The following is a 110,967-nucleotide window of genomic DNA, read 5'->3' as shown; positions in this document are numbered from 1 at the left end:
CAAGAAAACCAACTGCATGGTGATCTTCATCAACCAGATCCGCATGAAGATCGGCGTGATGTTCGGCAACCCCGAGACCACCACGGGCGGCAATGCGCTCAAATTCTATGCGTCGGTTCGCCTGGACATCCGCCGCATCGGCTCCATCAAAAAAGGCGACGAGGTCGTCGGCAATGAGACGCGGGTCAAGGTCGTCAAAAACAAGGTTGCCCCGCCGTTCAAGCAGGTCGAGTTCGACATCATGTATGGCACCGGGATCTCCCGCGAGGGCGAGATCATCGATCTGGGCGTACAGGCCGGCATCGTCGAAAAGTCCGGTGCCTGGTACAGCTACGAGGGCGACCGCATCGGCCAGGGCAAGGACAACGTCCGCGACTACCTGAAGGAACACGCCGACATGGCGTTCGAGATCGAGAATCGCGTGCGGGAAAAGCTCGGTGTCGTGCCGCGCGCAGGGGCCGTCGCCGCTACGGGCTCGGCGGATGCGTCGGGTGCCACGGCGGAACAGGGCGCCTGACTTGGCTTTTGGGCGCCGCGACGACCTCAGCCTGAAGGCGCGGGCGGTCGCCTACCTGTCGCGGCGCGAGCACTCCCGCCAGGAACTGCAGCGCAAGCTGTCGGCCTATACGGATGATTCGGCCGCGATCGAGGCGGTGCTCGACGAACTGCAGCGCGAGCATTGGCAGTCCGACGGTCGGTATGCGCAGGCCTATGCCCATCGCAAGGCACAGGCCCAGGGAACCCAGCGCATCGTGCAGTCGCTGCGCCAACAGGGCGTGGCGGATGCCGAGCTGGCCGGCCTGCAGCAGCAGTTGCGGGATTCCGAACCCGAGCGGGCCCGCGCGGTCTGGCAGCGGCGGTTCGGTAATGCGCCCACCGATGCGCGCGACTATGCGCGTCAATATCGTTTTCTGGCCGGGCGTGGTTTCTCGGCAGAATGCATCCGGCGAATTCTGGGCGGCAAGTCCGACGACTGATGCGCTACCGGGTGTCGGCGGTGCGGATGCCGGGCAGTGTCTCGAAGCAGATTCGCCGCGCCTGTTCCAGGAATGCCTGTACATAGGGCGTTTCGGCGTCTTCCGCGCGCACGGCAGTGTGCAGCGTGCGCCAGATGCCGTCGCCCAGCCGCAGCACTTTCAGACCCGGAAGATCCCGGTATTCTGCTAGTGCCCAGCTGGGCAGCGCGGCCACGCCGCGGCCGCTGGCCACGAGCTGCACGATCATGGGTGTGAGCTCCGCCGTGCGTATGGCGGCCGGCTCGGCCCCCGCCGGGTCCAGGAACACCGTGAAGACATCCAGCCGGGTCCGGTCCACCGGATAGGTGATCAGAGTTTGATCCGCCAGGTCGGAAGGCTGGACCTGGGCGGCCCGTGCCAGCGGGCTCGCGCGGTTGACTGCCAGCACCAGTTCGTAGGCAAACAGCGCCTGGTAGTGCAGCCCGGCCAGCGGTTCCGGGTCCGAGGTGATCACCACGTCCAGATCACCTCGCGCCAGTGCGGGCAGCGGGGCGAACGAGAAGGCGGCCGTCAGGTCCAGCGTGACTTCAGGCCAGTCCTTGCGAAACGCATCCAGCGTGGGCATCAGCCACTGGAAGCACGAGTGGCAGTCGATGGCGACGTGCAGCCGCCCGGTGCGGCCCGCCGCCAGGCGCCGCAGCTCCAGCTCAGTGGCGCGAATCCGGGGCAGCACGTCTTCGGCCAGCGCCACCAGCCGCAGCCCGGCCGTGGTCAGGCGTGCGGGCCGCGTGCGGCGGTTGAGCAGCGGTGTCCTTAGGCGAACTTCCAGATCGCGCAACTGGTGGGAGAGCGCGGATTGCGTGACGTGCAGTCGCTCGGCCGCTTCCTGAAGGCTGCCACCTTCCCGGATGGCCAGCAGGGTTTCCAGGTGCCGGGTTTCTATCATGAAAATATCTCAAGTAATGAGTGCAGCATTTGATTTCTTGTTCTGGGAGTAGTGGGTCAAAATGGTCGTTATTGAGAGATTCTAATGTAATACAGGTAACATCATGACGATCATTCATAATCTGGGTTTCCCCAGAGTCGGTGCTGCTCGCGAACTCAAGCGCGCCCAGGAGTCGTACTGGGCCGGGAAAATCGATCAAGCGGCACTTCGCGAGACAGGGCGTGAGTTGCGGGCGCGCCACTGGAAGACCCAGGCGAAGGCGGGACTGCAGTGGGTGCCTGTGGGCGACTTTGCCTGGTACGACCACATTCTGGAATGGAGTACGTTGCTGGGGGCCGTGCCAGCGCGCTTCGGTCAGGCCGAAGATGCCCCCGTCGATCTGGACACGCTATTTCGCATGGCCCGTGGGCGCGCGCCCAGCGGCACGCCAGCCGCTGCTTGCGAGATGACGAAGTGGTTCGATACCAATTACCACTACATCGTCCCGGAACTGCATCCGCAGCAGACGTACCGGATTGCGCGCTCCTATCTGTTCGAGCAGGTTGCCGAGGCGCAGGCCCTGGGGTTCAAGGCTCGGCCAGTGATTCCGGGACCATTGACCTGGCTGTGGCTGGGCAAGGGCGACGCCTACGGCGAAGGGGCCGGTGATCCGGCCAAGCTGGTGCTGCTCGAGACCCTGTTGCCGGTCTATGAACAGGTGCTGTCCCGCCTGGCTGGCCAGGGGGTGGACTGGGTGCAGGTCGATGAGCCGCTTCTGACACTGGAGTTGCCGCAGGCCTGGCGCGCGGCGTTCGAGGGTGTCTATCGGCGCCTGGCGGGTTGCGGTGTGAAGCTGCTGCTCACTACCTATTTCGAAGGTCTGGATCTCAATCTGGATGTGGTTCGGTCACTGCCGGTCCAGGGATTGCATGTGGATCTGGTGCGCGCGCCGGGGCAGTTGCCGGCTGTGATGGAGGGCTTGCGGGACGACCAGGTGCTCTCGCTGGGCGTCATCGACGGGCGCAATGTGTGGCGCACGGATCTGGACCGGGTCCGCGCGCAGGTGAAGCAGGCCGCTGCCTTGCTGAAGGACCGCTTGTGGCTGGCGCCTTCATGCTCGCTGCTACATGCGCCCATCGACCTGGATATGGAAACGGGCCTGGACGGCGAACTGCGCAGCTGGCTGTCTTTTGCCGTACAGAAACTGGATGAGCTGCGCCTGTTGCGCGGACTGGTGGACGGGACGTTGGCGGCATCCGATGAACGGGCGCTGGCCGCCGCTCGCCAGGCAATTCGCGACCGTGCGGCTTCCCCGCGTATCCATCGTCGCGACGTGGCCGATCGCTTGGCTTCGGCGGCCGGGATTTCCCGGGATCGGGCGCCGTTTGCGCGACGGATCGAAAGCCAGCACAGGCGCCTGAAGCTGCCGGCCTATCCGACGACCACCATCGGTTCGTTTCCGCAGACGCCGGAGATCCGCACTTTGCGGCGGGATTGGCGCAATGGGTCGCTTGGCGATGCGGCATACGAAAAAGCGATCCGGGCGGAAATCGAGCGCGTCGTCCGCTTTCAAGAGGAAATTGGCCTGGATGTGCTGGTGCACGGCGAGCCTGAGCGCAATGACATGGTCGAGTATTTCGGCGAGCTGCTCGCGGGCTTCGCATTCACCGGCTTCGGGTGGGTCCAGAGCTATGGGTCGCGTTGCGTCAAGCCGCCGTTGATTTTTGGGGATGTTGCGCGCCTTGCGCCGATGACAGTTGCCTGGTCGGCGTACGCGCAGTCGCTGACTGACCGGCCGGTCAAGGGCATGCTGACCGGGCCCGTGACCATTCTGCAGTGGTCATTCGTGCGCGACGACCAGCCGCGTGAGCAGACTTGCCGACAGATTGCGCTGGCCTTGCGCGACGAGGTGCTGGATCTGGAAGCGGCCGGCATCCGGGTGATCCAGATCGATGAACCCGCGTTCCGGGAAGGCTTGCCGCTGCGCCACAGCCAGTGGGCGGCCTATCTGGATTGGGCGGTGGACAGCTTCCGCCTGACGACCAGCGGTGTTCAGGATGACACGCAGATCCACACCCACATGTGCTATTCGGAGTTCAACGACATCATCCAGGCTATCGCGGCGATGGATGCGGATGTGATCACCATCGAGACTTCGCGCTCCAACATGGAGCTGCTCGGGGCCTTCGAGGACTTCGACTACCCCAATGACATTGGGCCGGGGGTCTACGACATCCATTCGCCCAACATTCCAAAGGAAGGCTGGATGGTGGATCTGATGCATCGTGCCGCCCGTCGCGTGCCGGCCGACCGCCTGTGGGTGAATCCCGATTGCGGGCTGAAGACCCGCGGCTGGCCGGAGACGCGCGAGGCGCTGAAGGCCATGGTGCACGCGGCGCACAGCCTGCGCGAAGCTGCATAACATCCGTATTGCGGGTGCCGACGGGTCCGGTTGCCGGGCCCGTCGGCGTTTCCGCCGTCCGGGTTTTGCGTCGTCGGCCGACCAGAGGTCGGGTCGTCGTGCACGCTATAATCGAAAGATTGAACGCATTTTGCCTTTCGACCCCGAATGCCACTGTCCATCATGCCGGCCGGGCTCCTGATCCTGGCTGCGCCGATGTGTCGAAGCGACGCATCGGCCGATTCCTATTTATCTCACTGACAGGTAACTCATGAAAATTCACGAATATCAAGGCAAGGAATTGCTGAAGAAGTTTGGCGTGACGGTCCCGCGAGGCATTCCGGCGTTTTCGGTCGATGAGGCCGTCGAGGCTGCCAAGAAGCTGGGAGGGCCTGTCTGGGTGGTCAAGGCTCAGATTCACGCGGGTGGCCGTGGCAAGGGCGGGGGCGTGAAGCTGGCCCGCTCGATCGATGAAGTCCGCAAGCTCGCCTCGGAAATCCTGGGCATGCAGCTGGTGACGCACCAGACCGGACCGGCGGGCCAGAAAGTCAAGCGCCTGCTGATCGAAGAGGGCGCCGACATCAAGAAGGAATACTACGTCGGGATCGTGACCGACCGTGCCTCACAGAAGGTCTGCGTCATGGCCTCCAGTGAAGGCGGGATGGAAATCGAAGTCGTCGCCGAGAAGTCGCCTGAAAAGATCCTCAAGGTCTTCGTCGACCCGACGACTGGCCTGACCGAGTCCGACGCTGCAGGCCTGGCGCGCGGCATTGGCGTGCCGGAGGCTTCGGTGGCCCGCGCGGCCGCCGAGTTCCAGAAGCTCTACAAGGTCTATTGGGAAACGGACGCCTCGCTGGCCGAGATCAACCCCCTGATCCTGGAAGGCAACGGTGGTATCAAGGCACTGGACGCCAAATTCAATTTCGATGCGAATGCGCTGTTCCGCCATCCGGAAATCATGGCCTACCGTGATCTGGATGAAGAGGATCCCGCGGAAGTCCAGGCAAGCGACTTCGGCCTCGCATACATCCAGCTGGACGGCAACATTGCCTGCCTGGTGAATGGCGCCGGCCTGGCCATGGCGACCATGGACACCATCAAGCTCTATGGCGGGTCTCCGGCGAACTTCCTGGACGTGGGCGGCGGGGCTACCGCCGAGAAAGTGACCGAGGCCTTCAAGATCATGCTGAAGCACAAGAGCGTGAAGGCGATTCTGGTGAACATCTTCGGCGGCATCATGCGCTGCGATGTGATTGCGGAAGGCGTGATCGCGGCCTGCAAGGCGGTGAACCTCAGCGTGCCGCTGGTGGTGCGCATGAAGGGTACCAACGAACAACAGGGCAAGAAGATGCTGGCGGCCTCGGGCCTGCCCATCATCAGTGCCGACACCATGGCTGAAGCCGCGACCGCTGCTGTCGCCGCCGCAAAATAAGCGTCAAGGACTACATAACATGTCGATTCTGATCAACAAGGACACCAAGGTCATTACCCAGGGGATCACGGGCAAGACCGGCCAATACCATACGCACGCCTGCCGCGAATACGCCAACGGGCGCGCCGCCTTCGTTGCCGGGGTGCATCCCAAGAAGGCCGGCCAGGACTTCGAGGGCATTCCCATCTATGGTTCGGTGCAAGATGCCAAGCAGGCCACGGGTGCCACGGTGTCCGTCATCTATGTGCCGCCCGCCGGTGCCGCCGCCGCCATCTGGGAGGCCGTCGAGGCTGACCTGGATTTGGTCATCTGCATCACCGAGGGCATTCCGGTGCGCGACATGCTGGACGTTCGCAATCGCATGCGCGACCAGAACCGCAAGACCTTGCTGCTGGGGCCGAACTGCCCGGGCCTGATCACGCCGGACGAAATCAAGATCGGCATCATGCCGGGCCACATTCACCGCAAGGGTCGTGTCGGCATTGTCAGCCGCTCCGGCACGCTGACTTATGAAGCCGTGGGGCAGGTCACCGAACTGGGCTTGGGCCAGTCGAGCGCGGTCGGCATCGGCGGTGATCCCATCAACGGTCTGAAGCACATCGATATTCTGAAGATGTTCAACGACGACCCGGATACCGACGCTGTCATCATGATCGGCGAAATCGGCGGGCCCGACGAAGTCGATGCCGCGCAGTGGGCCAAGGACCACATGAAGAAGCCGGTGGTGGGCTTCATCGCGGGCGTCACCGCGCCGGCCGGCAAACGCATGGGCCACGCGGGCGCGCTGATTTCTGGCGGGGCGGACACGGCCGAAGCCAAGCTGGCGGTCATGGAAGCCTGCGGCATCCGTACGACGCGCAATCCGTCTGAAATGGGCAAGCTGCTGAAAACCGTGCTGTAATGATTCGAGGCGCTCCGTGCAAGCGGGGCGCCACGGTCGGCAGGCCCGACTTGTGTGCCCACCAACCGGGCGGCGCACCATCGGGCCTTTTTGCGTCCCAAGAGCTGATTCGATATCAGCCCGGTGAATTCATCATGAAACGTCCCACTTTGCTGCAGGGCCTGGTCATCCTGGCCGCGATCGGCCTGCTGCTGCGCCTGATCCTGTCGCTGGTAACCGCATGACCGCCACCCAATCCCCTGAAAGACTTGTGATCGCTACCCGGGCCAGCCGCCTGGCCTTGTGGCAGGCCAGCCACGTGCAGTCCAGGCTGCGGGATCTTTACCCGGACTGCCGTGTCGAACTCCTCGAGATGACGACGCGCGGTGACCAGATTCTGGACCGGACCCTGTCGAAAGTCGGCGGGAAGGGGCTTTTCATCAAGGAACTCGAGACGGCCTTGCTGGATGGCCGTGCAGACCTTGCGGTGCATTCACTCAAGGACGTGCCGGTGGACCTGACGCTGCCTTTCGCGCTGACAGCCATCATGGAACGGGCCGATCCGCACGATGCGCTGGTGTCTAACGTAGTCGACCGCCTGGAGGACTTGCCCGCACACGCGGTGGTGGGGACATCCAGCCTGCGGCGTGAGGCGCAGTTGCGGGCCCGTTTTCCGCAGCTCGTGGTCAAGCCGCTGCGCGGGAACCTGGATACACGTCTGGCCAAGCTGGACCGTGGCGACTATGCGGCCATCGTGCTTGCGGCGGCTGGTTTGCAGCGCCTGGGGCTGGCGAATCGCATTCGCTCGACGCTGCCGCCCGAGCTCAGCCTGCCGGCGGCGGGCCAAGGGGCGCTGGGCATCGAAATCATGGCGGATCGCCGTGATCTTGCCACCTGGCTGCGGCCGTTGGCGAGCGCTTCGACTACTGCCTGCGCTCTGGCAGAGCGGGCGGTTTCCCGCCAGCTGGGGGGATCCTGCCAGGTGCCGCTGGCAGCGTATGCTGTCTTGCAGGACCAGGACCTGTTCTTGCGCGCACTGGTGGCAGAGACGGATGGCTCGCGGGTGTTGCGGGCCGAGGCCCATGGCCGTCCCGGCGAGGCCGAGGCGCTGGGAGAATCCGTCGCCCAGACCCTGCTGGCGCAGGGGGCCGAGGTGATCCTGGCGCGGCTGAGCCAGTCTTCCGACGCCTGAGGGGGACCGTTTGGACCCACAGGCGACTGTTTTTCTGACGCGGCCGGCCGGCCGGAATGAGGCGCTGGCAGGCCGTTTACGGGCTGCGGGTCTGGCGGTCCTGCTGGCGCCCGCTCTGGAGATCCACAGTCTGCCCACGCCGCGCCCGCAGCCTTCAGCCGGCAGTCTGCATCTATTTGTCAGCCGACAGGCGGTGGACGCCTATTTTTCATCGGTCCGGACGTCCTGGCCCACCGGTGCATGGGCAGCCGCCGTGGGCGGGGCGACGGCTCAGGCCCTGCGGGCCTTCGTGCCGGCCAGCCAGGTGCTGGTGCCGGACGAAAATGCCGAGCCCGATTCCGAGTCTCTGTTGGCGCTGATCGACGGCAAGGCGCTGTCGCCGGGTCAGGCGCACATCCTGCGCGCCACACAGGGGCGCGACTGGATGGCCGAGCAACTCCGTTTGCGCGGCTGGTCGGTCAGCTGCCATGCGTTGTATGAGCGGACGCCCGTGGTGCTGGACAGGACCGCCTGTGAGGCGCTGGCCGGGCCGGCGGGCCATGTGCTGCTGGTGACCAGCCTGGAAGCGCTGGACGCCATCGACGGCAGCCTGCGGCACCATCATCTTGCGTGGCCTGCTCGACTCGAGGCGGTCACGCTGCACGCGCGCATGGCGCGGCGTTTACAATGCTGGTACGCGGATCGGCCGGCGGATGCGTTGCACGTCACGCTCAGTGCTCCGGATGATGCTGCGCTGTTTCAAGCTATATTGGCTGCTTCCCGCCTGCTTCACTAGAAGGACCCGACCGTCGCCATGACCGATACCGAGCACAGCACGTCCGCTTCGCCTGCAGAGTCGAAATCCCTGTCGGGCGCGCCCAGCAACGCTGCGACACCGCGGCAGCGGGGCATGCGGACGGCGCTGATCGTTCTGGTCCTGTTGGCGGTGATCCTGGGCGCTGCCTTGTATTACCAGCAGCGGCAATACCAGGCGCTGCACGCGGACCTGCTGCGGCAGCATGATGACAGCGTGCGCCAGGCCGAGGACACTCAGTCCCAGGCGGCCCAGGCCCTGGCTCTGGCCAAGCAGCAGGCGACCCAGCTGGAAGACTTGCGCAATACGCTGAACAGCACGAACAATCAGGTCCAGGATCTGGACCAGGCGCTGCAGATGATGACCGACAGCGGTTCGGATCTGATGCTTCTGAACGACATTGACCGTCTGGTGACCATTGCGCAGCAGCAGTTGGGGCTGGGCGGCAACGTCGCCAATGCCATTGTGTCGCTCGAGGCAGCTCAGGCTCAGCTGGCGCGGGCTAACCGGCCCAGCCTTGCGGCACTGCAGCAAACGCTCAATGGGGACCTGGACCGCCTGCGGGCGGTGGTGACCGTCAATGTCCCGGCCTTGTCAGCCCAGCTCGACGAGCTCTCGGGCCTGGTGGCGAAGGCGCCCCTGCTGGTGCCCGACGCAGCCGCGCAGCCTGCGCCTGAACCCGCTGCCACTGCGTCGTCCCGCGCTGCGGTGCCAGCTCCTGCCGAGACGACCGGCTGGCGTCACGCGCTGTCACGCGCATGGGGCTGGACGCGGAATACGGCCGGTGATCTGACGCACGATCTGCGGGGGCTCTTCGACATTCGACGGGTCGACGATACGGCGGCGCTGCTTATGTCGCCGGATCAGGCCTTGCGATTCCGCGAGGGGCTGAAGCAGCGTGCGGTGACGGCACAGCTTGCGCTCATGATGCATCAACCAAAGATCTGGCAGGCCGAGCTCGCCCAGGTCGCGAAGTCCGTTGATCATCGCTATGACATGCACGCCGAATCGTCCCGACAGGCCCTGAAGCTCGCACGCGATCTGCACGACGCACCGATCGAGGTTCAGCTGCCGAACGTGGACAATACCTTGCAGGCAATTGCGGCGGCGCGGGAAGCCGCCGCAGCCGAAGACTCGCAGCAGGACTCTGGTGGTGACGGTTCCGATCCTGGTAATGACGCCTCGCCGGCTTCGCAGTCGCCCGCAGCGGCTCCGGCCGGCAAAGTCTGAGGGGGTAGGCGATGCGCAGCTGGATCTGGATGCTGATACTGCTGGCGGCGGCCGTGGGTCTGGCGCTGGTGCTGCATGATCATGGCGGCAACGTGCTCATCATCGCGCAGCCATGGCGCATCGAGCTGTCATTGTCTCTAGCGGTCGTCCTGACGCTGGTGGGCTTCATCCTGCTGCACGTTCTGCTGCGCGGTCTGTATTGGCTGGGAAGCAGCCCGGATCGCCTGCGGGCATGGCATGGGCGCCGGGCGCAGCGGCGCGATACTGAGCTTCTGGAAAGCGGCTGGATCAATGTGCTGGAGGGGCGTTACATCCAGGCGGAAAAGGACCTCTCCACGCTGCTGTCGCGCACGCGCTCGGCGGATCGCAAGGTCCTGGCCGGGCTGAGCGCCGCGCGGGCCCTGCATTTGCTGGGCGAGTACACCCGCCGGGACTCGATCCTGAAACGGGCCCAGGAGGGCGCTGGCCAGGACTCCCGCCTGCATCAGGCGGTGGATACGGTCACGGCGGAAATGTTTCTGGACCAGGGGCGGGCCGATGAGGCGCTGGCCTTACTGGAACCCTGGCAGGACGCGTCCTCGCGGTTTTTGCATGGCACGCGCCTGCTGCTGCGTGCGCACCGCCAGCTTGGCCATTCGGCGCGCGTCTATGCTCTGACCCGGCTGCTCCTGCGCCGCAGCGCCATCGACCCGACACAGGCCCACCAGTTCATCTGCGAATCGGTGGCCCAGCGCATGCCCCAGCTCGACGAAGCCGGCTGGAAGTCGATCTGGACCGATCTGACCGCGGGCGAGCGCGTGGATCCACAGGTCGCGCTGGCGGCGGCCCAGGCGCAGGAACGTCTGGGGCATCCCCACGAGTCTGCCCGCATTCTCGAGGCTGCGTTGGGGCGGTCGCTGGACGAGCGCCTGCTGCGCGCCTATTCACATTGCGACACCTCGCAGGCGGCTGACCGTCTGGCACATGCCGAGCTCTGGCTGAAGTCTGCCCCGGATCATCCAGGGCTGCTGGCGGCGCTGGGTCAGCTGTGTCTGGCCGGCCAGCTATGGGGCCAGGGCGAGCACTACCTGAACCGCAGTCTGGCCCTGCGCGAAGACATGCACATCCATGCCTTGCTGGGCAATCTGGATGATGCCATGGGGCGCCATGATCAGGCGCTGGCGCATTGGCGGCGCGCCTGCCTGTCCGCCGACGTGGCCGCGCCCGAAATTCCGCGTCTGCTGCCGGCGGCTGACACCCGGGCGGATCCCCGGTTCGTGGCCGGCGCGGGGCCGGCGTCTGCTGCACCCACGTCGGCGGCCCACCCCGTGGCGGCCAGCGGAGCCTACTTGCATGATGCCACTGAGGACGCGCCCGGTGCCGTGGCGCCACCCCAGAAGCCCCCGGCACCCGCTGCGGGCCGCAGGCCGGCAGCGTCCGATGAAGAATATTTCGATACGGCGCCCATCCCCGGTGTCGACATGTCGCAGACGTCGGAGTCGTCGGCCCCGGGCGACGCCCCGCGCTGACGGCGCGCCGCATCCGCCCGCACTGATTGCAGTTACCTTATCGCATCCTTCCAGAGGAACCTCATGAGTCTAGATCGTGTCCCGGCTGGTACCAAGCTGCCGGAAGAGTTCAATGTCGTGATTGAAATCCCCATGAATGCGGATCCCGTCAAGTACGAGGTGGACAAGGCGAGTGGCGCCGTGTTCGTGGATCGCTTCATGACGACCGCCATGCACTATCCCTACAATTACGGATACATCCCCGAGACCCTGTCCGAGGACGGCGACCCGGTGGACGTGCTGGTGATGACGCCGTTCCCGGTCGCCGTCGGCAGCGTGATCCGTTGCCGTGTGCTGGGTGTGATGAATATGGAAGACGAGGCCGGTAAAGACGCAAAGCTGCTGGCGCGGCCCGTGGACAAGCTCTACCCGGCCTATCGCTCGATCGAATCCACGGCCGATGTTCCGCCAGAGGACCTGGCCCGCGTCCAGCATTTCTTCGAGCACTACAAGGATCTGGAAAAGGGTAAGTGGGTGAAGGTCCAGGGTTGGGCCGGCATCGACGCCGCCAAGCAGGAGATCCTCACCTCCGCAGCGCGGTACGCGAAAGCGCACAAGGCCTGAGGCCAGCGTTCCAAACCTATTTTTTTGTCGTTGCCCCGGCTGAGTCGGCCGGGATGCCTGGAGATCCAGAATGGATGAGACCGTTATTCCCCGTCCTGTCGCCCCGTCCCTGGTGGTGCAGGGATCCAGCGCCCGGTTTCCGGTGCGCCGCATTTATTGTGTGGGCCGAAACTACGCTGATCACGCCCGCGAGATGGGTGATACAGGTCGCGAGCGGCCGTTTTTCTTTGCCAAGCCCGCGGATGCGATTCTCAATGTGGCCGACGGCACTGAAGGCCTGCTGGCTTATCCGTCGGTCACACACAATTTGCACCATGAAGTCGAACTGGTGGTGGCGCTGGGTACCGGCGGACACGATCTGACCGTGGATCAGGCGGCGGCCTGCATCTGGGGCTTTGCCATTGGCCTGGACATGACCCGGCGCGATCTGCAGGCAGAGTCCAAAAAGACCGGCCGGCCCTGGGAAACCGGGAAGGGCTTCGATCACAGCGCACCTATCGGGCCGCTCCATTCAGTCAAGGACACCGGGCTGATGGCCGCCGGCCCCATCACACTGTCGGTCAACGGTCAGATGCGCCAGTCCGGGGATCTGTCCGACATGATCTGGTCGGTTCCCGAGGCGATCGCGGATCTGTCGACGTTCTTTACGCTGCAGCCCGGCGACCTGCTCTTCACCGGGACGCCAGCGGGCGTCGGCGCCGTAGTGGCCGGTGACCACCTGGAAGCGGCCGTCCAGGGGCTGGGCAAGATGCGCATCCGGATCGGTTGAGCAGATTCCCGGCGGGTCAAGACCCGCCGGATGCTTTCGGCCAGCTCGGAATCCACGAATAGCTGGGGGATCGTGCGTCGGGCACACTGGTTCCAACCCTGGAACCTGGAGCCCGGCCATGACTCAGCCCCCACTTTCACACTTGCGTGTCCGCCGTTCCGTCCGCGCGGCTGCCATACCCTACATCTTCACGGCCAGGCTCGCCCGCGTTGCCTCCCAGCGAGGGCAGGCCATGGTGGAATATGTCATCGTCGTGGCGCTGGTCGCCGTGGCGGCCATTGCCGTCTACCAACTCTTCGGTCAGGTGATCCGGTCGCAGACGGCAGCCATGGCGCGCGAGATCGCGGGTGAGGACGGGTCCGAGCAGTCCCGGGCAGCTCAGATGGCTGCGGAGTCCGCAGCGGCACAAACGGCTGCCAAGTCGCTGAAGGCTTTCACCGGCAATGCTGCCGCGGGGCAATGAAGTGGACGCGTGCAGAGCCTCTACCGTTGACCGCCAGTGTGGTCGGCTGGCCGACGCCCAGCGAGGGCATGTGCTGGTCATGGGCATGCTGCTGGCGGCTGTGCTGGCATTGGCCTGGTTGCGCTACTTCGCCACCGGCCAGGTGATTGCCGGTAAAGCGCGGCTGGTGCATGGGCTGGACGCAGCAGCCTATAGCGGTGCACTGGTTCAAGCGCGCACGCTCAATCTTCTGTCCTATGTCAATCGGGCGCAGCTCGCACATCAGCTCGCGATGGCGCACCTGGTCACGCTGGGCAGCTGGGCGCATTTTGGCGGTACGCAGGCCGAGCGGCTGATGCGGGCCAATCCGCCTGCTCACCTGATCGGAATGCTGTTCGGTGCGGATCATGGTCGGGCTTACCTGGCTGCGGCCGGTGCCGTCGGCCTGACCGCACAGGCGGGGCCAGATGGCGGCCTGGGGCGGGCCTGGACGGCGCACGACACCTTCGTGCATGGGCATTTGCGGGATTTGTCGCGTGCCCTGGCCCAGGGCCTGCCGGATGCGCGTGTGGCTGCCATGCAGGCTGTGCTGTCTGCACACTATCCGGAGCTTCCGATCGCATCCTTCGACCTGAAAGTGACGGCAGACGACTGGGATCGTCTGGTGCGGACGCGCCGCCCCGATGCGTCGTTCCAGGCGTTCATGCGACGCCTGGCTGGCTTCTATGCCTTTCTGGGGCCGCGCAACCATACTGCGCGCAACATCTGGGCCGTGGACGCCCGTTGTCCCGGGCTGCGTCATGAGCTCCGGCGCCGGGGGGCCACGGACCTGGATGCTGGCGGCCGCTGGCAATCCGGCGACACGGAGTCGTTCCATGGGCTGCGCTCGAACCGGTGGATCGGTTGCTATTACCGTGAATATCCCATGGGTTGGGCCTGGATGCCGATGGCGGGTGGCGAGGCCGCGCCCGGAGACTATGTGGAGGACGCCCCGGAGAACTTCTCGGAACAGGACTTCTGGCGTTGGGTCCAGGCATCGACTCAGTGGGATCTGGTCGGGGGTCAGGCGAACCCACTGGGAAATTCCTACGCTGTCCGGGACCGACAGGCCTGGGCTTCGGGTGGACTGGCCGCCTACGAAGATGTGGCCGCAGGCATGGGTGCAGAAGCCGTCTCCGGTTTCGTGGTGGAGCTTGCACTGCCAGGCCCCGAAGGCCAGCTCCTGCATGCTCGCAGCGCTGCGGAAACTCATTTCGTGCGGCCTGCGCAGCGCCCGGATGGTCTGCACGAGACTCCAAATCTGTTCCATCCCTACTGGCATGCCCGACTTGCGCCAGGGTTGGCCCCCTGAACAGGAGCGTTTATCATGCGCGCGACAGGCTTTGGTGGGAATCGTCCGGTCCGATCTGGTGAGTTGTCTGCACAAGCCGGGCAGGCCATGGTCGAAGGCCTGGTCGTGGCGGGTGTGCTAGGTAGTCTGGTGGCCGCTGTTCTATGGCTGGGCGGCCTGCAGGACGTCGGGCTGCAGCTTCAGCACGCCAGCCGGCGCGTGGCCTTCGGCCATGCACATCAGGGGCTGAGGTCCGACCGGTTCTCGATGGGCGTGGACGGCTATCTGGCGTCGGCCGGCCACGAATGGCGGATGCGCCGGGGAGATGAATTGGTTCGATCCCGGGATCCGGGCCAGGCCGGCCTGGATGGGGAATCTCCGGTCCGGGTTGGCCTGGAACGCCTGGCGCTTGAGCCGACTCGGCAGCCCGGCGATGGGGTTGCCGGGGCATCACGTTGGCGGGCCCAGTTGCGGTTGGGGGACGCCAATGTCTGGCGGGCGAGCGTCAGCGCCGATACTGGGTCCGGCCGGACGGTCGGGGGTGCGCTGCACGACTTTGATCGGCTGGGCCTGGGGTTGCGTCGCCACACGGCTATCCTCTCGGGTACCGGGGCAGCGAGTGATGACCCAACTGTTCAGCGAAACCTGTCAGATAGCGAGCAGGCCTGGGGCCGGCTGGCAGACGTGTCCCGGCGTGAAGGCCTGGCAGTTGAACAGCGCGTACAGGCGCTGGATGGGGCCTGGGGCCGGGCGCTGCCCAATTGGGACTGGCTGGGTGCGTGGGCCGGTGAGGTCCCGTTTGGTCACCTGCAGCCGTGGAGAAAGCCATGACCATCGACAGCCTGTTGGTTCGTGCCTCTTGGTGGCAAATGTCCGATGCGCGGCTGGCCGCAGGCCTTCTTGGCCTTTTGCTGGCTGTGTCCTTGCCGGCAGCCGCCTGGAATCTGGGTGAGCAGATTGCCGAGCCTGCCTGGGCCTGGACCAGCCCTCAGGAATTTGATCTTCCTGGTGTGCGGGTTAGGGTTCAGCACTTCGATGCTGCAGAGGACCCCACCCAGGCGGCCAGGCGCCTGATTTCACGGTCGCCGGATCGTTTTGCGAGGCTGCAATTCACCGGCCCTTCCCTGAGGCTGTCGGGAATGGCTGCCGGCGCACACTGGCTGGCTGACCTGACGAAGACGTCCACGGGGACCAGTGGCGTCATCTCCAGTCTGACGCCTCGAAATGATGTGCGTGGCGTCAGCCACTTCGATGCCTCCTCTCTGGTTCCCTGTCGCTCGGCTCCGGTGATCAGCATGTCCTTACGGGTTCCGATCCCAGCGTCCATCGTGCGCATCGAATGTCCCGGAGCGGAACGTCAGGTCCTGGATCAGCTTCGGAATCGCCTGCGCTTGGCACGCTGGGATCCCGCCGACGGGGGCATGCCGGTTTCCGGACCGTTGGCGCGTGACTGGCGGCATGCTTCAGGTGCGGCACTGTCGGTGCTGTCCGAAGTCCGATCTTCCGGGGTCGTGCTGACCTTGTGGCATCGTGAATCGGAGCCTCGATCATGAGAGCACTCTCATTTCGGATGCCTCGCAGTGCCGTTCTGGCTGGCCTGGCCGTCTCGGCTGGGGTGCTGGCTGCCGGGGCATTGGCGTTGCACCTGCAGGCGCGAGAGCGGGAGCTGGCCGCCCAGGCGCAGGTACCCATGGTCGAACGGATTGTCGCAGCGCGGGATCTGCCAGCCGGCACCCGTCTGATTTCCGATCATCTGGCGGTGCGCAGCTTTCCGGCGCGGTGGGTGGGCAGCGACACGCTGCCGGTCGTGCGGCATGGCGAGCTCGAAGGGTTGGTCCTGACCACCTCCTTGCGGGCTGGCGATGCAGTGTTGCCGGTGCATGCGCTGCGGCCCCAATCGGCTTTCTCGACTCAGCTCGCGCCGGGGCGCAGAGCCATCACCTTGCCGGTCGACCAGGTGAACTCTTTGTCGGGCTTGCTGCAACCGGGCGATCTGATCGATCTGTATGTCTCCTTCGATCATCAACGCAAGCGGCTGACGGCGCCTTTGCTGCAAGGCATGCTGGTACTGGCGACGGGGCGTGAAACGCGGATGGCCGAGTCCGATGGTCAGGGCTATTCCACAGTGACGCTGGATGCCGGACCCGAGGACGTCGTCAAGCTGGTGGCTGCCCGCCAGGGCGGTACGCTGACGGCGATTCTGCGGCACCCCGACGATGCGCAGCCCGATCGGCGGGCCATGCGCGGTGACCTGGCCGCACTGCTCGGACTGTCCACGCCGGCTCCGCCGGTGAATCGGCGTCCGGTCATCCTGTATGGCGCTTCAGGCGCTCGCTCGGTCCCATCGACCGCTGGTCAGCCCGGAGCAGTGCGCCTGCCCAGCGGGTGGTTTGATCTTCCTGGCGTCACGGCAGGAGTGCTGTCGGCCGTGCCGGCCCCGGACACCCCGATTCTGGTTCCGGACCTCGACGCTTCGGCGCCTTCCCCGACGTTTTTCGGGGGAGCGGAATGACTCCAATACGCGTGCACGCCTTTGTGGCCTTGTTCAGTCGTTGCTTGCTGTCCGGGCCAGGCCTGCTGGTTCGGGCGGCTGCCTTGGGCCTCGCGGTCGGTCTGTCCCCACTATGGGCTGCGCCGGTGCCTCCAGAGACACCGCTTCTTCTGCAGGTCGGCGATGTGCGTGTGCTCGGCATTCCAGGCGTGGCGCGCGTGGCTGTGGGCGATGGCAAGATCCTGAATGCGGTGAGCACGGATGATCGTGAGGTCATCGTGTTCGCCAGACAGGCAGGCTCCAGTACGCTGCAGGCCTGGACGTCGGATGGTCATCAGCATCGCTACGTGGTCGAAGTGTCGCCCGAAGGCACGCGTCAGCTGCATGAGGAATTGCGGACGGTGCTGGAGCGGATCCCTGGTGTGCGGGTGAGTTCGCTGGGCGACAAGCTGCTGGTCGAAGGTGATGATCTTTCTGACGGCGACCGGCAGCGGCTGACCGAACTTGGCCGGCGCTATCCCCAGCTTCTGGATTTCACCGGGACCGTCGGTTGGGATCAGATGGTGTTGCTGGACGTTCAGGTGGTGGAGCTTCCCACGACGCTGTTGCGCGAATTGGGCGTCCGCTGGTCGCCCGCGACGGCCGGCGGGCTGTCGGCGGGTGTTGGTTGGGATGCCGGTTCCCGCCGTTTTGCGGATCGCCCGGGCGAGACCGTGTTGCCGCTGGCGTTTCCGGCCGTGCCGGTTGCTGGCTATTTCGGGGTGAACGCGCTTCTGTCGGCTCAGATCAACCTGCTGGCGCAGGAGGGGCGGGCCGTGGTGCTTGCGCAGCCGCAGCTCCTCGCGCGCAGCGGCGCCACCGCCGAGTTTTTGGCCGGCGGCGAGGTGCCTTATGCGACCACTGATCGCAACGGCAATACGCAGACCTCGTTCAAGCCGTACGGTGTGTCGCTGCGGATCACGCCGTCCGTGGAGCGCAGCGGCGCCGTTCGGTCCCGGATCGAAGTCGAGGTCAGCTCGGTTGACCCGTCCTTGTCGGTACCCGGCGGGCCATCCCTGAAGACACGTCGTACGGCGACGGAGTTCAACGTACGGTCGGGCCAGACGCTGGCGCTGGCGGGGTTTCTGTCGCGCGACATTGCAAACAATGTGGACCGGGTGCCTGGGTTGGGCGATCTGCCAATCCTGGGGGCGCTGTTCCGATCCGCGCGCTTTCAGCGCAACGAAACTGAACTGGTGGTGCTGGTCACGCCCGTGCTGGCCAGTGCTGATCAGGCCAGCCTGCGAGCGCGGGTCGATCGTACCCGATCGGTCCTGCAGGATGCCTTTCCCGCTCCGCCACAGATCGTCAATCCACTCCAATCGGGACTGCCGGCGCCGATCTCGGGGAGCGGCAAAGGCTGGAACCCTCGCGCTGGAGGCACTGGATCGCAATGGCGTGGTTCAACTCAGGAGAGATCTCATGATCCGTGAAGCAACCCCCCAGCGTTCCTCGTCGCCAGCGTGCGTGGAGCTTGCACTGGCCTTCGAAGACGGCCGCCAGCGGCGCGCGCACCATGAATTGCCGCTGCTCATCGGCCGCGATGCGTCATGTGGCCTTCCCCTGCGAAGTTGGCGGGTGGCGCGCCATCACGCCCGCCTGGGGTGGCGCCAGGACGGTGTGTGGGTGGAGGATCTGGGGGCGTTGACGGGCACCTCGGTCAACGGGCAGCGGGTGGCTTCCTACGGACCGCTGCGGCCGCACGATGAACTCGTCATCGGGCCGTGCCTGGTGCGGGTATTGTCGGCGGATCTGTTGCTGGAGCGGGAGGCAGCTGAGCCGGTGGCCGCCGCCGCTGTCGGGCCGCGCGCGCCGGGTCCGGTTTCCGACGTGATTCCCTGGGTGGTCCATGAGCCTGGGCTACCGGTCGCTGGGGTGCCGCCTCCGGCCTGGAATGCTCATCGCAGGCGGTTGCACGATGGGCTGATCGCAGCGCTGCAACTTCGCAGGCAGGATATCGGCCACATGAGCGACGCAGCCCTTCGGGCCGAGGCTTCGGTCGTGCTGCAGCAATTGATTGCGGCCGAGCCTGGGCTCGATGGCGTGTCGGATCCGGCCGCACTGGTGGCCGATCTGGTCAATGAAGCCGTTGGGCTGGGCCCGCTGGAGCCTTTGCTTGAAGACCCTGGGGTAACCGAAATCATGGTCAATCGCCACGACGAGATTTTCGTCGAACGCGCTGGTCGGCTGGCTCCGGCAGGCACCACGTTCAGCAGCGAGCAGGCTGTTCTGGGCGTGATTGATCGGATCGTGGCACCCCTGGGCCGGCGGATCGATGACGGAGCACCGATGGTGGATGCTCGGCTCCCTGACGGTTCGCGGGTCAATGCCGTGATTGCGCCCATCGCACTGCGGGGTGCGAGCTTGACCATCCGCAAGTTCCCCGCCAAGCGCCTGAATCTGGGGGATCTGCTGAAGACGGGGGCCTTGGATCGCCCCATGGCGCAGTTTCTGACGCACTGCGTGCAGCATCGCAGAAACCTGGTTGTCTCCGGGGGGACGGGTTCCGGCAAGACCAGCCTCCTGAATGTCCTCTCCAATGCCATTCCGTCCGGTGAGCGCATCATCACGATCGAGGACGCTGCCGAATTGCGCCTGAACCATGCGCATCTGGTGAGCCTAGAAGCCCGCCCGGCCAATCTGGAGGGGCGCGGACGGGTCGAGATCCGCGACTTGGTGCGCAATGCGCTACGCATGCGCCCCGATCGCATCGTGGTGGGTGAGTGCCGAGGTGGTGAAGCATTCGACATGCTCGCCGCCATGAATACGGGACATGAAGGCTCTCTGACCACCCTGCATGCCAATAGCCCGCGCGATGCGCTTTCCCGGCTCGAGACCATGATCCTGATGGCGGGAATGGATCTTCCGCTCCAGGCCGTGCGTGAGCATATCGCCGCCAGCGTGGATTTCATCGTGCAATTGGTCCGCGTGGCGGATGGACGACGGATGGTCAGCGCCATTGTCGAAGTCACGGGTCTGGAGGGAGGGCGAATCCAGATGCAGGAGCTTTTTGTCGGCGAATCGGGCCCGCCCGCCGTGTTCACCGGTTGCGGGTTGCTGCCCGGAGGCTTCTCCGGGGCGGCGGTGCCGGACATGGCCTGGTTCGTGCAGCGCACGGTCAGCGAGGGTCAGGCGGCCCTCCCGGCAGAGGCGGAGGATGGGACATGTGGCTGACGATGGCGGTTCTGTCCTTTGCGATCGCCGTTTCGCTGGGTGCGTGGCTGGCGCTGGGGCGTATGTGGCGGGCCTGGGTGGTGTTCGATGACCAGGTACGGCGTGACGCCCGGCATACGCTCGAGGCCTCGTTCCTGTTTCTGGACGAGGGGCGGATCTGGGTGGCGGCCTGGGTGGCCGGCACGGCTGTGGTTCTGGTGATTCTCTGGCTGGGGGGCAGCGGATGGCTGGCACTGCCAGTGCTGGGCGGGCTGCTGGCGTTTCCCAGGTTCGCATTGCGGATCCTCCGTCGGCGCCGCGAGCACCGGTTCGACGCTCAGCTTCCGGATCTGGTGCAGGCACTGGCGGGTGCGTTGAGGGCGGGGGCAGGGGTGCAGCCAGCCCTGCAGCATATCGTGGCACAGTCGCTGCCGCCGCTGTCGCAGGAATTTGGCCTGATGCTGCGCGAGCAGCGCCTGGGGCTGGGGTTCCAGGATGCGCTGCAGAAGCTGCGGGAACGGGTGCCGACCGAGTCCTGCGGGCTGGTGGTCTCAGCGCTGTCCATCGCAGCCCAGACCGGCGGGAGTCTCGCCGATACCCTGGAAGGCATCGCTCAGACGTTGCGGGCCCGCCAGCATTGGTTGGGCCGGGTGCAGGCGCTGACGGCCCAGGGCCGCATGCAGAGTCACATCATGGCCGGCCTGCCGATCCTGCTGCTGTTCGTGCTTTCCCGCCTGGAGCCCGAGGCCATGGACAAGCTTTGGTCCACGGCTCTGGGATGGGTGGTATTGCTCGGCATCCTCGTGCTCGAATGCCTCGGGACGCTCTGGATCCGGCGCATCGTTGCTGTCGAAGTCTGAAGCCGGGTCGCCCTGAAACCGGGGTGGCCGCCATCGGGAGGACCGTTCATGCTCTGGTTGGGTCTGGCTGCTGCGGCATTATCTGTCGCGTTGCTGCTCTGGCTTCTGGGACATCCCTGGGCCGCCCATCCGCGCGGCGGCGATGCTGGGCCGGACGGCCAAAAGCCGCCGTTCTGGTGGCCCTGGGTGCGTGCTCTGACCCCGGTATGCATCCCGTTCGTGACCTGGCCCATGCGCCGCATGTTCGAGCGCTGGCAGCCGCGTGCCGGTCTGGGCGCCCGATGGGATATCGGAGAATGGTTTGCCGCCCGGCTGCTCCTGGCGAGCATCGGCGCCTTGCTGCTGGCTGGCACTGGTCTCATCCTGGAGCTGTCGTCATCCTGGCTGCTGATCGCTGGCGCGGCCGGCGGTCTCCTGGGTTACGCCTGGCCGGCGTGCTGGCTCAGGCGGGCAGCCTCGCGCCGTCGGTTGATCATGATGCGCGAGCTGCCGTTTCTGCTGGACCTGCTCACCCTGTGCGTCGAAGCCGGCCTGAGCCTGCCCTCGGCTTTGCAGCAGGTGGCGCACCATGCGCCGGCGGGGCCTCTGCGCAGCAGTCTCAGCGAAGCCGCTGCGCTCGAGCGTACCGGGATGGCCCGTCCACAGTGGCTGGCCCAGTGGTCCGAGTCCACGGACGTGCCCGGCGTGCGCAGCCTGGTGCTGACGCTGGCGCAGGCCGACCGCCTGGGCATGAGCCTGGGCCCCTTGCTGCGGGCCCAGGCGGCACAGCAACGTAGCGAACGATTTCTACGTGCTGAAAAGCAGGCGCTGGAGGCGCCGGTGCGCATGCTGTTTCCCATGGTGTTGTGCATCTTTCCCTGCACATTCCTGGTCATCGGATTCCCCGTGGCCATGAAGCTGCTGCAGTCGGGGTTGTCGTGACGGTCGGCGGCCTGCGGATCCGGGTTGCGTGGACTTTCAGGCAGCGCCTGCTGGGCGTGCGCGCCTGGGACGACTGGCACACCCGATCGTGGGCGCTGTGGCTACCCCGCTGCCGCGCCGTGCACACCCTGGGACTGGACCAGGCCATCGACGTGGTGTTTGTCTCCCGTATCGGTGAACCCGTGCGCGTGGTCCCCTGTCTGGCGCCACGTCGGGTTTGTGTGTGCCCGCGGGCCTGGGGAGTGCTCGAATTGCCGGCCGGCTATTGCCGCTCGCCGGGTTGGTCTGCGGTGCTGTCTGGGGCCTGAGGGGCCCTGAAGATCGTCGTGTAGATGGGGTAGAAGCTGCAGTACAGCAGGGCAGTGATGAGAATATCCACCGGCAGTGCGATCCAGCCCAGCGTGGCCCCCGCAACGCCCGCGGCGGCCAGTTGTTCGATCAACCAGTGAAAACCGAAATAGAGCGCTGCCCAACTGGCGACGTAGGTCACGATGGGCAGCTTGTTGCGCCAGCAGGCGACCATGGAATAGAACAGGGCCCGCCGCAGTGGTAGCCGGTGCCAGCCCACGAGCGCCGGGGTATGCCAGAACAGCGCCGAAATGACGACGTAGAACAGGCCGAAGACGATCAGCGGGCCGGTCATGGCCTGCGAAAGGGCGGCATAATCCGGCTTGTCCGCCTGGCTCTCCAGCGTCGCCAGCAGCTGCGACCAGAACAGCATCGTGGCGATGGCGGCGGCCGTGAACGTGGCGCCCAGATAGGCCAGCCCCAACCTGAGCAGCGGGCGCGCGACGCCGGTGCCCTTGATCGGCTGCAGCCACAGGCTGGGCAGCATGCGGACGTTGTGCTCCAGATTGCGGCAGGCGCATAGCGTCAGGAAGGTCAGCAGCGGCGTGAGCGCCACCAAGGCGACCTGTCCCAGGATCGGGATCAGCGACCCGATGTTGATGAGGAAGCTGGTGGTGACGCTCCAGAACAGCATGGCCATGGGCTGGCGCCGGAACAGGGCATAGCCCTGGAGGATCCAGCCCCAGCCCGCGCTCATCGGCAATGTGGTGGCTTGCATCTTGGTCAGTGAGGCAGGACGGGTGCGGGCTGCGTGCTGCGCAACCTGAGGATGCGCTCGAAGTGGCGCGGGTCGTGGGGTTTCAGCGTCTGGGCGGGACGTGGCAAATGAAAGTCATAGAGGCGCGAGATCCAGAAGCGTAGCGCGGCCGCGCGCAGCATCGCGGGCCAGATGGCTCGTTCATCGTCCGTGAAGGGGCGTACGTCGTGATAAGCCTGGAGCCAAGCGTCCAGCCGCTTGTGGATGAAGGCGCCCGAACTGCGCTGAATGCACCAGTCGTTGACGCTGACTGCAACATCGAACAGCCAGAAGTCCCAACCAGCGAAGTAGAAATCGATGAAGCCGCCCATGTGAGGCGATTCGAAGGTGCCGTCGAAGAGCACGTTGTCCCGGAATAGGTCGCAGTGTGACGGCCCGAATGGCAGCGCTGCCGTGTGCCCCTGGGCAGCCAGCTCGGTCTGTTCCGCGAGGCTGCGTGTCAGCAGCGTTGCCTGGCCTTCGTCCAGAAAGGGATAAAGGGCGGGTGCCGTGGATTGCCACCAGGACAGGCCGCGCAGGTTGGGCTGGCGGATCGTGAAGTCGCGCGCGGCCAGATGCACCTGTGCCAGCGTGCGCCCGGCGAGCATGCAGTGTGCCGGGCCCGGCTCGGGCTCGTAGCCGCCCGACAGGCGCGTGACGATGGCGGCGGGTTTGCCGTTGAGCGAGGTCAGGCGGGTGCCGTCCTTCAGCGTCTGCGGCTGTGGCACGGGGACGCCGTGCGAGGCCAGGTGATGCATCAGCTCGATGTAGAACGGCAGCTGGCCCGCGTTCAGAACCTCGAACAGCGTGAGCACGTAGTGCCCTCGGGTCGTGTCCAGGAAGTAGTTGGTGTTCTCGATGCCGGCCGTGATGCCCCTCAGCGTGATGAGTTCGCCCAGGTCATAGCGTTGCAGCAGGGTGCAGGCATCGTCATCTGAGACGGAGGTGAATACGGCCATGGGAGCGTCAGACGGCCGAGCGGGCCAGGCGGAAATGGGTCAACAGGGGATTTTAGACTAAATGGAATCGGCACCGGCAGGCGCCAGGGGCCGAATCACAGCAGGACCCCACGCGCCATTCGTTAAAATGGCGTTTCGCTATGGAATTTCATCATGCCTCAGTCTTCGCCTTGGCGGCTGTGCGTGGCGCCCATGATCGATGTCACGGACCGTCACTGCCGCTATTTTCACCGCCTGCTGGCGCCATCCGCGCGCCTCTATACCGAGATGATCACCACGGGAGCGTTACTGCATGGTGATGTGGCGCGCCATCTGGACTTTGATGCGACTGAACATCCGGTGGCGCTGCAATTGGGCGGCAGCGACCCCGGCGACCTGGCCCAGTGCGCCCGCATGGGGCGGCGCTGGGGCTATGACGAGATCAATCTGAATTGCGGCTGCCCGTCCGACCGGGTGCAGAAAGGCGCCTTCGGGGCCTGCCTGATGGCTGAACCGGTGCTGGTGGCCGACTGCGTGCGGGCGATGCAGGATGCGGTCGATGTCCCGGTGACGGTCAAGCACCGCCTGGGGCTGGACCATGACGAATCCTATGATTTCGTCCGCGATTTTGTCGGCACCCTCTACGAGGCCGGCTGCCGCGTCTTCATTGCCCACGCGCGCAACGCCGTGCTGAAGGGCCTTTCGCCCAAAGAGAACCGCCAGGTTCCGCCGCTGCGTCACGCTGACGTGCAGCGGCTGAAGCGAGACTTCCCGGATGCCGTGATCGTGCTCAATGGGGGGTTGACGGACGTTGCTGATTGCCGCCGCTGGATGCAGGCCCTGGATGGAATCATGCTGGGCCGCGCCGCCTGGCATCACCCCGATCTGCTGGCTGAACTGGACCAGGGGCCCGATTCGGGTGTCGGCAGAACCGACGAGGCTGTTCTGGATGCTTTTTTGGAGTATGTCCGGCGCCAGCATGCGGCCGGCGTCCCGCTGCATATCCTGGTGCGCGGCATTCTGGGGTGGCGGGCTGGACGCCCCGGTGCGCGGCAGTGGCGGCGCCTGCTGTCGGACCCGCAGTCGTTGAAGGCGCGCGGACCAGATATCCTGCGGGACGCGTGGGCAGCAGCCCTGCCGGCGTGAACGGGCAGCTGCAGCCAGGCGCGGCCCGCCCCCGGTGGGATCAGCCCTTGCGGGCGGGTTCCGACACGTCCGATGGCCAATCCCGGATGTAGGCCTTCAGCATGTCGTTCTCGAATTGCTGCGCCTCGACGATGGCGCGTGCCATGTCGTAGAACGAGATCACGCCCATCAACGTCGGACCGTCCATGACCGGAATGTAGCGCGCGTGCTTGTCCAGCATCAGCCGCTGGACTTCGTCGGCGTCCGTGTTGGGGGTCACGCTGACGGGGGCGTCATCCATGATGCTGCGCACCGTGAAGTCTCCCGACTGGCCGCTGTGCGCATCCAGGTGATTCATGATTTCACGGAAGGTCAGCATTCCGACGAGCTGTCCGTGTTCCATGATGACCAGCGAGCCGATATCGAGCTGGCTCATGGAGGCGATGGCATCACGTACCATCATGTCAGGGGTTCCGGTATAGAGCGTGTGCCCCTTTACACGCAGGATTTCGTTGACTTTCAGCATCGTGAGCACCTCTGACGCGACAATGCGCCTAGTTTTGTCTATTGTGCATCATCCTCCAGGGGGGAGGAAGCGTCGGAATCGAAAAGTGCCTGCAGCATCGGCGGGGTGCCGTTGAGCGTGTCGGCCAGCGCCTTGGCGATGGCGGGCGTCAACTCCGGCTGCGTGCGGTCGATGAGCAGCCTGTCGGTCAGCGCGCCCGTGTCCGTCGTGGATGGGTCACACGCCAGCACCCAGTGTTCGCCTTCGGGTGTAGGAACCACATAGCCCAGTTCACGCAGCGCCGCCAGAATGTCGTGCAGCAGATCCGGATGCACGCGCAGGTGCCGGGCCATGAAGGTCAGGCTACGACCGGGTGGGCGGTTGTTCCGGGCGCGCCCCAGGATGTTCAGGACCCGTAGCGCGTCGGTAATCTGTTCGCCGGCCCGCCGCTGCAGCGTCCAGCGGTGCAGGCGGAGCGCTGGCAGCAGCGAGGCTACGGTGGCCCCCATGAGCACGACCAGCCACGAGAAGTAGATCCAGAGCAGGAAGATCGGCAGCGTTGCGAAGGCGCCGTAGATGACCGTGTACGAGGGAAAACGCGTCAGGTACCAGGTGAATGCGCCTTTCATGATCGTCAGGACCAGAGCTGTGCCCAGACCGCCCATCAAGGCGTCGCGCCACATCACCCGGCAGTTGGGCACGAACACGAAAAGTGCGGTGAATCCCAGCACCGACACCACAAACGGCACGAGGCTCAGCAGCAGCCCCAGCCATTCCGGCAAGGTTCCGATGTAACCCAGAGATTCGCGGGCGAGGATCGAACTGGCCCACAGGCTTGCTCCCATCAGGATGGGGCCCAGCGAAATGATGGCCCAATACACCAGCAGCCGTTGCCGCAACGGGCGCTGACGCGCCACGTTCCAGATTTCGTTGAACGCTGCGTCGATCGTCATGATGAGCAGGATGGAAGTGATGACCAGGAAGGCGCCGCCGACCGCTGTCAGCCCGGAGGCTTGGGCTGCGAACTGGTTCAGGTAGCGCATGATGGTGTCGGACACCGACGGCGGCAGCAGGCTTTCGCTCAGGAAGGTCTCCAGCGCCCGATGGAACTGGCCGAACAGCGGAAAGGCCGTGAATAGGGCCAGCACGACAGCCAGCAACGGCACGATGGCCAACACGGTGGTGAAGGTGAGGCTGGAAGCCACCCGGGTGAGCTTGCGGCGGCCCGCAAAGTCCAGCGTGAAGCGCAGGACGTCCAGCGCGCGGGCGCGGCGCGCGGCGGCGGCGGATTCGGCGGAGGAGGGCTGGCCTTGTTGCATGACCATTTCCGGTCGGGGTTTCGAGTCATAATATCAGCATGGAAGCAAAACTCAGCCGTGGCTGGCACCTGCTGGCGGCCGGCAGCCTGATTGGTCTCTTTGTCTTGTGTGTGGGGTGGGAGCTCTGGTGGGCACCCGTACGCCCAGGGGGGTCCCTGCTGGCGTTGAAGGCTTTGCCGCTGCTGTTTGCGCTGCGCGGCGTCCTGAAGGGCAGCCTGTATACCCTGCAGTGGACGGCGATGCTCAGTCTGCTTTACCTGATGGAAGGCGTGGTGCGGGCGTGGTCCGATCTCTCCACGGTTTCTGCGGCGCTGGCTGGAGTGGAGATCGTTCTGTCTCTGGGTCTGTACCTGGGTGCCGTCCTTTATGTGCGTCCGGCCAAGCGGGCAGCCAAGCAGGCGGTGACACGGGCGGCGCGGCATGGCTGATCTATTTCGCAGCGCCCAGGTTGGTTGCACGTTTGCCGGTCTTCCACTGGGCTTCCATGCCCAGGTCACGCCGCGCCCGCTGACGGCGCCGCGTCTGTTGCACGCGAATCCGCGGGTTGCCGCACTTTTGGGGCTGGATCCGGCCGACTGCGCCAGCGCGGACTTTTTGGCGCTTTGCTCGGGGGCCAGCCGCCTGGCGGACGACATCCAGCCATTGGCGACTGTCTACAGTGGCAATCAGTTCGGCGTCTGGGCAGGACAGCTGGGCGACGGGCGCGCACACCTACTGGGCGATGTGTCGGCGGCCAGCGGCACCTGGGAGATCCAGCTCAAGGGCTCCGGCCGCACGCCTTATTCCCGCATGGGCGATGGGTGGGCGGTGCTGCGTTCCAGCATTCGCGAATACCTGGCCAGCGAGGCCATGGTCGGGCTGGGCATCCCGACGAGCCAGGCGCTCGCCCTGGTCTCCTCGGATGATCGTGTCCTGCGTGAAACGCCCGAGACGGCAGCGATGGTGACGCGGGTCGCTCCATCGTTCATCCGTTTCGGGCATTTCGAGCACTGGGCGCAGTCTCATCACGAGCAAAAAGCACTGCTGGAATATGTGGTGGACCGTTTCTATCCCGAGTGCTGGGTCGGCGAGGCTGGCGCCCGAGACATCCAGGCCACGGCCATGGCGGTCCTGGCGGAAGTGGTACGGCGTACGGCCAGACTGATCGCACAGTGGCAGCTGGTGGGGTTTTGCCACGGCGTGATGAATACGGACAATATGTCCATCCTGGGCCTGACGCTGGATTACGGTCCATTCGGTTTCATGGACCGGTTCTCGGCCGGCCATGTCTGCAACCATAGCGATACCTATGGGCGCTATGCCTGGAACGCGCAGCCTGGCGTGGCGCGCTGGAATCTGTACCGGCTGGCGGAAAGCCTGCATGTCCTGGGATGCGACATTCCATCGCTGGAATCCTGTCTGCAACCCTTCGAGTCCCAGTTCCTTCAGGCCTACCACGAAGGCCTGGCGCGCAAGTTCGGTTTGTCGGACTGGCGCGAGGGGGACTCGGCCCTGGCCAATGAGTGGTGGACGCTGCTGGAGACACAGCAGGCCGACTTTACGCTGGCTTTCCGGCACCTTGCCCGAGTGCGTGAGGACGCTGGTCCTTGGCTGGCGCTGTTCCGGGACCCCGCTGCGGCGCGCGTCTGGCTGGCGCGATACCGTGACCGGCTGACCGGTGATCCGGCGGACGCGTCGGCCCGTCGACTGGCCATGGATGCGGCCAATCCGCTCTATGTGCTGCGCAATCACCTGGCCCAGGAATCCATCGCCGCCGCCCAGCAGGGGGATGTGTCGGTGCTGAATCGACTGTTCAATGTCCTGCGCGCGCCCTACGAACCACACCCAGATGGCCGGCACTTCGCCGAGCCACCGAAGGCCGACACCCCGGAAGTCGCCGTCAGTTGCTCCTCCTAAAAATGCCATAATGCAGGGGTTTCCGGACTTCCCACTGCAACGACCATGGCTGGCAATTCCCTGGGTACCCTGTTTCGCGTGACCAATTTCGGCGAGTCTCACGGGCCGGCCATCGGCGCGGTGATCGACGGCTGCCCGCCGGGGATGGCGCTTGCCGAGTCGGACATCCAGGCTCAACTCGACCGGCGCCGCCCGGGCACCTCGCGCCATGTGACCCAGCGCCGTGAACCGGATGTGGTCGAGATCCTGTCGGGCGTATTCGAGGGCCAGACTACCGGCACTCCAATCAGTCTGTTGATCCGCAATACGGACGCGCGCAGCCGAGACTATCGAAACATCGCCGAGACCTTCCGGCCGGGGCATGCCGACTACACCTACTGGAAGAAGTACGGCATTCGCGATCCCAGGGGGGGCGGGCGCTCTTCGGCGCGTCTGACAGCTCCGACCGTCGCGGCCGGAGCCATCGCGCGCAAGTGGCTGCAGCAGGAGCATGGCGTCGTCATTCGCGGCTACATGAGTCAGCTGGGTCCCATTCCCATTCCTTTTGAATCCTGGGATGCGGTACCCCAGAATCCGTTCTATGCGCCCAATTCGGGTATCGTGTCGCAGCTCGAGGCGTTCATGGATCAGCTTCGTCACGACGGGGACTCCATCGGGGCCCGTATCGAGGTGGTTGCCGAGGGAGTGCCGGCGGGCTGGGGCGAACCTGTGTACGACCGGCTGGATGCCGATATTGCCCATGCCATGATGGGCCTGAATGCGGTCAAGGGCGTGTCCATCGGTTCGGGGTTCGACTGCATCGCCATGCGGGGCTCGGAGCATGGCGATGAGCTCAGTCCGGACGGTTTCCTGGGCAACCATGCCGGGGGCGTCCTGGGGGGGATCTCCTCCGGGCAGCCGGTCAGGGTTTCGCTGGCCATCAAGCCCACCTCCAGCATCCGGCTTGAGCGCCATTCGGTGAACAAGGCCAATGAGCCTGTCATGGTGCAGACGCTGGGGCGGCATGATCCCTGCGTGGCCATCCGGGCGACACCCATTGCCGAGGCCCTGCTCGCCATCGTGCTCATGGACCATGCCTTGCGCCATCGCGGGCAGTGCGGGACTTGAGGCCTGTTGCTCCTTCAGGCCTGTTACTGCTGATACTAGGATGGCAGCTTGGCTTGTCCGGGCAGATCAGGCTGTCATAATGAATTCGGTGGCCGGATCCGGCCTGATTCATTGTACGAGGTCACGACCATGCCCCAAACCCTGTATGACAAGCTCTGGGATGCCCATGTGGTTCACCAGGGCCCCGACGGCACCTGTCTTTTGTATATCGACCGCCATCTGGTCCACGAAGTGACCAGCCCCCAAGCCTTCGAGGGCCTGCAGCTCGCCGGCCGCAAGCCCTGGCGCATCGCGGCCAACCTGGCGGTGTCCGACCACAATGTCCCCACCACGGACCGGGCGAAAGGCATCAAGGATCCCGTTTCCCGGCTGCAGGTGGACACGCTGGACAAGAACTGTGAAACCTGGGGCATCACGCAGTTCCGCATGAACGATCGGCGCCAGGGCATCGTTCACATCATCGGGCCCGAGCAGGGGGCCACTTTGCCGGGCATGACGGTGGTCTGTGGGGACTCGCATACCAGTACCCACGGCGCCATGGGGGCATTGGCCTTCGGCATCGGGACGTCCGAAGTCGAGCACGTACTCGCGACCCAGACGCTGCTGATGAAGAAAAGTCGCAATATGCTGGTTCGCGTGGAGGGCCAGCTCCCGTTTGGCTGTACCGCCAAGGACCTGATCTTGTATGTGATCGGCCAGATCGGCACGGCGGGTGGCACCGGCCATGCCATCGAATTCGGCGGCAGCGCGGTGCGCGCGCTGTCCATGGAAGGCCGCATGACGATCTGCAATATGGCCATCGAGGCAGGCGCGCGCTCCGGGATGGTGGCGGTGGACCAGACCACCATCGACTACTTCAAGGGCCGCCCCTATGCTCCCGAAGGCGATCTTTGGGATCTCGCTGTGGCCGACTGGAAAACGCTGCACTCGGACGAGGGGGCGCATTTCGACCGGGTCGTCGAGATCGACGCGACCAGGATAGAGCCCCAGGTCAGTTGGGGGACCTCGCCCGAGATGGTCACCACCGTGGGCGGCCGGGTTCCGGATCCGGCTGCCGAGGCCGACGCCGTCCGGCGCAAGGGCATGGAACGTGCGCTGCAATATATGGATCTCAAGCCGGGCACGCCCATGGAGCAAATCCCTGTGGACAAGGTCTTCATCGGATCCTGCACCAATGCCAGAATCGAAGACCTGCGGGCTGCCGCGGCTGTCGCCAAGGGACATAAGGTCGCGAGCAATGTGAAGCTGGCGATGGTGGTGCCCGGATCCGGGTTGGTGAAGTCCCAGGCGGAAAAAGAAGGACTGGACCAGATTTTCCTGGCAGCGGGTTTCGAGTGGCGTGAACCGGGCTGCTCCATGTGTCTGGCCATGAACGCCGACAGGCTGGAGGCCGGCGAACGCTGTGCCTCCACTTCGAACCGTAATTTCGAGGGTCGCCAGGGGCAGGGTGGGCGTACGCATCTGGTGAGCCCGGCCATGGCTGCTGCGGCAGCCGTTGCGGGTCACTTCGTGGACGTGCGTACTTTTCAATAGGAATCCATCATGCAAGCCTTTACCACGCATCGGGGCCTGGTGGCGCCCCTGGATCGCGAGAACGTCGATACAGATCTCATCATCCCCAAGCAGTTCCTGAAGTCCATCAAGCGTAGCGGGTTCGGCCCCAATCTGTTCGACGAGCTGCGCTATCTGGATCATGGCGAACCGGGCATGGATAACAGCAAGCGTCCGTTGAATCCGGATTTCGTCCTGAACCGGCCCCGTTATCAGGGCGCCTCCATCCTGCTCGGGCGCAAGAACTTCGGCTGTGGCTCCAGTCGGGAGCACGCGCCCTGGGCCTTGCAGCAGTACGGGTTTCGAGCGCTGATTGCGCCGTCTTACGCCGACATCTTCTTCAACAACAGCTTCAAGAACGGGCTGTTGCCCATTGTGTTGCCCGAAGAAGTGGTGGCCAGCCTGTTCGCGGCCGTTGAAAGCACTCCCGGATATGAGCTGACGGTGGACCTGGCGCAGCAGCGGGTGACGGCCCCGGACGGTGAATCCTGGGCCTTCGAGGTGGACGGCTACCGCAAGGAGTCGCTGCTCAAGGGGCTGGACGAGATTGGCCAGACCTTGCTGCGCGCTGACCAGATCCGCGCCTTTGAGGCGGACCGCCTTGCCCGCCATCCCTGGCTGGTGAAGACCGCCCCGGCGGCGCACTAGGCAATCGCTGTCCAGTATTGGCGTCCTGCCTTGGTGCAGGGTGTTGCCCGATTCCCGGAGCGGCAGATCCCTGCGCGCCGGAATCGGGCTTTTATCATCGGAAACTCTTTATGACCTCTCGTATTGCTGTGTTGCCGGGCGATGGAATCGGCCCGGAGATCGTGTCCCAGGCCGTACGCGTGTTGCGCGCGCTGGATCTGGATCTGGAATTGACCGAGGCGCCAGTCGGCGGCGCGGCCTATGCGGCCCTGGGGCATCCCCTGCCGCCCAGTACGCTGGACCTGGCGCTGAAGTCCGACGCGGTGCTGTTCGGCGCGGTGGGCGACTGGAAGTACGACCATCTGGAACGTGCCCTGCGACCGGAGCAGGCCGTGCTTGGCCTGCGCAAAGCGCTGGGACTGTTCGCCAACCTGCGCCCGGCGATCCTGTATCCGGAATTGGCCAATGCCTCGTCGCTCAAGCCCGAGGTTGTGTCCGGGTTGAACATCCTGATCGTGCGCGAACTGACGGGGGACATCTATTTCGGCCAGCCGCGCGGCGTGCGCACCGTCGCCGATGGCCCCTTCGCCGGCGAGCGCCAGGGCTATGACACCATGCATTATGCCGAGTCGGAGATCCGGCGAATCGCCCACGTCGCTTTCCGGGCGGCTGCGGCGCGTAGCGGAAAGCTCTGCAGCGTGGACAAGGCCAACGTGCTGGAGACCTCCCAGTTCTGGCGCGACATTCTGGAGGATGTGGCGCGTGAATATCCTCAGGTGGCGCTCTCGCACATGTATGTCGACAACGCCGCCATGCAGCTGGTGCGGGCGCCCAAGGCCTTTGATGTGGTGGTGACGGGCAACTTGTTTGGCGACATTCTGTCCGACGAGGCGGCGATGCTGACCGGTTCCATCGGCATGCTGCCTTCGGCGTCGCTGAATGCCAGCAAACAGGGTCTGTACGAACCCAGCCATGGCTCGGCGCCGGACATTGCTGGACAGAATATTGCCAACCCGCTGGCGACCATTCTGTCGGTGGCCATGATGCTTCGGTACTCGTTGGATCAGCCGGCAGCGGCCGACCGTGTCGAAGCTGCCGTTCAGACCGTCCTTTCACGCGGTTTGCGCACAAGCGACATTCATGAGGCAGGAACCACACAGGTTTCGACCTCTGAGATGGGCGATGCTGTGTTACAGGCATTAGAATAGAGAATTCAAGTTCATTTCTTTTGGTTTTGGTGGGGTTTATGGCTCAAGCAGTTGGTCTGGTGGGATGGCGGGGGATGGTTGGTTCGGTGCTGATGCAACGCATGCGCGACGAACATGATTTCGCCCTTTTCGAACCGGTCTTTTTCTCGACCAGCAATGCAGGCGGCCCGGCACCGAAATGGGCAACAGGCGCGGCCGCCCTCCAGGACGCCCATGATGTGACGGCCCTGAAAAAACTGCCCATCATCGTGACGACACAGGGTGGCGACTACACCACCCAGATTTATCCGAAGCTGCGGGCTGCCGGCTGGAAGGGACTGTGGATCGATGCGGCCAGCACCCTGCGCATGAAGGACGACGCCGTCATCGTGCTCGACCCGGTCAACCGCCCGGTGATTGACCGCGCCATGGAGCGCGGGGTCCGAGACTATATCGGCGGGAACTGCACTGTCAGCTGCATGCTCATGGGGTTGGCTGGGCTGTTCAAGGCGGACATGGTGGAATGGATGACCTCCATGACCTACCAGGCGGCCTCCGGCGGTGGTGCGCGCCATATGCGCGAGCTGCTGACGCAGTTCGGCATCCTGAATTCGGCCGTCGAAGACCTGCTGAAGGACCCGGCATCGGCCATTCTCGACATCGACCGCGGCGTCCTGAAGGCGCAACAGGACCCCTCGTTGCCGCAGGACAATTTTGGTGTGCCGCTGGGCGGTAGCCTGATCCCGTGGATCGACAAGGACCTGCAGGACGGCATGTCCCGCGAAGAATGGAAGGGCAGCGCCGAAACCAACAAGATTCTGGGGCGCGGCCCCGGATTCGAGACTCCGGCCATTCCGGTCGATGGCCTGTGCGTGCGCATTGGCGCCATGCGCTGCCATAGCCAGGCGCTCACCATCAAGCTGCGGAGGGACATTCCTCTCGAAGACATCCATGCCGCCATCCGTTCCGGAACCGAGTGGGCGCGGCTCATCCCGAACGACAAGGAAGCGACCGTGCGCGATCTGACGCCGGTGGCCGTCACCGGGACGCTGGATATTCCGGTGGGACGCCTGCGCAAGATGTCCATGGGGCCCGAATACCTGAGCGCCTTTACGGTGGGGGATCAGTTGCTGTGGGGGGCGGCGGAGCCGATCCGCCGCATGCTGCGCATTGCGCTGGGCGAGCTGTAAATGGTGATTCCATTGCGTCCGAGGCAACGTTCGGGCCGTTTCCTGCGCTGCTGTGGCGCGTCGTTGGCGATGCTGGGGGCCTTGGCGTTGTCGCCTGCCCAGGCAGCTACTTTCGGTCATGCCCGACTGGCATCGGCGACGGGACAGCCGTTGCTCGTGGTGGTGCCGGTAACCGGACTGACGGCAGCGGACCTGCAGGCGCTGTCGGCGCAACCGGCCCCGGCAGCCGCGTGGGCACAGGCAGGGCTCACGCCGCCGGTCGCCCTGGAAAGCCTCTCAGTTTCCGTGGTGCCGGGGGTGGGGAACAAGTCTGATCGGGAATTGCGCATCCATTCACCGCAGGCCTTCGCGGGAACGCTGGCTGACGTCTTGCTGGATGTGAAGACGGCTACCGGATCGGAGCGCTACCAGGTTTCCCTGATTGCGCCGGGGCCGGCTCATGGTCAGCCGACTGGCGCTGGCCAAGTGCAGCCCGCCGGGGCTCGCACTCTCGGTCCGGCCCTTGGGGCGGCTCAGGCGCCGACCAGCGTGCGCCGGGTTCCGGCCGGTTCGATCCGCGTCCGCACGGGCGATACCATGTTCGCCATCGCGCGGCGTCATAGCGTCGAAGGCGTTTCCATCTATCAGTTGATGTTGGCCTTGCAGCGGGCGAATCCTCAGGCTTTCATCCACCAGAACATCAACCTGGTGCGAGCCGGCGCTTCACTCGCTGTTCCCGACGTGGCCGACATGCTGTCGATCTCGGATGCCGAGGCTCGGCGCCAGTTCGTCGCTCAGACGGTCGCGTTTGACCGCATGCGGGGGCGTCACGCGAGCCGCGTGCCGGCCGCACGGGGCGGCAGTGCATCAGCCGGAACCGTGCAGCCTTCATCCGGAGCCGAATCGGCAGCCGCAAAGCCAAGTCCCGGCGATCGGGTACGCCTGTCGGAGGGCCGCAATGACCGGGCTGACGCCAGAACGGCACAGGGCCACGCGCTGGCGGATGCCGAGTCTCGGGTGACCCAGCTCCAGGATAACGTTCAGAACCTGAATCAGGCCCTGCAAACTCAGGGCGAGGCTGCTCGCAACGCCGTGGCCAGCGGTGCTGCCGCGATTGGTCATTCCATTCAAACCATTACGGGCGCCATCAGCCAGGCCAGCCATGAAGCGGCAGCCCAGGCGGCGGCCGATCGCACCGAGGAGTCGGCTGCTGCTGCGGGCGGGACTGCGGCTTCGGGTGCCACTGGGGCTTTGGGAACCAATGCGGTTCCGGGTTCGACGGCTGCTTCTGGTACCGTAGGCGCTTCGGGTGCAGCGGGTGTTTCGGGTGCAACCGCTGCTTCGGGTGCGGCCGCTGCCTTGGGCGCAACCCCAGGCGGCCGTGCCGCTTCTGCGACTGGCAGTGCCGCTTCGGGCCCGGTTGCGCCAGGGGCGGTTTCCCCGAGCAGCTCGGCATCGCCGTCCGGCGCCGCCACCGCTTCGGCGTCCTCTGGCTCCTCGCATTCTGGTACTGCGGCACCAGGCGCAGCCGGAAATGCGCCTGTGGACGAAGCCAAGGCCAGCGCCAATGCCGAGGCGGCGGAGCTTCGCGCGAGCGTGCAGACGCAGCATCGCGTGAACTGGCTGCAGGACCATCTGCTGGGTGTGATGACGGCGCTGCTGGCTCTGATCGTCTTCATCATCGCCTGGTTGTTGCGGCGCGCCAACGCTGCCCGGGACGAGGCCGATGCGGATCCCCGGATCACGGAGGCCATGGTGCAGGAAAAGCTTCAGGACATCGATCTGGAATTGCCGCCGTCCACACAGTCGGAACCCACCGGTTCCAGGCCTGAGGCCTGAGCCGGCCCTGCGGCCTGGAACTGACGCCGTGCGGATTGCGCTAGGGCTTTGCTACGACGGCAGCTGCTGGCATGGCTGGCAGACGCAGCCGTCGCACCAGACCGTTCAGGACGTGCTGGAGGCAGCTCTGGCCCAGTTCGTTGCAGCGCCTGTAGCGACCGTTTGCGCGGGCCGCACGGATACGGGCGTGCATGCGCTGCAGCAGGTGGTACACCTGGATACTGAAGCGCAACGCCGCGATGAGTCCTGGGTGCGGGGGTTGAATGCGCTCCTGCCGCAAAGCATTTCTGTGCAGTGGGCCTTACCGGTTGTCCCTGCTTTTCATGCCCGGTTCGATGCCCGGATGCGAACTTATTTCTATGTGCTGCGGTGCGCTGCGGTGCGCTCGCCGATCCTGGTTGGGCGCGTTGGCTGGATTCATGATCGTCTGGACGTCCATGCCATGCGCGAGGCAGCTGATGGTCTGGTGGGCGAGCATGACTTCAGCGCCTTTCGGGCGGCCGAGTGTCAGGCGGCCAGCCCGGTGCGGACGCTGGAGGCGCTGACGATCCAGGCTCGTGGAGATTTTCTGATTTTCGAGTTTCGCGCCAATGCCTTTTTGCATCACATGGTGCGTAATCTGATGGGGACGCTCGTCATGATCGGACGGGGCAAACGGCCCGCACGATGGGCCGCCGAACTGCTGAGTCTGCGTGATCGCCGGCTGGCGGCGTCCACCTTCATGCCGGATGGCCTGTACCTGGCCCATGTGGCCTATCCCGAGGCACCCCAGTTGCCGCTGCTGACAGCGTCCGCAGCGCTGCGGCGTCATCTGGGACCGATTCTGCAATCTGACGCCGGAGCCGCTCTTCAATGAATCATCGCACGCGAATCAAGGTTTGTGGTCTGACCCGGCCCCAGGACGTGGACGCAGCGGTCGCAGCCGGTGTAGATGCCGTCGGATTGGTGTTTTACCCGGAGAGCCGCCGTCGCCTGGATCTGGACCAGGCACGTCTCCTGCGCCAGCGTGTTCCGGCGTTCGTGACCGTCGTGGCGTTATTCGTCAATCCGAGTCCGGACGACGTCCGGCGCGTACTGGATCGAGTGGCGCCCGATCTGCTGCAGTTCCATGGCGAGGAGCCGCCGGAATTTTGCGATGGGTTCGCCAGCCGCTATATGAAGGCGTTCCGGGTGGGTGCGCCCGGACAGGGTTCGGCGCCGGAGCTGGCGGCCCGCTGCCTGGACTATCCCCATGCCGCTGGATGGCTGTTCGACAGCTATAGCTCCGGGTTCGGCGGCAGCGGCCTGCGCTTCGACCTGTCGCTGCTGGCCGATATCCCACGTGGACCCGGGATCCCGGTGGGCGTGCTCTCGGGTGGGCTGACTGCCACCTCCGTCGGCAGGGCGATTGCGGCGTGGCAGCCATTTGCCGTGGATGTCAGCAGTGGCGTAGAGTCCGCTCCCGGGATCAAGGATACGGGCCGCGTGCTGGAATTCGTGCAGGCTGTAAGAGCGGCCGATGCCGGGGCCCCCGCATCCGCGACGCCATGAGTTCCGGCAGACGCTAAAATGATGGCGCTGCCGGGGTTTCCCGACAGAAGGCACCATCGAACGTAGACTGAACGCCTCATGACCAACGTGCAGACCCACCGGGCGGCACGCGTGGTTTGCTGTGTGTTGGCATTCCTCACCAAGGAGCTTCTTCATGATTCTGCATTCCGCGCTTCGCATCCTGGCCGGCGCTGTTGCCGTCGTGGGCGTACTGGTTGTCGCCCCGGCGCAGGCCCAGTCCGTCGCCGTGACGTCCATCGTCGAGCATCCGGCACTGGATGCCGTCAAGGATGGCGTGCACCAGGCGCTGGCTGCTGCGGGCTATACCGAGGCCAAAGGCTTGAAGTGGCAGTTTCAGACAGCACAGGGCAATAATGCGATTGCGGCACAGATTGCCCGGAAATACGTGGGTGACAGACCTGACGTGATCGTCGCGATCGCTACCCCCATGGCTCAGGCAGTGGTGGCATCGACCAAGACCGTCCCGGTGGTGTTTTCGGCCGTCACGGACCCGGTCGCCGCGCAGCTCGTACCGGGTGTCGGCGCATCGGGTACCAACGTGACCGGTGTCTCGGACGCTTTGCCCCTCGAAAAGCAGATCGATCTGATCAAGAAAATCGTCCCGAATGCGAAGAAGATCGGCATGGTCTACAACCCCGGGGAAGCCAATTCCGTGGTGGTCGTCAAGCAGCTGCGCGAGCTTCTGCCCAAGGCCGGGCTGACGCTGGTCGAGGCGACGGCGCCGCGCACGGTGGACGTGGGGGCTGCCGCGCGCAGCCTGGTCGGCAAGGTGGACGCCATCTATACCAATACGGACAATAACGTCGTGTCGGCCTACGAAGCGCTGGTAAAGGTCGGCGAAGCGGCCAAAATCCCGCTGATCGCGGCCGACACGGACAGCGTCAAGCGCGGTGCGATTGCCGCTCTGGGTGTCAACTACCATGACATCGGTGTGCAAACGGGCCGGCTGGTGGTGAAGATCCTGAAGGGTGCCAAGCCAGGTGACCTGGCCTGGGAGACCAGCTCCAAGCTGGAGCTTTACGTCAATCCGGGCGCGGCTGCCCGCCAGGGTGTCAAGCTCCCGGACTCGCTCATCAAATCTGCGACCAAGGTCGTGAAGTAACCCGCCCGCCGCATGTCCATCTACTCTTTGTGGGGCTCCCTCGAGATCGGGCTGATCTTCGGCCTGGTCGCTCTGGGAGTCCTGATCTCCTTTCGCGTCCTCAATTTCCCCGACCTGACGGTCGACGGCAGCTTCCCGCTGGGCGGAGCGGCGGCTGCGATCCTGATCCATCATGGTTATGACCCGTTCCTGTCCACCGGGGTCGGGACGCTCGCAGCGGGTTTTGCGGGTGTGATCACAGGCTGGCTGAACGTGCGGCTGAAAATCATGGATCTGCTTGCCAGCATCCTGATGATGATTGCCCTGTATTCCATCAACCTGCGCGTGATGAATGCCCCGAATGTCCCACTGATCACGGAATCCACGGTGTTCACCGTCCTGCAACCGTCTGGCGTACAGGACTACGTCGCGCGGCCGCTCATCTTGCTGGTGCTGGTGGTGGTCGTCAAGCTCGCCCTGGACTGGTTCTTCGCGACCCAGGTGGGTCTGGCCATGCGCTCGACAGGGTCCAACCCGCGCATGGCCCGCGCCCAGGGCATCCGCACCGGCAACATGGTGCTGCTGGGTATGGGTATCTCCAATGCCTTGTGCGGCCTGGCGGGCGCGCTGTTCGCTCAGTCGCAGGGCGGGGCCGACATTTCCATGGGGATCGGCACGATCGTGATTGGCCTGGCGGCCGTCATCATCGGGGAATCCATTCTGCCCAGCCGCAGACTGTCCATCACTACGCTGGCTGTGGTGATCGGTGCGGTGCTGTACCGCTTTTTCGTGGCGCTGGCGCTGAATGCGGATTTTGTGGGCCTGAAGGCCCAGGATCTGAACCTGGTCACCGCAGTGCTGGTGACCGTGGCGCTGGTGATTCCGCTGATCAAGCAGCGGCTGCGCAAGAAAAGGGTATGAACGATGCTGAGCGCGCAGAATCTGCAGTTGACCTTCAACCCTGGCACACCCATCGAGACCCAGGCTTTGTGCGGGATGTCGCTGGACATTCCCGCCGGTCAGTTCGTGACCGTCATAGGCTCGAACGGGGCGGGGAAGTCCACTTTTCTGAACGCCATTTCGGGTGAACAGACGATCGATGGTGGATCCATCCTTATCGATGGCGAGGACGTCACGCGCCAGCCGGTCTGGGATCGGGCGCGGAAGGTCGCGCGAGTATTCCAGGATCCCATGGCCGGCACCTGCGAGAACCTCACCATTGAGGAAAACATGTCGCTGGCGCTGGGGCGCGGGCAATTCCGTAGCCTGCGTATGGCAGTCCGCGAGGAAATGCGGGTGTTGTTTCGCGAGCGCCTGGCCATGCTGGGGCTGGGCCTGGAGCGCCGGCTCACCGATCGCATTGGGCTGCTGTCCGGTGGGCAACGTCAGGCCGTGAGTCTGCTCATGGCGTCACTGCGTCCATCGCGCATCCTTCTGCTGGACGAACATACCGCAGCCCTGGATCCGCGCACCGCCAAGTTCGTGTTGGATCTGACCGCGCGCATCGTGGCCGATCACGGCTTGACCACCATGATGGTGACGCACAGCATGCGCCAAGCCCTGGATGTGGGGGATCGTACCGTCATGCTGCACCAGGGGCGGGTCGTGCTGGACGTTTCGGGGGAGGCCCGACAGGGTCTGGATGTCCCTGACCTTCTGGCCATGTTCGAGCGGGTGCGTGGCGAGGAACTGGCGGATGACTCTTTGCTGTTGGGCTGATTCCGAAAAGTCGATCACTAAAATATTTTGACAAAAAACGTGTATTTTGTCAGAATGCGTGGATGTCGCAGAAACTGACAACCGAAGCCATGGAAGCCCGGCGGACCCGTATCCTCGATGCAGCCCGCTGGTGCTTCCTGAACTTCGGCTTTTCCCGCACATCGCTGGAAGAAGTGGCCCGGCGAGCGTCGCTTTCCAGGACGTCTCTCTACCAGGTGTGCCGCGACAAGGAAGACCTCTTCATCCAGGTTTTCGACGACTGGCTGTTGACCCGGTTGCCGGCAGCACGCGAGGCGGCTGTGGCTGCGGGTTCGGCCCGAACCCGCCTGCAATCGATCTGTCAGGTCATGCTGCTGGACCTCTGGTCCGAAATGGAAGTCGCCCCCATGGCGGGGGAATTCCATGACGTATGTGAACGGCTGGGGCCGCAGGCAGCCCGGCGGCATCACGAGGGCATGCTCGAGTGCGTCGCCAGCGTGCTGGGGGATCCTGAGGTTTCCCTGGTGTTCCTGCTGGCGCTCGAAGGCCTGCTGACGGATCGCCCCACGCTTGAGATTCTCTCTCTCCGGGTCGGAGTTCTGGTGAACCGATTCACGGGGCCGGCCGCATGAACAAGGCGGCGGCCAAGCCGGCGGATGGCGGGACTTTCACCTTATACTCGTACTTTGCCTGCATTTTCGTGCAGGCCCCGGTCGGACGTCGGCCCATCGTGCGATTGCGCTTCGCGCACCGATATCAACTCAAAATTCAAGAATCCGGGAGCTTCTCACATGGCTTTTCATAACCTGACCGCCTTTGGTATTTTGCGGCCTCTGGTGCTGGTTTCGGTGCTGGCATTGGTGGCCTGCGGCCAGAAGCCGCAGCAGAATCCTGGGGGGATGAAGGTGCCGGTGAGCGTGGTCCAGGTTCAGCCCCAGCCCACGGTGATCAATACCGAGCTTCCCGGGCGTGTCCAGGCCATCGAGGACGCTGAGGTCCGTGCGCGCGTCAATGGCATCGTGGAATCCATCGATTTCGAACAAGGCAGCGAAGTCAAAAAGGGCCAGCTCCTGTTCACCATCGATCCGGCTCCCTACCGGGCCGCGCGGGATCAGGCGGCCGCCCAGCTGAAGAACGCCCAGGCGGCGGAATACACCGCACAACTCCAGGCGAAGCGCTTTGCCGCGCTGGTCAAGCAGCATGCGGTGGCACAGCAGGACTATGACAACGCCGTGGCGCAGGCTCGCCAGACGGCCGCCAGCGCCGCAGCAGCCAAGGCGGCGCTGGAGGCGACCACCATCAATCTGGACTATACCCGCGTCGTTTCGCCGATCGACGGGCGCATCGGCAAGTCGTTTGTGACCGTGGGGGCGCTGGTCAGCGCCACCTCGGCCACATCGCTGGCGACGGTCCAGCGCCTGAACGAGGTGTATGTCGACATCACCCAGCCGGTGGCGCAGCTGTCGACCCTGCGCCGGCAGCTTGCCGAGGGGATCCTGAAGCCGGATGCCCAGGGCAACACCCAGGCCGAGGTCCTGCTGGGCGATGGCGACGTCTACCGCCACAAGGGCAAGCTGCTGTTCTCAGGGGTGTCCGTGGATCCGGGTACCGGCCAGGTCAATCTGCGCGCGCTGTTCCCCAATCCCGAGCAGATCCTGCTTCCTGGGCTCTATGTTCGCGTACTTCTGGCCCAGGGGGTCGATCAGAAGGCGCTGGTCGTGCCCGAGCAGGCCATTCAACGTGCAGCCGATGGCCGCAGCACCATCGTGAAAGTGACCGACGGCAAGGCAAACTTCACGCCGGTCGAGCTGGGACCACGCGCCGGCCAGGGCTACATCGTCTCCCAGGGTCTGCAGGCGGGCGATCAGATCGTCGTCGAGGGCTTCCAGAAGATCCGTCCGGGCGCACCGGTGCAACCCATGCCTTGGAAGCCGGCGGGTGCGGCAACCCAGAGCCAGTCGCACTGAGCGCCTGACACACTGATCAACCTGCGGTTTCCTCGCGAGCGTTCATGCCACAATTCTTTATCGACCGACCGATTTTTGCCTGGGTGATTGCACTGGCCATTGCACTGGCAGGCATTCTGGCGATTCCCAACATGCCAGTGTCCCAGTATCCCGAGGTCGCGCCGCCCACGGTCAATGTCCGGGCCGTTTACCCTGGTGCCTCGGCCTCAGAGGTCGCCACCAGCGTCTCCAGCATCATCGAGAATCAGCTCAACGGTGCCAAGGGCCTGCTGTATTACGAATCTGTCAGCGATTCCAACGGCCAGGCGCAAATCACGGTGACCTTCGCGCCGGGCACCAACCCGGATCTGGCTCAGGTGGATGTGCAGAACCGACTGGCCAACGTCACGGCCCGGCTGCCGGCTGCGGTGGTGCAACAGGGTATTCAGGTCAGCCAGTCGAATTCCAACTTCCTGATGGTTGTCACGGTCTCGTCCAAGGATGGGTCCGTGAACCAAACCGCGCTAGCCGACTACATCACGCGCAACATTCAGAACCCCATGTCCCGGGTGAAGGGCGTGGGGACCTTCCAGTTGTTTGCGGCGCCGCGCGCCATGCGCGTCTGGCTGGATCCGCAAAAGCTGGTGGGTTACAACCTGACTGCGGCCGACGTCAACAACGCCATTACCGCGCAAAACATGGTGGTATCGGGTGGCCGGCTGGGTTCGCCACCGAATCCGGATTCGCAGCGCACTACGGCGCCGCTCACCGTCAACGGGCAGCTCAAGACACCCGAGGAGTTCGGCAATATCATCCTGCGGGCCAACCCCGATGGTTCCTCGGTGAGGATCCACGACGTGGCTCGCGTGGAGCTGGGGTCGGACAACTACCAGTTCGGCGCACGCCTGAACGGCAAGCCCACGGCGGCGTTTGCCCTGTCGCTCACGCCGACGGCCAACGCGCTGGAGACGGCGCGGCTGGCCAAGGAAAAGATGAAGGAACTCTCGCGGTTCTTTCCGGACAACATCACCTATGCGATTCCGTATGACACGTCTCCGTACGTGGAGCTGTCGATCAACCAGGTCGTGGAAACGCTGTTCGAAGCCATCTTCCTCGTCTTCGTCGTGATGTTCGTCTTCCTGCAGAACATCCGCTATACCTTGATCCCGGCGCTGGTGGTGCCGGTGGCGATCCTGGGCGCTTTCGCGGTGATGTTGGGGCTAGGGCTATCGATCAACGTGCTCACCATGTTCGCGATGGTGCTTGCCATCGGGATTCTGGTGGACGATGCCATCGTGGTGGTCGAGAACGTCGAGCGCATCATGGCCGAGGAGGGCCTGTCGCCCCGCGAAGCCACCAAAAAGGCCATGCCGCAGATCAGCGGCGCCATCGTCGGCATCACGCTGGTGCTCACCACGGTGTTTCTGCCGCTGGCCTTCATGTCTGGGTCGGTGGGCGTGATCTATCGCCAGTTTTCCGTGGCCATGGCGGTGTCCATCCTGTTCTCGGCATTCCTGGCGCTGAGCTTCACGCCGGCGCTTTGCGCAACGATTCTCAAGCCGATTCCCAAGGGTCACCATGAGACCAAGGGCGGTTTCTTCGGCTGGTTCAATCGGGGCTTCGACCGTACCACGCGTGGCTACACGCACTGGGTGAGCAGTAGCCTGAAGCGCACGCTGCGCCTGATGCTGGTGTTCGTGGTGCTGGTGGCTGTGATGGGCTGGATGTATGTTCGCCTGCCCACGTCGTTCCTGCCCGACGAGGACCAGGGCTACGTGATTGCCAATATCGAGTTGCCTTCCGGATCCAGTTCGAACCGGACAGTAGACATCATCAAGAAGGTCGAGCACTATTTCATGAGCCTTCCACAGGTGGCCAACGTCATCGCGGTGCAGGGGTTCAGCTTCAACGGCAACGGCCTGAACGCAGCCATTGCCTTCGTCCCCCTGAAAGACTTCTCGCAGCGCAAGGGGCCGGGAGACTCAGCCCAGGCGATCTCGGGAACAGCCATGGGCAAGCTCCTGTTCGGGCTGCCGGATTCGATGGTGATTTCCATTACGCCGCCGGCAATTTCGTCGCTGGGCAATGCTTCGGGTTTCGACATGCGGCTGGAAGACCGCAGTGGGGTCGGGCATGATGTGCTCCAGGCGGCAGCCCAGCAGCTGCTGGGCATGGCGGCCAAGAGTCCGATCCTGGCGCAGACCCGCATCACGGGGCTTGGACCGGGGCCTGAACTGAAGGTGCAAATCGATCGCGCCAAGGCGGCTGCCCTGGGCGTGGATTTCTCCGAGGCTGCGAGCATCATTTCGACCGCTATCGGGTCGTCCTACGTCGGCAAGTTCACCAACCAGGGCTGGGTGCAGAACATCTGGGTGCAGTCGGACGAAAAGGAACGCATGAATCCGGATGACATCCTGCGGCTGAACGCGCGCAATGCCAGCGGCAAGATGGTGCCCCTGTCATCGTTCGTGAGTCTGACTTGGACGCGCGGACCGGTTCAGGTGGTGCGCTATAACGGCTATGAGTCGGTGCGGATCGGCGGGTCGGCGGCCCCGGGCTATTCCACCGGCCAGGCGATGGCCGAGATGGAAAAGCTGGTGGCACAGCTCCCGCCCGGACTGAGTTACGAGTGGACCGGGCTGTCCTACCAGGAAGTCAAGGCAGGGAACCAGTCCGCCATTCTGCTGGGCCTGTCCGTGCTGGTCGTTTTCATGGTGCTGGCCGCGTTGTATGAAAGCTGGGCGATTCCGTTGTCGGTCATGCTGGCGGTACCGCTGGGCATGCTGGGCGCCGTGTTGCTCAGCAGCTTCATGGGCAAGGACAATGACGTGTACTTTCAGGTCGGTATGGTCACGGTGATCGGGCTGGCCGCGAAGAACGCCATCCTGATCGTGGAGTTTGCCAAGGACCTGTATGCCAGCGGAGCCGGCCTGATGGAAGCCTCCATCGAGGCCGCCCGCCTGCGGTTTCGGCCCATTTTGATGACGTCGTTCGCCTTCATCCTGGGTGTGGTCCCGCTGGTAATCGCCACGGGCGCCGGCTCTGCCAGCCAGAATGCCGTGGGGCTGGGTGTCATGGGCGGCATGCTGGCCGCCACACCGCTGGCCGTCATTTTCGTACCGACTTTCTTTGTGGTGATCCTGAGGCTGTTCCGGACCAAGCCCAAGCTGCTGGGTCATCAGGCGCCCCATATTCCGTCTGCGGAAGTCACCCGTGAAGGAGAAGAACCGTGAGGATCCGCATGTCGCAGGGGCGCCTCTGGACGACCGTCACCTTGTGCCTGGCGCTGAGCGCCTGCTCATTGGCGCCGACGTATCGTCGGCCGGCCGCGCCGATTCCGCAGCAGTATCCGGGTGCAGCGGCACAGGATGCAGCGGCCTTGCCGCCGTGGCGGGACTTCTTCCGGGATACGCGCTTGCAGGCACTGATCGGGCTGGCCTTGGACAACAATCGAGACTTGCGTGTGGCCGTTCAGCGCGTCGAGCAGGCGCGTGCGCAGTTCGGCATCGCGCAGAGCGACCGCCTGCCGACCATCGGCGTGCAAGGCACCGGGCTGGCGACGCACACACCGCCCGACTTGCGCAACGGCGGGGCGGATTCGCCGTCCGTGAGCCGCAGCTATATCGCGGGTGTCGGGATGACGGCTTTCGAGCTGGATTTCTTCGGGCGTGTGCGCAACCTGAGCGAGGCCGCCTACCAGGAATACCTGTCCACTGATCAGGCGCGGCGGACGGTGCAGCTCAGCCTCATTGCGCAGACAGCCGAGGCGTACTTCAATCTGCGCACCTCCCAGGCCCTGCACGATCTGATGGTCAAGACCTTGCAGGCGCGCCAGGGAACGCTGGACTTGGTCAAGGCGCGCTTCAAGGTCGGTGTGGCGTCGGATCTGGACTTGGCCCAGGCGCAGGGGCAAGTAGATTCGGTGCGAGCCGACCAGATTGCCGCCGAGCGCAACATCGCGCGGGCCACCAATGCGCTGCAACTGCTGCTGGGTACGCCCATTCCGGCGGACCTGCCGCCCGCTGCGCCCTTCGGGCGCGACCAGCTGGTGGCCGCCCTGCCGGCGGGTTTGCCGTCGCAGTTGCTGGAAAGGCGGCCCGACATCATTGGCGCCGAACATGGCCTGATGGCTGCAGATGCGCAGATCGGGGCGGCGCGGGCGGCCTTCTTCCCGCGAATCACGCTGACCGGCCTGCTCGGTTTGGCCAGCCCCGAGCTGGGTACCCTGTTTGCGGGCGGCCAGGGTTATTGGCAGTTCGGGTCGCAGATCCAGGCGCCGCTGTTCTCGGGCGGGGTCAAGGGCAACCTGGATCTGGCCAAGGCATCACAGCGGATTGCGGTGGCTTCCTATGAAAAGGCGATCCAGACCGCTTTCCGCGAAGTCTCCGATGGCCTGGCGGGCGAGGCAACTTACAACCGCCAGCTCGATGCGCTTCGCAGCACCGAGGACACGGCCTTGCGCTCACTGAAGCTTTCCCAGGTCCGGTATGAGACGGGTGTGGACAGCTTTCTGCAGATCCAGACCGCCCAGGTTACGCTGTACGGCATCCAGCAGCAGTTCATCCAGGTGGGGGCGAATGCCCTGGCCAATCGTGTCGAACTCTACAAGGCGCTGGGCGGCGGCTGGGATCCACAGGACGTGAAGCAACCAAAGGACGAGAGTTGAGATGGAACTGGGCGTCAATATCGATCACGTGGCCACGCTGCGGCAGCAGCGGCTGACGGTCTATCCCGATCCATTGCAAGCCGCCTTGCGGGCCGAGGACGCGGGCGCCGACCTGATTACCCTGCATTTGCGGGAGGACCGGCGGCACATTCAGGACGCCGACGTACGGGCCATCCGGCCGGCATTGCACACCCGGATGAATCTGGAATGCGCCATTACGCCCGAGATGCTGGCCATCGCCTGCGACATCCGGCCTCAGGACGTCTGCCTGGTGCCGGAAAAGCGTCAGGAACTGACGACCGAGGGCGGCCTGGACGTGGCTGGCCACTATGACCAGGTGCACGAGGCCGTGGCGCGCCTGCAGGATGCGGGCATCCATGTATCCCTGTTCATTGATCCGGAGGCCGCTCAGATCGAGGCGGCCGTGCGGACTGGCGCCGAGAACATCGAGCTGCACACGGGCGCCTTTGCCAACGCGCCGGATGCGGCCGCCCAGGCGGCGGAATTGCAGCGTTTGCGCGCAGCCATCGCCCAGGGCGTGGGCCACGGGCTGCGCGTTAATGCGGGCCACGGACTGCATTACGACAACGTTCAGATCATCGCGGCATTGCCGGGGATTGCCGAACTCAACATTGGCCATGCGATCGTCGCGCAGGCTTTGTTCGACGGCTGGGAGCTCGCCATCCGCCGCATGAAAGCGCTGATCGTCCAAGCAGCCCGCTGATTCCGGGAACGACCTCATGAATGATTTTCTGCAGACTCTGTATACCCGACGCTCCGCCAAGTTCGTCCAGGCTCCGGGCCCCGATCAGAATGAACTCGCACTGATCCTGCAGGCGGCCGTCTGTGCCCCCGATCACGGCTGCGTGCGTCCTTGGCGCTTCAAGATCGTCCAAGGGGCTGATGTTCCGGCGTTGATCGAGATCGGTATCCGGGCCGGCCTGGATGCGGGCTCACCGCTGCCCGAGCCCAAGATCCAGAACGCGCGCAAATGGCTTGCGCGAGTGCCCGTCATCATTGCCATCGCTTGCGCTCCCGATCCGCGTGGGCGTATCCCCGAACAAGAGAGCCTGCTCTCGGTAGGGGCGGCCGTGATGAACATGCTGAATGCCTGCCACTCGCTGGGATATTGCGGGTTCTGGAGCACCGGCATGGGGACGTATCTGGACGGTGTGGGTGAGGCGCTGGGCTTCGATGCGCTGGACACCCGCTTCATGGGCTATCTGTCGATCGGCACACCGATCGATCCGCTGCCGGAAAAGACACGTCCTGATTACCGGGAATTCGCCTCGGAATGGCACGCTGCGCCCTTAGGTGACTGATCGGCGATTCCATCCAGGATGGGGCATTCCGGCCGTTCGTCTCCGTGGCAGTGGCGCGCCAAGTCGCGTAATGTCGCCGCCATGCGCTTCAGCGTGGCCGCCTTGTCTTCCAACTCGTTGATGTGCGCCATCGCCAGCCGCTTCACTTCAGCGCTGGCGCGGCTCCGGTCCCGCCACAGGCTCGTCAATTCCGCGATCTGCTTCAGCGAAAATCCCAGCGCCCGCGCGCTGTGGATGAAATTCAGCGAGTGGATGTCCTGGCCGTCGTATTGACGGTAGCCGGCCGTGCTGCGGGCGTGCGGTTCGAACAGACCCTGCTGCTCGTAGTAGCGGATCATTTTGGGACTCAGGCCGGTGCGGGCGGACGCCTCGCCGATATTCAGCAGGCGGGAGGTGGCCAGCGCTACTGGTGCCGGTCGGTGCGGGGCATCGGATGGAATTGCACTGTATGAAGTCAGATTCTCAGGCATGGGTGCCCTCCAGTCGCAACCATTTCAGCCGCAGCGCGTTGGTGACGACAAAGACGCTGGACAGCGCCATGGCGCCCGCACCCAGCATGGGTGAAAGCTGCAGGCCCGTCCAGGGGTAGAACACGCCGGCAGCCACCGGGATCAGCGCAGCGTTGTAGGCGAAGGCCCAGAACAAGTTCTGGGCGATGTTGCGCAGGGTCAGCCGGGACAACGCTACCGTGCGCGCCACCGAGTTCAGATCCTCGTTCATCAGCACCACATCAGCCGATTCGATGGCAACGTCCGTTCCTTGTCCGACTGCGATGCCCACGTCGGCGGTCGCCAGCGCGGGTGCGTCGTTGATTCCGTCTCCGACGAAGGCAAGCGGCCCGACCTCACGCTGCAGGGACTGCAGAATGGCCGCCTTATGGGCCGGGAGGGTCCGGGCGTGCACGACGTCGATGCCCAGTTCATCAGCGACTGCGTGGGCCGTGGCCTCGTGGTCGCCTGTGATCAGAGCCGTCTTCAATCCCAGGGCATGCAGTCTGGAGACGGCCTGGCGGGCGCTGGGCCGCAATGTGTCGGCCACGGCCAGGATGCCGGCAAGCCGGCCGTCCCGGGCTGCCAGGAAAACCGTTTTGCCCTGGCCTGCCAGATCCCGCATCCGGGCGAGCGCCGGGTCGTCGACGGGTATCCCGTGGTCAATCATCAGCGCTTCGTTGCCCAGCAGCCACGCGTGGCCGTCGACGCGGCCCTGTACGCCGGCGCCAGTGAGCGCTGTGAAGGCTTCGACCGGCGTCAAGGGCAGGTGCTCAGCGTCCGCGGCGTCCAGTATGGCTCGCGCAATGGGGTGCTCGGAGGCACTCTGCACCGAAGCAACCGCCGCCAGCAGTGCCGAACGGGTTGAACCATCCAGGGGCAGGGCGTCGCTGAGTGCCGGGCGTCCCCGGGTCAGTGTGCCGGTCTTGTCGAATGCAATCACCCGGACACCGCGCAGGCGCTGGAGCGCGTCGCCCTGGCGGAAGATGATGCCCAGTCCCGCTGCCCGTCCCGTCGCCACCATGATCGAGATCGGAGTAGCGAGGCCCATGGCGCAGGGGCAGGCGATGATGAGAACGGCCACGCCGGCGACCAGCGCGTGCGTCAACCAGGGCTCGGGCCCCCAGAACGCCCAGCCCAGAAAGGCCAGTATCGCCAGCGCCATGACGGCCGGCACGAACCAGCCTGTGACCCGGTCCACCAGCTGCTGAATCGGCAGCTTCGCACTTTGGGCCTGTTCCACCATGCGGATGATGCTCGCCAACACGGTATTGGCGCCGACCTGGGTTGCGCGCATGATCAGGCTGCCGTGCGTGTTCAGCGTGCCGCCGATCAGGCGATCCCCCGGGCGGCAGGTCACCGGCATGGGTTCGCCAGTGATCATGGACTCGTCCACCCACGATTCCCCTTCGGTGACGGCGCCGTCCACCGGAACCTTCTCGCCCGGTCGTACTCTCAGTTCATCGCCGACGGCGAGCGCTGCGATGGGTTGCTCCGACCAGTCGCCCTCGCGGCGCACCCACGCGGTGCGCGGCTGCAGGTCAAGCAGATGGCGGATGGCCGTTCCGGCCTGCCCTCTGGCTCGTGCTTCCAGCCAGCGGCCCAGCAGGATCAGGGTCGCCACGACTGCGGCAGCCTCGAAGTACAGGTGGCGGGATTCGGCGGGAAACAGGGTGGGGGCGAGTAGCACCAGTGTCGAGTACAGCCAGGCGCTGCCGGCCCCCAGCGCCACCAGTGTGTTCATGTCCGGTCCCAGGTGCCGGAGCGCCTTGAAGCCTCGGGTGAAGAATTCGCGGCCCGGCCCGGCCAGGGTCGCTGTGGCCAGCACGAACTCCAGCCAGCCCAGTGCACGGCTGTCCACCAGTGACAGAATCCCATGGTGCAGGAGCGGGATCAGGTGACCCCCCATTTCGACCAGGAAAACAGGCAACGTCAGCAAAAGAGCCAGTGCAAAGCGCCGGCCGGCAGCTCGGTATTCATCATCGCCAGCGAGGTGTACCGTGTCCTGAGGTGTGCGTATCTGGGCCTCGTACCCGCGTTTCCGGACAGCTTCTATCAGGGCCTGGTGGTCGGTGCCGTCCGCCGTCAGCGTCACGTGGGCGCTGCGCGTCGCCAGGTTGACACTGGCCTGGGCGACTCCAGGGACTTTCGCCAGCGCTGTTTCGACGCGGCGGACGCACGACGCACACGTCATGCCTTCGACGTCCAGATCGAGGGTTGAGAGAGATGGTAAAGCGGACATGGACAGATTCCTGTTCCTGACGATGATTAGAGGATCAGGCTTGACCATATGGTAAGGTCAAGCGGTCACTTTGCCAAACTGATGCTTGAGTCTCCCGCTGGGTCAAGGTTTAACATTCAAGACGTTTCCCTTCAAAAGGTTATACCCATGAAAACCGAATTCATCGTGTCCGACATGACCTGCAACCACTGCGTGCAGACCATCACCAAGGCCGTGCAGGCCGTCTCACCGGGGGCGGTAGTTGCAGCGGACCTGACGGCTCACCGCGTCAGCATCGAAGCCCCGGCGAAAGCCGCCGTTTTGCAGGCGGCGATTGCCGACGAGGGCTACGATGTACAGCCGGCCTGACCGGAGCCGGCCTTGAGTAAGCGAATCGACTGTGATGTCGCCATCGTAGGCGCGGGCTCGGCTGGTTTGCCAGCCTATCGGGCAGTTTTGGACGCCGGTTTGAAGCCTCTGCTGATTGAGGGAGGTCCGCATGGCACCATGTGTGCTCGTGTTGGCTGCATGCCGTCCAAGCTGTTGATTGCAGCCGCGGAGGCGGCTGCGGCGATTCGTCACGCGCCGGATTTTGGTGTGCGGGTGCCTGGCGCGCCGGTGGTCGACGGGGTCGCCGTGATGGATAGGCTCCGTCGCGAGCGGGACCGATTCGTCGGCTTCGTGGTGGACGATGTCAACGCCATGCCGCCTGAGCATCGCCTGGACGCGAAGGTGGAATTTCAGCGCGACGGTGTGCTCCAGAGCGACCAGGGACATGAGATCCATGCCTCGCGTATCATTCTGGCGATTGGAACCCAGCCCGTGGTGCCGGAGGCCTACCGAGCTCTGGAAGAACTGGCCATTGTCAATGACGATGTCTTCAATTGGCGGGATCTGCCGCGTAGCGTGCTGCTCGTAGGGTCGGGTGTCGTCGGCGTCGAACTGGGATTGGCCCTGGCGCGCCTGGGGGTCCGGGTTCGTGTGCTGAATCGTTCGGGCAGTTTCGCCCATCTGAGAGATCCGGCAGTGCGGCAGACTGCCGTGGATCTGCTGGCGCCCGAACTGAATCTGGTGCAGGGCGCACAGGTTACGACCGTGCAACGCGAGGGCGATCAGGCGCTGGTTGGATGGACGGTCGGGAAAGGCCCTGAGACGCGCGAGCGCTTCGATAAGGTGCTGCTCACGGCCGGTCGCCAGCCGGACCTGGCATCCCTCCACCTGGAACGCACCCACATGCCGCTGGATGACCACGGTTTCCCGATCATCGATCCGACGACCCTGCAGGTGCGCGGGGAGCCGGTGTTCCTGGCGGGGGACGTCACTGGCCGGCATGCAATCCAGCATGAGGCATCGGACGACGGCCGCCTCGCGGGCCATAATGCGGCCGCCTGGCCGCAGGTCCAGGCGCTGCCGCGCCGGGCTGCGATGGCCGTCGTGTTCAGCAACCCGCAGATCATGCAGGTGGGTGGCGGTTTTGCAGTTTTCGACCCGGATGCGATGGCGATTGGTGCAGTTGACTGGACCCGGCAGGGCCGCTCCCGGGTGATGCTGCGCAACCACGGGCTGATGCACGTCTACATGCGGCGCTCGGATCAGCGGTTCATGGGTGCGGAGATGGTCGGTCCCGACGCGGAACACGTGGCGCATCTGCTGGCCTGGGCCCTGCAGATGGAATTGACGGTCCCGCAGATGCTGCGTATGCCGTTCTACCATCCGACGATCGAAGAGGGCGTCCGGACAGCATTGCGCGAAGCGGTGAAGCAGGCTGCTCGGGTGGCCAGCTAGCGCAGCAGCGGCTTGATGGCCGCCAGCAGGTCCGCCTTGGACTCGCTGTCCGGCGCCAGCCAGGCCGCGTGCCCCCGGGTATCGAAGCCGAAGATGCCGCGGCTGTGGGAAACCTCGTAGGGGGCTCCAGGTGCGGAAGATGAGGGCTTGCCGATCTGGTACGCGACGCGATAGCGCCGCGCCAGTGCTGCGATGGCATGTTCGTCACCGGTCAATCCGATAGCGTGAGGGTCGAACTGATCTACGTAGTGCTGGAGAATGTCCGGCGTATCGCGATGAGGGTCCACGCTCACGAACAGGATGCGGACCTGATCTGCCTTGGGTCCCAGCGCCTGGCGCACCTGCGCCAGCTGCGCCATCGTGGTCGGGCAGATGTCCGGACAGCTGGCGTAACCGAAGAACATCAGCACGACCTTGCCCGCGAATGCCTGCTGCGTGACCGTGACCCCGCCCGCGCCCTGTAGCGTGAACTTGAGATCCGGCAGAAATCCGCGGACGGGATGCACGACCGCCAGGGCCACGGCCATGCTGCCCAGCCACAGGCCAAGGGCCAGGAGACCGCGCCGGGTGAGGCGCCCAAGGGATGTTTCGTCTGGCATGGTCATACCTCCACGAGTCCGCTATGGCGCAGCAGTGCGTCGATGGTGGGTGCCCGGCCGCGGAAAGCCTGGAACGAGTCCGCGGCCGGCCGCGATCCGCCTACTGCGATGATCTCGTCCAGATAACGGCGGCAGGTATCCGGGTCGAAGACGTCACGGGTGCCGTCGGCCATGGGCCGGGCATGTTCCTCGAAGGCGGCGAAGGCATCGGATGACAGAACCTCGGCCCACTTGTAGCTGTAATAGCCCGCGCCGTAGCCGCCGGCGAACAGGTGTGAAAACGCGTGCGGGAACCGGTGCCAGGCTGGCGGCACCAGCAGCGCAACCTCGCGCCGGACCTGATCCAGGGTGTCCAGCACGGCGCTGATGGACAGGCCTTTGGACTGCGTGTGGATCAGCATGTCGAAAAGGGCGAATTCCACCTGGCGAAGCGTCTGGAGACCACTTTGAAAATTTCGGGCTGCGATCATCTTGTCGTACAGCGCGCGGGGCAGGGCTTCGCCGGTTTCCACGTGATGGGTCAACGACTTCAGCACTCCCCATTCCCAGCAGAAATTCTCCATGAACTGGGAGGGCATTTCGATGGCATCCCATTCCACGGCGGCGAAGGCGGCCGCCCCCGGATCGTCCACGCGCGACAGCAGCGTGTGCATGGCATGGCCGCTTTCGTGAAATAGCGTGATCACCTCGTCGTGCGAGAGCAGAGACTCTTGGCCGTTCTGCGGCGCGGCAAAGTTGCAGGTCAGCCAAGCCAGCGGGATGTGCAGTTCGTTGCCGTGGCGCCGCCGGCTGCGTTCGCTGTCCACCCAGGCGCCGCCCTGCTTGCCGGGACGCGCGTACAGGTCCATGCCGAGGCGACCGAGCTCCTGGCCCCGGTCATCGAGTACACGATAGATACGCGCGTCGGGATGCCAGGCGGTCGCGCCGCAGCCTTCCAGATGCACCCCGAACAGGGTGTGGATGACGTCGAACAGTCCTTTCAGGACATGGGATTCTGTGAAGTAGGGACGCAGCTCTTCGTCTGAATAGGCGTAGCGTTCTTCCCGCAGGCGTTCCGAGGCGTAGGCCACGTCCCAGGGTTCCAGGGTCCCCAGGTCCAGCCTGGCGGTGGCGAAGGCGCGCAGCTCTTCCAGATCCCGCTGGGCGCTGGGGCGTGCCCTGGCGGCCAGCTCGCGCAGGAAGTCCAGCACTTGAGGCGCATCGTGCGCCATGCGGGTTTCCAGGCGCAATGCGGCGAAATCCGCGTAGCCGAGCAGCGAGGCCTCTTCGGCGCGCAAGGCAAGCAGCGATTCGATGGGTTCGGAATTGTCAAAGGCTGGATCGCCTTGGTCGGACGCGCGCGTGCCGTAGGCACGGTACAGTGTCTGGCGCAGTTCGCGATCGTGGGCGTGCTGCATGACCGGCAGGTAGCAGGGCATGTGCAGGCTCAACTTCCAGCCGTCTTCGCCGGCAGCCTGAGCAGCCTGGCGTGCGGCCATGACCACGTTGGCAGGCAACCCACGAAGCCTGGTCTCGTCCGTGAGGAGGAGCGTCCAGCCATCGGTCGCGTCCATGACGTTTTCCGAGTATTTCTGGGAAACTTGGGCCTGCAGGTCCGCATTGCGCGCATAAGTCTCGCGCGCTGCGCCTTCGAGCTCCACGCCGCTCAGGCGGAAGTCCCTCAATGCCAGGTGGACAATGTGGCGTCGCGTGGCGCTCAGTTCCGCATACAGCGGTCCCGCGGCCAACGCCCGGTAGCGCTCGTAGAGCCCACGGTGCAGCCCCACCCAGGTGGAAAATTCGCTCATGAGTGGCAGGCAGTCGTTGTAGGCTGCGCGCAGCTCGGGTGTGTTGACTACGCCGTTCAGGTGGCCAGCGATCGCCCAGGCGCGGTGCAGCTGCTCAGACGGGTTCTCGATCCCCTCGACGAGATTCTCCCAGGTAGGCGGCTCGGTGCAAGCGGCTGCTTCTTCGACGGTGCTGCGTGTGGCCGTGATCAACTCGCGGATCGCGGTCTCGATGTGCTCAGGGCGGATCGATGCGTAGTCCACGAATGCCTCGGCCGGAACGAGGAGGGGATTGCCGGCTGTCGATGGTGAAGTCATGCGCGATCAGATGGGGGCAAAGCCCCCGATTTCAATACGGAGCCGCCGATTGTGCGTCGTGCCGGTCAGATGGCTGGCGTGCGTTCAGCAGCCTCCAGAGTGTTCATGAGCAGCATGGCGATCGTCATCGGGCCGACGCCGCCGGGCACCGGCGTGATGGCTGACGCCACTTCCGCTGCAGAGGAGAAGTCCACATCGCCCACCAGCTTGCCTGAAGGCAGCCGGTTGATACCCACGTCGATGACGACCGCGCCTGGCTTGACCATTTCGCCCGTGACGATCCCCGGCTTGCCCGTGGCGACCACCAGCACGTCGGCGCGACGGGTCTGGGCGCCCAGATCTCGGGTCTTGGAATTGCACAGAGTCACGGTGGCGCCGGCCGCCAGTAGCAGCATGGCCATGGGCTTGCCGACGATGTTGCTGGCCCCCACGATGACGGCTTCCGCGCCGCGCAGGGTGACGCCCTCCGATTCCAGCATCGTCATGACGCCATATGGAGTGCAGGGCCGAAAGCGCGGCCGCCCGGTCATGAGCAGGCCCGCGTTGCTGACGTGGAAGCCGTCCACGTCCTTGTCGGGCGAAATCGCCTCGATCACCAGGCCGGTGTCGATGTGGCCTGGCAGCGGCAGCTGCACCAGGATCCCGTGGATCGCCGGGTCATTGTTCAGCGAGTCGATGACGTCCAGCAGCTCGTCTTCAGCCGTGTCGGCGCCCATGGGAATCACGCGTGACAGCATGCCAGCGGCTTCGCACGCGGCGGCCTTGTTGCGGACATAGATCTGGGAAGCCGGGTTCTCGCCGACCAGCACGACGGCCAGGCCCGGGGTGACGCCCCGTGATCCGAGCCGCCGAACGCGTTCTGCGATCTCGCTGCGGACCTTTGCGGACAGGGCCTTGCCGTCGATGATCCGGGCTGCCATATCAGGCTTCCTCGGCGCGCGTCAGCGCGATCTTCATCAGGTCGGCAACCGTCGTGACCTCGAGCTTTTCCATGATGTTGGCGCGGTGGGCCTCCACCGTCTTGATACTGATGTTCAGGTCTCCGGCGATCTGCTTGTTCAGGCGGCCCGCCACGATGCGCTCCAGCACTTGCTGTTCGCGCGCCGTCAGGCGCCCGAGCACGGCTTGCTGGTCGCGCTGCACCTGGGCGTCGCGTATGCGCTCATAGGCCTGGCTCAACATACCGGCTACGATGTTGCGCAGATCAGCCTCGTTGAAGGGCTTTTCCAGAAAGTCCACCGCGCCTTTTTTCATGGTGGAGACCGCCATGGGAACATCGCCGTGGCCGGTGATGAATACGATGGGCAGCGGCGCCTTGCGGGCAATCAGCGTTTCCTGAAGTTCCAGTCCGCTCATGCCCGGCATGCGGACGTCGGCGATGAGAACGCCCACTTGATTCGGGTCGTATGCGGTCAGAAATTCCTCGGCACCAGCGTAGCTGCGGACGGTATAACCGTTGGCCTCGAGCAGCCAGCGTAGTGAATCGCGGACGGCTTCGTCGTCATCGACGATGTAGATCATGCTGGAAGCTTGGTGGTCGGTCATGCGGTGTGTACCTCCGTAAGTTCTTGGGGCTGTGGGTCCAGCACGGCCTTGGGCAGCGTGAAGCGAAAGATCGTACCGCCTTCGGGGTTGGCGCTGGCCCACAGGCGTCCATGATGCGACTCGATGATAGTACGGCAGATGTTCAACCCCATCCCCAGTCCCTCGGATTTGGTGCTGTAGAAGGGCTCGAAGAGACGTTCCGGATTGCGCAGGCCATGGCCTCGGTCGATGACGGCGATCTCTACCTGGGGGTCTTGATCCGTGATCCTGACGTGGAGCGTGCGGTATTCGCTGTGCTCCATGGCCTCGACGCCGTTCTTCAGAAGGTTGAGCAGTACCTGTTCAATCAGGATGGGGTCGGCGAGCACGGATGGCATCGGCTCCGGCAGATCCAGCGCGATATCGATCTGGCGCTTACGGGCGTCAATATCGGCAAAGCCTACCGCGTTTTCCACGATGCGCGCGAGCCCTACCGCCTGGCGGCGAGGTTCGCTGCGTTTGACGAATTCGCGGATGCGACTGATGATCTTACCGGCGCGCTCAGCCTGCCGGGAAGCCTTCTCGAGCGCCTGCAGCAGGGATTCCATCGGTGCCTTGCCCGATTTCAGCATGGCCACCGCCGCCATATTGTAGTTGCTGATGGCCGTCAGCGGCTGGTTCAGTTCGTGAGCCAGTGACGATGCCATCTCGCCCATGGTGGTCAGGCGGCTCGTGAGCTGGGCTTTTTCCTGCTGGACGCGGGATTCTTCCTCGTGGCGGCGACGGTCGGTGATGTCGCGGGCGACCTGGAGACGTACGCGCCGGGAGTCCGTCCACGCCAGCATCCGGTGGTGGACTTCGAACCAGCGCTGCGCCGACGGTGAGAAGATCTCCATGGTTTCATCCGTGAAGCGCCCCAGGCGGCCGCCCAGCAGCTCGGCGTGGCCGCTGGTCTGCGCGCCGAACAGGCGCCGGTAGGTGCGGTTGGCGAACAGCAGCTCCAGCCCTTCGGGTGTATCCGCTACGACCGAGATCGCATCGTCCAGGCCTTCGAGCACGGTCATGAAACGTTCGTGCGCGGCCGTGAGAGCTTCGCGGATGCGCTTGGGCTCAGTGATGTCGGTCATGGAAGTCATCCAGCCGATCTGCTCGCCCTTGGGGTCGCGCAATGGCGACACATACATGCGCGCGGTGAAGCGCGAGCCGTCCCGGCGCTGGGCCTCGATTTCCAGTCCACTGCTGGGGGTGCGCCCCGACAGGAGCTGGGCGAGAGTCTCCCGGTGGTGATCGTGGCGACCCGGCAACCAGTAGGGGAAGGGAGCCGTACGCCCGATGAGGTCCGCCTCGTTCCAGCCGATCATGCGGCAAAAGGCGGGATTCACATAGGCAATGCGGCCCTGCATGTCGAAGACCCGCATCCCGGTTGACATGGAGTTTTCCATGGCGCGCCTGAAGCCGGTTTCGGCGAGCAGGGCGGCTTCGGCCTGGGTGCGGAAACGGGTATAGCGCCAGAGGGCCAGCAAACTGAATACAATGACCAGGGACAGCGCGAACACGACCATCATCAGCCGCTGCTGACGGGTTTCCTGGTCGATTGTGACGAACATTACGCTGTCGCTCTGCAGGCGCTGCAGCCAGATGAAGGCACCCATGACGCAGAGATACAGCACCAGCACGATCGCAGGCGTCAACCAGTACAGACCACGGCGGCTATGGCGGGCATGCTCATAGAACGTCGTCGGAATCAGGGACTTGCGATTGGGAGTTGCCATAGGCCGGAGGATATCGCGATCTGGTCATTTTAGACGGGAATGACGCATTCGATTTTTCACATAATAAAAATACACTTCATAGAATGAAATTTTGCTTGTGCTGTCCGGGCGGTCTTACCTAGAATGACGGCAGTTGCCGGCATCTGGTGGTAACCGGATTTCTTGAATGCGCGGCCTAGTTACAGGCCGGCGGGCTGCTTGGCACCCTGCCACTGAATAACCTCACAGGAGACACGCGACATGTCCTCTCTTGAACCTACCAGCCTCGTGCCGGCGGATATTGACCAACAGGAAACTCAGGAGTGGCTCGATGCCCTCGAGGCCGTATTGGACCGTGAAGGTGCGGAACGTGCCCACTACCTGATCGAGAGTCTGATCGACAAGGCGCGCCGCAGCGGCGCGCACATTCCGTATTCGCCCAATACGGCGTATGTGAATACCATTCCTCCTGGGCTCGAACCCGCCTACCCCGGCAATCTCGTGCTCGAGGAGCGTATCCGCTCCTATATCCGGTGGAATGCCATGGCGATGGTTGTGCGGGCAAACAAGCATACCCCCGCCGACGGCGGCAGCCTCGGGGGCCACATTGCCTCCTTTGCCTCGCAGGCCACTATGGTCGAGTGCGGCCAGAATCACTTCTGGCATGCCGAGACGCCTGAGCAAGGCGGTGACCTGGTGTTCTTCCAGGGGCACTCGTCGCCCGGCATGTATTCCCGGGCATTCCTGGAAGGCCGGCTGACGGAAGAGAACCTGAACTATTTCCGCCAGGACGTGGGCGGGAAGGGCAAGGGGCTGACGTCTTACCCGCACCCCAAGATCATGCCCGGCTTCTGGCAATTTTCGACGGTGTCCATGGGCCTTGGGCCGCTGATGGCGATTTATCAGGCCCGATTCCTGAAGTACCTGCATGCGCGCGGCATAGCGGATACCAGCCAGCGCAAGGTCTGGGTGTTTCTGGGCGATGGCGAGATCGACGAACCTGAGTCCCTGGGTGCCATCGGCCTGGCTGCCCGCGAACATCTGGACAATCTGATCTTCATCGTGAACTGCAATCTGCAGCGGCTGGATGGCCCGGTGCGCGGCAACGGCAAGATCATCCAGGAACTCGAAGGCAACTTCCGGGGTGCCGGCTGGAATGTCATCAAGCTCATCTGGGGCGGCTACTGGGATCCGCTTTTTGCGCGCGACAAGGAAGGCATCCTGCGCCGGGTCATGGAAGAAACCGTCGACGGCGAATACCAAGCCTACAAGGCTAATGACGGCAAGTTCGTACGCGAAAAGTTCTTCGGCAAGCACCCCAAGCTGCTCGAAATGGTCAGCCGCATGAGCGACGAGGACGTCTGGCGCCTGAACCGGGGTGGCCACGATCCACAGAAGGTCTATGCCGCTTTCGCTTCAGCCGCCGGCCATGCCGGTCAGCCGTCCGTCATCCTGGCCAAGACCATCAAGGGCTACGGCATGGGTCATGTGGGCCAGGCCAAGAACCCGACGCACCAGCAGAAGAAGCTCGACACCGAGTCGGTGCGCGAATTCCGCGACCGCTTCAACATCCCCATCCCGGACGATAAGGTCGACGAGATCCCGTTCTTCAGGCCAGCTGACGAGTCGCCGGAAATGAAGTACCTGCACGAACGGCGCAAGGCGCTGGGCGGCTACCTGCCCCATCGCCGACAGAAGGCCGACGAGCATCTTACTGCACCCAGCCTGGACGCCTTCAAGGCGGTGCTGGAGCCCACCATCGAAGGGCGCGAGATTTCCACGACGCAGGCCTTCGTGCGTGTGCTCAACCAGCTGCTGCGCGACAAGGCGCTTGCCCCGCGGGTGGTGCCTATCCTGGTCGACGAGTCCCGCACCTTCGGGATGGAAGGCCTGTTCCGCCAGATCGGCATTTACGCACCGGGCGGCCAGAAATACATTCCGGTGGACAAGGGTCAGGTGATGTACTACCGCGAGGCGGCCGACGGCCAGCTCCTGCAGGAAGGCATCAACGAGGCGGGCGGCTTGTGCTCATGGATCGCGGCGGCCACGTCGTACTCCACCAGCAACCGTATCATGATCCCCTTCTTCATCTATTACTCCATGTTCGGGTTCCAGCGCTTCGGTGGCCTGTCGTGGGCGGCTGGTGACATGCTGGCTCGCGGCTTCCTGCTGGGTGGCACGGCGGGGCGCACGACCCTGAACGGCGAAGGCCTGCAGCACGAAGACGGCGACAGCCTGGTGCATGCGTCGTTGATTCCGAATTGCGTGGCCTACGACCCGACCTTTGCGCACGAGGTGGCGGTCATTCTCCAGAGCGGCCTGCAGCGCATGGTCCAGGATCAGGAAAATGTGTTCTTCTACATGACCGTCATGAATGAGAATTACGCCCAGCCGGGTCTGACGCCGGGCGACGAGGAAGGCATTCGCCGCGGCATCTACAAGCTGCGTTCCATGGGCAAGGCCAAGAACAAGGCGCATGTCCAACTGATGGGGTCGGGCACCATCCTGCGCGAGGTCATGGAAGCACAGGAACTGCTTGAAAAGGATTGGGGCGTTTCTTCGGACCTCTGGAGCACGACCAGCTTCAGCGAGCTGACCCGCGACGGCATGGATGTGGCGCGCTGGAACCTGCTGCACCCGGCAGAACCTCAGCGTGAGGCTTATGTCACCGGGGCGCTCAAGGCGACGCGCGGCCCGATCGTCGCTTCCACCGACTATGTCAAATCCTGGGCCGAGCAGATTCGCCCCTATTTGCCCAAGGGCCGTGATTATCGCGTGCTGGGAACCGATGGATTTGGCCGCTCGGACTACCGGTCCGAGTTGCGCCAGTTCTTCGAGATCGACCGCCATTTCGTTGTGCTGTCGGCGCTGCGCGCCCTGGCCGACGAGGGCACCATCGACATCAAGAAATGCACCCAGGCAATCGCCAAGTACGGGATCGACCCCGAAAAGGCCAACCCGCATCACGACTGAGAGGGCGACCGACATGAGCAATATCGTGGAAATCAAGGTTCCGGATATCGGCGATTTCGACGCTGTCGAAGTCATCGAGGTGCTGGTGGCCGTCGGCGACACCATTCAGGCCGAGCAGAGCCTGATCACGGTGGAATCGGACAAGGCCTCCATGGAGATTCCCGCCTCCCAGGGAGGGGTGGTCAAGTCGTTGAAGGTCAAGGTCGGCGACAAGGTCTCGCAAGGCGCGGTGATCCTGGAAGTCGAGGGGACCGATGCCGATGCAGCGGCGCCTTCGACCGGGCAGCCTGCGGCATCCGCGCCGGTTGCCGTGGCCGAACCTGATCCGGTTCCGGTGGCTGCGGCGGTTGCTGCGCCGGCCCAGTCTGGTGGCGAACAGTCTGTCGTGGTTCCGGATATTGGCGACTTCGATACCGTTGAGGTCATCGAGGTGCTGGTGGCCGAAGGCGATACCATCCAGGCCGAACAAAGCCTGATCACGGTCGAATCCGACAAGGCGTCGATGGAGATTCCAGCGTCCGTGGGCGGCGTAGTCAAATCGTTGAAGGTCAAGGTTGGCGACAAGGTCTCGCAAGGCTCCGAAATTCTGGTGGTGCAAGTGTCCGGGGCACCAGCGGCCTCTAGTGCGCCTGCGTCCGCCAGGCCGGTAGCACCGGCCCCGGCCCCAACAGCTGCGCCTGTGGCCAACGCTTCCGTGGCCGTACCAGCGCAGACAACCGTTTCGGCCACCCCTGCGCGCACGTCGCCGACAGCAGCGTTTGCCGAGTCTGCGGTGCCGCTGCGCAATCTTCCACACGCTTCACCCTCGGTGCGCAAGTTCGCGCGCGAATTGGGGGTCAATCTTGCCCAGGTGACAGGCAGCGGCCCCAAGAACCGCATTACGTCCGAAGACGTCCGCGGGTACGTCAAGCAGGCCCTGGCGACGGGTGGCGCCAGCCCGGTGGGTTCCACTGTGGCGGCAGGCGAGGGCTTCAGCGTGTTGGGCTGGCCCAAGGTCGATTTCGCCAAGTTCGGTGCCATCGATACCAAGCCGCTGTCGCGCATCAAGAAGATCTCGGGCGCCAATTTGCATCGCAATTGGGTCATGATTCCGCACGTCACCAACAATGATTTGGCGGACATCACCGATCTCGAAGCTCTGCGCCAGCAGCTCAATGCGGAGAACAAAAAGGGCGACGCCCCCAAGGTCACCATGCTGGCCTTTCTCATCAAGGCGGTGGTGGCAGCGCTCAGGAAATACCCTGAATTCAATGCTTCGTTGGATGGGGACAACCTGGTCTACAAACACTACTTCCACATCGGGTTTGCGGCGGATACGCCCAATGGGTTGGTCGTACCCGTGATTCGCGATGCCGATCGCAAGGGCGTGCTGGAGCTCGCTGCCGAGACGGCCGAACTGGCCAAGGTTGCTCGGGACGGTAAGCTTTCCCCCTCGCAGATGCAGGGTGGGTGCTTCTCGATCTCATCGCTGGGCGGGATCGGCGGGACGGACTTCACGCCCATCATCAATGCACCCGAAGTCGCCATTCTTGGCGTGTCGCGTTCGTCCATGCAGCCGGTCTGGGACGGCAAGTCCTTCCAGCCGCGCCTGATGCTGCCTTTGTCGCTGTCCTACGATCACCGGGTCATCGACGGGGCCACCGCCGCGCGCTTCAATGCGTATCTCACCGGCCTTCTGGCGGATTTCCGCCGCATCATTCTGTAAGGGGACGCGCATGGCTACCGTCGAACTGAAGGTTCCGGACATTGGTGATTTCGATGCGGTGGAGATCATCGAGATTCTGGTGGCCGAGGGCGATACCATCCAGGCCGAGCAAAGCCTGATCACGGTCGAGTCCGACAAGGCTTCCATGGAGATTCCGGCCGAGCAGGGCGGTGTGGTCAAGGCGCTGAAGGTCAAGGTCGGCGACAAGGTCTCGCAGGGCTCCGTGATCCTGACGGTCGAATCGGCATCTGCATCCGGGGTTGCCGCCGCAGCGCCTGCAGCGGCCGCGCCTGCGGTTCCTGCCCAGGCCGTACCGGCTGTTGCAGCTCCTGCGACAGCTGAAGCGGTCTCGTCGCCGGCCCCGGCGCCTGCCGTTTTCTCGGGCAGCGCACAGGTAGAGTGCGACGTATTGGTTCTGGGAGCTGGCCCTGGGGGCTATTCGGCCGCTTTCCGGGCCGCTGATCTGGGACTGAACGTCGTGCTGGTCGAGCGCTATGCGGCACTGGGCGGCGTTTGCCTGAACGTGGGCTGCATTCCATCCAAGGCCTTGTTGCATTCTGTCGGGGTGCTCGAAGAGGCGAAGGCCTTGGCTGCTCACGGTATCAGTTTTGGCGAGCCCTCGATCGATCTGGACAAGCTCCGTGGCTTCAAAGACTCGGTGGTCGGCAAGCTGACTGGTGGCCTGGCCGGCATGGCCAAGGCACGCAAGGTCACGGTCATTCGTGGCGTGGGTAATTTTGCCGACCCGCATCACCTGACGGTTGAGCAGGCGGACGGCAGCCAGAAGACGGTGAAATTTTCCTCGGCGATCATCGCGGCAGGCAGCCAGTCCGTGAAGCTGCCATTTCTGCCCGACGATCCGCGCATCGTGGATTCGACCGGCGCGCTGGCCCTGGTGTCCATTCCTCAGCGCATGCTGATCGTGGGGGGCGGCATCATCGGCCTGGAGATGGGGACGGTCTATTCCGCTCTAGGCGCACGCCTGGATGTGGTCGAGATGCTGCCCACGATCATGACGGGCGCCGACCGCGATCTGGTCAAGGTCTGGGAGAAGATGAATGCGCAGCGCTTCGATCACGTCATGCTAAAGACCAAGACGGTGGGGGCGGAAGCCAAGGCCGATGGCATCTGGGTTCGTTTCGAAGGTGACTCGGCGCCAAAGGATCCTCAGCGCTATGACCTGGTCCTGCAGGCAGTCGGGCGCTCGCCCAATGGCAAGAAGATTGGCGCTGACAAGGCGGGGGTTGTGGTCAGCGATCGCGGCTTCATCGCTGTCGATCGCCAGATGCGCACCAATGTTCCGCACATCTACGCCATCGGCGATATCGTCGGTCAGCCCATGCTGGCGCACAAAGCCGTGCACGAAGCACATGTGGCGGCTGAGGTGATCGCCGGTGAAAAGTCCTTCTTCGATGCACGCGTGATCCCGTCGGTGGCCTACACGGATCCTGAGGTCGCGTGGGTGGGGTTGACCGAGGACGCGGCGAAGCAGCAGGGTACAGCCGTCAAGAAAGGCCTGTTCCCCTGGCAGGCCTCTGGCCGCGCCATCGCCAATGGCCGGGACGAGGGCTTCACCAAGCTGCTGTTCGATGCGGAAACCGGGCGCATCCTGGGAGGTGGCATCGTGGGCACCCATGCTGGCGATCTGATCAGCGAAGTGGCGCTCGCTATCGAGATGGGCGCGGATTCCGTTGACATCGGCAGGACGATCCACCCGCACCCGACACTGGGCGAATCCGTAGGCATGGCCGCCGAAATTGCAGACGGCCATTGCACGGACGTTCCACCTGCCAGACGCAAATAAGGCAGTACCGCCACGCTGGGCAGGGATGCCCGCGTGACGCACGGATGGCAGGTGCTAATATCGGCTCCTGCCATTTTCACGCCTGGATTCGAAGCACACTCATGACCCGACCCGCCCCTGCCCAAGACGCCACTCTGGAGGACTGGCTGCATTACCTGGAAACGCTGCACCCCAAGGCCATCGATCTGGGCCTGGAGCGTGTCCGCGCCGTGGCTGAGCGCCTGGGCATTTCGCTGGATTGCGTCAGGATCGTCGTGGCCGGCACCAATGGCAAGGGTTCGACCTGCGCCATGCTGGATTCCATCTTGCGCACGGCGGGATACCGCGTTGGCCTCTACACGTCGCCGCACCTGCTGCGCTTCAACGAGCGCATCTGCATCAACGGCGAGCAGGCCACCGACGAAGCCATCATCGAGCAGCTCCAGCGGGTAGAGGCGGCACGTGGCGAGATTTCGCTGACCTATTTCGAAATGACGACGTTGGCGGCCTTCCTGCTCTTCCAGTCGGAACCGCTCGACGTCGTGGTGCTCGAGATCGGCATGGGCGGGCGCCTGGATGCCGTCAATATCATCGATGCTGACTGTTCCATCCTGACCAGTGTGGACCTGGACCACATGCAGTGGCTGGGCAACACCCGCGAGGCAATTGGTTTCGAGAAAGCTCACGTTTTCCGCCCTGGGCGGCCTGCGATCTGCGCCGACCCGCTGCCGCCGCAGACCGTGCTGGATCACGCGCAGGAAATCGGCGCGGACCTGTGGCGTTTCGGGATCGATTTCAACTATTCAGGTGACCGCCAGCAATGGGCGTATGGCGGGCGCGGGCAGCGCCGCGCCGCACTGGGCTATCCGGCGTTGCGCGGCGCCAATCAGCTGATCAATGCATCGGCCGCACTGGCTGCGCTGGAAGCATTGAGAGAACGGCTGGTAGTCACCCAGCAGGACGTGCGCGAAGGCCTTCTCAACGTGAATCTGCCCGGTCGGGTCCAGATCCTGCCCGGATTACCGCACATCATCCTGGATGTGGCGCACAACCCGCATGCCGCTGCCGCTCTGGGCCAGAGCCTGGACGCCATGGGGCACTATCCGCACACATACGCGGTCGTGGGCATGCTGCATGACAAGGACATCGAACACACGCTGGAGCGCATGGCGCGGCGCATCGATCGGTGGATGTGTACCTCGCTGGGTGGGCCGCGCGGCACGACTGCCCAGGAGTTGTCCGAGGTGGTGCATCGGGTCAGCGGCGGCGAGTTGCCGGTGGATGCGTTCGTCGAGCACACCAGCGAGATCAGCCGCTCGAAGAAACCAGGCGTGCGGACTGCGCCCCGTCCGGCCGTTGCGCACCGTGACGTGCAGGTTTCAACATTTGACACTCCGCAGCAAGCCTTTGCAGAGGCACGTAAGCAGGCGACCGACAATGATAGAATTCTCGTTTTCGGGTCCTTTGCAACAGTAGGCCCGATTCTCGATGTCCTGCGCCAGGAAGGCAGGGACACCGCAGCGTATGTCGGGCGGGGCCGCTGACCCGCCTTTTCTGGGGGTTGGGCACGATGTTTTTTCGCCATGGGGCCGATTCTGAAAACCACGCGGCCGTGCGTACCCGCGGCACCAACGAAGCTCAACTGAAAGAATTGCGTGCCAAGGCCCGTCGCCGGCTCATCGGAGCGCTGGTGCTGGTGCTGGCCGCCGTCGTCGTCGTACCCTGGCTGTTCCAGGAACCAGTCACTGATGATACTCACGCGCCGGCCGTCGTGCCGGCGACGCCGGCGGGGCTCCCCCCGGCGCCGGCATCTCCCCCCAGCAATCCGGCTTCTCCAGATGCTGGAACGCCTGCCGGTGCGGTGAACTCGACCGCTCCAGCGGCGGATGCACAGGCTTCCCAGGGGACCGTGCAACCGGCTGCCCCGTCATCCACTGATGGTCAAGGCAGCTCTACGGCTGAAACGGCAGCTCCGCAGCCTGCTTTGCCAGCCACTGAGCCCGCCCACCCCAAACCTGAGCCAAAGACGCCTTCGATCGAAACCCGGCCGCCGGAATCCACCTCGGTTGCCAAGTCCGCCAAAAAGCCGCCGGTGGAGCGGACGGACGACGGTTCTGTGGCGCGGGCGCTGCTGGCGGGGAAGTCACCGGCGAAGTCATCCGCTCCAGCCAAGTCCGCGTCAGGCCAGGGGCGCTACTTCCTGCAGGTGGCGGCCTACACTGTTGAACAGGACGCGCTGTCCCGACGCAACAGCCTGCGCCAAGCCGGCGTGACCGACGCCTACATCGAGAAAGGCCAGTCAGCTGGCCGTACCGTCTACCGCCTGCGGGTTGGTCCGTTCGGGTCGCACGAGGCCGCCCAGGCCGCCCAGGCACGTTTGCGGGCTCTGGGTTACCAGAACGGTCTCATTTCGGCCAATTGACTTTTTTCTGGGCGCTATCCATCCCGTGACCAGTTTCGATTACGTCATGCTGGCAGTTGTGGCAGTTTCGGCTCTGATCGGGCTGCTGCGCGGGTTTCTGCGCGAGGTTCTGTCACTGATTGCCTATATCGTGGCCTTCGTCGCGGCTATCTGGTGGGGGCCGCCGGTCTCGAACTGGCTCACTCATCTGATCGATAATGGTTTGTTGCGCACGCTTGCAGCCTATGGTGCGGTGTTTATCGTGGCGCTCATGGGTGTCGGGCTGCTGAACATGGCGTTAGGTGCTCTGGTCGATCGAACCGGGCTGACGCCAGCTGATCATGGCCTGGGCGCACTTTTCGGGACAGTACGCGGGTTCGTTCTGGTGCTGGTGCTGGTCGGTATGGCAGGCTACACCCAGCTTCCCCAGGAGCCCTGGTGGCAGCAGGCCAAGACGGCCAGTGCCTTCGTCAACGGCTTCAAGCATATCAAGTCTCTGTTGCCCCCCGGGGTGGCAGAATTACTTCCCTATTGAGCTATTGAGCGGGATTTTCATCTATGTGCGGCATCGTGGGCGTGATGGGGAAAAGCCCCGTCAATCAACTGATTTATGACAGTCTCCTGTTGCTGCAGCACCGGGGGCAGGATGCCGCCGGGATCGCCACGGCGCACGATCAGTTCTTCAGCATGCACAAGGCCCATGGTCTGGTGCGGGACGTGTTTCGCACACGCAACATGCGGGCGCTGGCGGGCAACAGCGGCCTGGGCCAGGTGCGCTACCCCACGGCCGGGTCGAGTGCCAGCGTGGACGAGGCCCAGCCGTTCTATGTGAATGCGCCCTTTGGCATCACGTTCGTGCATAACGGCAATCTCACCAACTGGCGGGAACTGCGCGAATCGCTGTTCAAGCACGACAGGCGTCACATCAATACGAACTCCGACTCCGAGGTTCTGCTCAACGTCTTTGCGCATGAGCTGCAGCAGGCTTCCAACGGAGGCACGCTGGATGCCGATGCCGTGTTTCAGGCGGTTCGAGCGGTGCACCACCGGGCCAAGGGCGCCTACTCAGTGATCGCCGACATCAGCAGCTTCGGCCTGATCGGGTTTCGCGACCCCTACGGCATCCGTCCGCTGTGCCTGGGGCGGCGGGAGACAGAGGCTGGTGCCGAATGGATGCTGGCGTCGGAATCCGTGGCGCTCACGGGGACCGGGTTCTCGCTGGTGCGTGATGTGGCGCCCGGCGAGGCCATCGTCATCACCGAAGCCGGCGAGGTCTGTCAATCGCTTTGTGCCGAGCCCGGGCTGGTACAGACGCCCTGCACGTTCGAATATGTGTACTTTGCGCGGCCCGATTCGGTGATGAACGGCATCTCCATCTATGACGCACGCCTGCATATGGGCGAATACCTGGCCGATCGCGTGGCCCGGTCTCTGCGGCTGGGTGACGTGGATGTCGTGATGCCGATTCCCGATTCCTCGCGACCGTCGGCCATGCAGCTTGCCTCCCATCTGGGCCTGAATTACCGCGAAGGCTTCATCAAGAACCGCTATGTAGGCCGCACCTTCATCATGCCTGGCCAGGCGGTGCGCAGGAAGTCCGTCCAGCAGAAGCTGAGCGCGATCGAACGGGAGTTCCGTGGCAAGAATGTACTGCTGGTGGACGATTCAATCGTACGCGGTACCACCAGCCGGGAGATCGTCGAGATGGCGCGCGCGGCGGGCGCGCACAAGGTCTTCTTCGCGTCGGCAGCGCCCGCCGTGCGCTATCCGAATGTCTACGGGATCGACATGCCGACCCAGTCCGAGTTGATTGCGACAGGGCGGGATACCGAGCAGATCGCGCAGGAAATCGGGGCCGACGGGCTGGTATACCAGGATTTGGCTGACCTGGAACAGTCCCTGCGGGACCTGAATCCCGCGCTGCAGGCCTTCGAGTCATCCTGTTTCAATGGCCAGTACGTCACAGGCGATATCGACGCCGCCTATCTGGATCGCCTGAGCAAAACCCGTGGGCTAGCCACCCGCTCCGGGGTCATGGTGGCGCCTGCCGAAGAGGCCTGATAGCGGTGCCGCCATCGGGCGCGTCGAGTGCGCCCGGGCCCCGCGGTCGCCCGCCTGTGGTCTGCCGCAGGCTACTGACGCCCGGCGCGCGCCAGCGCCCACAGTGCCAGCAGGCCGCAGACCACGAACGTGATCAGCCCCCACATGCTGTATTCCACGCCAAGCAGTGTCCTGCGTGCGTCCATGCAACTCGCGTAGATCCCGAACAGCCACGGCATGGCTGCGTCTGCACCCAGCCCCGTGATGAAACGGTCGGCGAACGTCTCGGCGCATGAGAACGAATGGGCGGCCACGCTGTACTGATACCACGCGGCCGCCACGCCCGAGGCAGACAGCAGCAGCGTCAGGACTGCGCCCAGGCGCCGCATCACGGCTGAGCCCCAGCCCGCGCCTGCGAGCAGGCACACCACGGCCATCACCAACAGGATGAAGCGCTGCAGCACGCACCATGCGCAGGGCTCCATGCCGAAGATGTGCTGTGAGATCAGCGCGATGAACACGGCCGCCAGTGACAGGAAGGCGATGAAGCGGAGGATGCGATCGGAGCGGTTGGTTGTCATGTTGAGCCTTGCCACTGAGGGAGAAGAATTGGCGGAGAAACCGAGGCGGCGGGAGAAACCGGAGCGGCGGGAGAAGCCAGGGCCTCGAGGATGTGGCGCTCAAACTGCAGCTGGCCACGGGTCCGGCTCAGCGCGTCGCCCTCCAGGATGAAGATGTCTTCGACCCGGTCGCCCAACGTCATGATCTTGGCCATCTTCAGGTCGATGCCGTGGCGGGTGAAGACCTGTGCCAGATCGTGCAGCAGGCCGACCCGATCAGCGGTCGTGACGGATAGGCGCCAGGTGCCGCCCTGCTCGTCGGCCTGTAGAGCGACGGTGGGCAGGATCGGAAAGGTCCGCAGGCGTCTGGAGCCATGAGCTCGGTAATGCTGGCCTTGCGCGGGAGAGATTGGGGAGGCCAGCGCCGCTTGCAGCTCGTGTTCGATGAGCGTCGCGTGCGCCCGGTAATCGGTTTCGTGTTCGGGTAGCAGCACGACGAAGCTGTCGAGCGCCCACCGTTGGCGGGTCGTGTGGATGCGCGCGTCCTGAATGCTCAGTCCGTGTCTGTCGAAGCAGGCGCAGATGGTCATGAAAAGGTCGACGCGGTCCGGCGCGTAGGCGAGCACCTGCAGGGCCTCGCTCTGTGCCAGTACTCGGGCCTGGACCACGGGATCCGGTCCCTGGAAGCGGTGGTACAGCACCCGGGTATGCCAGGCGATTTCGCTGGCGTCGTGGCGCAGAAAGTACGCCACGTCGAGCTGGTCCCAGAAGGCCTCGCGGCTTTCGTCGCGCAGGCCCATGCGCCGCGTCTCGGCGGCGGCGGCTTCCTTGCGTAGCGCGAGGATCGTGCCCGTATCGGGCTGCGCGCCGCCCAGCGCCTTCAGGGTCAGGTGGTAGAGATCCTCGAGTAGTTTGCCTTTCCAGGCATTCCAGACTCTGGGGCTGGTTCCACGGATGTCGGCCACCGTCAGCAGGTACAGCGCGGCCAGGCGGCGCTGCGAGGATACTCGCGTGGCGAAATCGTGGATGACCTGCGGATTGCTCAGGTCCTGCTTCTGCGCGACCTGGGACATGGTCAGGTGCTCGCGGACCAGGAACTCCAGGAAGAGGATATCTTCGTGGGGCAAGTCATGCGCCAGGGCGAAGCGGCGCACTTCGCGTGCGCCGAGCTGAGAGTGATCGCCGCCGCGACCCTTCGCGATATCATGGAAGAGTGCGCCGATGTAGAGCAGCCAGTGCCTGTCCAGCCCGGCGATCAACTGGCTGGCGAGTGGGTATTCCTGGGCATGCTCCGGCATGGTGAAGCGCCGGAGATTGCGGATGACCATCAGGATGTGTTGATCCACCGTGTAGGCGTGGAAGAGGTCGTGCTGCATTTGCCCGACGATGCGTCGGAACACCGGCAGGTAGCGCGGCAGGATGTTCCACATCGTCATGTCGCGCAGCGCATGGACGACGCCTTGCGGTTGCTGCAGAATCTGCAGGAATTGGCGGCGGTTGACCGGATCGTCGCGAAAGGCGCGATCAATCAGTCGCCGTGCATGCCAGAGGGCGCGCAGGGTACCGGCAGCCATCGCCTGCAGTTCGGGGTGTTGCTGCTTGACGAGGAACACGCGCAGCAGCAGCGACGGGTCGCGTTGGAAGCCGTCCTCCAGGATCAGCGCCAGGCGGCCGCGGCGCACGCAAAAATCCCCGTCGATGGGGGCGATTGGAGCATTCGGCTGCGGGAACAATCGTTCTTCGAGGCTCTGCATCAGCAGGTGATTCATCTGACACACGACGCGGGCCGCCCAGTAATAGCGCTGCATCAGCAGTTCGCTGGCCCGCCGGTGGGGCTGATCCATGAAGCCGTAAATCCGGGCCAACCGGGGCTGCAAGTCGAACAGCAGGCGGTCCTCCCGCCGCCCTGCGAGCAAATGGAGTTCGATGCGCAGCCGCTTGAAGGCAAGTTCCGCGCGGCGCAACGAGCGGAATTCCGCTGCGGTGAGCAAGTCTGTCCGAGCAACCGTGGACCAGTCATTGCCCAGTCCGGATGCTCTCGCGAGCCACAGCAGGACTTGCAGATCGCGCAGCCCACCCGGGGCTTCCTTGCAGTTGGGCTCCAGCGCATAGGGAGTGTCCTGATGATGCGCATGGCGCTGCTGCATCTCGGTACGTTTGGCCAGAAAGAACTCCTGCGGATTGAGTTCAGCCTGCATCTGCGTCTGGAATTGTCCGAATAGCGCCTTGTCGCCCGCCAGCCAGCGCGCTTCCAGCAGCGAGGTCTGGATGGTGATGTCGGCCGCCGCTTCGTGGCGGCATTGCTCCAGCGTGCGCACGCCGTGCCCCGGCTCGAGGCCGGCGTCCCAGAGCGCTGCGATGAATTGTTCGATACGTTCGCGGCCGCCGGCATCAGGTGGCTTGCCCAACAGGATCAGGATGTCCAGATCAGACCCGGGGTAGAGTTCGCCGCGCCCGTATCCTCCTACGGCCGCGATGCAGGCGCCTTCGGGGGCCGGGTAGAGGCGCAGCAGCGCCAAGACAAGTTCATCGGCAATCCGGCGCAGCGCCACCAGAAGTGTTTCGGGGCGCAGGTGTTCGCGGTACGACTGGATGGCCTGGGTGCGACGTTGCTGCAGGCAGATGCGCAGCTCTGCGACGCTACCCAGGCGGGGAATGCTCATACAGAGGCAAGGGCCGCCGTCGCGAATTCCGGGGGAGCCGGCATGCCTGGCGAGACCGTCAGGACTTCACACCCCGTCTCGGTGACCACCATACTGTGTTCCCATTGGGCCGACAGGCTGTGGTCCCGGGTCACAACGGTCCATTGGTCAGCCAGTGTGCGGATTTCACGGCGCCCGGCATTGATCATTGGTTCGATGGTGAAGAGCATGCCTGGTTCCAGGCGAACCCCGGTCCCGGGACGGCCGTAATGCAGGACCTGAGGGTCATCGTGGAATTTGCGTCCCACGCCGTGTCCGCAGTATTCGCGAACGACGGAAAAGCCCGCGCTTTCGGCGTGCTTCTGAATTGCGTGCCCCACATCGCCCAGCGTGGCCCCCGGGCGGACCTGCTCGATGCCCAGCCACATGCATTCATAGGTCGTGTCAATCAGGCGGCGTGCCAGGATCGAGGGCTCGCCCACGCAGTACATGCGGCTGGTGTCGCCAAACCATCCGTCCTTGATGATGGTGATGTCCATGTTCAGGATGTCGCCGTTCTTCAGGACCTTGTCACCCGGAATCCCGTGGCAGATCACATGGTTCACCGACGTGCAGATGGATGCGGGGTAGGGCGGGTAGCCCGGCGGCGCATAGCCGACCGTTGCCGATTTGACGTGCAGCTCGTCGGTCAGGTATTCCATGCAGAGGCGATCGAGTTCGCCGGTAGTAACGCCGGGTTGTACGAAGGGCGTGAGGTAGTCCAGGATGCTGGCCGCGTCTTTGCAGGCAGCACGCATTCGGTCGAGATCCTGAGGGTTGGTGACGATTTGGCTCATGGGTGAGGCTTGATGTATCTACAGAAAGAATAGTAGAATTATAGGCTTACTTTTGTTTTGAAAATTGTTTTGAAAATCGCGTGCTTGGCCGCTAAAAGGGTGTCCTGGCCTTGGGCTTTTTGCTCATGTTAGCCCCGGATACTGGCCCTGTACAAGACCAAACCCTAGGAGAACTTCATATGTCACTCATGCGCGAAATGCTAGAGGCCGGTGTCCATTTCGGTCACCAGACCCGCTACTGGAACCCGAAGATGGCCGAGTACATCTTTGGTCAGCGTAACAAGATCCACATCATCAATCTGGAGCGCACGGTTGAGAAATACCTGGAGGCCAGCCAGTATGTGCGCCAGGTTGCCGCCCGCCGCGGGACCGTGCTTTTCGTCGGCACGAAGCGGTCCGCCCGTGAACTGATCGCCGCCGAAGCCCAACGCTGCGGAATGCCGTATGTGGATAGCCGCTGGCTGGGCGGGATGATGACCAATTTCAAGACGGTCAAGACCTCGATCAAGCGTCTGAAGGACATGGAAGCCCAGCAGGCCGAAGGTGTCACCGAGCATATGACCAAGAAGGAAGCGCTGATGTTCGATCGCGAAATGGCCAAGCTCAACAAGTCCATCGGCGGCATCAAGGAAATGACCACGTTGCCCGATGCGCTCTTCGTGATCGACGTGGGCTATCACAAGATCGCGGTGGCCGAAGCGCGTACGCTGGGCATTCCGGTGGTCGGGGTCGTGGACACCAACCATTCGCCCGAAGGCATCGACTACGTGATCCCCGGCAACGATGATTCGTCCAAGGCGATTGCCCTGTATGCCCGCGGGATGGCCGATGCCGTCCTGGCCGGCCGCGAGCAGGCCCTCAATGGTCTGACCGAAGAACTCGCCGAGAACGAGGAATTCATCGAAGTCGAGCAGGACCAGGAACAGGAATAAATCCGCTCCCGGCTTTGCCAGACCCAGGCGTCCGCGATGTCGGCGCCTGCCGTGCACCGGCTTTTGCCGGTGTGCGCATTGATTGAACAGGAGAATCTGATGGCTCAAATTACCGCTTCCATGGTGAAGGAACTGCGCGAAAAGACTGACGCGCCCATGATGGAATGCAAAAAGGCACTCACTGAAGCTGGCGGCGACATGGCTCACGCCGAGGAACTGCTGCGCGTCAAGCTCGGCAGCAAGGCCTCCAAGGCAGCCAGCCGCGTCACGGCCGAAGGTCTGGTCGGGGTGTACATTGCCGACGGCGGGAAGTCCGGGGCCCTGGTCGAGGTCAACTGTGAAACCGACTTCGTGGCCAAGAACCAGGACTTCATCGGCTTCGTCAACGCGCTGGCCCGTTTGGTGACGGAGCGTGACCCGGCTGATGTCGCTGCCTTGAACGCCTTGTCCATGGGCGAGGGCACGGTTGAGTCCACCCGGACCGCACTGGTGGGCAAGATCGGCGAGAACATCACTGTGCGCCGTTTCCAGCGCTTTGAGACGGTTGACGGCTTGAACAGCTATGTGCACGGCGGGCGCATTGGTGCGCTGGTGGATTTCGCCGGCAACGCGGAAGTCGGCAAGGACTTGGCCATGCATATTGCGGCTTCCAGGCCCAAGGCGTTGGATGTCGGCGGAGTGGATCCGGCGCTGATCGCCACGGAGCGTTCCGTGGCCGAGCAGAAGGCGGCCGAATCCGGCAAGCCGGCAGACATCGTGACCCGGATGATCGAGGGTTCGGTGCAGAAATTCCTGAAGGAAGTCACGCTGCTGTCCCAGCCCTTCATCAAGAACGATAAGCAGTCCGTTGAACAGATGCTCAAGGCGCATGGCGCTCGTGTGAACCGTTACGTCCTGTATGTCGTGGGCGAGGGCATCGAGAAGAAATCCGAAGACTTCGCCGCCGAAGTGGCGGCTGCTGCCAGCGGTTCCTGAGCCGCGGTGATTCGGGTACGATGGCATCCGCACGGGATCCGTGACGGTGCCGTCGGGTACCCGGCGGTCTTCAATTCCGTGCTTCAACCTTCCAGGAACCTGGTGCATGACTAATCCGGCCTACAAGCGTGTCCTCCTGAAACTGTCGGGCGAGGCCCTGATGGGTGCTGATGCGTTCGGCATCAACCGTGCGACGATTCTTCGCATGACAGAGGAAATTCACGGTGTGGTATCGCTGGGTGTGCAACTGGCGGTCGTGATTGGCGGCGGAAACATCTTCAGGGGCGTAGCGCCGGGTGCCCAAGGCATGGACCGGGCGACGGCCGACTACATGGGCATGCTGGCCACGGTGATGAACGCCTTGGCCCTGCAGGACGCGCTGAAGAACCACGGAGCGGACGCGCGCGTCCAGTCGGCGCTGAACATTGACCAAGTGGTGGAACGCTACATTCGGCCGAAAGCGCTGCGCTATCTGGAAGAGGGCAAGGTCGTGATCTTTGCGGCCGGCACCGGCAATCCGTTCTTCACGACGGATACGGCTGCTGCGTTGCGCGGCGCCGAGGTGGGGGCTGAGGTCGTGCTCAAGGCCACGAAGGTCGACGGCATCTACAGCGCGGATCCGAACAAGGACCCGAGCGCCACCCGCTATTCCCACATCAGTTTCGACGAGGCCATCATTCGGCGCCTCGAGGTCATGGACGCGACGGCGTTTGCGCTGTGTCGCGATCAGAAGCTGCCGATCAAGGTCTTTTCAATCAACAAGCCAGGGGCTCTTCGACGCGTCATCTGCGGCGAGGATGAGGGTACTCTGGTTCAGGTATAGGAGCCTGTATGAGTCTCTCCGACATTCGCCGCTCGGCTGACGAGCGCATGGGCAAGTCCATCGAATCGCTGAAGGCCAGCCTGGGCAAGATCCGTACCGGTCGTGCCCACGCCGGGATCCTGGACCATGTGTTGGTCGAGTACTATGGCTCGCTGGTTCCGGTGAGCCAGGTTGCCAACGTCACCGTCATCGACGCGCGGACGCTCAGCGTCCAAGTCTGGGAGAAGACCATGGCGGGCCCGGTCGACAAGGCGATCCGTGAGTCTGATCTGGGGCTGAACCCTATTGCGATGGGCGACAACATCCGGGTACCCATGCCGTCCCTGACCGAGGAGCGCCGCCGTGACCTCACCAAGGTCGCGCGCGGAGAAGGCGAAGACACCAAGGTCGCCGTGCGCAATCTGCGCCGCGAGGCCAATGAAACCCTCAAGAAGCTGCTGAAGGAAAAAGAAATCTCCGAGGACGAAGAGCGTCGGGGCCAGGACGAAGTCCAGAAACTCACGGACCGCTTTGTGGCCGACATCGACAAGCTTGTCGCCCAGAAAGAGGCCGAGATCATGACGGTCTGACGGTCCGGATCGGCACAGGCGGCATGAGCCCGAGCAGTTCAACTCGCACGATTCCGGCAACCAGCCAGACACCGCGCCATGTGGCCATCATCATGGATGGCAACGGGCGCTGGGCGACGCAGAGGCATTTGCCGCGCACGGCCGGGCATATCCGGGGAGTGCATGCCGTCCGGCGTGTGGTAGAGGCCTGCGGCCGGCGGGGTGTCGAATACCTCACACTCTTTGCTTTCAGCTCCGAGAACTGGCGCCGCCCGGCTCAGGAGGTTTCCTTGCTCATGCGGCTGTTCGTACGTACCCTCGAAAGGGAAGTGGATCGCTTGGTGGCCCAAGGAGTGCGCCTCAGGGTCGTGGGCGACCTGGGCGCTTTCGATGACAAGTTGCGCGGGCTGATCAAGTCAGCCGAGGAGCGCACCGCCGGCCAGTCCGCGCTGACACTGACCATCGCCGCGAATTATGGTGGCCGGTGGGACGTCCTGCAGGCCATGCGCGCCTTGCTGACCGCACACCCGGAACTCGCAGCTCAGCCCGAGCAGATCGACGAAAACGCTCTGGATCCCTGGCTCGCCATGTCCTACGCTCCGGAGCCGGACTTGTTCATCCGGACTGGCGGTGAGCAGCGCATCTCCAATTTCCTCATCTGGCAGCTTGCCTACACCGAGCTGTATTTCACCGATCGTTATTGGCCCGATTTCAGAGCGGACGACGTGGATCAGGCCTTCGCATGGTATCGTGGCCGCGAACGGCGATTTGGCCGCACCAGCGCACAGTTGGCCTCGCCCACCTGAGGCCTGGAACCGGAACCTGACGGGGATCTCCATGCTGCGTACGCGCATTCTCACGGCATTGGTGCTGTTGCTGATCGTTGCCGCAGCGGTATCGGCGGACAGTTCCTGGCCCATGCTCATTCTGCTGACCGTCATGTGCGCTTGCGCTTGGTGGGAGTGGCTGCGGCTGGTTCCAGTGGGGGCCCGCCGTGCGGGCTGGCTCGCTGGCGCGTTTGCCATCCTGCTGCTGGCGGCCTCAGCCGGATTGCTCCTGGGTTCCGGTTGGCTGGAACCCGGGTCGCGTGCAGTCGTTCTGTCGTTGGCAGTCCTCTTCTGGCTGCTGGCGGCACCTCGCGCGGTCATGCGCGCTGAATTGCCGGGATATTGGCGGGCGGTGCCGCTGGCAATGCTGGGGCTATGGCTGCTTGCGGCCACCTGGTATGCACTGGCATGGCTTTTCGTGGTGCACGGCGCGGCGGCACTGATCAGCCTTTGGGCGCTGGTCTGGTGCGCCGATATTGCGGCCTATTTTGTCGGCCGAAGCCTGGGGCGGCACAAGCTCGCCCCTCGCGTCAGCCCAGGCAAGAGCCGAGAGGGCGCCGTGGGTGGGATCGTGGCGGCCGTATTGTGGCTGGCGGCCACAGCCGTGTGGTGGCCGGGGAGCTTTGGCGCGCTGTTACTGGGCCGGTTGGGCTGGCCAGCGCTGATCGTGGCCGGCATCCTGCTGGCAGCATGGTCCATCGTGGGTGACTTGTTCGAGTCGCTGCTCAAGCGCCGTGCGGGTGTCAAGGACTCCAGTCGGCTGTTACCGGGTCATGGCGGGGTGTACGATCGAATCGATGCCGTGCTGCCGGTTGCGCCGGCTGCCATTCTTCTTTTGCTTCTTTGACCAGTGTCCATGTCTGTCCTGCATCATCTCTGCATTCTCGGCTCGACGGGTTCCATCGGCGTAAGCACCCTGGACGTCGTGGCGCGTCATCCCGGGCGCTTCGTCGTGCACGCGCTCAGTGCCTACACGCGTATTGAGGCCCTGGCGGCTCAGGCGGCACGCCATGCCGCCCGCGTTGTGATTGTTCCGGATGATGCAGCGCGAGCGCGGTTCGTGGCGGCCTGGCCGGTCGGGCGTCCCTTGCCGGAGATTCGCCAGGGCGCTCAGGCGCTGGCGGATACGGCAGCAGACCCCGAGGTCACTGCCGTGATGGCGGCGATTGTCGGTGCGGCTGGTTTGCCGGGCGCGCTGGCGGCTGCGCGCGCCGGCAAGCGGGTGTTGCTGGCCAACAAAGAAGCGCTGGTCGCAGCAGGCGGGCTCTTCATGCGGGCCGTGCGGGAGCATGGCGCACAGCTTTTGCCAATCGACAGCGAACACAACGCGATCTTCCAGTGTCTGCCCCAGACACCGGATCGGGCATTTGCCCCGGATCATCCCGCGCCGGGCGTCAGGCGCCTGCTGCTGACGGCTTCAGGTGGACCGTTTCGCCGCACTGCATTGGAACAACTCGATTCCGTGACACCGGATCAGGCGTGCGCTCATCCTAACTGGCGCATGGGCCGCAAGATTTCCGTGGATTCGGCCACCATGCTCAACAAAGGCCTTGAAGTCATCGAGGCTCACTGGCTGTTTTCCATGCCCACAGATCGGATCCAGGTGGTCGTTCATCCGCAAAGCGTGGTGCATTCCATGGTCGAGTACGACGACGGATCGGTGCTGGCCCAGTTGGGGCAACCCGACATGCGCACACCCATCGCTTACGGGCTGGGTTTCCCGGACCGCATTGCCAGTGGAGTGGGGCTGCTGGAGCTCACCCGGCTGGGGCACCTGGATTTCGAGGCACCGGACCTGGTGCGGTTTCCCTGTCTGCGGCTATCGCTGGACGCCCTTGGCCAAGGTCAGGCCGCCTGTATCACCCTGAATGCGGCCAACGAAGTCGCGGTCGATGGTTTCCTCAAGGGGCGGCTGCGCTATACACAGATTGCCCGTATCATCGAGAGATGCCTGAATGACTCCCTCAAGTGGAAATCGTCGCTACCAGGATCGCTGGATGACGTTCTGGCGATCGATGCCAGGGCACGCCGTATCGCTGCGGATTTCTGCCAGACCGCCTTCTGACCTCTGACTGCTGACGTGATTCACCCATGCTGCTGACCCTGGTTGCGTTCGCCTTTGCCTTGGGCCTCCTCGTGACCTTTCACGAATGGGGGCATTATTCCGTTGCCCGCCTGTGCGGTGTACCCATCGTGCGATTCTCCGTCGGCTTCGGCCCGGTCCTGTTGCGGCGGGTGGACCGGCACGGCACCGAATGGGCGCTGTCGGCCATCCCGTTGGGCGGCTATGTCAAGATGCTCGATGACGCGCCAGCCGGCGCGGATGCGGCCACACGCCGGCTGGCCTTCAATCATCAACCGCTCACGCGGCGGGTAGCGATCGTGCTGGCCGGGCCACTGGCCAACCTCCTGCTGGCGGCGCTTGTCTACGCGTTTCTGGGGATGTGGGGCACGCTCCAACCGGCGGCGGTACTCGCCGCTCCCGCCGCGAATACACCAGCTGCCATGGCTGGTCTGCCCGCCGGCACGATTCTGACATCGGTGGATGGTCAGCCTGTTGCGTCCTGGACGCAGGCCCGCTGGCAGCTGATGGAGCCTGTGACCGTGGGTGGTGCGATCCTGATGGGAATCCGGACCCCGGATGGCAGTCGCCGAACGGTCACGCTGCAGGTACCCGCCCAGAAGGCGTCTGCGAGTGGCCGGACGGACCCGCTGGTGGCCGTCGGCCTGGTGCTTGCATCGCCGGTTCCGGTGATTGGGACTTTGACACCGGGGGGACCGGCCGAGAGAGCAGGGTTGCAGCCGGGGGATGAGGTTCGCGCGGTCGGAACGATTCAAAATCCGTCGGTTCAACGGTTCGTGGACGTGACCCAGGCTCATGCCGGACAACCGCTGCCCTTGACGGTTTTACGCAACAGCGACTTAGTGTCATTGACTGTGACCCCTCGGTCGGAGACTGATTCGGGGGGCCACCGGATTGGGCGGATCGGGACACTGGTGCAGGGGCGGCAACCCCAGGTGCTCGTGCGGCAGGGGCCGGTGGACAGTCTGGTCACCGGGGTCCGCCGGACGGCGGACATGAGCCTGTTCACGCTGCGCATGTTGGGGCGCATGCTGGTCGGCGAAGCTTCCTGGCGGGCCATCAGCGGGCCGGTGACCATCGCAGAATACGCGGGGCAGACGGCCCGAGTCGGTCTGGTGGCCTACCTGGATTTTCTGGCTCTCATCAGCATCAGCATCGGGGTGCTGAACCTGTTGCCCATTCCCATGCTCGACGGTGGTCATTTACTGTTCTATGTCATCGAGGCTTTGCGCGGTGGACGCCCTGTTCCGGAACGGATCCGGGATGTGGGGTTGCGCCTGGGGCTGGCGGCGGTGCTCGGGCTCATGGTTCTGGCGTTGTTCAATGATTTTGAGCGGCTTTTCAGTTGATGAGGTTGTGACTTACAATCGCGCATCGCTGATGCCTTATCCGCGCACGGCTTGAAAAGGATTGCCAGGATGTCGTCTCCCCGGAAGTTTCGTTTGTCCAAGCGTGCCGTTTCGCTGATGCTGGCAACACTGCTGGCGCCGACAGTGGCGGCGGCTTTTACGCCCTTCGTGGTGCGTGACATTCAGGTTCAGGGGCTTGAACGCGTAGATCCGGGTACGATCTTCACCTATTTGCCCGTCAAGATAGGCCAGACCTTCACAGAAGAAGAGGCGTCCACCGCCATTCAGAAGCTGTACGGAACCGGGTTCTTCAACGACGTGAAGATTGATGCACGCGGCAACGTGCTCGTTGTGTCGGTGAAGGAACGCCCCACCATCGCGTCCGTCAACTTCAACGGCATGCGCGAGTTCGATACCAAGACGATCCTGAAGTCGCTGTCACAGGTCGGTTTCGGCCAGGGCCGGGTTTTCGATCAGGCCATGCTGGATCGCGCAGCCTTCGAAATCAAGCAACAGTACCTGTCCAAGGGCAAATATGGGGTGCAGATCAACCCCGTCATTACACCGCTGCCGCGCAACCGGGTGGGGGTAAGCTTCGACATCTTCGAAGGCGACGTCGCCACGATTTCGAAGATCGAGTTCATCGGCAACAAGGCCTTTTCGGCGGGTAAGCTGGAAGACCAGATGGAGCTCACGACCGGCGGCATCATGACCTGGTACACCGGGACGAACAAGTACTCCCGCGAGAAGCTCGAAGGCGACGTGGAGCGCATCCGTTCCTATTATCTGGACCGTGGCTATCTGGAATTCTCCATGGAGCCCCCCCAGGTCACGATCTCGCCGGATCGCAAGTCCATCTACATCACCATGACCGTGCACGAGGGCCAGCCATACAAGCTGGGCAAGGTCGAACTGGCGGGCGATTTGCTGGGTCTGGAGGACAAGCTCAAGCCGCTCGTGACCGTCAAGGAAGGCGAAACGTTCTCTGCTGAGAAGACCAACGCGGTCGCCAAATCGATTACTGATTACCTGGGATCCCTGGGCTACGCATTTGCCAACGTCAATCCCAACCCCGTGCTGGACCGTGATCATCACGTTGCCAGCCTGACCTTCTATGTGGACCCAGGCCGCCGCGTTTATGTGCGCCGGATCAACGTCGGCGGCAATACGCGCACGCGCGATCAGGTCGTGCGCCGGGAAATGCGCCAGCAGGAGGCTGCATGGTATGACGCCTCCAGCATCAAGACCTCCAAGGAGCGGATCGACCGTCTGGGGTACTTTACAGACGTGAACGTGAAGACCGAGCCGGTGCCTGGCACGCCCGACCAGGTGGACGTCAATGTCGACGTCAAGGAAAAGCCCACTGGCATGGTCAATCTGGGGGTTGGCTACGGTTCCACCGATAAGCTGATGCTCTCGGCCGGGATCAGCCAGGACAACGTCTTTGGCAGCGGCAATTCCCTGTCGCTGAATGTCAACACCAGCGCCACGAACCGCGCCGCAGTGCTGACGCATACCAACCCGTACTGGACCCAGGACGGCATCAGCAAGACCACGTCGCTGTATTACCGCCGCACGACCCCGTACAACGTCGACGGCAGCGGTTCACTGGGCTGGTATTCGGTTCAGTCCCTGGGCGCTGGCCTGAACTTCGGGGTCCCGATCTCCGAGACCGACCGGGTGTTCGCCGGGGTGACGTTCGAACACAATTCCATCAACGACATCAACCTTTCGGGTCCTTTCCAGGCTCCGCAGGCCTATGTCGACTACGTTCAGAAGTACTACGGCGACACGACCAATTCGGCGATCTTCAGCGTCGGCTGGGCCAAGGACACCCGGGACAGCGCACTGGCGCCGCACAAAGGCAGCTACACCCGTCTGTCCACCGACGTGTCCACGATGGATCTGAAATACTACAAGCTCAGCGGTCAGCAGCAGTTCTTCTGGCCGCTGGGCCGTGCCTTCACCTTTGCGCTCAATGGTCAGGTGGACTGGGAAAAGACTTACGGCGAAGCCGGCAAGCCTTTCCCGGTCATCAAGAACCTGTACGCTGGCGGCATCGGGTCGGTGCGCGGCTTCCGGGGTGCGTCCCTGGGGCCGGTGGACACGGCCACGGGCACCGATCTGGGCGGTTCGCGCCGGATGGTGGCCAATGCTCAACTCTATCTGCCGTTCCCCGGCGCGTCACGCGACCGTACGCTGCGCTGGTTCGTCTTTGCGGATGCGGGCCAGATTTCCACGACGGACAGCTTCGGGTGCCCGGTCGGTTATGCCAGTTCTCCGTCGGCCGATCCCTGCGGCTGGAAGTACTCCGCAGGCTTGGGCTTGTCCTGGGAATCTCCGCTCGGCCCGCTGCAGTTGTCCTTCGGCCATGCGTTGAACGCCAAGGAAGGCGATCAGAAGCAAGTCTTCCAGTTCCAGATCGGCACGGGTTTCTGAACCCGGCTGTTTGATGGCACAATAAACCCTTTTGTAGCAGCTCGTCCCAGGTGGATTCCACATCATGTTTCTTTCAGGTTTGAACGTTTCGACTATGACCCGTCGCGCCGTGCGCGGGCCGCTTGTTTTCGCAGTGGCTGCGGTGATTGGGCTTGGGGGGCTGCCGGTTGCGTCTTCCTACGCCCAGGGCACGAAGATCGGCTTTGTCAGCACAGAGCGCATTTTGCGCGATTCCAAACCGGCCAAGGCGGCGCAGGCCAAGATCGAGGCCGAATTCAAGAAGCGCAACGATGACCTGCAGAAGCTGTCCGACAGTCTGCGGGCACAGGCGCAGAAGCTGGACAAGGACGCTCCGGTCCTGTCCGAAGCAGATCGCATCAAGCGCCAGCGTCAGCTCCAGGACATGGATTCCGAATTGCAGCGCAAGCGCCGCGAGTTCCAGGAAGATTTCAACCGTCGCCGTAACGAGGAGTTCTCGGCCATCGTGGCGAAGGCCGACGCCGCGATCAAGAAAATCGCGGAACAGCAGAACTACGATCTGATCATCCAGGACGCCGTGACCGTGAGTCCGCGCGTCGACATCACGGACCAGGTCATCAAGGCTCTGGGCAGCTGATCGCCAATGCCTGTGCTGCTCGTGCTCGAAAGGGCTCCTGCACTCTCGCAGCTTCTCGCGGCCGCTGATACCGTTGGCCTGGGGTGCACGCTCCAGATCCCCGATGGTGGTACCGATCCGCGAATTGCCGGTATCGGATCCCTGTCCTCAGCGGGCGGCACTGAGATCAGCTTCCTGTCCAATCCCAGACTCCATGGGCAACTGGACGACTGCCGGGCGGCGGCTGTGATCCTTCGGCCCGAAGACTGGAAATCGTTTCGTGCGCGGCATCCGGATGCGGTCTCCTGGGCCGCCGTTCTCTGCGCCCAGCCTTATCTGATGTATGCGCTGCTTGCGCAGTGGTTCGACCGCCATCGGCTGGCCGGCCTGCCGCGAGGCATTCACCCGAGCGCGGTGGTCGCCGATGATGCCGTTCTGGAAGAGGGCGTAAGCGTAGGCCCTCTGGCAGTCATCGAGGCAGGCGCGCATCTGGAAGCGGGCGTGCGGGTGGGTGCAGGCTGCGTCATCGGGCCGGGGTGCTTCGTTGGACGCGACAGCCTGCTGCATGCACACGTCACGCTCTATCATGGCGTCACGATCGGCGCGCGAGCCATCCTGCACGCCGGGGTGGTGCTGGGTGCCGACGGCTTCGGCTTTGCACCGGATCCGCGTACACCCGGGGCTTGGGCGAAGATCGCCCAGCTGGGTGGTGTGTGTATTGGCGATGACGTAGAGATCGGCGCCAATACCACTGTGGACCGCGGGGCTGTTGAGGATACGGTTCTGGGCAATGGTGTCAAGCTCGATAATCTGATCATGATCGGCCATAATTGCCGCATCGGTGATCATACGGCCATGGCGGCCTGTGTGGGGGTTGCGGGTTCCACCACCATGGGGCAGCGTTGCGTGATCGGCGGTGCTGCCATGTTCGGCGGGCACCTCACGCTGGGCGACGATGTGCATATTTCGGGCGGTACGGCCGTCACTTCCGATATCCTGAAGGCGGGTCGCTACACGGGGGTATTCCCTGTGGCCGAACATACTGCCTGGCAACATAATGCAGCGGTGATCGGCCAGTTGGCGCAGTTGCGCAGGCGCGTGCGCGCGGCGGAACGGCAGGGCGCAGCGAGTCTCACCGGACAGCCGGCGGACAACAAGCAGGACACACAATAATGGAACTCGATATCAAGGACATCATGGAACGGCTGCCGCACCGACAGCCGATGTTGCTCGTGGACCGCGTTCTGGAGATGGACCCCGGCAAGAGCATTGTGGCTATCAAGAACGTCACCTACAACGAGCCTTTCTTCCAGGGACACTTCGCGCACCATCCGGTCATGCCGGGGGTGCTCATCATCGAGGCGCTCGCACAGGCCGCCGCCCTGTTTTCCTTTGCAGATGCCGGTGCGCCGAATCTGGCCAGCACCAAGATCGCCTACTACCTGGTCGGCGTCGATGGTGCCCGTTTCCGCCGCCCGGTCGTGCCGGGCGACCAGCTCCGCATGGAAGTCTCCGCCGACAAGCTCAGCCGCTCGATTTGCAAGTACACAGCCGTCGCCAAGGTCGGCGACCAGATCGCAGCCGAGGCCAAGATCATGTGCGCCGTGCGAATCCTGGAGGAATGATGGCGGCGGCGCAGATTCACTCCACCGCGATCGTCGCACCGGGGGCCATTCTGGAGGATGGCGTGACCGTCGGCCCTTACAGCATCATCGGTGAGCATGTTCGCCTCGGTGCCGGTACGCGGGTGGGTCCCCATTGCGTGGTCGATGGTCACACTACCATTGGACCGAACAATCATTTCTATCGCTTCTGCTCGATCGGCGGTATCCCTCAGGACAAGAAATACGCGGACGAGCCTACCGCGCTGGTCATCGGCGGCGCGAATACCTTCCGGGAATTCGTCACCGTCAATATCGGGACGGCGCAGGACGCCGGCACGACGCGGATGGGCGACGACAACTGGATCATGGCCTATGTCCATATTGCGCACGATTGCCAGGTGGGCAGCCACGTGGTGATCGCCAACAGCGTGCAGCTGGGCGGACACACGCATATTGGCGACTGGGCCATTCTCGGGGGCCTGTCGGCGGTCCATCAATTCGTGCATATCGGCGCGCATGTGATGATCGGTGGCACCAGTTCCGTGCGCCAGGATGTACCACCCTACATGATAGGAGCCGGTGATTCGTTCCGGCCCATTGGGATCAATTCCGAGGGCCTTTCGCGGCGCGGCTTCACCGACCAGGACATACTGGTCCTCCGGGAAGCCTACAAGATTGTTTACCGGCGCAAGCTCCAGATCGATCAGGCTATCGAGGCGCTGGTCGTGCTGCAGCAGGACCATCCCGCGGAGCGCCAGGCCGTGCAGACGCTGGTAGATTTTCTGCGTGGCGCTGGCCGCGGCATTGCCCGCCCATGACGCTGCGCGCCGCCATCGTGGCGGGCGAGCCTTCCGGGGACCTGTTGGCCGCCCGGGTGATTCAGGGCTTGCGGACACATGATCCCGCAGCCCGCACCGTTGGTATCGGCGGCCCCGCCATGGGACGTGTGGGGTTTCAGGCCTGGCATTCCATGGATGCGCTGGCGGTGTTCGGGTATGTGGATGCGTTGCGGCGCGCCCCCGGGCTCATCCGGATCTGGCGGGACACGCACCGACGGGTGCTGGCTGAGCGGCCGGATGTCTTCGTGGGCGTGGATGCGCCCGACTTCAACCTGCGGCTGGAAGAGCGCCTGCGCTCGGCGGGCATTCCCACGGTGCATTTCGTCAGTCCGTCCATCTGGGCCTGGCGGTTTGAACGGATTCATCAGATTCGGCGGGCGGTGTCGCACATGCTGGTGCTATTTCCCTTCGAAGAGGATCTGTATCGCGAGCAGGGCGTCCCAGTTACCTATGTCGGCCATCCGCTGGCGGAACTGATTCCCGTGCACCCCGACCGCGCTGCTGCACGGGCCATGCTGGGACTGGAAACGGGGCGGCGCGTGCTCGCGCTGATGCCTGGCAGTCGTGAGTCGGAAATCCGCCTTCTGGCGCCCCGTTTCCTTCAGGCGGCGCAGCTCCTGAGCCAGCGGGACCCGGAACTGCAGGTGGTGGTTCCAGTGGTCAGCGGACAGCGGCAGTCGCAGTTCGAGACGATCCTCGCGCAGTATCCATTGCCGAACTGCAAGGTCCTTCGGGAGTTGCCGGAGGGACCGAGCGCTGTCTTGGCACGGGCCGATGGCCGGGAAACCGGGCAGTGGCCCATCGCCTGGCATGCCCTGGAGGCGGCTGATGCCGTCCTGGTAGCCAGCGGTACCGCCACACTGGAGGCGGCGCTGTTCAAGCGTTCAATGGTGATCGCTTATGCCATCACGCCCTGGATGCGGCGGCTCATGGCGTGGCGATCCGGGCAGCGCGCTCCAAGCCTCCCATGGGTCGGGCTGCCTAATATCCTGGCGCGCGATTTTGTAGTGCCGGAGCTGCTCCAGGATGCCGCCACGCCGCAGGCACTGGCGGAGGAGACCTGGCGGGCGCTCACTGATACTGATCTGGCCCTTCAGGTGGCGGATCGCTTCGCGATCCTGCATGCAACACTGAGCCGCGATACGCCACGGCTCGCGGCCCAGGCCATTCTGGAGGTTGCAGGTGGCTGACATCGCTTCCGATACGCGTATCGGGCAGCCGGATTTCTTTCCAGCTGCCCGTCCTTCCGAGGACTGGCTGGCTGGCGTGGACGAGGCGGGTCGAGGCCCGCTGGCCGGACCCGTCTTCGCGGCGGCGGTGATCCTGGATCCTGCCCATCCGATTACCGGACTGGACGACTCAAAGAAGCTCAGCCCGGCCCGCCGCGAGGTGCTCGCGGCGGAGATTCGGGCGTTTGCACTGGGCTGGGCAGTGGCCAGCGCGACCGTGGAGGAGATCGACCGTCTCAACATCCTGCAGGCGACCTTTCTTGCCATGGAGCGGGCCTGCCGGTCCCTGCGGCGGCTACCGCGTCTGATACTGGTCGATGGCAACCGTCTGCCCCGGCATCTGCTGGCTCCGGCCAGAGCCGTCGTCGGCGGGGATGCCCTGGAGCCCGCCATCTCGGCTGCTTCCATCTTGGCGAAAACGTCGCGGGACGCTTGCTGTCTGGCATTGCACGCCTGCTATCCAGACTATGCATTTGATCGGCACAAGGGCTACGGGACGGCGCTCCATCTGTCCCGCCTCGAGGCCTTTGGACCCTGCCCAGCCCACCGGAGCAGTTTCGCGCCGGTTCGGCGCTGGTATGAAACCCATCCAGCCCGAGTACCCGAGTGAGCATTCCCATCCGCACCCTTACCTCGCGTGACAATTCAGACTTTCGCTTCTGGCTGCGTCTGGCTCAGGCGCGGGTGGGCCGCACTGGCGTGGATCGGGTGCTGCTCGAGGGCCGGCATTTGTGCGAGGCCTGGTGCGACCACAATGGGCTGCCACTGGTCCTGATCGTGGGCGAGTCCATGCAGCCGCAGCCCTGGGTGCAGGAACTCTGGCAGGCTTGCGAGGAGACCCGCCGCATCGTGCTGCAGGACAGCCTGGCGCGCCTGCTGTCGCAGGTCGAGCACGGACCGGCCGTCTTCTGTGTAGTGGCGCCGCCCCGACCGGCTTTGCCGGACCGGGTCACGCAGGGCTGTCTGTGGCTGGATCGGGTCCAGGACCCCGGGAATTTGGGAACGTTGCTGCGCACGGCTGCCGCTGCCGGCCTGTCGCAGGCCATGCTGTCGTCGGGTTGTGCGCAGGCATGGTCGCCAAAGGTGTTGCGCAGTGGCCAGGGAGCGCATTTTGCGCTGCAGATTCACGAGCGTGTCGATCTGGGTGCGCTGGCTGACCGGCTCGACGTACCGTTGGCAGTCACGACGTTGGAACAGGCTCGCTCGCTGTATGACGTTGATTTGCGCAGGCCTTGCGCCTGGCTCTTCGGCAACGAGGGGCAGGGTGTGGCGCCTGATCTGTTGGCGCGTGCGACGAGGCGGATACACATCCCCCAGGAGCCGGCCGTCGAGTCCCTGAATGTGGCGGCTGCGGCGGCCATCTGCCTGTTCGAGCAGCGTCGCCAGCAGTGGGTTCACGGGGCTTCGCCGGTTGCTGGCTGACGGACGGCTACTCCCTGACAGGCGACTACTGATAGCTCAACCGGTCCAGCCCGACCTCATCCATGATCTTGGTGGAGATTTCCTCGATCGAGCGGGTCGTGGTGGAAAGCCAGGGGATGTTCTCCATTCGCATCAAACGCTCGGCGTTGGCGACCTCGTCCCGGCACTGCCTCAGTGAGGCGTAGGTGCTGTTGGGCCTGCGCTCGTTGCGGACCTCGGCCAGACGCTCGGGCTGAATCGACAGGCCGAAGAGCTTTCGCCGGAAGGGCAGCAGCGACGCCGGCAGGGCCGCGCGGTCGAAGTCTTCCGGAATCAGCGGAAAATTGGCGGCCTTGACCGCATACTGCATCGCCAGGTAGAGGCTGGTCGGCGTCTTGCCGCAACGCGACACGCCCACCAGGATCACGTCCGCCTGCTCCAGGCCCTGGACGTATTGGCCGTCGTCGTGTGCCAGACTGAAATTGATGGCTTCGATGCGGTGGTTGTATTGCTTGCTCAGGCCGTTGGTGTGCGATCGGCCGACCGAACGGTTGGCGCTGGCGTTCAGAATCTTTTCGAGGCGGTGCACGAAGGCCCCGAACAGATCCAGGAAGATGCAGGGCGCCGAGCGGATGTGGCTGGCGATTTCGGGGTCCACCAGCGTGCTGAAGACCAGCGGTGGTGGCCCGCCCAGGGACGATTTCTGGGCGATTTTTCGCGCGGCGGCGTCAGCCTTTTCGATGGAATCGATGAAAGGCAGCCGAACCGCCTGGAAGGCGATGGTTTCGAATTGCGAGAGAACGGCATGGCTGAAGGTTTCCGCCGTAATGCCGGTGCTGTCGGAAACAATGAAAACAGTGCGTTCCGGGGGGGTGACATCCATGAACTGTTACGCCATCGAGCATCAGAAACGGTACAATCCGCCAAAGGTTACCAGTCACCTGGCCAGCAAGGCAAGGCTGGTTTGCCGGGCGCACGCACAGGCCTCAGCATCGCCGCTTTTTGGGCCTGAAGTCCGTACGCCGGGCAAACACGCTTTCCATATCTCAAAGGTGACATCATGTCTTACGTCGTACCATTCGAGCAGCTCCGCATGACGGACGTGGACTCGGTCGGAGGTAAAAACGCTTCCCTAGGGGAAATGATCAGTCAGTTGGCCGGCGCGGGTGTCCGGGTGCCGGGTGGCTTTGCCACCACGGCGGACGCCTTTCGCACCTTCCTGAAGTCTTCCGGGCTCGACGGCCGCATCAATGCACGGCTGGCCACGCTCAATGCCGAGGACGTGCGCGAGCTGGCCGCCGCCGGCTCGGAGATCCGCCAGTGGGTGGTCGATGCGCCTTTCCCCGCCGATTTCGAATCGGCTGTGCGCACCGCCTTCGCCAAGCTCGACGCCGATGGGAAGGGCTCCTTCGCCGTGCGTTCTTCGGCGACGGCGGAAGACCTGCCCGATGCGTCTTTTGCGGGTCAGCAGGAAACCTACCTGAATGTCGTCGGCATCGAGGGCGTCCTGGAGAAGATCCGTCAGGTCTTTGCGTCCCTCTACAACGATCGCGCAATTTCCTATCGCGTTCACAAAGGCTATGCCCATGCGGAAGTCGCGCTGTCGGCCGGTATCCAGCGGATGGTCCGGTCGGACAAGGGCAGCGCTGGTGTGATGTTCACGCTGGATACCGAATCCGGCTTCAAGGACGTGGTCTTCATCACTTCGTCCTACGGACTGGGCGAGACGGTGGTACAAGGCGCCGTCAACCCGGATGAGTTCTATGTGTTCAAGCCGACGCTGGCCTCCGGCCGTTATCCCATCATCAGCCGCCGCATCGGTTCAAAGCTCATCAAGATGGAATTCGACGAGAGCCGCGCCTCGGGTCACGCGGTTCGCACGGTCGAAGTACCGGCCTCGGAACGCAATCGCTATTCGCTGACGGATGATGAAATCATCGAACTGGCCCATTACGCGACCATCATTGAGGCTCATTACAAACGGCCCATGGACATCGAGTGGGGCCGAGATGGCGTGGATGGCAAGCTCTACATCCTTCAAGCCCGCCCGGAAACCGTCAAATCCCAGCAGGGTCACCATGATGTTCAGGAGCGCTACCGCCTGAAGGCCACCGGCGAGATCCTGGTTCGCGGGCGGGCAATCGGCCAGAAGATCGGCTCGGGCACGGTCCGCATCGTCGGTGACGCATCGGAAATGGACCAGGTGCGTTCCGGCGACATCCTGGTGACCGACATGACGGATCCCAACTGGGAGCCGGTCATGAAGCTCGCTTCGGCCATCGTCACCAACCGGGGAGGGCGTACCTGCCATGCGGCCATCATCGCTCGCGAGCTGGGGATTCCCGCCGTCGTGGGATGCGCGGACGCAACCGATGTCCTGACCAACGGGCGCGAGGTCACGGTATCTTGCGCCGAGGGTGACGAGGGCCGGATCTACGATGGTCTGATCGAGACCGAGGTCGAGGAAGTGCACTGGGGCCAGATGCCCGACATTGGCCTGAAGGTCATGATGAATGTCGGCAACCCGCAGCTTGCCTTCGACTTTTCGCAGATTCCAAACGCCGGCGTGGGTCTGGCGCGTCTGGAATTCATCATCAACAACAACATCAACGTGCACCCGAAGGCGATCCTGGACTACCCCAACGTAGACGCAGACCTGAAGAAGGCCGTTGAATCCGCCGCGCGCGGGTATGCCAGTCCCCGAGCCTTCTTTGTCGAGAAGCTGGCTGAGGGCATTGCCACCATTGGTGCCGCCTTCTACCCCAAGACGGTCATCGTGCGCCTGTCGGATTTCAAGTCCAACGAATACCGCAAGCTGGTGGGCGGTTCCCGCTATGAGCCCGACGAGGAAAACCCGATGCTGGGATTTCGTGGCGCCTCCCGCTATATTTCAGAGGACTTCGCCGAGTGCTTCCGCATGGAATGCGAGGCTCTGAAGAAGGTCCGTGACGAAATGGGCCTGACCAACGTCGAAATCATGGTGCCGTTCGTGCGTACGCTGGAGCAGGCGCGGCGCGTGGTTGAGCTGCTGGCGGCCCATGGCCTGAAGCGTGGCGAAAACGGCCTGCGCCTCATCATGATGTGTGAAGTCCCGTCCAATGCCATTCTGGCGGATGAATTCCTGCAGTATTTCGATGGGTTCTCGATCGGCTCGAATGATATGACTCAGCTCACACTTGGGCTCGACCGGGACTCGGGGCTGGAGCTTCTGGCGGCTGACTTCGACGAACGCGACCCGGCCGTGCGCTTCATGCTGCGACGTGCCATCCAGGCGTGCCTGAAGGCCGGCAAATATGTGGGCATCTGCGGCCAGGGTCCCAGCGATCATCCGGACCTGGCCCAGTGGTTGCGGGACGAGGGCATTCTGTCGATATCCCTGAATCCCGACACGGTGGTGGATACCTGGCAACGGCTAGCCGACACGGCTGTCGCCGCCTGACTGCGGCTGCCCGCCGCGACCGAGCCTCACTGGGGTCATCACATGCTGTTTCGTGCTGTGGTCGACTCGCCCCTTGGCGCCATTTTGCTGGAGGCGGACGAAGCAGGCCTGACGGGGCTTTACTTCACTGACCAGCGGGATTGCCCCACGGTCGCGGGAGTCGGGCCTGCTCCCCGGATCGTTTCCGACCCGTCCGCCGGGCGGCTGGCTGGCCGACCCATCCGCTCGTTCAGGGCGCAGCGGGTGCCTCCACAGGGCAGCGGGGATCTGTTCGCCAACGGATCGTCGGTATCCTTGGTCGCCAGGGATGCGGCGGAGATGGGGCCCCTACGGTTCCTGCAGAACGACACGCCCGGCGCCCCTGCAGCAGTTCTGCGCCAGACGCATCAGGAACTGCATGAGTACTGGCGTGGTGATCGCAAGGTCTTCGACGTTCCGCTGTCTCTTCGGGGCACGGACTTCCAGAAGAAGGTCTGGGCCGCACTGCTGGAGGTCTCCTTTGGCGCCACCCTGTCCTATGGGGAGTTGGGCGAGCAGGCTGGCCTGGGCACGGGCCATGGCCGGGCGGTCGGCACCGCCGTTGGTAGCAACCCTGTCAGTATCATTGTTCCCTGCCATCGGATCCTGGCGCGCGACCACAGCCTGAACGGTTACGGCGGTGGGCTGCGCCGCAAGGTCCGGTTGCTCCAGCTCGAGGGTCTGGGGATCGTCTGAGCGAGCCGCTGTGCCGGACCCGCCCCGGGTGTCATCCTTCGGCCGCCTGACGGATTCCGGTGCTCGCGACCGCTACTCTTTGCGGGTCTGATGGGTATCGTGTTTCATCAGGCGCTCTTTTTCGCGCGCCCAGTCTTTGTCACGCTCGCTGTCGCGCTTGTCATGCAGCTTCTTCCCGCGTCCCAGGCCAAAATCCAGCTTGATGCGCCCGTTCTTGTAGTGCAGGTTCAACGGCACCAGCGCGTAGCCGCGTTGCTCGACCTTGCCGATGAGCTTACTGATTTCTTCCCCGTGCAGCAGCAGCTTGCGGGTGCGGGTCGCACTGGGGTGGATATGGGTGGATGCGGTGGGCAAGGGACTGATGTGCATCCCCAGTATCCATAACGCTCCATCGCGCACGATGACGTAGCTTTCCTTGATCTGGACGTGGCCCGCCCGGATCGCCTTGACCTCCCAGCCTTCCAGCACAAGCCCGGCCTCGAAGCGATCTTCAATGAAGTAATCGTGCGTGGCCTTGCGATTCTCTACAATACTCATGGGTTGCTGATGTCTGGGTCAGTAAAATCCAACAATTCTATCTTATCCACTCGTCTTGCCGATGCATTCCATCCAACGTTCCGTCCTCGTGCCCTACCGTTGTGAGCAGATGTTTGATCTGGTCGCTGACGTGGCGCGCTATCCCGAGTTCATGCCGTGGTGCGGCGGGACCGAGGTGCAATGGCAGAACGAGCAGGGTATGCAGGCAACGGTGCAGATCCGCTTTGCGGGAATCCGCCAGAGCTTCACGACCCGCAACGACCATCATTATCCGCATCGGATCGTATTTCATCTGGTCGACGGGCCGTTCTCGAGCCTGACAGGGGACTGGAGTTTCCAGGCGCTGGGTGAGGATGGCTGCAAGGTCATCTATACCATGGAATATGCGTTTTCCAGCCGGGCCATGTCGGCCGTGATCGGTCCCGTCTTCAACCGCATCGCGACCAGCTTCATCGACTCCTTCACACAGCGCGCACGGGACGTGTATGGCAATCAGCGCTAGCTCTGCCACCATGATGGCATGCTGGTCATGCAAGTGACGATTGCATTTGCGGCGCCAGCGGGCTTGTGGCGGAAAGCCTTGCAGGTCCCGGAGGGTACGACTGCGGGCGAGGTATTGTCGCTCAGCGGCTTCGCGCGTGAATTTCCGGAGTTCACGGACCACCTGCCTGTGCTCGGTGTCTATGGCGAGCGCTGCGAACCCTCGCGCGTGCTGCACGAGGCAGATCGCGTGGAGCTCTATCGGCCGTTGGTGTTCGACCCTCAGGAGTCTCGCCGCCGCCGGGTGATGCATCGCAAGAGCAAGGCGGGGCGGCCTTGAGGCTGCAGCGTGATTGTCGCGCGCATGACAGCCCGTAGGCAGCCGGCTGCGCTAAGGTGGCGCATCGAGGGGCATTCGGTGGTGCTACAGTAACGATGCAGCGTTTCGGTTGACCGTTACCTCAGTCCTACTGCGTCGTGCGGCGCCACAAGCCTGCACGAGCCACATCCACAGTCCGGAGACTTTGCACCATGGATTTTCGCCTCAGCGAAGAACAACAGGCTTTTGCCCAGGCGGCGCGTGAATTTGCACAGGGCGAACTTGCTCCGCATGCTGCCCAGTGGGACGAAGAGCACATATTTCCGCGCGAAGCCTTTGCCAAGGCGGGTGAACTCGGTTTCTGCGCGATGTACGCGCCAGAATCAATCGGTGGTCTGGGCTTGCCGCGTCTCGATGCCACGCTGGTCTTCGAAGAAATGGCAGCGATTGATCCGTCCACTACCGCTTTTCTCACGATCCACAACATGGCCACCTGGATGATCGGCAGCTGGGCCCAGCCCGCAGTCCGGGACCACTGGGGGCCCCTGCTGTCCACTGGCGACAAGCTGGCATCCTACTGTCTGACGGAGCCCGGTTCAGGTTCGGACGCCGCCTCGCTGGCAACCAGTGCGCAGCGCGACGGCGGCAGCTACGTCCTCAATGGGTCCAAGGCTTTCATTTCGGGCGCCGGGGATACCGATGTGCTGGTCGTCATGGCCCGCACGGGCGATTCGGGGCCGCGCGGCATCTCGGCGCTGGTGGTGCCTGCCGACAGCACCGGCATCACTTACGGTCGCAAAGAGAACAAGATGGGCTGGAACAGCCAGTCCACGCGCCCCATTACTTTCGAGAACGTCCGCGTTCCGGCCGAAAACCGTCTGGGCGAAGAGGGAGAAGGCTTCCGCTTCGCAATGAAGGGCCTGGACGGCGGCCGCATCAATATCGCCACCTGCTCGGTGGGCGCGGCGCAGGGTGCCTATGATGCGGCACGCCGCTACATGGGGGAACGCCGCCAGTTCGGGAAAGCGCTGGCCGACTTTCAGGCGCTGCAGTTCAAGCTGGCGGACCTGCTGAGCAACGTGGTGGCTTCGCGCCAGATGGTCCGGCTGGCGGCCTGCAAGCTGGACGAGGGCGATCCCCAGGCGTCTGCGTATTGCGCCATGGCCAAACGGCTGGCGACCGATCTGTGCTTCCAGTCATGCCTGGATGCCCAGCAGATCCATGGGGGGTATGGCTATCTGAAGGACTACCCGCTGGAGCGCCTGGTCCGCGACACGCGCGTCCATCAGATCCTGGAAGGTACCAACGAGATCATGCGCCTCATCGTCGCCCGACATATTCTGACCCAGGGAGCCGATTTACGATGAGCGAGCCCGTCGTCTTCCGGGAAATTTCGGCGCGCAACGGCTGGCGCATCGGGATCGCGACACTCAACAGCCCGCAGACGCTCAACAGCCTGTCTCTGGACATGTGCCGGTTGCTGGGGCCCCGGCTGGATGCCTGGGCGGCCGACTCCCGCGTTGCGGCGGTCGTGCTGAATGGGGCCGGCGAAAAGGCGTTTTGTGCCGGCGGTGATCTGCAAGCCTTGTATCGCGGCATGCTGGCCTGCCCGCCGGGGGATGCCTGGGCGAACATTCCGGCACGCGAGTTCTTCGAAGCCGAATACCGGCTGGACTTCCACATTCATCGCTACCCCAAACCCATCCTATGCTGGGGTAGTGGGATCATCATGGGCGGCGGAGTCGGGCTGATGCTGGGTGCGAGTCACCGGATCGTGACCACCACGACGCGCTTTGCCATGCCCGAAGTCACCATCGGCCTCTATCCGGACGTGGCGGGCACCTGGATGCTGAGCCGCCTGCCAAACGGCATTGGTACCTTCCTGGCGTTGACCGGGGCGCAGCTGGGTGCGGCGGACTGCGTGCATTTGGGGCTGGCGGACTGGATCTGCGGGCCTGCGGATCTGGATGCGGCGCTGCAGGGTCTGGCGGAAACTTCCTGGGATGCCGATCCAGAACGCCATGGTGCCCAGGTCGACGACGTGCTGCAGGCGCTCCGCTTGCCCGATCCCGAGCCAGGTCCGCTGCAGCGCCACACCAGCGAGATCAGGACGGGCTGCGGACAGGCCGATTTCGGTCGAATCGGTGATGCGATCACGCGGTGGAAGACGCACGACGACCCCTGGATGGCGCGTGCGGCGGCAACCTTTCTGGCGGGTTCTCCAGGGTCGGCACGGCTGGGGTACACCCTGTTGTCCCGGGCCCGGCACCAGTCGCTCGCAGACACCTTCCGGGCTGAATACATCGCCTCACTACGCTGTTGCGCCGAGCCGGACTTGCGAGAGGGCATCCGCGCCCTGCTGATCGACAAGGACAAGAACCCCCACTGGCAGCCGGCCACGCTCGAGCAGGCTTCCGGCGACTGGGTCCAGCGCTTTCTGGTCGCCCCTTGGCCGGCCGGGCAGCCGCACCCGCTGGCTGATCTGGCCCCCTGATCGGGTTCGATTCATTTCCACATAAACATCATCAGGAGACAATCAATGAGCAGCACAATAGGATTTATCGGTCTGGGCCACATGGGTGGCCCCATGGCCAAAAACCTGTTGAAGGCGGGCCACCGCCTCAAGGTCTTTGATCTGGTACCGGAAGCCGTCCGGTCTCTGACCGATGCGGGAGCGAGTGCTGCCGAGTCGGCTGCTGCCGCCGCAACGGGGGCCGACCTGGTTGTGACGATGTTGCCGGCCAGCCGGCATGTCGAAGGCCTTTACCTGGGCAAGGGCGGCCTGCTGGAGTCGATCGCCAAGGGCACGTTGGTGCTGGAATGCAGCACCATTGCACCTGAATCGGCCCGCAAGGTCGCCAAGGCGGCCGCTGAGCGTGGCATTCCCATGCTGGATGCGCCTGTTTCAGGGGGCACTGGCGGCGCAGCTGCCGGCACGCTGACGTTCATCGTCGGCGGAGAATCCAGGGATCTGGAATCGGCGCGGCCCTATCTGGAGGTCATGGGCAAGAACATTTTCCATGCCGGCGCAGCCGGGGCGGGGCAGGTCGCCAAGATCTGCAACAACATGATCCTGGGTATCCAGATGGCGGGTACGGCAGAAGCTCTGGCGCTGGGTGTGGCCAATGGGCTGGATCCCAAGACCCTGTCGGACATCATCGCCAAGAGCTCTGGCCGGAATTGGGCCACCGAGCTCTATAACCCTTGGCCTGGTGTCATGGAAAACGCGCCGGCTTCGCACGACTATGCGGGTGGCTTCGGCGTGGACCTGATGCTCAAGGATCTGGGTTTAGCCACCGAGGCATCCATGCACGTCAAGGCGACGACCCCGCTGGGCGAGCTGGCACGCAACCTGTTCGCCCTGCATAGCGCCCAGGGCAATGGAAAGCTGGATTTTTCCAGCATTCTGACGCTTTACCGCAAGAAGGGCTGACCCGACCTCTACCCGGGTGGTTCCGATTCGGTTGATGCGCCAGGTTCAGATCGCCCCGGGTTGAACGCCCGCCGGTGCGTGCACTGGCTGCAGCGACACCACCGGTCCATCCGGCCTCCCCAGCGCGTAGCGGGTGCGGGGCCAGTCGGACAGGGTGATTTCCGCCGCAACGTGCAGGGTCTGGGAGTGGATGGTGGATTCGATCACCCGGCCAATAGGCCTTTCATCCGTTGCCCCGGCCGCATACAGATCTCGCGCGCCAGCTTCGGCCGGCACAATAGGTTCCTGTTTCAAGACACCATAGGCCAGCCTGCGCTTGACGGTGCCGCGATAATGACTTCTAGCGATCACCTCCTGGCCTGGGTAGCAACCCTTCTGGAAGTCGATGGTGCCGTTCAGGTCCATGTCCAGCGCTCCCGTCAGAAACTGTCCACTGGTGCCGGCCCGGATGCAGGGCCAGCCGCCGCCCAGTCGAGCCGCCGCCCACGCACCCGTGTCGGCAGGCTCCTTCCCCGGTACGCTGGTCACGCACCATGCGGCGGGACGGCTGGCGGTGGCGATTGGAGCGACGATCCAGAGCCTGTCCTGAGTGGGTATCACCGACCATGGGTTCAGGCCATGCAGTGCTTCCGGCACGTGGCGGGCGCCCAGCGCCGCCAGGATCCGGGAATCCCGGGGTTCGGAAATTGAGACTTGCGCCCGCAAGACGAACAGGCGCAGGCGTTGCGCGACGGGATCCAGCAGATCGCGCGCCACCATCCACTCGAAGCCGTAGTCGGATGGCCAAAGTGGGCCGTTGGCCAGCACGCGCCCCTGCGCGGTGCACCAGGCTGCCGGCCGGGCCATTGCCGGCTCCAGGGTCGAAACAGCGCTGGTGAATTGCCCGTGAAGGAAGGCTCTGGCATCGGGACCTTCGATGCGGATGATGGCCTGGTCGGGCAACTGCCAGCAGCCCTCAGCGATGGGGTCCGCCATTTTTCTAGCCAAGGACGAATGGGCGGCCGGTGACGGGCGTCGTGGCTACGGCCATTTCCTGTTCGGCCATGATACCGGCCTCCCAGGCCAGACGACCTGCATGAATGGCCCATTTGAACGCCTCTGCCATGCGCACCGGATCGAGCGCGCGTGACACGGCCGAATTGAGCAGGACGCCGTCGAAGCCCAGTTCCATGGCCTGAGTGGCATCCATGGGCGAGCCAATGCCAGCGTCGACAATGAGCGGCACATCCGGGAGACGCTCGCGCAGTGTACGCAGGGCCGACAGGTGAATCAATCCTTGGCCGGAACCGATAGGCGCCGCCCACGGCATGAGCAGCGTGCAGCCAGCGTCAAGAAGCCTTTGGCAGGCGATCAGGTCGTCGGTGCAGTAGGGGAACACTTGGAAGCCATCCCGCACCAGGGTTTGCGCTGCGGAGACCAACTCAAAGACGTCTGGCTGGAGCGTGTGGGGATCACCGATAACTTCAAGTTTAACCCATGGAGTGTCGAATACTTCCCGGGCCATGTGTGCCAGCGTGATGGCCTCCGCCGCTGTATGGCAGCCTGCCGTATTGGGCAGCAGGTGGCAATTCAGTTCCTTCAGGATCGAAAAATAAGGCTTTCCGCCACCTTCCTGGGGACGAGCAGCTGCTTGGCGCTTGAGGCTGACGGTGACGACTTCCGTGCCCGATGCGCGGACGGCGTCCATCATGATCTGGGGGGAAGGGTAGCTGGCGGTGCCAAGCAGGAAGCGGCTGTTCAGCTCGGTTTGTGCGACTTGCCACGTCATGCGGTCAACCTCCGGTGATGGGTTCGAATGTAGTGATATGGTCACCTTGGGTCAGCAAGGTTTGATCGCGCAATCCACGCGCGATGTGCTGGCCGTTCAGCGCGGTCGCTATCCTGCCGGAGTCGACTTCCTCCGCCCCAGCTGTCAGGTGTGTCAGCACCTGCAGGAGGGAGGAGCCAGCAGGGACCGTCAGCGGCTGACCATTGACATGGACGGTGATGATATTCGGCGTGGGGTTGGTGTCGTCGGGGTTCATACCGAGATTCCTGCGCCCTGAATGGCGCGGACCGTCATGGCGGGTGCGATCATCCACCCGTGACGGAAGAGTCCGTTGATCCGGGTAAGCCCCGGCGTCTGCTCGATGCGCGGCAGGTTGTCGCGCAATGCTGGCCTGAGATTGGTTTCCGTATGCACCAGGCGCGCCTCTGCCAGACCAGGCAGCGCACTGTGGGCAGTCGCCAGGAGCTCCACCGTGGTGCGTAGCGAGACCGGCGAGCGGTCCTCACTCTCGATCTCGCTCGCACCGACGATGAAGTGATGGTCCCGGCGAGGCACGACGTACACGCGGTGCCTAGGGTGCAGTACCCGTATCGGCCGCGCGAGGTTGACGTCGGACGCCTGGAGTAAAAAGATTTCGCCGCGGACGCCGCGCACCTCGGTGCAGCCTGATCCTGGGCCGTTAGCGGGGCGCTGCCCCAGGCCGCGCGCATCGAACACATGGTCGAAGTCGTGGCGGTTTCCGGATGATTTCAGGTAACCGGCCTGGACTTCGTCCACATTCTGGCCCCACATCCAGCTTACTCCACGGGCACCTTCCTGCAGCGCCTGCATCAGCTGTACGGGGTTGATGGCGCCTTCGCACGGCAATAGCCATGCCAGTGAAGGGCCATGAATGTCGGGTTCCAGCTCCGCTAGAGCCGACGGCGTCAGCGCCTGCGGCCGATACCCGTCTGGCGCCTTGCGGGCAATCAAATCCACCAGGCGGTGGGCCGCACCGGCATCGTCTCGGTGAGCGAGCAGCAGGCTTCCGTGGTTGTCGAAATCCGGTGCGCCAGGAAGTTCATGGATGATTCCTTCCCACATCTGGATAGAATCGACGCCGTCGCGGAAGACCTGCAGGTCGGCGCATTCCAGTTCGGCCGACGGCGACAGCATCCCGGCAGCTGTCCATCCGGCAGCACCCCGGCCCAATGGGCCGCTGGCAAGGTCAAATACCGTGACCTGGTGTCCGGCACGGCTGAGCCGCCACGCGAGCAGACGGCCCAGAACACCGGCTCCGGCGATTCCGATTCTGAGGATTTTGGACATAGGCTGAAAGGCGTTTCCATCGCTAAATATTGGCTGCTGAATGATACTGCACGCCGCGCTGGACGCAGGGTAGAAGCCATGTTCGCCGAGTCATTCGTCCAGAATAATTCAATATTTCTTATACGATAGCTAAAATCACTTTAATTTATTTATTTATAGCTTCTTCTTAGAATGACCAGACTTTTTCGTGTTGTCCAGGCCGATTCATGCTACCGATCTCCGCTATCCCACACCCCCTTCCATCCGCCGTGTCGGGTGGCGATCGGGGTGTGTGTCCAGACAGCGCGTTGCGCGCGCCATCCATCTGGTATGGCGTACTGCTTGCGGGGGGCCTGGGGCTCGCGGCCTGGTGGCTGGGCGTCCGGATACCGTTGATTGGCGGGCCAGTGTTCGGGATTGTCCTGGGCATGGTTTGGCGCAACGTTGTGGGGCTCTCACCGGTCTTTACGCCGGGGGTCATTTTCAGCAGCCGGCAGATTTTGAAGTGGTCCATCGTTGGCCTGGGGTTTGGCCTGAGCCTGGGCCAAGTCCTGAAGACCGGCGCGTCCTCCCTGGGGGTGACGCTGGTGACCTTGTCCACGGCCTTTGTTGTTGCGTGGCTGCTGGGACGCTGGCTGAAGCTGGGCGGGCATCTGCGGACTCTGATCGGGGTCGGGACGGCGATTTGCGGGGGCTCGGCAATTGCCGCCGTGGCCCCCATCATCCGGCCCGATGACCATGAAACGGCGCTCTCCATTTCGACGATCTTTCTTTTCAATGTCATCGCCGTGCTGCTGTTTCCGCTTCTGGGGCACTGGATGGGGTTGAGCAACCATGGGTTCGGGGTGTGGGCCGGGACGGCCATCAACGACACGTCATCGGTGGTGGCAGCAGGTTACAGCTACAGCACGGCGGCGGGGGACATTGCCACCATCGTGAAGCTCACGCGCGCCACGCTCATCATCCCGGTCTGCATCGTCATTGCCCTATGGGTTGCCTGGCGCAATCAGCATGCCGAAACCAGAGTGTCCCTTTCCCGAATTTTTCCCTGGTTCATTCTCTGGTTCCTGGCGGCTTCCGGCGCGCGTAGTCTGGATCTGATCCCGGGGGCGCTGCTTGGGCCTTTGCATGAGATATCGCAGTTCTTCATCATCATGGCGCTGACGGCCATCGGGCTGTCTTCTGACCTGCGCCGCATGGCACTTTCGGGGATACGTCCGATCCTGTTGGGGCTGGGCGTATGGATGGCCGTGTCGCTCAGCAGCCTGGGCATGCAGCTTCTGCTGGGCAACCTCTGAAAGCAGGGGCGGCGCACGCCCACGTCCATGGCCTGGCTGTGCGAAAAGTAACAACCACTGCAGGCCTTCAAGGGCTGTTCCAGTTAAACTGGCGGGCATGAAAAAATCACTGCGATGGCTGCTCTGGCTGCTGATTCTCAGCCTGACGGCTGTGGCGATCGCCATTGCGGCGACAGCATGGTGGGGCTGGCAACGCCCGGTCCCCATGCGCGCGCAGGTCGTGGATTACACCATCGACACAGGCAGTTCTCCACGCCAGATTGCGCTGACCATGCAATCGGCCGGCATTGATGTCTCGCCGCTGGCCTTCGTCTGGCTGACTCGGCTCAGCGGCCGCGACAAGCTTCTGAAGGCGGGGGCCTACGAGGCACGCGCCGGCGATACGCTGTGGAAGTTGCTGGAGCGCATGGCCAACGGCGATATGACACAGACCCGGCTGACTTTCCCTGAAGGCTGGACGGTGGCGCAGATGCGGGCGGCGCTCGACGCTGACCCACATTTGCGCCATGATACGAAGGGCATGAGCAATGCGGCCATTGCACTGCGCCTTGGGCTGGACAAACCTGATCTGGAGGGCTTGTTTTACCCCGACACGTACGTCTTCGCACCCGGTTCATCTGACCTCGACATTCTGCGCCGTGCAGCGCTGGCCGCCCGTCAGGTGTTGGCAAAGGCCTGGGCGGAAAGATCACCGGACCTGCCACTCACCGACCCCTATCAGGCGCTGATCCTGGCATCCATCATCGAGAAGGAAACGGGGCATGGAACAGATCGCACCAAGATTGCCGGCGTGTTCATCAACCGGCTGCGCCAGAACATGCCGCTGCAGACTGACCCCACGGTGATTTACGGCCTGGGAGCGGATTATCAGGGTCGCTTGAGCAAGAAGGACCTGGAGCGCGACACCCCGTGGAACACCTATACGCGGGCGGGGCTGCCGCCCACACCCATCGCCAACCCAGGCAAAGCCGCGCTTTGGGCGGCGCTGCACCCTGACCACCATTCGTACCTCTATTTCGTTTCCCGGGGGGATGGGACCAGCGAATTCTCCTCCACGCTGACTGATCACAACCGCGCGGTAGGCAAGTACATTCTGAACCGGAACTGAGCCCATGACCGCACGAGGCTGCTTCATCACCCTGGAAGGACTGGATGGTGCCGGCAAAAGCACGCATATTCCCTGGATCGAACAGTTCCTGCGTTCTGCTGGTGTCGATCTTCTGTGCACCCGTGAGCCGGGGGGCACGCCGCTGGGCGAAGACCTGCGTGATCTGCTGCTGCATCGAGCCATGGACGTTCGCACAGAAACGCTGCTGATGTTCGCCGCTCGCAACGAACATTGGCAGACGCGTATTCGGCCGGCCCTGGAGCGCGGACAGTGGGTGCTGTGTGACCGGTATACGGACGCCTCGTACGCCTACCAAGGCGGGGGTCGGGCGCTGGGCAGCGAGGCGATCGGCATTCTCGAAGACTGGGTGCAGCAGAGCCAGGGTCCGGATTTCACGGTGCTCTTTGACATTCCACTGGAGGTTTCCCGCGAGCGGCTGGGCAAGGGACGCGGTCAGGCAGACCGCTTCGAGCGTGAAGGCACAGCCTTCTTCGAACGGACACGCCAGGCCTATCTGGAGCGGGTGGCGGCCGACCCGAAGCGGTTTCACGTGGTGGATGCCGCCGGCACCGTGGCCGAGGTGCAGGCCGATCTGGACGGCTTCTTCCAGCGTTTGCTGGGTCCGAACGGATGGTCGCGAGGCGCGTCGTGAGTTCCGCCGCCGGATTTTTCCCCTGGCAGGTTCCCTTGGCGCAACGCTGGCTGGGCCAGAGGGATCGTTTCGCCCACGCATGGCTGATCCAAGGCGCGCCCGGGATCGGGCAGCTGGAATTTGCCCAGGCTGGGGCCGCCAGTCTGCTCTGCGAAACGCCTGAGAATGGGCTGGCATGTGGCCGGTGCCAGGCCTGCCGCTGGGTCGCGGCGGGCAATCACCCGGATCTGCGCCGCCTGCGGCCGGATGCAGTCGCGGCCCAGGAAGGAGAGGCCGAAGAGGAGGGCAGCGGCAAGAAGCAGCTCTCCAAAGAGATCCGCGTCGAGCAGATCCGCGGGCTGATGCCCTGGTTCAACATGGCGTCGCATCGCGGCGGATGGCGGGTTGCGTTGCTTTATCCGGCCGAAGCGCTCAATGTGATCTCGGCCAATGCATTGCTGAAAATTCTGGAGGAGCCGCCGGGCCGTACCGTGTTCCTGCTGGTAGCCCAGGCGCCGGACCGGCTTCTTCCGACGCTGGTTTCGCGCTGTCGCCGATTGCCGTTGCCGGTTCCGACCCACGATGAGGCGCTGGGTTGGCTCTCGCAGCAAGGTGTTCACGATGCGTCCACCTGGCTGGCGGCCGCTGGCGGAGCTCCACTGCTGGCGCTGCAGGCCGCTCAGGCGGGCGGCGGCCCGGTGCCGCAATGGCTGGAAGGTTTCCTGGATCTGGCGCAGTGTGGCGGTGCCCCTGCGGGGCTGGCCGATGCCCTGGTGGCGCAAGACGCGGCCGCGTGGATCGACGCCGCACAGCGGCTCTGGACCGACCTGAGCCTGGCGGCGCACGGCTTGCCGCTGCGGTATTATCCGGCACAGGCATCTGCTATCGAGATACTTGCGCGGTCATCGGATCCGGTCCGTCTGGCGCAGACTGCGCGCTGGCTGCAGGATCAGCAGCGTCTCGCCCAACACACGCTGAACCCGAAGTTCCTCGCCGATCATGCTGCCCGCATGCTCCTGAGTTCGTTCGGCAAGCCCGTGCGGGCGGCAAGCTGACCGCCGATGCCAACCTCCCATCTCACGCCATGTACATTGATTCCCACTGCCATCTGAATTTGCCTGAACTGGCCAGTCAGCTTCCGGACATCCTGTCGCGAATGCGGGCGGCCGACGTCGGCCATGCGCTCGTCGTCGCCGTGAATCTGCGGGATTGGCCCGGGTTGATCAGTCTGGTGGAGCGGCACCCTCATCTGCGCGCGTCCGTCGGCGTGCATCCCGATAACGACGCGGGCGATGATGACGGCCTCGAACCCACGCTTCAGGACCTGCTCGTCCGGGCACAGCATCCAAAGGTCGTCGCCATCGGTGAAACGGGGCTTGATTATTCCCGTCAGGCGGAGCCCCTGGAGTGGCAGCGGGACCGGTTCCGGCTCCACATCCGTGCTGCCCAGGACAGCGGGTTGCCGCTCATCATCCACACGCGGGCGGCAGCCGAAGACACCATCCGCGTGATGCGCGAAGCGCGTGCGGCACGTGGCGTCATGCATTGCTTCACGGAGTCCTGGGAGGTTGCGCAAGCGGCCATGGGCCTGGGGTTCCATATTTCTTTTTCGGGAATCGTCACCTTCAAGAACGCTGCAGCGCTGCAGGACGTGGCGCGCAAGGTGCCGCTGGACCGAATGCTCATCGAGACGGATTCACCCTACCTGTCGCCGGTCCCGTATCGTGGGAAGCTCAATGATCCCTCGCGCGTGATTCATGTGGCCGAGAAGATCGCCGAGCTACGCGGGGTACCGGTTGCCACCATCGAACATGCGACCGCGGAAAATTATTTTTCCCTGTTCGACAAAGCCGTTTCCATCCATTCCTGACGGAGCATCATCATGGTCAAGACGCATCCAGTTCTACGCGGGCTGCGTGCCGGGTTGCTGGCTCTCATTGCAGGAGCGCTGTTCTTGCCGGTTGGCGAGAGCTGGGCGCAGCAGGCGCCCGGCGCGGACTGGTGGTCAGCCATCGACCGTGACGACGCGTCCGCCGTTCGCGGCCTGCTGTTGCGCAACGTGGATCCAAATGCCTTCGGCAAGCAGGGAAACCCGGCTCTGATTCAGGCCATCCGGGACCAGTCCTGGGCGGTCTTCGACGCGCTGCGGGTAGCACCGGGGGTTCAGATCGACGAGCCCAATGCGCATGATGAAACGGCTCTCATGTACCTGTGCATCCTGGGGCAGACGGACCGTGCGTCAGACCTGATCGCGGCCGGAGCGCACGTCAACCGCCTGGGCTGGACGCCGTTGCACTACGCGGCCTCCAAAGGCCGTGTCGAGACCGCCCGGATGCTGATCAAGCGCGGCGCTATTGTCAACGCGCCGGGGCCGGACGGTACGACCCCGCTCATGATGGCGGCCCTTTCGGGGAGCAAGCCCATGGTGGAGCTGCTCCTTGCTCAGAAGGCGGATCCGACGATGTTCAATCTGGCGCACGAGACTGCAGCCGACTGGGCCCGCAAGCGCAAGAACACTGATATTGCCCAGCGCCTGGATGAAGCGGCATCGCGGCGCGGCGCCGAGCGCCAGCTTGGTGTGGAAGGTGGTTCATCCGCGCCGGCGGCTGTATCGAGGCCCTCGGTGCCGGCCGCTACGGTTACACCAAGCGCTCCCGCGGCGGCGCCCTCGTCCGGGGCTCCTCAGGCCGGCGACCAGAGTTCGTTCTCGCGTTACTTCGACCTGGGAAGATTCGACCAGCCCGCGAAGTGAGCGGTAGTGGCCGCTCGGCCCCCAGCCACGTTGGGCACGCAGGCTGGGGAAGCCGGACGTCGGTCAGGCTGGCGGCAGGTATTCGGGTCGCAGGATGCTCTTCAGCTCTGAATAGGGAATCAGCAGTTCAGGTTGGCCGGAAGAATAGGGGGCGATTTCGTAGGGCTGGTATTTCACGACGATCCCCGTATCGGTGAGCGCCACGTTGTCGCTCGACACGAAGGGCCACAGGCGGCGGAAATTCGCGGGGTCTTCTCGCGCGGCCGGGCTCTTGGCGAGCCACTCGGTGTGGGCCTTTCGCAAGGCCGCATCGAATGCCGGACGGGCGCCTGGCAGCAGAAGGTTGTCCAGCGTGACTGCCTTTTTCAGGTCGTTGCGCCAAATCAGGAACTGCGTGCCCGAGATGCCGTGAGCCATGCCGGTCCGGTATTCACTGGCCTGGAGTTCGACTACCGTCAGGTGCGGGTTGCGATAGCGCGTTTTCGCGTTCAGATCGATTTCGTCGCGCGGGCCGGCCGTCTTCCAGAAGTAGTCTCGCAGGCTCGGCACAGTGTCGTAGGGAGCAGGATGATCATTGTCCACCCAGGTCATCAGCGCAAGCGCGTGGTCCACCAGTTCCGTGAGGCGCTGGTGTCCGGGGAACACCAGGGAATTCACCATCATGGTGGGACATTCGCCTTTGCAGCCGGGCTTTTTCTGGTTCCAATTGATCGGTTGCGAGAACAGGCCTGCTTTCTGGGTCTGTGTGTTGAGTTCTGCCGGAACCAGGCTCAAACTGCCTTTTGGGCCGCTGGCGCATGCGCCAAGAAGTAGCGTTGCCATCATCGCCGCCATGAGCGGTCGCAGGAAAGAGGGGAGTGCGAGATGAATCATCATTGTCCAGTCTGGTGTTCGTTCATGCGGCAACGCCCGCAGAACCCGGGAGCCCTGCAGCCTGCACAGCCTCAGGCTATCATGCTTAAAATCTACCACAACCTCTGCTGCGGCACGTCATATTGGGCCGTCTGATGTCGTCATCATGAAATCACTTTCCGTCCGCCAGTCTGTCGAAACGCTTTCGGCCTGCGTATCGGGGAAAGTCCAAGGAGTGGGGTTCCGGGCCGCAACAGTTCGGCAGGCGCATCTGCTGAAGCTGGGCGGGTGGGTGCGCAATCTGCCCGATGGGCGCGTCCAGGTCCTGTTGCAGGGGGATCACGACGCCGTGGACCGCATGTTGTCCTGGCTGTTGCGCGGTCCCCCGATGGCGAGCGTCACCGGAGTCACTCACGAAGAGGTCTCCACCCAGCGCCTTTTCGATCGCTTCGAACAGCTATAGCAGTGCGAGGAATCAGGCGTCACTCGTCGCTGTGTTTCGAGACCACCAGCTCCACACGCCGGTTGCGGGCGCGGCCCTCGAGTGTGCCGTTATCGGCGATTGGCCGAGAATCGGCGAAGCCAACCGCTTTCAGGCGGGATTTGGGGATGCCATTGGCCTGCAGGTAGCGTACGACGCTGCCGGCGCGCGCTGGAAAGCTCCCAGTTCGAGGGATAGGGCGACGAGCTTCGCACCCGCACTGAATCCGTGTGGCCTTCGACCGTGATGTCGTAACCGGCGCTGACCAGCACCCGGGCCATGCGCTTGAGCACGGCCAGACCCTCGGGGCTGAGGTCCGTCTGGCCAGTGTCGAACAGAATCTCGCTGTTCACTCGGAAGCTCACCGAGCGCTTGTTGATGATGACCTCGACGTCCTTGCCGAGATCCCCTAGCGACAATGAGGCGGCCATGGCTTCTCCTTCCGAGGGCCCCGGCGCCACTATCTTGGCAGCGGGGGGCGCCTCGGTCGGCGCCGCCACAGGTGGGGTGACCACTGGCGCACCCCACGTACGCATGCTGGCGATCCGCACCTCGTCCGCCTGCGAAGCCTGTACGTCCTCGTTTTCAGGCTCCTTCTGAGCGGAAACGGGTTCTGGTGTTTCGATGATGGTAGCTTGGGCCGATGTCGCAGGCGGTGGCGCCTCCGTTGCCGAGGCCTTTGATGGGCCGGCTTTCGATAGCGGCTCCGTCATGGGTTCGGGGGGGAAGGTGCCGGCGAGCGGTGCCAGGGTAGGGGTGGATGGCTGCGTGGGCCGTTCCAGGGCCTCGGCAGGCTCAGCCGCCGGGTAGGCAACTGGCAGATTCTCTGGTTTCGGCCTCAGGGGGGCAGTCGGGTGCAGGGCGGCAGAGGGCGGGGAATCGCGCTTCGCCACGGCAGCAGCGGTTTCGTGGCGTACCGCCTGGATTTGTTTGCTCACTGGTCCGGCAAAGGCCAGCATCACGATCATGGCTACCATCAGCAGTGTGACCATATCCAGATAGGTGATGAGCCAGTCCTCGTCTTGCGGTGCGGTTCCGGCTTGCTCCAGTCCCCAGCGGTCCGATTGGGTTCCGTGGCTGCGGCGTTCACGGCGCAGGTGCTGGCGCGCGCGCTGCAGGTCGAGCTGCATGGTCTGCATGCGCTGGACGACTGCCTGCGACGGCTGCAGCTCCGTCGTGATCCGTCTCATGGTGTTTCCGGGGCAGTCCTGGTTGTCCCACCGGTGTCCGTACCATGGTCGTGGTCGCGGATTTCATCGCGCACTTCAGCCACGAACGCTCTGAGCGTCTCCCGCATCAGCGCTGGGCTGCGCTTCTGACTCATCATGGAAATGCCCTGCATGAGGGTGTTCATCAGAATCAGCCGTTGCTCCGTACGGCGCTCGAGCTTGACGGCAACCGGCTTGAAAACCAGGTTGGCGAGCAACACCCCGTAGAACGTCGTCATCAGCGCCAGCGCCATCTGCCGGCCGATGGCCGTGATGTCGCCGTCGCCGAGCAGAAACAGCAGGTTGACCAGCCCCACCAGGGTCCCGACCATGCCGAAGGCGGGTGCGAACCCGGCCATCACGCGAAAAAGCTGTGCCTCGGCGTGTTCCTTCGCCTTCATGCGGGCGATCCGCCATTGGAGCAGATCCATGATGTCCTGCTCGGGGACGTTGTCGATGACGAACTGCACACCATTGCGCAGAAATGGATTGGAGACCTTCTGCAGTGCCTTTTCGACCGCGTGGATATCGCTCTGCATCCAGATCCGCGCGATCTCGCTCAGATCTTCCAGGTCCTGGTCGATGGGCAGTCGCTCGCTGTGCAGCACGTTGCGGATGGACCCGAAGATCCGCATGACCTCCCGCAAGGGATATGCGATGAACGTCGCCGCCGCCGTCCCCAGGAGCACGATGCCTAGCCCGGGCAGGTCCACGAACAGGCTTGCGTCCCGCGCTGAAAAGATCAGGACGCTGCCAAGCAGAAGGATGCTGGCAACGATGCCGATCAGTGTGGATGGGTTGACGCGGGCGGTCATTGCGGAAAACCGGATCTGGAAGCGATAGGGCATCTTAGCGTGAGGGCTGATCCGGCCACTGTGAGAACAACGGGGATTTTCGGCTTGATCCCGCGTTTATCCATTCTGCCACCTCAGTCAAATTCGCATAATGTATATTATGTCAAGTTTAAGATTGGATGTTTTGGGATGTACCTCAGGCACCGTCTATTCAAGTAAAACTATGGGTATTTTTCAACTAAATTTTAGCAGGGGGAGCTGCCTCCCCCTTTGTGCCGTTCTCTGGGTGTTGGG

102 protein-coding genes and 2 pseudogenes are annotated in these 110,967 nt (G+C 63.9%); 80 read left to right on the top strand and 24 right to left on the bottom strand.

Annotated elements, in window-relative coordinates; all coding sequences use genetic code 11:
* Both recA and recX read left to right on the top strand, forming a co-directional pair.
* Window positions 1-517 (top strand): annotated as a pseudogene (gene recA, locus EPN31_RS02350) (recombinase RecA); the annotation flags it as partial.
* 1 nt (window position 518) lies between these two features.
* The gene (gene recX / locus EPN31_RS02345; RefSeq protein ID WP_291768930.1) at window positions 519-977 is read left to right on the top strand and encodes a recombination regulator RecX; all 459 of its coding nucleotides are present in this window, start codon (window positions 519-521) and stop codon (window positions 975-977) included.
* 4 nt (window positions 978-981) lie between these two features.
* Here the strand turns inward: recX and EPN31_RS02340 are convergent, their stop codons facing one another.
* A complete protein-coding gene (locus EPN31_RS02340; RefSeq protein ID WP_291768927.1) occupies window positions 982-1,902 on the bottom strand; it encodes a LysR family transcriptional regulator in 921 nt (306 codons plus the stop codon).
* Between the two features lie 103 nt (window positions 1,903-2,005).
* On the opposite strand from EPN31_RS02340, the gene metE reads away from it, so the two are divergent.
* The 19 genes from metE to EPN31_RS02245 all read left to right on the top strand — a co-directional run bounded on the left by metE (window position 2,006) and on the right by EPN31_RS02245 (window position 22,233).
* Complete coding sequence (metE, locus tag EPN31_RS02335) at window positions 2,006-4,303, top strand: 5-methyltetrahydropteroyltriglutamate--homocysteine S-methyltransferase (RefSeq protein ID WP_291768925.1); 2,298 nt, start codon at window positions 2,006-2,008, stop codon at window positions 4,301-4,303.
* Window positions 4,304-4,553: 250 nt separating this feature from the next.
* Window positions 4,554-5,714 carry an ADP-forming succinate--CoA ligase subunit beta gene (gene sucC / locus EPN31_RS02330; protein WP_291768922.1) on the top strand — a complete coding sequence of 387 codons (1,161 nt, stop codon included), beginning with the start codon at window positions 4,554-4,556 and terminating at the stop codon, window positions 5,712-5,714.
* A 19-nt stretch (window positions 5,715-5,733) separates the two neighbouring features.
* Window positions 5,734-6,615, top strand: a complete 882-nt coding sequence (sucD, locus tag EPN31_RS02325) for a succinate--CoA ligase subunit alpha (protein WP_291768919.1) — start codon at window positions 5,734-5,736, stop codon at window positions 6,613-6,615.
* 220 nt (window positions 6,616-6,835) lie between these two features.
* A complete protein-coding gene (gene hemC / locus EPN31_RS02320) occupies window positions 6,836-7,786 on the top strand; it encodes a hydroxymethylbilane synthase (RefSeq protein ID WP_291768916.1) in 951 nt (316 codons plus the stop codon).
* 10 nt (window positions 7,787-7,796) lie between these two features.
* Window positions 7,797-8,561: a uroporphyrinogen-III synthase gene (locus EPN31_RS02315; protein WP_291768913.1), complete on the top strand. Its 765-nt coding sequence runs from the start codon at window positions 7,797-7,799 to the stop codon at window positions 8,559-8,561.
* Window positions 8,562-8,579: 18 nt separating this feature from the next.
* Complete coding sequence (locus EPN31_RS02310; RefSeq protein ID WP_291768911.1) at window positions 8,580-9,809, top strand: uroporphyrinogen-III C-methyltransferase; 1,230 nt, start codon at window positions 8,580-8,582, stop codon at window positions 9,807-9,809.
* Between the two features lie 11 nt (window positions 9,810-9,820).
* Window positions 9,821-11,317: a heme biosynthesis HemY N-terminal domain-containing protein gene (locus tag EPN31_RS02305; RefSeq protein WP_291768908.1), complete on the top strand. Its 1,497-nt coding sequence runs from the start codon at window positions 9,821-9,823 to the stop codon at window positions 11,315-11,317.
* Between the two features lie 63 nt (window positions 11,318-11,380).
* On the top strand, window positions 11,381-11,920 hold the full coding sequence (gene ppa, locus EPN31_RS02300; RefSeq protein ID WP_291768905.1) for an inorganic diphosphatase: 540 nt from the start codon (window positions 11,381-11,383) through the stop codon (window positions 11,918-11,920).
* Between the two features lie 70 nt (window positions 11,921-11,990).
* The gene (locus EPN31_RS02295; RefSeq protein ID WP_291768903.1) at window positions 11,991-12,689 is read left to right on the top strand and encodes a fumarylacetoacetate hydrolase family protein; all 699 of its coding nucleotides are present in this window, start codon (window positions 11,991-11,993) and stop codon (window positions 12,687-12,689) included.
* Between the two features lie 232 nt (window positions 12,690-12,921).
* Entirely contained in the window at window positions 12,922-13,152 is a 231-nt protein-coding gene (locus tag EPN31_RS02290; protein WP_291768945.1) for a hypothetical protein, read from the top strand.
* 1 nt (window position 13,153) lies between these two features.
* The gene (locus EPN31_RS02285) at window positions 13,154-14,482 is read left to right on the top strand and encodes a hypothetical protein (protein WP_291768901.1); all 1,329 of its coding nucleotides are present in this window, start codon (window positions 13,154-13,156) and stop codon (window positions 14,480-14,482) included.
* A 15-nt stretch (window positions 14,483-14,497) separates the two neighbouring features.
* The gene (locus EPN31_RS02280) at window positions 14,498-15,292 is read left to right on the top strand and encodes a hypothetical protein (RefSeq protein WP_291768898.1); all 795 of its coding nucleotides are present in this window, start codon (window positions 14,498-14,500) and stop codon (window positions 15,290-15,292) included.
* A complete protein-coding gene (locus tag EPN31_RS02275; RefSeq protein WP_291768895.1) occupies window positions 15,289-16,014 on the top strand; it encodes a hypothetical protein in 726 nt (241 codons plus the stop codon). Before EPN31_RS02280 ends, EPN31_RS02275 begins: the two co-directional genes overlap by 4 nt.
* Window positions 16,011-16,973, top strand: a complete 963-nt coding sequence (gene cpaB, locus EPN31_RS02270) for a Flp pilus assembly protein CpaB (protein WP_291768891.1) — start codon at window positions 16,011-16,013, stop codon at window positions 16,971-16,973. Before EPN31_RS02275 ends, cpaB begins: the two co-directional genes overlap by 4 nt.
* Window positions 16,970-18,424, top strand: a complete 1,455-nt coding sequence (locus tag EPN31_RS02265; protein WP_291768888.1) for a pilus assembly protein N-terminal domain-containing protein — start codon at window positions 16,970-16,972, stop codon at window positions 18,422-18,424. The genes cpaB and EPN31_RS02265 overlap by 4 nt, the downstream gene beginning before the upstream one ends.
* Window positions 18,414-20,165, top strand: coding sequence for an ATPase, T2SS/T4P/T4SS family (locus tag EPN31_RS02260; protein WP_291768885.1), 1,752 nt, complete (start codon window positions 18,414-18,416; stop codon window positions 20,163-20,165). Before EPN31_RS02265 ends, EPN31_RS02260 begins: the two co-directional genes overlap by 11 nt.
* Window positions 20,156-21,004 carry a type II secretion system F family protein gene (locus EPN31_RS02255; protein ID WP_291768883.1) on the top strand — a complete coding sequence of 283 codons (849 nt, stop codon included), beginning with the start codon at window positions 20,156-20,158 and terminating at the stop codon, window positions 21,002-21,004. The genes EPN31_RS02260 and EPN31_RS02255 overlap by 10 nt, the downstream gene beginning before the upstream one ends.
* A 48-nt stretch (window positions 21,005-21,052) precedes the next feature.
* On the top strand, window positions 21,053-21,925 hold the full coding sequence (locus EPN31_RS02250; protein ID WP_291768880.1) for a type II secretion system F family protein: 873 nt from the start codon (window positions 21,053-21,055) through the stop codon (window positions 21,923-21,925).
* Window positions 21,922-22,233: a DUF192 domain-containing protein gene (locus EPN31_RS02245; RefSeq protein ID WP_291768877.1), complete on the top strand. Its 312-nt coding sequence runs from the start codon at window positions 21,922-21,924 to the stop codon at window positions 22,231-22,233. Before EPN31_RS02250 ends, EPN31_RS02245 begins: the two co-directional genes overlap by 4 nt.
* On the opposite strand, the gene EPN31_RS02240 is transcribed toward EPN31_RS02245, so the two are convergent.
* Window positions 22,188-22,991, bottom strand: a complete 804-nt coding sequence (locus tag EPN31_RS02240) for a BPSS1780 family membrane protein (RefSeq protein ID WP_291768874.1) — start codon at window positions 22,989-22,991, stop codon at window positions 22,188-22,190. The genes EPN31_RS02245 and EPN31_RS02240 overlap by 46 nt on opposite strands.
* 5 nt (window positions 22,992-22,996) lie before the next feature.
* Entirely contained in the window at window positions 22,997-23,968 is a 972-nt protein-coding gene (locus EPN31_RS02235; protein WP_291768871.1) for a homoserine kinase, read from the bottom strand.
* A 192-nt stretch (window positions 23,969-24,160) separates the two neighbouring features.
* On the opposite strand from EPN31_RS02235, the gene dusA reads away from it, so the two are divergent.
* Window positions 24,161-25,093: a tRNA dihydrouridine(20/20a) synthase DusA gene (gene dusA / locus EPN31_RS02230; RefSeq protein ID WP_291768942.1), complete on the top strand. Its 933-nt coding sequence runs from the start codon at window positions 24,161-24,163 to the stop codon at window positions 25,091-25,093.
* Between the two features lie 40 nt (window positions 25,094-25,133).
* On the opposite strand, the gene EPN31_RS02225 is transcribed toward dusA, so the two are convergent.
* Together EPN31_RS02225 and EPN31_RS02220 are read right to left on the bottom strand one after the other, a co-directional pair.
* Window positions 25,134-25,598 carry a CBS domain-containing protein gene (locus tag EPN31_RS02225; RefSeq protein ID WP_291768869.1) on the bottom strand — a complete coding sequence of 155 codons (465 nt, stop codon included), beginning with the start codon at window positions 25,596-25,598 and terminating at the stop codon, window positions 25,134-25,136.
* A gap of 38 nt (window positions 25,599-25,636) precedes the next feature.
* The gene (locus EPN31_RS02220) at window positions 25,637-26,896 is read right to left on the bottom strand and encodes a YihY family inner membrane protein (RefSeq protein ID WP_291768866.1); all 1,260 of its coding nucleotides are present in this window, start codon (window positions 26,894-26,896) and stop codon (window positions 25,637-25,639) included.
* A gap of 38 nt (window positions 26,897-26,934) precedes the next feature.
* Between EPN31_RS02220 and EPN31_RS02215 the strand changes: the two genes are divergently transcribed.
* From EPN31_RS02215 to EPN31_RS02125, 19 genes are all read left to right on the top strand, one after another.
* Window positions 26,935-27,324 (top strand): DUF2069 domain-containing protein, encoded by a 390-nt coding sequence (locus EPN31_RS02215; protein WP_291768862.1) that lies wholly within the window; start codon window positions 26,935-26,937, stop codon window positions 27,322-27,324.
* Window positions 27,317-28,792 carry a YdiU family protein gene (locus EPN31_RS02210; RefSeq protein ID WP_291768860.1) on the top strand — a complete coding sequence of 492 codons (1,476 nt, stop codon included), beginning with the start codon at window positions 27,317-27,319 and terminating at the stop codon, window positions 28,790-28,792. The genes EPN31_RS02215 and EPN31_RS02210 overlap by 8 nt, the downstream gene beginning before the upstream one ends.
* Window positions 28,793-28,837: 45 nt before the next feature.
* Window positions 28,838-29,899, top strand: a complete 1,062-nt coding sequence (aroC, locus tag EPN31_RS02205; RefSeq protein WP_291768857.1) for a chorismate synthase — start codon at window positions 28,838-28,840, stop codon at window positions 29,897-29,899.
* Window positions 29,900-30,028: 129 nt separating this feature from the next.
* Window positions 30,029-31,432, top strand: a complete 1,404-nt coding sequence (gene leuC / locus EPN31_RS02200; RefSeq protein WP_291768854.1) for a 3-isopropylmalate dehydratase large subunit — start codon at window positions 30,029-30,031, stop codon at window positions 31,430-31,432.
* Window positions 31,433-31,441: 9 nt separating this feature from the next.
* A complete protein-coding gene (gene leuD, locus EPN31_RS02195; protein ID WP_291768851.1) occupies window positions 31,442-32,098 on the top strand; it encodes a 3-isopropylmalate dehydratase small subunit in 657 nt (218 codons plus the stop codon).
* Between the two features lie 110 nt (window positions 32,099-32,208).
* Complete coding sequence (gene leuB / locus EPN31_RS02190; protein WP_291768848.1) at window positions 32,209-33,285, top strand: 3-isopropylmalate dehydrogenase; 1,077 nt, start codon at window positions 32,209-32,211, stop codon at window positions 33,283-33,285.
* Between the two features lie 38 nt (window positions 33,286-33,323).
* A complete protein-coding gene (gene asd, locus EPN31_RS02185) occupies window positions 33,324-34,454 on the top strand; it encodes an aspartate-semialdehyde dehydrogenase (protein ID WP_291768846.1) in 1,131 nt (376 codons plus the stop codon).
* Window positions 34,455-36,272, top strand: coding sequence for a FimV family protein (locus tag EPN31_RS02180; protein ID WP_291768843.1), 1,818 nt, complete (start codon window positions 34,455-34,457; stop codon window positions 36,270-36,272). It begins immediately after the preceding gene.
* A gap of 28 nt (window positions 36,273-36,300) precedes the next feature.
* The gene (gene truA / locus EPN31_RS02175) at window positions 36,301-37,128 is read left to right on the top strand and encodes a tRNA pseudouridine(38-40) synthase TruA (RefSeq protein WP_291768838.1); all 828 of its coding nucleotides are present in this window, start codon (window positions 36,301-36,303) and stop codon (window positions 37,126-37,128) included.
* Window positions 37,125-37,802, top strand: a complete 678-nt coding sequence (locus EPN31_RS02170) for a phosphoribosylanthranilate isomerase (protein WP_291768834.1) — start codon at window positions 37,125-37,127, stop codon at window positions 37,800-37,802. The genes truA and EPN31_RS02170 overlap by 4 nt, the downstream gene beginning before the upstream one ends.
* Window positions 37,803-37,956: 154 nt before the next feature.
* On the top strand, window positions 37,957-38,925 hold the full coding sequence (locus EPN31_RS02165; RefSeq protein ID WP_291768830.1) for an ABC transporter substrate-binding protein: 969 nt from the start codon (window positions 37,957-37,959) through the stop codon (window positions 38,923-38,925).
* Between the two features lie 12 nt (window positions 38,926-38,937).
* Window positions 38,938-39,825, top strand: a complete 888-nt coding sequence (locus tag EPN31_RS02160; protein WP_291768827.1) for an ABC transporter permease — start codon at window positions 38,938-38,940, stop codon at window positions 39,823-39,825.
* Window positions 39,826-39,828: 3 nt separating this feature from the next.
* Window positions 39,829-40,623, top strand: coding sequence for an ABC transporter ATP-binding protein (locus EPN31_RS02155; RefSeq protein WP_291768824.1), 795 nt, complete (start codon window positions 39,829-39,831; stop codon window positions 40,621-40,623).
* 62 nt (window positions 40,624-40,685) lie between these two features.
* Window positions 40,686-41,234, top strand: coding sequence for a TetR/AcrR family transcriptional regulator (locus EPN31_RS02150; RefSeq protein ID WP_291768821.1), 549 nt, complete (start codon window positions 40,686-40,688; stop codon window positions 41,232-41,234).
* Window positions 41,235-41,393: 159 nt separating this feature from the next.
* The gene (locus EPN31_RS02145) at window positions 41,394-42,569 is read left to right on the top strand and encodes an efflux RND transporter periplasmic adaptor subunit (protein WP_291768818.1); all 1,176 of its coding nucleotides are present in this window, start codon (window positions 41,394-41,396) and stop codon (window positions 42,567-42,569) included.
* Between the two features lie 44 nt (window positions 42,570-42,613).
* Window positions 42,614-45,781: an efflux RND transporter permease subunit gene (locus tag EPN31_RS02140; RefSeq protein WP_291768816.1), complete on the top strand. Its 3,168-nt coding sequence runs from the start codon at window positions 42,614-42,616 to the stop codon at window positions 45,779-45,781.
* Window positions 45,782-45,789: 8 nt separating this feature from the next.
* Window positions 45,790-47,214: an efflux transporter outer membrane subunit gene (locus EPN31_RS02135; RefSeq protein ID WP_291768813.1), complete on the top strand. Its 1,425-nt coding sequence runs from the start codon at window positions 45,790-45,792 to the stop codon at window positions 47,212-47,214.
* A 1-nt stretch (window position 47,215) separates the two neighbouring features.
* A complete protein-coding gene (gene pdxJ, locus EPN31_RS02130) occupies window positions 47,216-47,938 on the top strand; it encodes a pyridoxine 5'-phosphate synthase (protein ID WP_291768810.1) in 723 nt (240 codons plus the stop codon).
* A 16-nt stretch (window positions 47,939-47,954) separates the two neighbouring features.
* Entirely contained in the window at window positions 47,955-48,536 is a 582-nt protein-coding gene (locus tag EPN31_RS02125) for a nitroreductase (protein ID WP_291768808.1), read from the top strand.
* Here EPN31_RS02125 and cueR read toward each other — a convergent pair.
* Together cueR and EPN31_RS02115 are read right to left on the bottom strand one after the other, a co-directional pair.
* Complete coding sequence (cueR, locus tag EPN31_RS02120; protein WP_367188287.1) at window positions 48,488-49,006, bottom strand: Cu(I)-responsive transcriptional regulator; 519 nt, start codon at window positions 49,004-49,006, stop codon at window positions 48,488-48,490. The genes EPN31_RS02125 and cueR overlap by 49 nt on opposite strands.
* Window positions 48,999-51,266, bottom strand: a complete 2,268-nt coding sequence (locus EPN31_RS02115) for a heavy metal translocating P-type ATPase (protein WP_291768806.1) — start codon at window positions 51,264-51,266, stop codon at window positions 48,999-49,001. The genes cueR and EPN31_RS02115 overlap by 8 nt, the downstream gene beginning before the upstream one ends.
* Before the next feature lie 147 nt (window positions 51,267-51,413).
* On the opposite strand from EPN31_RS02115, the gene EPN31_RS02110 reads away from it, so the two are divergent.
* On the top strand, window positions 51,414-51,614 hold the full coding sequence (locus tag EPN31_RS02110; protein WP_291768803.1) for a heavy-metal-associated domain-containing protein: 201 nt from the start codon (window positions 51,414-51,416) through the stop codon (window positions 51,612-51,614).
* Window positions 51,615-51,626: 12 nt separating this feature from the next.
* The gene (locus tag EPN31_RS02105) at window positions 51,627-53,030 is read left to right on the top strand and encodes a dihydrolipoyl dehydrogenase (RefSeq protein ID WP_291768801.1); all 1,404 of its coding nucleotides are present in this window, start codon (window positions 51,627-51,629) and stop codon (window positions 53,028-53,030) included.
* On the opposite strand, the gene EPN31_RS02100 is transcribed toward EPN31_RS02105, so the two are convergent.
* The 5 genes from EPN31_RS02100 to EPN31_RS02080 form a co-directional block, all read right to left on the bottom strand.
* The gene (locus EPN31_RS02100; RefSeq protein ID WP_291768936.1) at window positions 53,027-53,557 is read right to left on the bottom strand and encodes an SCO family protein; all 531 of its coding nucleotides are present in this window, start codon (window positions 53,555-53,557) and stop codon (window positions 53,027-53,029) included. The two genes, EPN31_RS02105 and EPN31_RS02100, sit on opposite strands and share 4 nt — an antisense overlap.
* A 74-nt stretch (window positions 53,558-53,631) precedes the next feature.
* The gene (locus tag EPN31_RS02095) at window positions 53,632-55,713 is read right to left on the bottom strand and encodes a M3 family metallopeptidase (protein ID WP_291768798.1); all 2,082 of its coding nucleotides are present in this window, start codon (window positions 55,711-55,713) and stop codon (window positions 53,632-53,634) included.
* Window positions 55,714-55,778: 65 nt separating this feature from the next.
* Window positions 55,779-56,633 (bottom strand): bifunctional methylenetetrahydrofolate dehydrogenase/methenyltetrahydrofolate cyclohydrolase FolD, encoded by an 855-nt coding sequence (gene folD, locus EPN31_RS02090; protein WP_291768795.1) that lies wholly within the window; start codon window positions 56,631-56,633, stop codon window positions 55,779-55,781.
* A gap of 1 nt (window position 56,634) precedes the next feature.
* Complete coding sequence (locus EPN31_RS02085) at window positions 56,635-57,258, bottom strand: response regulator transcription factor (protein ID WP_291768793.1); 624 nt, start codon at window positions 57,256-57,258, stop codon at window positions 56,635-56,637.
* Window positions 57,255-59,009, bottom strand: coding sequence for a PAS domain-containing sensor histidine kinase (locus EPN31_RS02080; RefSeq protein ID WP_291768790.1), 1,755 nt, complete (start codon window positions 59,007-59,009; stop codon window positions 57,255-57,257). Before EPN31_RS02080 ends, EPN31_RS02085 begins: the two co-directional genes overlap by 4 nt.
* 240 nt (window positions 59,010-59,249) lie before the next feature.
* On the opposite strand from EPN31_RS02080, the gene aceE reads away from it, so the two are divergent.
* The 7 genes from aceE (at window position 59,250) to purF (ending at window position 69,911) form a co-directional block, all read left to right on the top strand.
* On the top strand, window positions 59,250-61,961 hold the full coding sequence (gene aceE / locus EPN31_RS02075) for a pyruvate dehydrogenase (acetyl-transferring), homodimeric type (RefSeq protein WP_291768787.1): 2,712 nt from the start codon (window positions 59,250-59,252) through the stop codon (window positions 61,959-61,961).
* Window positions 61,962-61,974: 13 nt separating this feature from the next.
* Window positions 61,975-63,666 (top strand): dihydrolipoyllysine-residue acetyltransferase, encoded by a 1,692-nt coding sequence (gene aceF, locus EPN31_RS02070; RefSeq protein ID WP_291768783.1) that lies wholly within the window; start codon window positions 61,975-61,977, stop codon window positions 63,664-63,666.
* Window positions 63,667-63,676: 10 nt separating this feature from the next.
* Window positions 63,677-65,470, top strand: a complete 1,794-nt coding sequence (gene lpdA, locus EPN31_RS02065; RefSeq protein WP_291768780.1) for a dihydrolipoyl dehydrogenase — start codon at window positions 63,677-63,679, stop codon at window positions 65,468-65,470.
* Window positions 65,471-65,571: 101 nt separating this feature from the next.
* Window positions 65,572-66,993 carry a bifunctional tetrahydrofolate synthase/dihydrofolate synthase gene (gene folC / locus EPN31_RS02060; RefSeq protein WP_291768777.1) on the top strand — a complete coding sequence of 474 codons (1,422 nt, stop codon included), beginning with the start codon at window positions 65,572-65,574 and terminating at the stop codon, window positions 66,991-66,993.
* 26 nt (window positions 66,994-67,019) lie between these two features.
* Window positions 67,020-67,871 carry an SPOR domain-containing protein gene (locus EPN31_RS02055; protein WP_291768774.1) on the top strand — a complete coding sequence of 284 codons (852 nt, stop codon included), beginning with the start codon at window positions 67,020-67,022 and terminating at the stop codon, window positions 67,869-67,871.
* 25 nt (window positions 67,872-67,896) lie between these two features.
* Window positions 67,897-68,385: a CvpA family protein gene (locus EPN31_RS02050; protein ID WP_291768771.1), complete on the top strand. Its 489-nt coding sequence runs from the start codon at window positions 67,897-67,899 to the stop codon at window positions 68,383-68,385.
* Between the two features lie 23 nt (window positions 68,386-68,408).
* Window positions 68,409-69,911, top strand: a complete 1,503-nt coding sequence (purF, locus tag EPN31_RS02045) for an amidophosphoribosyltransferase (RefSeq protein WP_291768768.1) — start codon at window positions 68,409-68,411, stop codon at window positions 69,909-69,911.
* Window positions 69,912-69,982: 71 nt separating this feature from the next.
* On the opposite strand, the gene EPN31_RS02040 is transcribed toward purF, so the two are convergent.
* The 3 genes from EPN31_RS02040 to map are packed head-to-tail and all read right to left on the bottom strand — an operon-like array spanning window position 69,983 to window position 73,928.
* Window positions 69,983-70,471 carry a disulfide bond formation protein B gene (locus tag EPN31_RS02040; protein ID WP_291768765.1) on the bottom strand — a complete coding sequence of 163 codons (489 nt, stop codon included), beginning with the start codon at window positions 70,469-70,471 and terminating at the stop codon, window positions 69,983-69,985.
* Window positions 70,468-73,113 carry a [protein-PII] uridylyltransferase gene (locus tag EPN31_RS02035; RefSeq protein ID WP_291768762.1) on the bottom strand — a complete coding sequence of 882 codons (2,646 nt, stop codon included), beginning with the start codon at window positions 73,111-73,113 and terminating at the stop codon, window positions 70,468-70,470. The genes EPN31_RS02040 and EPN31_RS02035 overlap by 4 nt, the downstream gene beginning before the upstream one ends.
* Window positions 73,110-73,928 carry a type I methionyl aminopeptidase gene (map, locus tag EPN31_RS02030; RefSeq protein WP_291768758.1) on the bottom strand — a complete coding sequence of 273 codons (819 nt, stop codon included), beginning with the start codon at window positions 73,926-73,928 and terminating at the stop codon, window positions 73,110-73,112. Before map ends, EPN31_RS02035 begins: the two co-directional genes overlap by 4 nt.
* Before the next feature lie 179 nt (window positions 73,929-74,107).
* Between map and rpsB the strand changes: the two genes are divergently transcribed.
* The 16 genes from rpsB to EPN31_RS01950 all read left to right on the top strand — a co-directional run bounded on the left by rpsB (window position 74,108) and on the right by EPN31_RS01950 (window position 89,593).
* On the top strand, window positions 74,108-74,860 hold the full coding sequence (rpsB, locus tag EPN31_RS02025) for a 30S ribosomal protein S2 (protein ID WP_291768755.1): 753 nt from the start codon (window positions 74,108-74,110) through the stop codon (window positions 74,858-74,860).
* Window positions 74,861-74,959: 99 nt separating this feature from the next.
* Complete coding sequence (gene tsf / locus EPN31_RS02020) at window positions 74,960-75,835, top strand: translation elongation factor Ts (protein ID WP_291768751.1); 876 nt, start codon at window positions 74,960-74,962, stop codon at window positions 75,833-75,835.
* 106 nt (window positions 75,836-75,941) lie between these two features.
* Window positions 75,942-76,658: a UMP kinase gene (pyrH, locus tag EPN31_RS02015; protein WP_291768749.1), complete on the top strand. Its 717-nt coding sequence runs from the start codon at window positions 75,942-75,944 to the stop codon at window positions 76,656-76,658.
* Window positions 76,659-76,666: 8 nt separating this feature from the next.
* Entirely contained in the window at window positions 76,667-77,227 is a 561-nt protein-coding gene (gene frr, locus EPN31_RS02010; RefSeq protein WP_291768746.1) for a ribosome recycling factor, read from the top strand.
* Between the two features lie 23 nt (window positions 77,228-77,250).
* Window positions 77,251-78,012 (top strand): polyprenyl diphosphate synthase, encoded by a 762-nt coding sequence (uppS, locus tag EPN31_RS02005; RefSeq protein WP_291768742.1) that lies wholly within the window; start codon window positions 77,251-77,253, stop codon window positions 78,010-78,012.
* Window positions 78,013-78,043: 31 nt separating this feature from the next.
* Window positions 78,044-78,880 (top strand): phosphatidate cytidylyltransferase, encoded by an 837-nt coding sequence (locus EPN31_RS02000; protein ID WP_291768739.1) that lies wholly within the window; start codon window positions 78,044-78,046, stop codon window positions 78,878-78,880.
* Between the two features lie 9 nt (window positions 78,881-78,889).
* Window positions 78,890-80,098, top strand: a complete 1,209-nt coding sequence (locus EPN31_RS01995) for a 1-deoxy-D-xylulose-5-phosphate reductoisomerase (RefSeq protein WP_291768735.1) — start codon at window positions 78,890-78,892, stop codon at window positions 80,096-80,098.
* Between the two features lie 26 nt (window positions 80,099-80,124).
* The gene (gene rseP / locus EPN31_RS01990) at window positions 80,125-81,465 is read left to right on the top strand and encodes an RIP metalloprotease RseP (RefSeq protein ID WP_291768732.1); all 1,341 of its coding nucleotides are present in this window, start codon (window positions 80,125-80,127) and stop codon (window positions 81,463-81,465) included.
* Between the two features lie 69 nt (window positions 81,466-81,534).
* Window positions 81,535-83,904 carry an outer membrane protein assembly factor BamA gene (bamA, locus tag EPN31_RS01985; RefSeq protein WP_291768729.1) on the top strand — a complete coding sequence of 790 codons (2,370 nt, stop codon included), beginning with the start codon at window positions 81,535-81,537 and terminating at the stop codon, window positions 83,902-83,904.
* Between the two features lie 94 nt (window positions 83,905-83,998).
* The gene (locus EPN31_RS01980) at window positions 83,999-84,520 is read left to right on the top strand and encodes an OmpH family outer membrane protein (protein ID WP_291768726.1); all 522 of its coding nucleotides are present in this window, start codon (window positions 83,999-84,001) and stop codon (window positions 84,518-84,520) included.
* A gap of 6 nt (window positions 84,521-84,526) precedes the next feature.
* On the top strand, window positions 84,527-85,672 hold the full coding sequence (gene lpxD / locus EPN31_RS01975; protein ID WP_291768723.1) for a UDP-3-O-(3-hydroxymyristoyl)glucosamine N-acyltransferase: 1,146 nt from the start codon (window positions 84,527-84,529) through the stop codon (window positions 85,670-85,672).
* Entirely contained in the window at window positions 85,672-86,124 is a 453-nt protein-coding gene (fabZ, locus tag EPN31_RS01970; protein WP_291768721.1) for a 3-hydroxyacyl-ACP dehydratase FabZ, read from the top strand. The genes lpxD and fabZ overlap by 1 nt, the downstream gene beginning before the upstream one ends.
* Window positions 86,121-86,921 (top strand): acyl-ACP--UDP-N-acetylglucosamine O-acyltransferase, encoded by an 801-nt coding sequence (gene lpxA / locus EPN31_RS01965; RefSeq protein ID WP_291768718.1) that lies wholly within the window; start codon window positions 86,121-86,123, stop codon window positions 86,919-86,921. Before fabZ ends, lpxA begins: the two co-directional genes overlap by 4 nt.
* Entirely contained in the window at window positions 86,918-88,132 is a 1,215-nt protein-coding gene (gene lpxB, locus EPN31_RS01960; protein WP_291768715.1) for a lipid-A-disaccharide synthase, read from the top strand. Before lpxA ends, lpxB begins: the two co-directional genes overlap by 4 nt.
* 19 nt (window positions 88,133-88,151) lie before the next feature.
* The gene (gene rnhB / locus EPN31_RS01955) at window positions 88,152-88,781 is read left to right on the top strand and encodes a ribonuclease HII (protein WP_291768933.1); all 630 of its coding nucleotides are present in this window, start codon (window positions 88,152-88,154) and stop codon (window positions 88,779-88,781) included.
* Window positions 88,778-89,593, top strand: a complete 816-nt coding sequence (locus EPN31_RS01950; RefSeq protein WP_291768712.1) for an RNA methyltransferase — start codon at window positions 88,778-88,780, stop codon at window positions 89,591-89,593. Before rnhB ends, EPN31_RS01950 begins: the two co-directional genes overlap by 4 nt.
* Window positions 89,594-89,618: 25 nt before the next feature.
* Here the strand turns inward: EPN31_RS01950 and EPN31_RS01945 are convergent, their stop codons facing one another.
* Window positions 89,619-90,455, bottom strand: a complete 837-nt coding sequence (locus EPN31_RS01945; protein WP_291768709.1) for a pyruvate, water dikinase regulatory protein — start codon at window positions 90,453-90,455, stop codon at window positions 89,619-89,621.
* A 177-nt stretch (window positions 90,456-90,632) separates the two neighbouring features.
* Between EPN31_RS01945 and ppsA the strand changes: the two genes are divergently transcribed.
* Window positions 90,633-93,011 carry a phosphoenolpyruvate synthase gene (gene ppsA / locus EPN31_RS01940; protein WP_291768707.1) on the top strand — a complete coding sequence of 793 codons (2,379 nt, stop codon included), beginning with the start codon at window positions 90,633-90,635 and terminating at the stop codon, window positions 93,009-93,011.
* A gap of 42 nt (window positions 93,012-93,053) precedes the next feature.
* On the top strand, window positions 93,054-93,725 hold the full coding sequence (locus EPN31_RS01935) for a methylated-DNA--[protein]-cysteine S-methyltransferase (RefSeq protein WP_291768705.1): 672 nt from the start codon (window positions 93,054-93,056) through the stop codon (window positions 93,723-93,725).
* A 72-nt stretch (window positions 93,726-93,797) separates the two neighbouring features.
* On the opposite strand, the gene smpB is transcribed toward EPN31_RS01935, so the two are convergent.
* Window positions 93,798-94,262, bottom strand: a complete 465-nt coding sequence (smpB, locus tag EPN31_RS01930; RefSeq protein ID WP_291768703.1) for an SsrA-binding protein SmpB — start codon at window positions 94,260-94,262, stop codon at window positions 93,798-93,800.
* A 61-nt stretch (window positions 94,263-94,323) separates the two neighbouring features.
* Here smpB and EPN31_RS01925 point away from each other — a divergent pair, with 61 nt between their 5' ends.
* The 5 genes from EPN31_RS01925 (at window position 94,324) to mmsB (ending at window position 98,494) form a co-directional block, all read left to right on the top strand.
* The gene (locus EPN31_RS01925; RefSeq protein ID WP_291768700.1) at window positions 94,324-94,764 is read left to right on the top strand and encodes a type II toxin-antitoxin system RatA family toxin; all 441 of its coding nucleotides are present in this window, start codon (window positions 94,324-94,326) and stop codon (window positions 94,762-94,764) included.
* A 27-nt stretch (window positions 94,765-94,791) separates the two neighbouring features.
* Complete coding sequence (locus EPN31_RS01920) at window positions 94,792-95,082, top strand: RnfH family protein (RefSeq protein ID WP_291768697.1); 291 nt, start codon at window positions 94,792-94,794, stop codon at window positions 95,080-95,082.
* Between the two features lie 191 nt (window positions 95,083-95,273).
* Complete coding sequence (locus EPN31_RS01915; RefSeq protein ID WP_291768694.1) at window positions 95,274-96,428, top strand: acyl-CoA dehydrogenase family protein; 1,155 nt, start codon at window positions 95,274-95,276, stop codon at window positions 96,426-96,428.
* The gene (locus EPN31_RS01910) at window positions 96,425-97,555 is read left to right on the top strand and encodes an enoyl-CoA hydratase/isomerase family protein (protein ID WP_291768692.1); all 1,131 of its coding nucleotides are present in this window, start codon (window positions 96,425-96,427) and stop codon (window positions 97,553-97,555) included. Before EPN31_RS01915 ends, EPN31_RS01910 begins: the two co-directional genes overlap by 4 nt.
* A gap of 45 nt (window positions 97,556-97,600) precedes the next feature.
* Window positions 97,601-98,494: a 3-hydroxyisobutyrate dehydrogenase gene (gene mmsB / locus EPN31_RS01905; protein WP_291768689.1), complete on the top strand. Its 894-nt coding sequence runs from the start codon at window positions 97,601-97,603 to the stop codon at window positions 98,492-98,494.
* A 45-nt stretch (window positions 98,495-98,539) separates the two neighbouring features.
* On the opposite strand, the gene EPN31_RS01900 is transcribed toward mmsB, so the two are convergent.
* From EPN31_RS01900 to EPN31_RS01885, 4 genes are read right to left on the bottom strand one after another with little or no spacing between them, the layout of a single operon-like run.
* Window positions 98,540-99,469 (bottom strand): hypothetical protein, encoded by a 930-nt coding sequence (locus EPN31_RS01900; RefSeq protein ID WP_291768687.1) that lies wholly within the window; start codon window positions 99,467-99,469, stop codon window positions 98,540-98,542.
* A 4-nt stretch (window positions 99,470-99,473) separates the two neighbouring features.
* Window positions 99,474-100,262: a thiazole synthase gene (locus EPN31_RS01895; RefSeq protein ID WP_291768684.1), complete on the bottom strand. Its 789-nt coding sequence runs from the start codon at window positions 100,260-100,262 to the stop codon at window positions 99,474-99,476.
* A gap of 4 nt (window positions 100,263-100,266) precedes the next feature.
* Window positions 100,267-100,518 (bottom strand): sulfur carrier protein ThiS, encoded by a 252-nt coding sequence (gene thiS / locus EPN31_RS01890; RefSeq protein WP_291768681.1) that lies wholly within the window; start codon window positions 100,516-100,518, stop codon window positions 100,267-100,269.
* Window positions 100,515-101,570, bottom strand: a complete 1,056-nt coding sequence (locus EPN31_RS01885) for an FAD-dependent oxidoreductase (protein WP_291768678.1) — start codon at window positions 101,568-101,570, stop codon at window positions 100,515-100,517. The genes thiS and EPN31_RS01885 overlap by 4 nt, the downstream gene beginning before the upstream one ends.
* Window positions 101,571-101,776: 206 nt before the next feature.
* On the opposite strand from EPN31_RS01885, the gene EPN31_RS01880 reads away from it, so the two are divergent.
* The 6 genes from EPN31_RS01880 (at window position 101,777) to EPN31_RS01855 (ending at window position 107,338) form a co-directional block, all read left to right on the top strand.
* Window positions 101,777-102,847, top strand: a complete 1,071-nt coding sequence (locus tag EPN31_RS01880; protein WP_291768675.1) for a YeiH family protein — start codon at window positions 101,777-101,779, stop codon at window positions 102,845-102,847.
* A gap of 97 nt (window positions 102,848-102,944) precedes the next feature.
* Window positions 102,945-103,955 (top strand): endolytic transglycosylase MltG, encoded by a 1,011-nt coding sequence (mltG, locus tag EPN31_RS01875; protein ID WP_291768672.1) that lies wholly within the window; start codon window positions 102,945-102,947, stop codon window positions 103,953-103,955.
* A 4-nt stretch (window positions 103,956-103,959) separates the two neighbouring features.
* Window positions 103,960-104,607, top strand: a complete 648-nt coding sequence (gene tmk, locus EPN31_RS01870; protein ID WP_291768669.1) for a dTMP kinase — start codon at window positions 103,960-103,962, stop codon at window positions 104,605-104,607.
* Window positions 104,604-105,641, top strand: coding sequence for a DNA polymerase III subunit delta' (holB, locus tag EPN31_RS01865; protein ID WP_291768666.1), 1,038 nt, complete (start codon window positions 104,604-104,606; stop codon window positions 105,639-105,641). The genes tmk and holB overlap by 4 nt, the downstream gene beginning before the upstream one ends.
* Before the next feature lie 29 nt (window positions 105,642-105,670).
* Window positions 105,671-106,456 carry a TatD family hydrolase gene (locus tag EPN31_RS01860; protein WP_291768663.1) on the top strand — a complete coding sequence of 262 codons (786 nt, stop codon included), beginning with the start codon at window positions 105,671-105,673 and terminating at the stop codon, window positions 106,454-106,456.
* A 12-nt stretch (window positions 106,457-106,468) separates the two neighbouring features.
* On the top strand, window positions 106,469-107,338 hold the full coding sequence (locus EPN31_RS01855) for an ankyrin repeat domain-containing protein (RefSeq protein WP_291768660.1): 870 nt from the start codon (window positions 106,469-106,471) through the stop codon (window positions 107,336-107,338).
* A 63-nt stretch (window positions 107,339-107,401) separates the two neighbouring features.
* On the opposite strand, the gene EPN31_RS01850 is transcribed toward EPN31_RS01855, so the two are convergent.
* A complete protein-coding gene (locus EPN31_RS01850; protein ID WP_291768657.1) occupies window positions 107,402-108,214 on the bottom strand; it encodes an RsiV family protein in 813 nt (270 codons plus the stop codon).
* 142 nt (window positions 108,215-108,356) lie between these two features.
* Here EPN31_RS01850 and EPN31_RS01845 point away from each other — a divergent pair, with 142 nt between their 5' ends.
* Window positions 108,357-108,653, top strand: coding sequence for an acylphosphatase (locus EPN31_RS01845; RefSeq protein ID WP_291768656.1), 297 nt, complete (start codon window positions 108,357-108,359; stop codon window positions 108,651-108,653).
* A gap of 19 nt (window positions 108,654-108,672) precedes the next feature.
* Here EPN31_RS01845 and EPN31_RS01840 read toward each other — a convergent pair.
* Window positions 108,673-109,801, bottom strand: a pseudogene (locus tag EPN31_RS01840) (OmpA family protein).
* Between the two features lie 56 nt (window positions 109,802-109,857).
* Window positions 109,858-110,694 (bottom strand): MotA/TolQ/ExbB proton channel family protein, encoded by an 837-nt coding sequence (locus EPN31_RS01835; protein WP_291768654.1) that lies wholly within the window; start codon window positions 110,692-110,694, stop codon window positions 109,858-109,860.
* Window positions 110,695-110,967 lie beyond the last annotated feature (273 nt).

It is taken from the genome of Castellaniella sp. (assembly GCF_004321985.1).
In the GTDB taxonomy this organism is placed as follows: domain Bacteria; phylum Pseudomonadota; class Gammaproteobacteria; order Burkholderiales; family Burkholderiaceae_B; genus Castellaniella.
Note: the sequence above shows the minus strand (reverse complement) of the source record. Positions and strands in the feature narration are given on the sequence as shown.

Coding starts and splice junctions, on each gene's coding strand:
- EPN31_RS02340 (WP_291768927.1), bottom strand. CDS start 1,902: ATGATAGAAACCCGGCACCTGGAAACCCTGCTGGCCATCCGGGAAGGT.
- metE (WP_291768925.1), top strand. CDS start 2,006: ATGACGATCATTCATAATCTGGGTTTCCCCAGAGTCGGTGCTGCTCGC.
- sucC (WP_291768922.1), top strand. CDS start 4,554: ATGAAAATTCACGAATATCAAGGCAAGGAATTGCTGAAGAAGTTTGGC.
- sucD (WP_291768919.1), top strand. CDS start 5,734: ATGTCGATTCTGATCAACAAGGACACCAAGGTCATTACCCAGGGGATC.
- hemC (WP_291768916.1), top strand. CDS start 6,836: ATGACCGCCACCCAATCCCCTGAAAGACTTGTGATCGCTACCCGGGCC.
- EPN31_RS02310 (WP_291768911.1), top strand. CDS start 8,580: ATGACCGATACCGAGCACAGCACGTCCGCTTCGCCTGCAGAGTCGAAA.
- EPN31_RS02305 (WP_291768908.1), top strand. CDS start 9,821: ATGCGCAGCTGGATCTGGATGCTGATACTGCTGGCGGCGGCCGTGGGT.
- ppa (WP_291768905.1), top strand. CDS start 11,381: ATGAGTCTAGATCGTGTCCCGGCTGGTACCAAGCTGCCGGAAGAGTTC.
- EPN31_RS02295 (WP_291768903.1), top strand. CDS start 11,991: ATGGATGAGACCGTTATTCCCCGTCCTGTCGCCCCGTCCCTGGTGGTG.
- EPN31_RS02290 (WP_291768945.1), top strand. CDS start 12,922: ATGGTGGAATATGTCATCGTCGTGGCGCTGGTCGCCGTGGCGGCCATT.
- EPN31_RS02280 (WP_291768898.1), top strand. CDS start 14,498: ATGCGCGCGACAGGCTTTGGTGGGAATCGTCCGGTCCGATCTGGTGAG.
- EPN31_RS02275 (WP_291768895.1), top strand. CDS start 15,289: ATGACCATCGACAGCCTGTTGGTTCGTGCCTCTTGGTGGCAAATGTCC.
- cpaB (WP_291768891.1), top strand. CDS start 16,011: ATGAGAGCACTCTCATTTCGGATGCCTCGCAGTGCCGTTCTGGCTGGC.
- EPN31_RS02265 (WP_291768888.1), top strand. CDS start 16,970: ATGACTCCAATACGCGTGCACGCCTTTGTGGCCTTGTTCAGTCGTTGC.
- EPN31_RS02260 (WP_291768885.1), top strand. CDS start 18,414: ATGATCCGTGAAGCAACCCCCCAGCGTTCCTCGTCGCCAGCGTGCGTG.
- EPN31_RS02255 (WP_291768883.1), top strand. CDS start 20,156: ATGTGGCTGACGATGGCGGTTCTGTCCTTTGCGATCGCCGTTTCGCTG.
- EPN31_RS02250 (WP_291768880.1), top strand. CDS start 21,053: ATGCTCTGGTTGGGTCTGGCTGCTGCGGCATTATCTGTCGCGTTGCTG.
- EPN31_RS02240 (WP_291768874.1), bottom strand. CDS start 22,991: ATGCAAGCCACCACATTGCCGATGAGCGCGGGCTGGGGCTGGATCCTC.
- EPN31_RS02235 (WP_291768871.1), bottom strand. CDS start 23,968: ATGGCCGTATTCACCTCCGTCTCAGATGACGATGCCTGCACCCTGCTG.
- dusA (WP_291768942.1), top strand. CDS start 24,161: ATGATCGATGTCACGGACCGTCACTGCCGCTATTTTCACCGCCTGCTG.
- EPN31_RS02225 (WP_291768869.1), bottom strand. CDS start 25,598: ATGCTGAAAGTCAACGAAATCCTGCGTGTAAAGGGGCACACGCTCTAT.
- EPN31_RS02220 (WP_291768866.1), bottom strand. CDS start 26,896: ATGCAACAAGGCCAGCCCTCCTCCGCCGAATCCGCCGCCGCCGCGCGC.
- EPN31_RS02215 (WP_291768862.1), top strand. CDS start 26,935: ATGGAAGCAAAACTCAGCCGTGGCTGGCACCTGCTGGCGGCCGGCAGC.
- EPN31_RS02210 (WP_291768860.1), top strand. CDS start 27,317: ATGGCTGATCTATTTCGCAGCGCCCAGGTTGGTTGCACGTTTGCCGGT.
- aroC (WP_291768857.1), top strand. CDS start 28,838: ATGGCTGGCAATTCCCTGGGTACCCTGTTTCGCGTGACCAATTTCGGC.
- leuC (WP_291768854.1), top strand. CDS start 30,029: ATGCCCCAAACCCTGTATGACAAGCTCTGGGATGCCCATGTGGTTCAC.
- leuD (WP_291768851.1), top strand. CDS start 31,442: ATGCAAGCCTTTACCACGCATCGGGGCCTGGTGGCGCCCCTGGATCGC.
- leuB (WP_291768848.1), top strand. CDS start 32,209: ATGACCTCTCGTATTGCTGTGTTGCCGGGCGATGGAATCGGCCCGGAG.
- asd (WP_291768846.1), top strand. CDS start 33,324: ATGGCTCAAGCAGTTGGTCTGGTGGGATGGCGGGGGATGGTTGGTTCG.
- EPN31_RS02180 (WP_291768843.1), top strand. CDS start 34,455: ATGGTGATTCCATTGCGTCCGAGGCAACGTTCGGGCCGTTTCCTGCGC.
- EPN31_RS02170 (WP_291768834.1), top strand. CDS start 37,125: ATGAATCATCGCACGCGAATCAAGGTTTGTGGTCTGACCCGGCCCCAG.
- EPN31_RS02165 (WP_291768830.1), top strand. CDS start 37,957: ATGATTCTGCATTCCGCGCTTCGCATCCTGGCCGGCGCTGTTGCCGTC.
- EPN31_RS02160 (WP_291768827.1), top strand. CDS start 38,938: ATGTCCATCTACTCTTTGTGGGGCTCCCTCGAGATCGGGCTGATCTTC.
- EPN31_RS02155 (WP_291768824.1), top strand. CDS start 39,829: ATGCTGAGCGCGCAGAATCTGCAGTTGACCTTCAACCCTGGCACACCC.
- EPN31_RS02150 (WP_291768821.1), top strand. CDS start 40,686: ATGTCGCAGAAACTGACAACCGAAGCCATGGAAGCCCGGCGGACCCGT.
- EPN31_RS02145 (WP_291768818.1), top strand. CDS start 41,394: ATGGCTTTTCATAACCTGACCGCCTTTGGTATTTTGCGGCCTCTGGTG.
- EPN31_RS02140 (WP_291768816.1), top strand. CDS start 42,614: ATGCCACAATTCTTTATCGACCGACCGATTTTTGCCTGGGTGATTGCA.
- EPN31_RS02135 (WP_291768813.1), top strand. CDS start 45,790: ATGTCGCAGGGGCGCCTCTGGACGACCGTCACCTTGTGCCTGGCGCTG.
- pdxJ (WP_291768810.1), top strand. CDS start 47,216: ATGGAACTGGGCGTCAATATCGATCACGTGGCCACGCTGCGGCAGCAG.
- EPN31_RS02125 (WP_291768808.1), top strand. CDS start 47,955: ATGAATGATTTTCTGCAGACTCTGTATACCCGACGCTCCGCCAAGTTC.
- cueR (WP_367188287.1), bottom strand. CDS start 49,006: ATGCCTGAGAATCTGACTTCATACAGTGCAATTCCATCCGATGCCCCG.
- EPN31_RS02115 (WP_291768806.1), bottom strand. CDS start 51,266: ATGTCCGCTTTACCATCTCTCTCAACCCTCGATCTGGACGTCGAAGGC.
- EPN31_RS02110 (WP_291768803.1), top strand. CDS start 51,414: ATGAAAACCGAATTCATCGTGTCCGACATGACCTGCAACCACTGCGTG.
- EPN31_RS02100 (WP_291768936.1), bottom strand. CDS start 53,557: ATGGCCGTGGCCCTGGCGGTCGTGCATCCCGTCCGCGGATTTCTGCCG.
- EPN31_RS02095 (WP_291768798.1), bottom strand. CDS start 55,713: ATGACTTCACCATCGACAGCCGGCAATCCCCTCCTCGTTCCGGCCGAG.
- folD (WP_291768795.1), bottom strand. CDS start 56,633: ATGGCAGCCCGGATCATCGACGGCAAGGCCCTGTCCGCAAAGGTCCGC.
- EPN31_RS02085 (WP_291768793.1), bottom strand. CDS start 57,258: ATGACCGACCACCAAGCTTCCAGCATGATCTACATCGTCGATGACGAC.
- EPN31_RS02080 (WP_291768790.1), bottom strand. CDS start 59,009: ATGGCAACTCCCAATCGCAAGTCCCTGATTCCGACGACGTTCTATGAG.
- aceE (WP_291768787.1), top strand. CDS start 59,250: ATGTCCTCTCTTGAACCTACCAGCCTCGTGCCGGCGGATATTGACCAA.
- aceF (WP_291768783.1), top strand. CDS start 61,975: ATGAGCAATATCGTGGAAATCAAGGTTCCGGATATCGGCGATTTCGAC.
- lpdA (WP_291768780.1), top strand. CDS start 63,677: ATGGCTACCGTCGAACTGAAGGTTCCGGACATTGGTGATTTCGATGCG.
- folC (WP_291768777.1), top strand. CDS start 65,572: ATGACCCGACCCGCCCCTGCCCAAGACGCCACTCTGGAGGACTGGCTG.
- EPN31_RS02055 (WP_291768774.1), top strand. CDS start 67,020: ATGTTTTTTCGCCATGGGGCCGATTCTGAAAACCACGCGGCCGTGCGT.
- purF (WP_291768768.1), top strand. CDS start 68,409: ATGTGCGGCATCGTGGGCGTGATGGGGAAAAGCCCCGTCAATCAACTG.
- EPN31_RS02040 (WP_291768765.1), bottom strand. CDS start 70,471: ATGACAACCAACCGCTCCGATCGCATCCTCCGCTTCATCGCCTTCCTG.
- EPN31_RS02035 (WP_291768762.1), bottom strand. CDS start 73,113: ATGAGCATTCCCCGCCTGGGTAGCGTCGCAGAGCTGCGCATCTGCCTG.
- map (WP_291768758.1), bottom strand. CDS start 73,928: ATGAGCCAAATCGTCACCAACCCTCAGGATCTCGACCGAATGCGTGCT.
- rpsB (WP_291768755.1), top strand. CDS start 74,108: ATGTCACTCATGCGCGAAATGCTAGAGGCCGGTGTCCATTTCGGTCAC.
- tsf (WP_291768751.1), top strand. CDS start 74,960: ATGGCTCAAATTACCGCTTCCATGGTGAAGGAACTGCGCGAAAAGACT.
- pyrH (WP_291768749.1), top strand. CDS start 75,942: ATGACTAATCCGGCCTACAAGCGTGTCCTCCTGAAACTGTCGGGCGAG.
- frr (WP_291768746.1), top strand. CDS start 76,667: ATGAGTCTCTCCGACATTCGCCGCTCGGCTGACGAGCGCATGGGCAAG.
- uppS (WP_291768742.1), top strand. CDS start 77,251: ATGAGCCCGAGCAGTTCAACTCGCACGATTCCGGCAACCAGCCAGACA.
- EPN31_RS02000 (WP_291768739.1), top strand. CDS start 78,044: ATGCTGCGTACGCGCATTCTCACGGCATTGGTGCTGTTGCTGATCGTT.
- EPN31_RS01995 (WP_291768735.1), top strand. CDS start 78,890: ATGTCTGTCCTGCATCATCTCTGCATTCTCGGCTCGACGGGTTCCATC.
- rseP (WP_291768732.1), top strand. CDS start 80,125: ATGCTGCTGACCCTGGTTGCGTTCGCCTTTGCCTTGGGCCTCCTCGTG.
- bamA (WP_291768729.1), top strand. CDS start 81,535: ATGTCGTCTCCCCGGAAGTTTCGTTTGTCCAAGCGTGCCGTTTCGCTG.
- EPN31_RS01980 (WP_291768726.1), top strand. CDS start 83,999: ATGACCCGTCGCGCCGTGCGCGGGCCGCTTGTTTTCGCAGTGGCTGCG.
- lpxD (WP_291768723.1), top strand. CDS start 84,527: ATGCCTGTGCTGCTCGTGCTCGAAAGGGCTCCTGCACTCTCGCAGCTT.
- fabZ (WP_291768721.1), top strand. CDS start 85,672: ATGGAACTCGATATCAAGGACATCATGGAACGGCTGCCGCACCGACAG.
- lpxA (WP_291768718.1), top strand. CDS start 86,121: ATGATGGCGGCGGCGCAGATTCACTCCACCGCGATCGTCGCACCGGGG.
- lpxB (WP_291768715.1), top strand. CDS start 86,918: ATGACGCTGCGCGCCGCCATCGTGGCGGGCGAGCCTTCCGGGGACCTG.
- EPN31_RS01945 (WP_291768709.1), bottom strand. CDS start 90,455: ATGGATGTCACCCCCCCGGAACGCACTGTTTTCATTGTTTCCGACAGC.
- ppsA (WP_291768707.1), top strand. CDS start 90,633: ATGTCTTACGTCGTACCATTCGAGCAGCTCCGCATGACGGACGTGGAC.
- EPN31_RS01935 (WP_291768705.1), top strand. CDS start 93,054: ATGCTGTTTCGTGCTGTGGTCGACTCGCCCCTTGGCGCCATTTTGCTG.
- smpB (WP_291768703.1), bottom strand. CDS start 94,262: ATGAGTATTGTAGAGAATCGCAAGGCCACGCACGATTACTTCATTGAA.
- EPN31_RS01925 (WP_291768700.1), top strand. CDS start 94,324: ATGCATTCCATCCAACGTTCCGTCCTCGTGCCCTACCGTTGTGAGCAG.
- EPN31_RS01920 (WP_291768697.1), top strand. CDS start 94,792: ATGCAAGTGACGATTGCATTTGCGGCGCCAGCGGGCTTGTGGCGGAAA.
- EPN31_RS01915 (WP_291768694.1), top strand. CDS start 95,274: ATGGATTTTCGCCTCAGCGAAGAACAACAGGCTTTTGCCCAGGCGGCG.
- EPN31_RS01910 (WP_291768692.1), top strand. CDS start 96,425: ATGAGCGAGCCCGTCGTCTTCCGGGAAATTTCGGCGCGCAACGGCTGG.
- mmsB (WP_291768689.1), top strand. CDS start 97,601: ATGAGCAGCACAATAGGATTTATCGGTCTGGGCCACATGGGTGGCCCC.
- EPN31_RS01900 (WP_291768687.1), bottom strand. CDS start 99,469: ATGGCGGACCCCATCGCTGAGGGCTGCTGGCAGTTGCCCGACCAGGCC.
- EPN31_RS01895 (WP_291768684.1), bottom strand. CDS start 100,262: ATGACGTGGCAAGTCGCACAAACCGAGCTGAACAGCCGCTTCCTGCTT.
- thiS (WP_291768681.1), bottom strand. CDS start 100,518: ATGAACCCCGACGACACCAACCCCACGCCGAATATCATCACCGTCCAT.
- EPN31_RS01885 (WP_291768678.1), bottom strand. CDS start 101,570: ATGTCCAAAATCCTCAGAATCGGAATCGCCGGAGCCGGTGTTCTGGGC.
- EPN31_RS01880 (WP_291768675.1), top strand. CDS start 101,777: ATGCTACCGATCTCCGCTATCCCACACCCCCTTCCATCCGCCGTGTCG.
- mltG (WP_291768672.1), top strand. CDS start 102,945: ATGAAAAAATCACTGCGATGGCTGCTCTGGCTGCTGATTCTCAGCCTG.
- tmk (WP_291768669.1), top strand. CDS start 103,960: ATGACCGCACGAGGCTGCTTCATCACCCTGGAAGGACTGGATGGTGCC.
- EPN31_RS01860 (WP_291768663.1), top strand. CDS start 105,671: ATGTACATTGATTCCCACTGCCATCTGAATTTGCCTGAACTGGCCAGT.
- EPN31_RS01855 (WP_291768660.1), top strand. CDS start 106,469: ATGGTCAAGACGCATCCAGTTCTACGCGGGCTGCGTGCCGGGTTGCTG.
- EPN31_RS01850 (WP_291768657.1), bottom strand. CDS start 108,214: ATGATGATTCATCTCGCACTCCCCTCTTTCCTGCGACCGCTCATGGCG.
- EPN31_RS01845 (WP_291768656.1), top strand. CDS start 108,357: ATGAAATCACTTTCCGTCCGCCAGTCTGTCGAAACGCTTTCGGCCTGC.
- EPN31_RS01835 (WP_291768654.1), bottom strand. CDS start 110,694: ATGACCGCCCGCGTCAACCCATCCACACTGATCGGCATCGTTGCCAGC.